The 110,057-nt window shown below is 71.8% G+C and carries 115 protein-coding genes (1 of these 115 cut by a window edge); 53 read left to right on the top strand and 62 right to left on the bottom strand.

The annotated features are described in order from the left end of the window. From ACZ4TR_RS23845 to ACZ4TR_RS23835, 3 genes are all read left to right on the top strand, one after another. Positions 1-276 carry the final stretch of a right-handed parallel beta-helix repeat-containing protein gene (locus ACZ4TR_RS23845; RefSeq protein ID WP_465289082.1) on the top strand. It extends 1,218 nt beyond the left edge of the window, so the window shows 276 of its 1,494 coding nt (coding positions 1,219-1,494); the start codon falls outside the window, past its left edge; the stop codon is at positions 274-276. Positions 277-358: 82 nt separating this feature from the next. Next, positions 359-853: a SigE family RNA polymerase sigma factor gene (locus tag ACZ4TR_RS23840; RefSeq protein WP_465289081.1), complete on the top strand. Its 495-nt coding sequence runs from the start codon at positions 359-361 to the stop codon at positions 851-853. Further along, the gene (locus ACZ4TR_RS23835; RefSeq protein WP_465289080.1) at positions 850-1,830 is read left to right on the top strand and encodes a hypothetical protein; all 981 of its coding nucleotides are present in this window, start codon (positions 850-852) and stop codon (positions 1,828-1,830) included. The genes ACZ4TR_RS23840 and ACZ4TR_RS23835 overlap by 4 nt, the downstream gene beginning before the upstream one ends. Here ACZ4TR_RS23835 and ACZ4TR_RS23830 read toward each other — a convergent pair. Beyond that, positions 1,820-2,767, bottom strand: a complete 948-nt coding sequence (locus ACZ4TR_RS23830; protein WP_465289079.1) for a hypothetical protein — start codon at positions 2,765-2,767, stop codon at positions 1,820-1,822. The genes ACZ4TR_RS23835 and ACZ4TR_RS23830 overlap by 11 nt on opposite strands. A gap of 157 nt (positions 2,768-2,924) precedes the next feature. Here ACZ4TR_RS23830 and ACZ4TR_RS23825 point away from each other — a divergent pair, with 157 nt between their 5' ends. Genes ACZ4TR_RS23825 through ACZ4TR_RS23815 form a run of 3 tightly spaced genes read left to right on the top strand, consistent with a single transcriptional unit; the run spans position 2,925 to position 4,769 of the window. Further along, positions 2,925-3,638, top strand: a complete 714-nt coding sequence (locus tag ACZ4TR_RS23825; protein ID WP_465289078.1) for an ABC transporter ATP-binding protein — start codon at positions 2,925-2,927, stop codon at positions 3,636-3,638. Further along, positions 3,635-4,369 (top strand): ABC transporter permease, encoded by a 735-nt coding sequence (locus tag ACZ4TR_RS23820; RefSeq protein WP_465289077.1) that lies wholly within the window; start codon positions 3,635-3,637, stop codon positions 4,367-4,369. Before ACZ4TR_RS23825 ends, ACZ4TR_RS23820 begins: the two co-directional genes overlap by 4 nt. A 13-nt stretch (positions 4,370-4,382) precedes the next feature. Further along, a complete protein-coding gene (locus ACZ4TR_RS23815; protein WP_465289076.1) occupies positions 4,383-4,769 on the top strand; it encodes a PPOX class F420-dependent oxidoreductase in 387 nt (128 codons plus the stop codon). Here ACZ4TR_RS23815 and ACZ4TR_RS23810 read toward each other — a convergent pair. The 4 genes from ACZ4TR_RS23810 to hisH all read right to left on the bottom strand — a co-directional run bounded on the left by ACZ4TR_RS23810 (position 4,753) and on the right by hisH (position 7,144). Then, positions 4,753-5,229, bottom strand: coding sequence for a GNAT family N-acetyltransferase (locus tag ACZ4TR_RS23810; protein ID WP_465289075.1), 477 nt, complete (start codon positions 5,227-5,229; stop codon positions 4,753-4,755). The genes ACZ4TR_RS23815 and ACZ4TR_RS23810 overlap by 17 nt on opposite strands. A 31-nt stretch (positions 5,230-5,260) precedes the next feature. Then, positions 5,261-5,620, bottom strand: coding sequence for a DUF1330 domain-containing protein (locus tag ACZ4TR_RS23805; protein ID WP_465289074.1), 360 nt, complete (start codon positions 5,618-5,620; stop codon positions 5,261-5,263). A gap of 132 nt (positions 5,621-5,752) precedes the next feature. After that, a complete protein-coding gene (priA, locus tag ACZ4TR_RS23800) occupies positions 5,753-6,490 on the bottom strand; it encodes a bifunctional 1-(5-phosphoribosyl)-5-((5-phosphoribosylamino)methylideneamino)imidazole-4-carboxamide isomerase/phosphoribosylanthranilate isomerase PriA (protein ID WP_364521065.1) in 738 nt (245 codons plus the stop codon). A gap of 36 nt (positions 6,491-6,526) precedes the next feature. Further along, on the bottom strand, positions 6,527-7,144 hold the full coding sequence (gene hisH / locus ACZ4TR_RS23795) for an imidazole glycerol phosphate synthase subunit HisH (protein ID WP_465289730.1): 618 nt from the start codon (positions 7,142-7,144) through the stop codon (positions 6,527-6,529). A 207-nt stretch (positions 7,145-7,351) separates the two neighbouring features. On the opposite strand from hisH, the gene ACZ4TR_RS23790 reads away from it, so the two are divergent. Genes ACZ4TR_RS23790 through ACZ4TR_RS23780 form a run of 3 tightly spaced genes read left to right on the top strand, consistent with a single transcriptional unit; the run spans position 7,352 to position 9,320 of the window. Then, positions 7,352-7,528, top strand: a complete 177-nt coding sequence (locus tag ACZ4TR_RS23790) for a hypothetical protein (RefSeq protein WP_465289073.1) — start codon at positions 7,352-7,354, stop codon at positions 7,526-7,528. A gap of 48 nt (positions 7,529-7,576) precedes the next feature. Beyond that, positions 7,577-8,752, top strand: coding sequence for an acyl-CoA dehydrogenase family protein (locus ACZ4TR_RS23785; RefSeq protein WP_465289072.1), 1,176 nt, complete (start codon positions 7,577-7,579; stop codon positions 8,750-8,752). Positions 8,753-8,789: 37 nt separating this feature from the next. Continuing rightward, on the top strand, positions 8,790-9,320 hold the full coding sequence (locus ACZ4TR_RS23780) for an NIPSNAP family protein (protein WP_465289071.1): 531 nt from the start codon (positions 8,790-8,792) through the stop codon (positions 9,318-9,320). Here the strand turns inward: ACZ4TR_RS23780 and ACZ4TR_RS23775 are convergent. Beyond that, entirely contained in the window at positions 9,306-9,875 is a 570-nt protein-coding gene (locus ACZ4TR_RS23775) for an NUDIX hydrolase (protein ID WP_465289070.1), read from the bottom strand. The two genes, ACZ4TR_RS23780 and ACZ4TR_RS23775, sit on opposite strands and share 15 nt — an antisense overlap. Before the next feature lie 376 nt (positions 9,876-10,251). On the opposite strand from ACZ4TR_RS23775, the gene ACZ4TR_RS23770 reads away from it, so the two are divergent. After that, positions 10,252-11,295 (top strand): hypothetical protein, encoded by a 1,044-nt coding sequence (locus ACZ4TR_RS23770; RefSeq protein ID WP_465289069.1) that lies wholly within the window; start codon positions 10,252-10,254, stop codon positions 11,293-11,295. On the opposite strand, the gene ACZ4TR_RS23765 is transcribed toward ACZ4TR_RS23770, so the two are convergent. Together ACZ4TR_RS23765 and ACZ4TR_RS23760 are read right to left on the bottom strand one after the other, a co-directional pair. Then, positions 11,273-12,166 (bottom strand): transketolase family protein, encoded by an 894-nt coding sequence (locus tag ACZ4TR_RS23765; RefSeq protein WP_465289068.1) that lies wholly within the window; start codon positions 12,164-12,166, stop codon positions 11,273-11,275. The two genes, ACZ4TR_RS23770 and ACZ4TR_RS23765, sit on opposite strands and share 23 nt — an antisense overlap. Then, positions 12,163-12,852, bottom strand: coding sequence for a thiamine pyrophosphate-dependent enzyme (locus ACZ4TR_RS23760; protein WP_465289067.1), 690 nt, complete (start codon positions 12,850-12,852; stop codon positions 12,163-12,165). Before ACZ4TR_RS23760 ends, ACZ4TR_RS23765 begins: the two co-directional genes overlap by 4 nt. A 52-nt stretch (positions 12,853-12,904) precedes the next feature. Between ACZ4TR_RS23760 and soxR the strand changes: the two genes are divergently transcribed. Together soxR and ACZ4TR_RS23750 are read left to right on the top strand one after the other, a co-directional pair. Beyond that, entirely contained in the window at positions 12,905-13,366 is a 462-nt protein-coding gene (soxR, locus tag ACZ4TR_RS23755) for a redox-sensitive transcriptional activator SoxR (protein ID WP_465289066.1), read from the top strand. 32 nt (positions 13,367-13,398) lie between these two features. Then, positions 13,399-13,932, top strand: coding sequence for an RNA 2'-phosphotransferase (locus tag ACZ4TR_RS23750; RefSeq protein WP_465289065.1), 534 nt, complete (start codon positions 13,399-13,401; stop codon positions 13,930-13,932). 259 nt (positions 13,933-14,191) lie between these two features. On the opposite strand, the gene ACZ4TR_RS23745 is transcribed toward ACZ4TR_RS23750, so the two are convergent. Further along, a complete protein-coding gene (locus ACZ4TR_RS23745) occupies positions 14,192-14,785 on the bottom strand; it encodes a TetR/AcrR family transcriptional regulator (protein ID WP_465289064.1) in 594 nt (197 codons plus the stop codon). Positions 14,786-14,990: 205 nt separating this feature from the next. On the opposite strand from ACZ4TR_RS23745, the gene ACZ4TR_RS23740 reads away from it, so the two are divergent. Then, on the top strand, positions 14,991-17,186 hold the full coding sequence (locus ACZ4TR_RS23740; RefSeq protein ID WP_465289063.1) for an MMPL family transporter: 2,196 nt from the start codon (positions 14,991-14,993) through the stop codon (positions 17,184-17,186). Positions 17,187-17,254: 68 nt separating this feature from the next. Here ACZ4TR_RS23740 and ACZ4TR_RS23735 read toward each other — a convergent pair whose 3' ends face one another. The 4 genes from ACZ4TR_RS23735 to hisD are packed head-to-tail and all read right to left on the bottom strand — an operon-like array spanning position 17,255 to position 20,428. Then, positions 17,255-17,413: a hypothetical protein gene (locus tag ACZ4TR_RS23735; protein ID WP_196425226.1), complete on the bottom strand. Its 159-nt coding sequence runs from the start codon at positions 17,411-17,413 to the stop codon at positions 17,255-17,257. Further along, positions 17,410-18,009 carry an imidazoleglycerol-phosphate dehydratase HisB gene (hisB, locus tag ACZ4TR_RS23730; protein WP_465289062.1) on the bottom strand — a complete coding sequence of 200 codons (600 nt, stop codon included), beginning with the start codon at positions 18,007-18,009 and terminating at the stop codon, positions 17,410-17,412. The genes ACZ4TR_RS23735 and hisB overlap by 4 nt, the downstream gene beginning before the upstream one ends. Beyond that, on the bottom strand, positions 18,006-19,106 hold the full coding sequence (locus ACZ4TR_RS23725; protein ID WP_465289061.1) for a histidinol-phosphate transaminase: 1,101 nt from the start codon (positions 19,104-19,106) through the stop codon (positions 18,006-18,008). Before ACZ4TR_RS23725 ends, hisB begins: the two co-directional genes overlap by 4 nt. Next, positions 19,103-20,428: a histidinol dehydrogenase gene (gene hisD / locus ACZ4TR_RS23720; RefSeq protein ID WP_364521049.1), complete on the bottom strand. Its 1,326-nt coding sequence runs from the start codon at positions 20,426-20,428 to the stop codon at positions 19,103-19,105. Before hisD ends, ACZ4TR_RS23725 begins: the two co-directional genes overlap by 4 nt. Before the next feature lie 84 nt (positions 20,429-20,512). Between hisD and ACZ4TR_RS23715 the strand changes: the two genes are divergently transcribed. Further along, on the top strand, positions 20,513-21,307 hold the full coding sequence (locus ACZ4TR_RS23715; RefSeq protein ID WP_465289060.1) for a carbon-nitrogen hydrolase family protein: 795 nt from the start codon (positions 20,513-20,515) through the stop codon (positions 21,305-21,307). 108 nt (positions 21,308-21,415) lie between these two features. On the opposite strand, the gene ACZ4TR_RS23710 is transcribed toward ACZ4TR_RS23715, so the two are convergent. From ACZ4TR_RS23710 to eccB, 3 genes are read right to left on the bottom strand one after another with little or no spacing between them, the layout of a single operon-like run. Next, positions 21,416-22,075 carry a response regulator gene (locus ACZ4TR_RS23710; protein ID WP_465289059.1) on the bottom strand — a complete coding sequence of 220 codons (660 nt, stop codon included), beginning with the start codon at positions 22,073-22,075 and terminating at the stop codon, positions 21,416-21,418. After that, positions 22,072-22,767 carry a response regulator gene (locus ACZ4TR_RS23705; RefSeq protein WP_465289058.1) on the bottom strand — a complete coding sequence of 232 codons (696 nt, stop codon included), beginning with the start codon at positions 22,765-22,767 and terminating at the stop codon, positions 22,072-22,074. The genes ACZ4TR_RS23710 and ACZ4TR_RS23705 overlap by 4 nt, the downstream gene beginning before the upstream one ends. 11 nt (positions 22,768-22,778) lie before the next feature. After that, positions 22,779-24,200 (bottom strand): type VII secretion protein EccB, encoded by a 1,422-nt coding sequence (gene eccB / locus ACZ4TR_RS23700; protein WP_465289057.1) that lies wholly within the window; start codon positions 24,198-24,200, stop codon positions 22,779-22,781. Between the two features lie 142 nt (positions 24,201-24,342). On the opposite strand from eccB, the gene ACZ4TR_RS23695 reads away from it, so the two are divergent. Further along, on the top strand, positions 24,343-25,389 hold the full coding sequence (locus ACZ4TR_RS23695; RefSeq protein ID WP_465289056.1) for a type VII secretion protein EccE: 1,047 nt from the start codon (positions 24,343-24,345) through the stop codon (positions 25,387-25,389). A gap of 67 nt (positions 25,390-25,456) precedes the next feature. Here ACZ4TR_RS23695 and eccD read toward each other — a convergent pair whose 3' ends face one another. Genes eccD through ACZ4TR_RS23665 form a run of 6 tightly spaced genes read right to left on the bottom strand, consistent with a single transcriptional unit; the run spans position 25,457 to position 30,904 of the window. Further along, positions 25,457-26,830 carry a type VII secretion integral membrane protein EccD gene (gene eccD / locus ACZ4TR_RS23690; RefSeq protein ID WP_465289055.1) on the bottom strand — a complete coding sequence of 458 codons (1,374 nt, stop codon included), beginning with the start codon at positions 26,828-26,830 and terminating at the stop codon, positions 25,457-25,459. A 31-nt stretch (positions 26,831-26,861) separates the two neighbouring features. Continuing rightward, positions 26,862-27,185, bottom strand: coding sequence for a YbaB/EbfC family nucleoid-associated protein (locus ACZ4TR_RS23685; protein ID WP_465289054.1), 324 nt, complete (start codon positions 27,183-27,185; stop codon positions 26,862-26,864). Next, positions 27,182-27,652, bottom strand: a complete 471-nt coding sequence (locus tag ACZ4TR_RS23680) for a hypothetical protein (protein WP_465289053.1) — start codon at positions 27,650-27,652, stop codon at positions 27,182-27,184. The genes ACZ4TR_RS23685 and ACZ4TR_RS23680 overlap by 4 nt, the downstream gene beginning before the upstream one ends. After that, positions 27,652-29,013 (bottom strand): WXG100 family type VII secretion target, encoded by a 1,362-nt coding sequence (locus ACZ4TR_RS23675; RefSeq protein WP_465289052.1) that lies wholly within the window; start codon positions 29,011-29,013, stop codon positions 27,652-27,654. Before ACZ4TR_RS23675 ends, ACZ4TR_RS23680 begins: the two co-directional genes overlap by 1 nt. Positions 29,014-29,016: 3 nt before the next feature. Further along, positions 29,017-30,093: a WXG100 family type VII secretion target gene (locus tag ACZ4TR_RS23670; protein WP_465289051.1), complete on the bottom strand. Its 1,077-nt coding sequence runs from the start codon at positions 30,091-30,093 to the stop codon at positions 29,017-29,019. Positions 30,094-30,130: 37 nt separating this feature from the next. Next, positions 30,131-30,904 (bottom strand): WXG100 family type VII secretion target, encoded by a 774-nt coding sequence (locus ACZ4TR_RS23665; RefSeq protein ID WP_364521038.1) that lies wholly within the window; start codon positions 30,902-30,904, stop codon positions 30,131-30,133. A 220-nt stretch (positions 30,905-31,124) separates the two neighbouring features. Here ACZ4TR_RS23665 and eccCa point away from each other — a divergent pair, with 220 nt between their 5' ends. Beyond that, positions 31,125-35,054 (top strand): type VII secretion protein EccCa, encoded by a 3,930-nt coding sequence (gene eccCa, locus ACZ4TR_RS23660; RefSeq protein WP_465289050.1) that lies wholly within the window; start codon positions 31,125-31,127, stop codon positions 35,052-35,054. Here eccCa and ACZ4TR_RS23655 read toward each other — a convergent pair. Both ACZ4TR_RS23655 and ACZ4TR_RS23650 read right to left on the bottom strand, forming a co-directional pair. Beyond that, positions 35,051-35,356: a hypothetical protein gene (locus tag ACZ4TR_RS23655; RefSeq protein WP_465289049.1), complete on the bottom strand. Its 306-nt coding sequence runs from the start codon at positions 35,354-35,356 to the stop codon at positions 35,051-35,053. The two genes, eccCa and ACZ4TR_RS23655, sit on opposite strands and share 4 nt — an antisense overlap. 20 nt (positions 35,357-35,376) lie before the next feature. Continuing rightward, positions 35,377-35,868, bottom strand: a complete 492-nt coding sequence (locus tag ACZ4TR_RS23650) for a hypothetical protein (RefSeq protein WP_465289048.1) — start codon at positions 35,866-35,868, stop codon at positions 35,377-35,379. 172 nt (positions 35,869-36,040) lie between these two features. Between ACZ4TR_RS23650 and ACZ4TR_RS23645 the strand changes: the two genes are divergently transcribed. The 3 genes from ACZ4TR_RS23645 (at position 36,041) to ACZ4TR_RS23635 (ending at position 37,738) form a co-directional block, all read left to right on the top strand. Then, entirely contained in the window at positions 36,041-36,745 is a 705-nt protein-coding gene (locus ACZ4TR_RS23645) for a S1 family peptidase (RefSeq protein WP_465289047.1), read from the top strand. 67 nt (positions 36,746-36,812) lie between these two features. Continuing rightward, on the top strand, positions 36,813-37,256 hold the full coding sequence (locus ACZ4TR_RS23640; protein WP_465289046.1) for a YdeI/OmpD-associated family protein: 444 nt from the start codon (positions 36,813-36,815) through the stop codon (positions 37,254-37,256). After that, positions 37,256-37,738, top strand: coding sequence for a nucleotidyltransferase domain-containing protein (locus tag ACZ4TR_RS23635; protein ID WP_465289045.1), 483 nt, complete (start codon positions 37,256-37,258; stop codon positions 37,736-37,738). The genes ACZ4TR_RS23640 and ACZ4TR_RS23635 overlap by 1 nt, the downstream gene beginning before the upstream one ends. Here the strand turns inward: ACZ4TR_RS23635 and ACZ4TR_RS23630 are convergent. Then, a complete protein-coding gene (locus ACZ4TR_RS23630; protein ID WP_465289044.1) occupies positions 37,735-39,198 on the bottom strand; it encodes a class I adenylate-forming enzyme family protein in 1,464 nt (487 codons plus the stop codon). The two genes, ACZ4TR_RS23635 and ACZ4TR_RS23630, sit on opposite strands and share 4 nt — an antisense overlap. Positions 39,199-39,453: 255 nt before the next feature. Here ACZ4TR_RS23630 and ACZ4TR_RS23625 point away from each other — a divergent pair, with 255 nt between their 5' ends. The 6 genes from ACZ4TR_RS23625 to ACZ4TR_RS23600 all read left to right on the top strand — a co-directional run bounded on the left by ACZ4TR_RS23625 (position 39,454) and on the right by ACZ4TR_RS23600 (position 43,676). Further along, entirely contained in the window at positions 39,454-39,798 is a 345-nt protein-coding gene (locus tag ACZ4TR_RS23625) for a WXG100 family type VII secretion target (RefSeq protein WP_086856673.1), read from the top strand. 17 nt (positions 39,799-39,815) lie between these two features. Then, positions 39,816-40,118, top strand: a complete 303-nt coding sequence (locus ACZ4TR_RS23620; RefSeq protein ID WP_020644701.1) for a hypothetical protein — start codon at positions 39,816-39,818, stop codon at positions 40,116-40,118. A gap of 97 nt (positions 40,119-40,215) precedes the next feature. Next, entirely contained in the window at positions 40,216-40,602 is a 387-nt protein-coding gene (locus tag ACZ4TR_RS23615; protein WP_155541945.1) for a hypothetical protein, read from the top strand. Further along, positions 40,599-41,912, top strand: a complete 1,314-nt coding sequence (locus tag ACZ4TR_RS23610; protein ID WP_465289043.1) for a WXG100 family type VII secretion target — start codon at positions 40,599-40,601, stop codon at positions 41,910-41,912. Before ACZ4TR_RS23615 ends, ACZ4TR_RS23610 begins: the two co-directional genes overlap by 4 nt. 43 nt (positions 41,913-41,955) lie before the next feature. After that, positions 41,956-43,296 (top strand): alpha/beta hydrolase, encoded by a 1,341-nt coding sequence (locus tag ACZ4TR_RS23605; RefSeq protein WP_465289042.1) that lies wholly within the window; start codon positions 41,956-41,958, stop codon positions 43,294-43,296. Beyond that, on the top strand, positions 43,293-43,676 hold the full coding sequence (locus tag ACZ4TR_RS23600; protein WP_465289041.1) for a hypothetical protein: 384 nt from the start codon (positions 43,293-43,295) through the stop codon (positions 43,674-43,676). Before ACZ4TR_RS23605 ends, ACZ4TR_RS23600 begins: the two co-directional genes overlap by 4 nt. A 374-nt stretch (positions 43,677-44,050) precedes the next feature. Here the strand turns inward: ACZ4TR_RS23600 and ACZ4TR_RS23595 are convergent, their stop codons facing one another. The 4 genes from ACZ4TR_RS23595 to nadA all read right to left on the bottom strand — a co-directional run bounded on the left by ACZ4TR_RS23595 (position 44,051) and on the right by nadA (position 48,842). Next, the gene (locus ACZ4TR_RS23595) at positions 44,051-45,211 is read right to left on the bottom strand and encodes a S8 family serine peptidase (protein WP_465289040.1); all 1,161 of its coding nucleotides are present in this window, start codon (positions 45,209-45,211) and stop codon (positions 44,051-44,053) included. An 87-nt stretch (positions 45,212-45,298) separates the two neighbouring features. Then, a complete protein-coding gene (gene nadC, locus ACZ4TR_RS23590; RefSeq protein ID WP_465289039.1) occupies positions 45,299-46,192 on the bottom strand; it encodes a carboxylating nicotinate-nucleotide diphosphorylase in 894 nt (297 codons plus the stop codon). Continuing rightward, on the bottom strand, positions 46,189-47,832 hold the full coding sequence (locus tag ACZ4TR_RS23585; protein ID WP_465289038.1) for an L-aspartate oxidase: 1,644 nt from the start codon (positions 47,830-47,832) through the stop codon (positions 46,189-46,191). Before ACZ4TR_RS23585 ends, nadC begins: the two co-directional genes overlap by 4 nt. Continuing rightward, on the bottom strand, positions 47,829-48,842 hold the full coding sequence (nadA, locus tag ACZ4TR_RS23580) for a quinolinate synthase NadA (protein WP_465289037.1): 1,014 nt from the start codon (positions 48,840-48,842) through the stop codon (positions 47,829-47,831). Before nadA ends, ACZ4TR_RS23585 begins: the two co-directional genes overlap by 4 nt. Positions 48,843-48,953: 111 nt before the next feature. Here nadA and ACZ4TR_RS23575 point away from each other — a divergent pair, with 111 nt between their 5' ends. Then, entirely contained in the window at positions 48,954-49,586 is a 633-nt protein-coding gene (locus ACZ4TR_RS23575; RefSeq protein ID WP_364521024.1) for an NUDIX hydrolase, read from the top strand. 40 nt (positions 49,587-49,626) lie between these two features. Further along, entirely contained in the window at positions 49,627-50,343 is a 717-nt protein-coding gene (locus ACZ4TR_RS23570; protein WP_465289036.1) for an LON peptidase substrate-binding domain-containing protein, read from the top strand. A 136-nt stretch (positions 50,344-50,479) separates the two neighbouring features. Here ACZ4TR_RS23570 and ACZ4TR_RS23565 read toward each other — a convergent pair whose 3' ends face one another. The 11 genes from ACZ4TR_RS23565 to ACZ4TR_RS23515 form a co-directional block, all read right to left on the bottom strand. Further along, positions 50,480-51,532, bottom strand: coding sequence for a M48 family metallopeptidase (locus ACZ4TR_RS23565; RefSeq protein ID WP_465289035.1), 1,053 nt, complete (start codon positions 51,530-51,532; stop codon positions 50,480-50,482). 44 nt (positions 51,533-51,576) lie between these two features. Beyond that, positions 51,577-52,173: a DUF2567 domain-containing protein gene (locus ACZ4TR_RS23560; RefSeq protein WP_465289034.1), complete on the bottom strand. Its 597-nt coding sequence runs from the start codon at positions 52,171-52,173 to the stop codon at positions 51,577-51,579. Positions 52,174-52,292: 119 nt separating this feature from the next. Further along, on the bottom strand, positions 52,293-52,496 hold the full coding sequence (gene bsaP / locus ACZ4TR_RS23555; protein ID WP_465289033.1) for a biotin synthase auxiliary protein BsaP: 204 nt from the start codon (positions 52,494-52,496) through the stop codon (positions 52,293-52,295). Then, the gene (gene bioB, locus ACZ4TR_RS23550) at positions 52,483-53,496 is read right to left on the bottom strand and encodes a biotin synthase BioB (protein ID WP_364521019.1); all 1,014 of its coding nucleotides are present in this window, start codon (positions 53,494-53,496) and stop codon (positions 52,483-52,485) included. The genes bsaP and bioB overlap by 14 nt, the downstream gene beginning before the upstream one ends. Positions 53,497-53,568: 72 nt before the next feature. Continuing rightward, positions 53,569-54,288, bottom strand: coding sequence for a dethiobiotin synthase (gene bioD / locus ACZ4TR_RS23545; RefSeq protein WP_465289728.1), 720 nt, complete (start codon positions 54,286-54,288; stop codon positions 53,569-53,571). Positions 54,289-54,811: 523 nt separating this feature from the next. Next, a complete protein-coding gene (locus ACZ4TR_RS23540) occupies positions 54,812-57,004 on the bottom strand; it encodes a SulP family inorganic anion transporter (protein WP_465289032.1) in 2,193 nt (730 codons plus the stop codon). A 268-nt stretch (positions 57,005-57,272) separates the two neighbouring features. Continuing rightward, positions 57,273-59,510 carry a bifunctional SulP family inorganic anion transporter/carbonic anhydrase gene (locus ACZ4TR_RS23535; protein WP_465289031.1) on the bottom strand — a complete coding sequence of 746 codons (2,238 nt, stop codon included), beginning with the start codon at positions 59,508-59,510 and terminating at the stop codon, positions 57,273-57,275. A 217-nt stretch (positions 59,511-59,727) separates the two neighbouring features. Further along, positions 59,728-61,008, bottom strand: coding sequence for an adenosylmethionine--8-amino-7-oxononanoate transaminase (locus ACZ4TR_RS23530; RefSeq protein ID WP_465289030.1), 1,281 nt, complete (start codon positions 61,006-61,008; stop codon positions 59,728-59,730). 62 nt (positions 61,009-61,070) lie between these two features. Beyond that, a complete protein-coding gene (locus ACZ4TR_RS23525) occupies positions 61,071-62,420 on the bottom strand; it encodes an SdrD B-like domain-containing protein (protein ID WP_465289029.1) in 1,350 nt (449 codons plus the stop codon). 96 nt (positions 62,421-62,516) lie between these two features. Next, complete coding sequence (locus ACZ4TR_RS23520) at positions 62,517-63,716, bottom strand: cytochrome P450 family protein (protein WP_465289028.1); 1,200 nt, start codon at positions 63,714-63,716, stop codon at positions 62,517-62,519. Positions 63,717-63,736: 20 nt separating this feature from the next. Beyond that, positions 63,737-64,150: an SRPBCC family protein gene (locus tag ACZ4TR_RS23515; RefSeq protein ID WP_465289027.1), complete on the bottom strand. Its 414-nt coding sequence runs from the start codon at positions 64,148-64,150 to the stop codon at positions 63,737-63,739. 64 nt (positions 64,151-64,214) lie between these two features. On the opposite strand from ACZ4TR_RS23515, the gene ACZ4TR_RS23510 reads away from it, so the two are divergent. Continuing rightward, on the top strand, positions 64,215-64,838 hold the full coding sequence (locus ACZ4TR_RS23510; RefSeq protein WP_465289026.1) for a nucleoside/nucleotide kinase family protein: 624 nt from the start codon (positions 64,215-64,217) through the stop codon (positions 64,836-64,838). On the opposite strand, the gene ACZ4TR_RS23505 is transcribed toward ACZ4TR_RS23510, so the two are convergent. The 4 genes from ACZ4TR_RS23505 to ACZ4TR_RS23490 form a co-directional block, all read right to left on the bottom strand. Further along, on the bottom strand, positions 64,835-65,992 hold the full coding sequence (locus ACZ4TR_RS23505) for a glycosyltransferase family 4 protein (protein ID WP_465289025.1): 1,158 nt from the start codon (positions 65,990-65,992) through the stop codon (positions 64,835-64,837). The two genes, ACZ4TR_RS23510 and ACZ4TR_RS23505, sit on opposite strands and share 4 nt — an antisense overlap. Before the next feature lie 91 nt (positions 65,993-66,083). Beyond that, positions 66,084-67,136, bottom strand: a complete 1,053-nt coding sequence (locus ACZ4TR_RS23500; protein WP_364526586.1) for a C40 family peptidase — start codon at positions 67,134-67,136, stop codon at positions 66,084-66,086. A 417-nt stretch (positions 67,137-67,553) separates the two neighbouring features. Beyond that, positions 67,554-67,808: a hypothetical protein gene (locus tag ACZ4TR_RS23495; protein WP_364526588.1), complete on the bottom strand. Its 255-nt coding sequence runs from the start codon at positions 67,806-67,808 to the stop codon at positions 67,554-67,556. A gap of 131 nt (positions 67,809-67,939) precedes the next feature. Further along, the gene (locus ACZ4TR_RS23490) at positions 67,940-69,328 is read right to left on the bottom strand and encodes an NYN domain-containing protein (RefSeq protein ID WP_465289024.1); all 1,389 of its coding nucleotides are present in this window, start codon (positions 69,326-69,328) and stop codon (positions 67,940-67,942) included. Positions 69,329-69,448: 120 nt separating this feature from the next. Here ACZ4TR_RS23490 and ACZ4TR_RS23485 point away from each other — a divergent pair, with 120 nt between their 5' ends. Continuing rightward, positions 69,449-71,152, top strand: a complete 1,704-nt coding sequence (locus ACZ4TR_RS23485) for a DEDD exonuclease domain-containing protein (RefSeq protein WP_465289023.1) — start codon at positions 69,449-69,451, stop codon at positions 71,150-71,152. 274 nt (positions 71,153-71,426) lie between these two features. On the opposite strand, the gene ACZ4TR_RS23480 is transcribed toward ACZ4TR_RS23485, so the two are convergent. Beyond that, entirely contained in the window at positions 71,427-72,332 is a 906-nt protein-coding gene (locus tag ACZ4TR_RS23480) for a MerR family transcriptional regulator (RefSeq protein ID WP_465289022.1), read from the bottom strand. A gap of 44 nt (positions 72,333-72,376) precedes the next feature. Between ACZ4TR_RS23480 and ACZ4TR_RS23475 the strand changes: the two genes are divergently transcribed. Together ACZ4TR_RS23475 and ACZ4TR_RS23470 are read left to right on the top strand one after the other, a co-directional pair. Further along, entirely contained in the window at positions 72,377-73,114 is a 738-nt protein-coding gene (locus ACZ4TR_RS23475) for a maleylpyruvate isomerase family mycothiol-dependent enzyme (RefSeq protein ID WP_465289021.1), read from the top strand. A gap of 41 nt (positions 73,115-73,155) precedes the next feature. Further along, positions 73,156-73,437, top strand: a complete 282-nt coding sequence (locus tag ACZ4TR_RS23470) for an Lrp/AsnC family transcriptional regulator (RefSeq protein WP_284750247.1) — start codon at positions 73,156-73,158, stop codon at positions 73,435-73,437. 127 nt (positions 73,438-73,564) lie between these two features. Here the strand turns inward: ACZ4TR_RS23470 and qcrB are convergent, their stop codons facing one another. The 4 genes from qcrB to ctaE form a co-directional block, all read right to left on the bottom strand. Then, positions 73,565-75,238 carry a cytochrome bc1 complex cytochrome b subunit gene (gene qcrB, locus ACZ4TR_RS23465; protein WP_364526598.1) on the bottom strand — a complete coding sequence of 558 codons (1,674 nt, stop codon included), beginning with the start codon at positions 75,236-75,238 and terminating at the stop codon, positions 73,565-73,567. Next, positions 75,235-76,401, bottom strand: a complete 1,167-nt coding sequence (qcrA, locus tag ACZ4TR_RS23460) for a cytochrome bc1 complex Rieske iron-sulfur subunit (protein ID WP_364526599.1) — start codon at positions 76,399-76,401, stop codon at positions 75,235-75,237. Before qcrA ends, qcrB begins: the two co-directional genes overlap by 4 nt. After that, the gene (gene qcrC / locus ACZ4TR_RS23455; RefSeq protein WP_125306905.1) at positions 76,398-77,216 is read right to left on the bottom strand and encodes a cytochrome bc1 complex diheme cytochrome c subunit; all 819 of its coding nucleotides are present in this window, start codon (positions 77,214-77,216) and stop codon (positions 76,398-76,400) included. Before qcrC ends, qcrA begins: the two co-directional genes overlap by 4 nt. A 66-nt stretch (positions 77,217-77,282) precedes the next feature. Continuing rightward, a complete protein-coding gene (gene ctaE / locus ACZ4TR_RS23450) occupies positions 77,283-77,906 on the bottom strand; it encodes an aa3-type cytochrome oxidase subunit III (RefSeq protein WP_086681061.1) in 624 nt (207 codons plus the stop codon). A gap of 95 nt (positions 77,907-78,001) precedes the next feature. Between ctaE and ACZ4TR_RS23445 the strand changes: the two genes are divergently transcribed. From ACZ4TR_RS23445 to trpD, 3 genes are all read left to right on the top strand, one after another. Continuing rightward, positions 78,002-78,415 carry a ribonuclease E inhibitor RraB gene (locus ACZ4TR_RS23445; RefSeq protein ID WP_465289020.1) on the top strand — a complete coding sequence of 138 codons (414 nt, stop codon included), beginning with the start codon at positions 78,002-78,004 and terminating at the stop codon, positions 78,413-78,415. 63 nt (positions 78,416-78,478) lie between these two features. Continuing rightward, entirely contained in the window at positions 78,479-78,889 is a 411-nt protein-coding gene (locus ACZ4TR_RS23440) for a response regulator (protein WP_364526604.1), read from the top strand. 5 nt (positions 78,890-78,894) lie between these two features. Continuing rightward, positions 78,895-79,929 (top strand): anthranilate phosphoribosyltransferase, encoded by a 1,035-nt coding sequence (trpD, locus tag ACZ4TR_RS23435; protein WP_465289019.1) that lies wholly within the window; start codon positions 78,895-78,897, stop codon positions 79,927-79,929. Positions 79,930-80,175: 246 nt separating this feature from the next. Here trpD and ACZ4TR_RS23430 read toward each other — a convergent pair whose 3' ends face one another. After that, positions 80,176-81,129 (bottom strand): GlxA family transcriptional regulator, encoded by a 954-nt coding sequence (locus ACZ4TR_RS23430; protein ID WP_465289726.1) that lies wholly within the window; start codon positions 81,127-81,129, stop codon positions 80,176-80,178. Between the two features lie 83 nt (positions 81,130-81,212). Between ACZ4TR_RS23430 and ACZ4TR_RS23425 the strand changes: the two genes are divergently transcribed. After that, on the top strand, positions 81,213-82,142 hold the full coding sequence (locus ACZ4TR_RS23425; RefSeq protein ID WP_465289018.1) for a DMT family transporter: 930 nt from the start codon (positions 81,213-81,215) through the stop codon (positions 82,140-82,142). Here the strand turns inward: ACZ4TR_RS23425 and ACZ4TR_RS23420 are convergent. Then, positions 82,090-82,509, bottom strand: coding sequence for a cytochrome c oxidase subunit 4 (locus ACZ4TR_RS23420; protein ID WP_364526610.1), 420 nt, complete (start codon positions 82,507-82,509; stop codon positions 82,090-82,092). The genes ACZ4TR_RS23425 and ACZ4TR_RS23420 overlap by 53 nt on opposite strands. Positions 82,510-82,541: 32 nt before the next feature. Next, positions 82,542-83,486, bottom strand: a complete 945-nt coding sequence (gene ctaC / locus ACZ4TR_RS23415; protein WP_465289017.1) for an aa3-type cytochrome oxidase subunit II — start codon at positions 83,484-83,486, stop codon at positions 82,542-82,544. 185 nt (positions 83,487-83,671) lie between these two features. Between ctaC and asnB the strand changes: the two genes are divergently transcribed. Further along, a complete protein-coding gene (gene asnB, locus ACZ4TR_RS23410; protein ID WP_465289016.1) occupies positions 83,672-85,606 on the top strand; it encodes an asparagine synthase (glutamine-hydrolyzing) in 1,935 nt (644 codons plus the stop codon). A 75-nt stretch (positions 85,607-85,681) separates the two neighbouring features. Here the strand turns inward: asnB and ACZ4TR_RS23405 are convergent, their stop codons facing one another. After that, the gene (locus ACZ4TR_RS23405) at positions 85,682-86,674 is read right to left on the bottom strand and encodes a carbohydrate kinase family protein (RefSeq protein WP_465289015.1); all 993 of its coding nucleotides are present in this window, start codon (positions 86,672-86,674) and stop codon (positions 85,682-85,684) included. A 149-nt stretch (positions 86,675-86,823) separates the two neighbouring features. On the opposite strand from ACZ4TR_RS23405, the gene ACZ4TR_RS23400 reads away from it, so the two are divergent. Next, on the top strand, positions 86,824-86,994 hold the full coding sequence (locus tag ACZ4TR_RS23400) for a hypothetical protein (RefSeq protein ID WP_284750111.1): 171 nt from the start codon (positions 86,824-86,826) through the stop codon (positions 86,992-86,994). Between the two features lie 74 nt (positions 86,995-87,068). Here ACZ4TR_RS23400 and ACZ4TR_RS23395 read toward each other — a convergent pair whose 3' ends face one another. Then, positions 87,069-87,446, bottom strand: coding sequence for a HesB/IscA family protein (locus ACZ4TR_RS23395; protein ID WP_086681079.1), 378 nt, complete (start codon positions 87,444-87,446; stop codon positions 87,069-87,071). Positions 87,447-87,591: 145 nt separating this feature from the next. On the opposite strand from ACZ4TR_RS23395, the gene ACZ4TR_RS23390 reads away from it, so the two are divergent. Together ACZ4TR_RS23390 and ACZ4TR_RS23385 are read left to right on the top strand one after the other, a co-directional pair. Next, positions 87,592-88,239, top strand: coding sequence for a DUF3043 domain-containing protein (locus tag ACZ4TR_RS23390; protein WP_364529616.1), 648 nt, complete (start codon positions 87,592-87,594; stop codon positions 88,237-88,239). A 222-nt stretch (positions 88,240-88,461) separates the two neighbouring features. After that, the gene (locus ACZ4TR_RS23385; protein WP_364529040.1) at positions 88,462-89,451 is read left to right on the top strand and encodes an aldo/keto reductase family protein; all 990 of its coding nucleotides are present in this window, start codon (positions 88,462-88,464) and stop codon (positions 89,449-89,451) included. Between the two features lie 61 nt (positions 89,452-89,512). Here the strand turns inward: ACZ4TR_RS23385 and ACZ4TR_RS23380 are convergent, their stop codons facing one another. From ACZ4TR_RS23380 to ACZ4TR_RS23370, 3 genes are read right to left on the bottom strand one after another with little or no spacing between them, the layout of a single operon-like run. Beyond that, positions 89,513-89,725, bottom strand: coding sequence for a hypothetical protein (locus ACZ4TR_RS23380; protein ID WP_465289014.1), 213 nt, complete (start codon positions 89,723-89,725; stop codon positions 89,513-89,515). Continuing rightward, positions 89,718-90,560 carry a phosphoribosylaminoimidazolesuccinocarboxamide synthase gene (locus ACZ4TR_RS23375; RefSeq protein ID WP_465289013.1) on the bottom strand — a complete coding sequence of 281 codons (843 nt, stop codon included), beginning with the start codon at positions 90,558-90,560 and terminating at the stop codon, positions 89,718-89,720. Before ACZ4TR_RS23375 ends, ACZ4TR_RS23380 begins: the two co-directional genes overlap by 8 nt. Continuing rightward, complete coding sequence (locus ACZ4TR_RS23370; RefSeq protein WP_364529049.1) at positions 90,557-91,306, bottom strand: GntR family transcriptional regulator; 750 nt, start codon at positions 91,304-91,306, stop codon at positions 90,557-90,559. The genes ACZ4TR_RS23375 and ACZ4TR_RS23370 overlap by 4 nt, the downstream gene beginning before the upstream one ends. A gap of 138 nt (positions 91,307-91,444) precedes the next feature. Here ACZ4TR_RS23370 and ACZ4TR_RS23365 point away from each other — a divergent pair, with 138 nt between their 5' ends. Continuing rightward, positions 91,445-91,906 carry a hypothetical protein gene (locus ACZ4TR_RS23365; protein WP_465289012.1) on the top strand — a complete coding sequence of 154 codons (462 nt, stop codon included), beginning with the start codon at positions 91,445-91,447 and terminating at the stop codon, positions 91,904-91,906. A 6-nt stretch (positions 91,907-91,912) separates the two neighbouring features. Here the strand turns inward: ACZ4TR_RS23365 and ACZ4TR_RS23360 are convergent, their stop codons facing one another. After that, entirely contained in the window at positions 91,913-92,596 is a 684-nt protein-coding gene (locus ACZ4TR_RS23360; RefSeq protein WP_465289011.1) for an IspD/TarI family cytidylyltransferase, read from the bottom strand. A 53-nt stretch (positions 92,597-92,649) separates the two neighbouring features. Between ACZ4TR_RS23360 and cobT the strand changes: the two genes are divergently transcribed. Next, on the top strand, positions 92,650-93,759 hold the full coding sequence (gene cobT, locus ACZ4TR_RS23355; protein WP_465289010.1) for a nicotinate-nucleotide--dimethylbenzimidazole phosphoribosyltransferase: 1,110 nt from the start codon (positions 92,650-92,652) through the stop codon (positions 93,757-93,759). Positions 93,760-93,830: 71 nt separating this feature from the next. Here cobT and ACZ4TR_RS23350 read toward each other — a convergent pair whose 3' ends face one another. Continuing rightward, positions 93,831-94,934 (bottom strand): branched-chain amino acid aminotransferase, encoded by a 1,104-nt coding sequence (locus tag ACZ4TR_RS23350; RefSeq protein ID WP_364529058.1) that lies wholly within the window; start codon positions 94,932-94,934, stop codon positions 93,831-93,833. Between the two features lie 129 nt (positions 94,935-95,063). On the opposite strand from ACZ4TR_RS23350, the gene ACZ4TR_RS23345 reads away from it, so the two are divergent. Beyond that, a complete protein-coding gene (locus tag ACZ4TR_RS23345) occupies positions 95,064-95,363 on the top strand; it encodes a hypothetical protein (RefSeq protein WP_465289009.1) in 300 nt (99 codons plus the stop codon). Here the strand turns inward: ACZ4TR_RS23345 and ACZ4TR_RS23340 are convergent. Both ACZ4TR_RS23340 and ACZ4TR_RS23335 read right to left on the bottom strand, forming a co-directional pair. Beyond that, positions 95,320-95,994 (bottom strand): DUF402 domain-containing protein, encoded by a 675-nt coding sequence (locus ACZ4TR_RS23340; protein WP_364529064.1) that lies wholly within the window; start codon positions 95,992-95,994, stop codon positions 95,320-95,322. The two genes, ACZ4TR_RS23345 and ACZ4TR_RS23340, sit on opposite strands and share 44 nt — an antisense overlap. After that, positions 95,987-96,835 carry a hypothetical protein gene (locus tag ACZ4TR_RS23335; protein WP_465289008.1) on the bottom strand — a complete coding sequence of 283 codons (849 nt, stop codon included), beginning with the start codon at positions 96,833-96,835 and terminating at the stop codon, positions 95,987-95,989. The genes ACZ4TR_RS23340 and ACZ4TR_RS23335 overlap by 8 nt, the downstream gene beginning before the upstream one ends. A gap of 110 nt (positions 96,836-96,945) precedes the next feature. Between ACZ4TR_RS23335 and ACZ4TR_RS23330 the strand changes: the two genes are divergently transcribed. From ACZ4TR_RS23330 to ACZ4TR_RS23310, 5 genes are all read left to right on the top strand, one after another. Next, complete coding sequence (locus tag ACZ4TR_RS23330) at positions 96,946-98,445, top strand: leucyl aminopeptidase (RefSeq protein ID WP_364529070.1); 1,500 nt, start codon at positions 96,946-96,948, stop codon at positions 98,443-98,445. Between the two features lie 163 nt (positions 98,446-98,608). Then, positions 98,609-100,573: a TRAP transporter permease gene (locus tag ACZ4TR_RS23325; protein WP_465289007.1), complete on the top strand. Its 1,965-nt coding sequence runs from the start codon at positions 98,609-98,611 to the stop codon at positions 100,571-100,573. After that, on the top strand, positions 100,570-101,547 hold the full coding sequence (locus ACZ4TR_RS23320) for a TAXI family TRAP transporter solute-binding subunit (protein ID WP_465289006.1): 978 nt from the start codon (positions 100,570-100,572) through the stop codon (positions 101,545-101,547). Before ACZ4TR_RS23325 ends, ACZ4TR_RS23320 begins: the two co-directional genes overlap by 4 nt. A 16-nt stretch (positions 101,548-101,563) precedes the next feature. Beyond that, positions 101,564-102,556, top strand: a complete 993-nt coding sequence (locus ACZ4TR_RS23315) for an SMI1/KNR4 family protein (RefSeq protein ID WP_465289005.1) — start codon at positions 101,564-101,566, stop codon at positions 102,554-102,556. Between the two features lie 10 nt (positions 102,557-102,566). Beyond that, positions 102,567-103,019, top strand: a complete 453-nt coding sequence (locus tag ACZ4TR_RS23310) for a GNAT family N-acetyltransferase (protein ID WP_364525609.1) — start codon at positions 102,567-102,569, stop codon at positions 103,017-103,019. On the opposite strand, the gene ACZ4TR_RS23305 is transcribed toward ACZ4TR_RS23310, so the two are convergent. Beyond that, positions 103,016-103,360, bottom strand: coding sequence for an oxidoreductase (locus tag ACZ4TR_RS23305; RefSeq protein ID WP_465289004.1), 345 nt, complete (start codon positions 103,358-103,360; stop codon positions 103,016-103,018). The genes ACZ4TR_RS23310 and ACZ4TR_RS23305 overlap by 4 nt on opposite strands. A 182-nt stretch (positions 103,361-103,542) precedes the next feature. Here ACZ4TR_RS23305 and lpdA point away from each other — a divergent pair, with 182 nt between their 5' ends. The 6 genes from lpdA to lipB are packed head-to-tail and all read left to right on the top strand — an operon-like array spanning position 103,543 to position 109,948. Beyond that, positions 103,543-104,916 (top strand): dihydrolipoyl dehydrogenase, encoded by a 1,374-nt coding sequence (lpdA, locus tag ACZ4TR_RS23300; protein WP_364525607.1) that lies wholly within the window; start codon positions 103,543-103,545, stop codon positions 104,914-104,916. A 55-nt stretch (positions 104,917-104,971) separates the two neighbouring features. Next, positions 104,972-106,741, top strand: coding sequence for a 2-oxoglutarate dehydrogenase, E2 component, dihydrolipoamide succinyltransferase (gene sucB / locus ACZ4TR_RS23295; RefSeq protein WP_465289003.1), 1,770 nt, complete (start codon positions 104,972-104,974; stop codon positions 106,739-106,741). Positions 106,742-106,759: 18 nt separating this feature from the next. Beyond that, positions 106,760-107,725 (top strand): serine hydrolase, encoded by a 966-nt coding sequence (locus tag ACZ4TR_RS23290; protein WP_465289002.1) that lies wholly within the window; start codon positions 106,760-106,762, stop codon positions 107,723-107,725. Continuing rightward, positions 107,713-108,588: a TIGR01777 family oxidoreductase gene (locus ACZ4TR_RS23285; RefSeq protein ID WP_465289001.1), complete on the top strand. Its 876-nt coding sequence runs from the start codon at positions 107,713-107,715 to the stop codon at positions 108,586-108,588. The genes ACZ4TR_RS23290 and ACZ4TR_RS23285 overlap by 13 nt, the downstream gene beginning before the upstream one ends. Further along, complete coding sequence (locus ACZ4TR_RS23280; RefSeq protein ID WP_465289000.1) at positions 108,585-109,208, top strand: phosphatase PAP2 family protein; 624 nt, start codon at positions 108,585-108,587, stop codon at positions 109,206-109,208. Before ACZ4TR_RS23285 ends, ACZ4TR_RS23280 begins: the two co-directional genes overlap by 4 nt. Beyond that, positions 109,205-109,948: a lipoyl(octanoyl) transferase LipB gene (lipB, locus tag ACZ4TR_RS23275; RefSeq protein ID WP_465288999.1), complete on the top strand. Its 744-nt coding sequence runs from the start codon at positions 109,205-109,207 to the stop codon at positions 109,946-109,948. Before ACZ4TR_RS23280 ends, lipB begins: the two co-directional genes overlap by 4 nt. Positions 109,949-110,057 lie beyond the last annotated feature (109 nt).

Below are 110,057 nucleotides of genomic sequence, written 5' to 3'. Positions count from 1 at the left end.
GACCCCGCCCGGCCCGGCTGCGCCGGCCTGTGCGGCCGGATGGCGGTGCTGTCCAACTACGGCACCTACCCGGCCTGGTCCCCGTACCGGGGCACCCTGGTGCAGGAGGCGATCACCCACGACCAGGACAACTACTTCTACAGCAACGACTACGTCGGCCCGTGGACGTTCGTCGCCGGCGACACCTCCCGCACCCTCGGCCCGGCGCAGTGGCAGAACGAGCCGTGGAACCAGGACGACTGCGCGTCCTTCGACGGCGTGACCCCGCAGTGTTGACGGAACTCACCCGAAGAACTTTTCCCCCGCGTGCATCACCCCGGCCCGCCCGCGCGTCCAAGGGAGGACGGAAGGGACGCGTGTGCGCTTTGAAGAGTTCGTGGCGGAGCGGCTGGACGGGCTGCTGCGCTACGCCACCGTCCTGACGAACGACCCGCACCTGGCCCAGGACATCGTCCAGGACGTGCTGCTGCGCGCGCAGCAGCGCTGGGCCGGCATCGACGCCCCGCCGGCCTACGTCCGGCGGATGATCACCAACGAGTACCTCTCCTGGCGCCGGCGGGCGGTGCGGCGGATGGTGCCGAGCAGCCACGACGTCCTCGACGCGCTCGGCCCGCCGGAAGCCGACCCGGCGGCCGCCTACGACGAGCGGGACGCCATGCTCGGCCTCCTGGAAACGCTGCCCCGCAAGCAGCGCGCGGCGATCGTCCTGCGCTACTACGAGAACTACTCCGACGCCGAAATCGCCACCGTCCTGCGCTGCGGCACCTCCACCGTGCGCAGCCAGATCTCCCGCGCCCTCGCGACCCTCCGCCAGGCCCCGCACGCCACGACCCTCACCGGAGCCCCCGAATGACCCGCAGCGAGCACGAGACCGAGACGCTGATCCGGGACAGCCTCGACCGCCTCGCCGCCCGCGCCCCGGACGGCGAGGCGGTCCGCGACGCGCTGGCCAGAGCCGGTCGCAAGCCCCGGCCCGCGGCCCGGCTCGCGCTGGTGGCCGCCGCGGTGGTCGTGCTGGTGGCGGGGGTCATCGCGGGCACGCGGGCGTTCACGACGGCCGACCTGGACCCGGCGGCGGGCCGGCCGGTGCTCGGCTACAGCCCGGCCTGGCTGCCCGGCGGCTTCACCGAGCAGTACCGCGAGGGCGGGCCGGGCATCGCGCCGCAGGTCCGGCGGTGGTTCGCGGGCCCGGCCGAGATCGCGCTGTCGGCATACTCCACCGCCGACCCCGAGTGGTCGCAGACGGCGCTGCGGATCGCGTCGATCCGCGACCAGATCCTGGTGCACGGCCGGGTCGCCATGGTCACCGGCGACACCGGCGGCGCCGCGCTGCTCACCTGGCTGGCCGACGACGACCACGTGCTCACCGTGCGGGTCGGCGGGGTGCCGGACGCCCGCGCGGTCGCCCAGCGGATCGCCGAAGACGTCGTCCCCGAGGCGGTCGGCGTCCGCGGCGAACTGCGGTTCGGCACCCTCCCCGCGGGCCTGGCCGAACGGTCGGCGGCGGTCAAGGGCACCGGCCCGGCCGACGCGAGCACCGAGCTGACCGCCGCCGATCCCGCGCGGCCGTCGGTTCCCGCGGTCCGCGTCACGGCGAGCGCGGGCTCCCCCGGCGTGAACGGCGCCGCCGCCGTCACCGTGCGCGGCGGCCAGGGGTTCTTCGTGGCCCCGAGGAACGGCGAGCAGGCGATGGTCGCGGTCCGGCTGCCGTCGGGACGCTGGCTGACGGTGGCGGGTCCGCGGCCGGAGGCCGAGCTGGTCGCCGTCGCGGACGGCGTCCAGCTCGACCCCGCACCCGACTACCGGTGGCTCGGGCGGGCTACCAGCTGACCATCGGGAACCAGATGATCCCGAGCCGGCCGAGCACGCGGACGTCCCAGTAGAGCAGCGTGAACGTGCCACCGACGAGCAGCGCCGCGCCGGTCACCGTGGCGATCCGGGCGGGTTTCGCGGCGAGCCAGCGCTGCACGCGCCCGCCCGTGGCGTGCGTCAGGACGAGGAACAGCACGCCCATGAGCACGATGTTGCCGAGTGACTGCAGGGCGAACGCGGCCGCGCCGTAGAAGACATCGTGCTGTTCGGCGGCGCTGCGGAACATGATCCGGAACAGCGGGTAGGGCCGGCCGATGAGGAACCCGCCGATGAGCGCGCCCATCAGGACCAGCGGCGCCGCGGGGTGCCGGGCGACGAACCCGGCGAACGGGTTCCGGAGGATGCCGAGCGCGATCAGGCCCATGACCAGGAAGACGAGGCCGACGACGCCGAACGCGACCATGGACTGGATGCTGCGCGGGCTGAGGCCGGACGTCTGTGCGGTGGAGAACTGCGGCATCCGCGTGCCGACCAGGGCGACGATGACGCCGTAGACGATGGACACGGCGAGCATGCCCGCGGCGATCCAGCCCAGCGGCTTGAGCGTTGCGGCGAAGCGCGGCTTCTCCCCGGCCTGGCCGCCGACCAGCGGGGCGACCGCGCCGAACGCGGCGATGTTGCAGGCGGTGAAGGACCCCGCGAGGCCGGAGACGAACGCGAAGAGCGTCCCGGCGAGGACACCGCTGATCGGCGTGGCTTTCGCGTCGTGGCCGAGCAGCCCGTTCGCGACGCTGTCGCCGATGACGGAGTCGACGAACGGCGCGGACCACAGCGCGGTCAGCGCGAAGCCGGCGAGGACCGCGACGACGGCGATCGCGGCCCGGCGCGTGGGATACGGCCCCGCGCCGAAGAACTGTGCTTGCGGATGAACCGGTACCTGCTGTGTGACGGCCATCGACATGTCCCTCCGAGTCAGGGAAACCCCAGCTCGCAAAGCGTTTCAGACACGGGGGTTGAAACGCTTCCGCCGGTCGTGTGGGGTTCGCGCGGCGATCGGACTAGGTATTTCGGCCCTCTTGACGCCGGAACTCACCGGGCACAGAATTAAACACATGACTAATTCTGCCCTCGAGGTCACCGGCCTGCGGGTCCGGCGCGGTGGCCGGCCGGTGGTGCGGGACGTGAGCTTCGCGGTGCCGCGCGGCGCGGTCACCGGGCTGCTCGGCCCCAGCGGCTGCGGCAAGACCACGCTGATGCGGGCGATCGTCGGCGTGCAGATCGTCGAGGGCGGCACCGTCACCGTCCTGGGCCTGCCCGCCGGCAGCCCGCCGCTGCGGCGCCGGATCGGGTACGCCACCCAGAACCCGGCGATCTACGCCGACCTCACCGTGCGGGAAGCCCTGCGGTACTTCGCCGCGGTGCTGCGCGCGCCGGCGTCCGATGTGGACAGAGTGCTCGCCGGCGTGGGCCTGGAAGACCACGCCGGCAAGCTCGTCGGGTCGCTGTCGGGCGGGCAGCACAACCGCGCGAACCTCGCCGTCGCCCTGCTCGGGAAGCCGGAGCTGCTGGTGCTCGACGAACCGACCGTCGGGCTCGACCCGCTGCTGCGCGACGAGCTCTGGGCGCTGTTCCGCCGGCTCGCCGACGGCGGCGCCACGCTGCTGGTGTCCAGCCACGTCATGGACGAAGCCGCGCGCTGCGACCGCCTCCTGCTCATGCGCGAAGGCACCCTCCTGGCCGACGACGCGCCGCTCGCCCTGCGCGAGCGCACCGGCACCGCCGACCTCGAGCAGGCCTTCCTTCACCTGGTGCGGGCCGCCTCGTGAACCCCGCGTTGACGCTCGCGACCACGCGGCGCATCCTCACCCAGCTGCGGCACGACCCGCGCACCGTCGTGATGCTGGTCCTGGTGCCGACGCTGCTGATGATCCTGCTGCGGTACGTGTTCAACTCGGCGCTGGTGTTCAGCCACGTCGCGCCCGCGCTGCTCGGCGTGTTCCCGTTCCTGATCATGTTCCTCATCGCGTCGATCACGACGCTGCGGGAGCGGACCACGGCCACCCTCGAACGCCTGATGACGCTGCCCATCGGCCGGCTGGACCTGCTCTTCGGCTACGCGCTGGCGTTCGGCTCGATCGCCGTCGTCCAGGTGGCGCTCGCGGCGGGCGTCTCGCTGTGGTGGCTCGGCCTCGACCTCGCGGGGTCGGTCGTGCTGCTGCTGGTGATCGCCGTCCTGGACGCGCTGCTGGGCATGGCGCTCGGGCTGTTCGTCAGCGCGTTCGCCCGCACCGAGTTCCAGGCCATCCAGTTCATGCCGGTGTTCGTGCTGCCGCAGATCCTGCTGTGCGGGCTGTTCGTGCCGCGCGAGGACATGGGCTGGCTGCTGCGGTGGCTTTCCGACGTCATGCCGCTGTCGTACGCGGTCGAGGCACTGTCCCGCGTCACGGCGTCGTCGGCGGTGGACGCGGTGATCCTGCGGAACCTGCTGGTCGTGGCCTGCTGCGCGCTGCTGGCGCTGGTGCTCGGCGCGGCGACGCTGCGGCGCCGGACGCCGTGACTACCGTGGTCGTATGGCATCCGAAACGGACCGGCTCGCGGCCGAGCGCTACGTCCTGCTGACCACGTTCCGCCGTGACGGGCGCGCGGTGCCGACCCCGATCTGGGTGGCGGGCGACGACGGCGAGCTGGTGTTCTGGTCGGAACGCAAGGCCGGGAAGGTCAAGCGCATCCGCAACAGCGGGCGCGTCGAGGTCCAGGCGTGCGACCTGCGCGGGCAGAAGACGCACGGCGCGGTCGTCTCCGGGCAGGCCCGGCTGCTGGACCTCGCGGAGACCGAGCGGGTCCGTCGGGTGATCGGCCGCAAGTACGGCATCGTCGGGCGCGTCACGATGTTCTTCTCGAAGCTGCGCGGCCCGGCCGACCGGACGGTCGGGATCGCCGTCAAGCTCGACGGCTGAAGCTGCGGAACCCGCGTCTCAGGTAGTTCGGCAGCGCGTTCGGGTGATCGAGGGTCGAGGTGTGCAGCCAGACGCGGCGTGCGCCGGGCAGCGCCCACGCGTCGGCCACGACGAGGGTGAGCGCGTAGCCGCCGAGCCCCTTGCCGACGAACTCCGGCAGCAGGCCGAAGGTGGTGATCTCGACGTCACCGCCGGCCTGCGGCTCGATGTCGGCTGCGCCCGCGACGTCGCCGCGGTACTCGACGAGCCGGTACTGCCGGTGCGGTGCGGCGAGCCAGCTTTCCCACTCTTCGTCCGTCCTGGACACACTCGGCCACCGGTAGGGCGTGCCGATCCGGACGTGCAGATCGCGGATCACCGGCCCCGCCCCGACGGGTTCGAGCGCGACGCCGTCGACGACCGGCGCGGGGTTGAGTTGTTCGGCGGCGGTCATTTCGAGCTCGGTGACGATCTCCTCCACTGCGGCAACCTACGGGTCCCGGGGTCCGCTGTCAGCCCCTTATCGGGTCCGGGCTCGCCGCGCGCAGTGCCGCGGCCATGGCGGCCGAGTCGTGGTCCGGGCCGCAGCCTTCGACGAGCACCAGGTCACCCGGGATGTGGTCGGCGCGCAACCGCAGGATCTCCCGGTAGGCGGGCGAGTCGTACCACTCGTGTGCCGCGGCGAGGCTCGGGAACTCGATGATCACGAGCCCGCCGGGCCATTCGCCCTCCATGACCTCCACCGGTGAGCCGTGGACGACGAACTTGCCGCCGAAGGGGTCGAGCGTCGCCTGGATCCGCTCCAGGTACCGGAAGACGTCCTCGGGCAGCACGGCGGGCGGGCGCAGGTGGGCGAGTCCGTAGGCGGTCATGGCGATCCTTTCGTCGTCGTGAAAGGAATCCTGACGCCTCTCGCGCACCGCGTCGATTACGCCGGAGGTAATGCCGGCGCCGTGCGGGTCGCCTCGTCGGCCGGCACCCGCCGCTCCGGGTGCGGCGCTCGACTAGACCTTCGCGACGGCGGCGAGGGCCTCGGGCAGCGTGAACGCCCCCGCGTAGAGCGCCTTGCCGACGATCGAGCCCTCGACGCCGTCCGACGCCAGGCCGGCCAGCGCGACGAGGTCGTCCACACTGGACACCCCGCCGGAGGCGATCACCGGCGCGTCGGTGCGGGCCACGACGTCGCGCAGCAGGTCGAGGTTCGGGCCGCGCAGGGTGCCGTCCTTGCTCACGTCCGTCACGACGTAGCGGGACGCGCCGTCGCGGTCCAGACGCTCCAAGACCTCCCACAGGTCACCGCCGTCGGACGTCCAGCCGCGGGCCGAGAGGCGGTGGCCGGCCTCGGTGATCCGCACGTCGAGGCCGATCGCGACGCGGTCGCCGTACTCGCCGATCACCCGCGCCGTCCACTCGGGATCCTCGAGCGCGGCGGTGCCGAGGTTGACCCGGCGGGCGCCGGTGGCCAGTGCGGCCTTCAGCGACGCGTCGTCGCGGATGCCGCCGGAGAGCTCGACCTGCACGTCGAGGCGGCCGACGACGTCGGCGAGCAGCTCGCGGTTGCTGCCCTTGCCGAAGGCGGCGTCGAGGTCGACCAGGTGGATCCACTCGGCGCCGTCGCGCTCCCAGGCGAGCGCCGCTTCGAGCGGGCTGCCATAGGAGGTCTCGGTGCCGGCCTCGCCCTGGACGAGTCGCACGGCCTGGCCATCGGCCACATCAACGGCGGGAAGCAGCGTGAAAGTCACGCCGGTAACTCTAGGGCGGAGACCCGCGTCACCCGGTCAGAGGGTCGCGAGCCAGTTCTTCAGCAGCCGCGCGCCGGCGTCGCCGGACTTCTCCGGGTGGAACTGGGTGGCCCAGAGCGGCCCGTTCTCGACCGCCGCGACGAAGTCCTCGCCGTGGTTGGCCCAGGTGACCTTGGGGTCCTGGCCGATCCCCGATTCCAGCTCCCACTTGCGCGCCGCGTAGGAGTGGACGAAGTAGAACCGCTCGTCCGGGTCGAGGCCGGCGAAGAGCTGCGTGTCCGCGGGCGCGCGCACGGTGTTCCAGCCCATGTGCGGCAGGACGTCGGCGTTCAGCCGGTCGACGACACCGGGCCACTCCCCCGTGCCCTCGGTCTCCTCGCCGTGCTCGACGCCGCGGGAGAAGAGGATCTGCATGCCGACGCAGATGCCGAGCACGGGACGGCCGCCGGCGAGGCGCTTGCCGATGATCCGGTGGCCCTTGACCTCCAGCAGCCCCGCCATGCACGCCGAGTACGCGCCGACGCCGGGCACGACCAGGCCGTCGGCCTCGATCGCGGCATGCGGGTCGGCGGTGACCTCGACGTCGGCACCGGCGCGCGCCACGGCGCGTTCGGCGGAGCGGAGGTTGCCGGAACCGTAGTCGAGGATCACCACACGAGACACGCCACCCAGCGTAGCCGTCGCCCTCGGCGCGGTTCGACCGAATAGACGTCCGTCACGGCGCCGGCGATCCTGCGACGGAGGAGTCGTCGGTCGGAACAATCTTGGAGAAGGACGTTTGAGCCTCCCGGCCACCGGGTACTAGGTGACTCGATCGTGTGGGCTGACCCCGGCACGACCGGACGCCAGGGAGGCGAAGAGATGTCCGAGGACGATCTGCTGTCCCAGATGCTGCATGCCTGGCGTGAAGACATCGAAAGCGTGCCGTTCCCGCAGTTCGGCGAGCTGCTGATCCCCCGCCAGCAGATCCGGCCGCGGTGTTCGCCGTCCGCGTCTGCTGCCCGCGTGACGAACGCCATGCGGAGGACAGACGCCTGACTGTGGTTTCCTGCGGGGGCCGCATCGACGCGTCCCCCGGGAGCCCCCATGAGCAGCCGCACCCCTGACCCGCACGACTTCCTCGACCTCGACGCCGGGCTCGCCGAGGAGGAGCGCGCGATCCGCGACGCCGTGCGCGCGTACGCGAAGGACAACCTGCTCGACCACGTCGCGGACTGGTACGAATCGGGCGTGCTGCCGGCCGCCGAGCTGGCCAAGGGCTTCGGGTCGCTGGGGCTGCTGGGCATGCACCTGGAGGGGTACGGCTGCGCCGGCACGAGCGCGGTCGCGTACGGCATCGCGTGCCGTGAGCTCGAAGCCGTCGACTCGGGACTGCGGAGCTTCGTCTCGGTGCAGGGTTCGCTGGCGATGTACGCGATCCACAAGTGGGGCAGCGAGGAGCAGCGGCAGGAGTGGCTGCCGCGGATGGCCACCGGCGACGCGCTGGGCTGCTTCGGGCTGACCGAGCCGGACGCGGGCAGCGACCCGGGCGCGATGCGGACGCGGGCGGTGCGCGACGGGTCCGACTGGGTGCTCTCGGGCACGAAGATGTGGATCACCAACGGAACGGTCGCCGACGTCGCGGTCGTCTGGGCCCAGACCGACGACGGGATCCGCGGGTTCGTCGTCCCGACGTCGACGCCGGGGTTCACGGCCAACGAGGTCAAGCACAAGCTGTCCCTGCGGGCGTCACTGACGGCGGAGCTGGTCCTGGACGGCGTCCGGCTGCCTTCGTCGGCGGCGTTTCCCGAGGTCCGCGGCTTGCGCGGGCCCCTGTCGTGCCTGAACGAAGCCCGCTACGGAATCTTGTTCGGCGTCGTCGGAGCGGCCCGCGCTTGTTACGAGGCGGCGCTGGAGTACACGCTGTCGCGGTCGCAGTTCGGCAAGCCGCTGGCCGGCTTCCAGCTGACCCAGCGCAAGCTGGCCGACCTGCTGGTGGAGGTCAACCGGGCGGGACTGGTGGCGCTGCAGATCGGCCGCCTCAAGGACGCCGGGACGCTGCACCACAACCACGTGAGCTTCGGCAAGATGGCGAACGTCCGCTCGGCCTTGGACGCGGCGCGCTCGGCGCGAACGATGCTGGGCGCGAACGGGATTTCGCTGGAGTACCCGGTGATGCGGCACATGGCGAACCTCGAGACGGTGCTGACGTACGAGGGCACGGAGGAGATGCACGCGCTGTCGCTGGGCCAGGCGGTGACGGGGCTGGCGGCGTTCCGCTGATCCGTTTTTGTCGGTGGTGGTCTCTAGTGTGCGGGGCGTGGACTTTTCTTCGTTCGAGACGGTGCTCGAGCTACGGCGCTACACGCTGCACCCGGGTCGGCGTGACGAGCTGATTTCGTTGTTCGAGCGCGAGTTCGTCGAGCCTCAGGAGGCTTCGGGGGCGCACCTGTTCGGGCTGTTCCGGGTGCCTTCATCGCCGGACCAGTTCGTGTGGCTGCGGGGTTTCCGGTCTCTCGCCGCCCGCGCGGACGCCCTTTCCGAGTTCTACTCCGGCCCGGTCTGGAAGGCCCATCGCGACGCGGCGAACGCGACGATGGTGGATTCGGACGACGTGCACCTGCTGCGTCCGGTCCGTCGCGGGCTGGCTTCTCCTCCGCCGGGCTCGGGGGTGTACGTCTCCTTCGAGGCGTCGCCGTCGGCCTTCGCGGTGTTCGAGACGGAGCCGTCGCCGAACAACTTCCCCCAGCTGCCGGTCCACACGGACGGGCCGGTGTCGGTGTGGTTCAGTCGTTCGCCTTCGGATTCCTCCGAGGAGCTGTTGCCGACGTCCCGTTCAGTGCTCCGATGAGAGCAGTTCGATAAGCCCGGCGGGGTACAGGATCTTGCTGCCGTTGCGGAAGTCCTGGAGGTCGACCCAGCGGGCGGTGGCGGGATCGTCGAGGATCTTCATCTCTTCTTTGGCGTACAGAGAGGCGTCGACGAACTCGGCTTCGTAGAGGAAGGCGATCTCGTGCCCGGGGTTGCCACGGTAGGCGTAGACGTTCTCAAGAACCCCGAGCCGCTCTTTGACGACGATCTCGGCATCGAGCTCTTCACGGAACTCGCGCACGAGGGCGTCCTCGCTGCGCTCACCGAACTCGACCCCACCCCCGAGCGGCCGGTAGTAGGTCTCACCCTTGACGTCATCGCGCCCTTCGAAGACCAGGATCTGTTCGCGCCGCCGGATCAGGCCGAGCGCGATCGGCCGAATAGTGGACCCCATGGAGGTCACGCTATCGGTCCGCGGTTCCCTCAGGACACCCCAAGCGAGCCCACCCACCCCGGCGGCCAGCAGAACTCCGGCGGCAAGCCACGCCCACAGCGGCCCGAACACCCCGGCCACGGCCACCACGACGATCCCCACAGCGGGCACCACCCAGGGCGAAACCCCCATCACCACCTCGCCCGGACTTGTCGACTAGGCCTGAATGCTGGCCTAACATGGTCGAATCCTGGAGGGCGGGGTGAGGCGGATGCGGTCTCTGCGTTTCGTCCGCCGCCTCGCGCAGCTGACGGTCAACCCGCCGCCGACATTCCCCGGACATCGCAAGCGCCGGAACGCGAGGACGTGTCCGCAGTGCGGCAACCCGGTCCGCCCGGAAGGACGTCGCGAGTGGTGCCCGGTCTGCGACGAGTATGTCGACGAGATGCGTGGCTAGGCCGTCGTGGCGACCCCCTCACCTCCGGCCGCAGCACTCGACCTCGCCGGGCGGATAGGTCGGTACTTCAGCATCGTGAGCATGGTGCCGGCGATCTTCCTGACCGCATGGACGACGGCCCTGGTCACCAGCGACGCGTGGAAAACGGCACCGGACTTGCAGCTGATGGTGCGGCGGCTGGGCGGTATCAACCTTGCGGGAGCGGCATGGCTGCTCCTGACGACCACCATCTTCGCGTTGTTCCTCCACCCGCTGCAGCTCGGTATGACGCGGCTCCTCGAGGGTTACTGGGGAAGTTCCAGGTTCTCACAGTTCGTCCTTCGGCGAAGGATCACACACCACCGCAAGCGGCGGGCGAAACTGGCCGAACGCCATGCGGAACTCGAAAAGGCGCGCAATCGTTTTCTGCTGGAACAATTGGTGGCCAAATACGAAGCCGCGCTGGCGAACGGCGCGAAGCACAGGGGCGACCCGCGTGACTGGGACCAGGTCCGGCAGGACGCAGCTTTGTCCGGGCGCTTGGCGAGTGACCAGGCACATCCCGTCAGCGGCCTGCACGCCGCTTCCGCCGCCGCGGACATCGCGTTCGCACGTTACCCGGAAGCGGCCCGAGTCATGCCGACGCGACTCGGGAACGCCCTTCGCTCGGCCGAAGATTCGATCGGCAAACAGTACGGACTCGACGCGATCCTGACCGCGCCACACATCGCGCTGATCGCCCCCGCCGAACACGTGAACTACCTCCAGGACGCCCGGCAGCAACTGGACACGACGGTCCGCCTGTGCGTTGTGGCGCTGGTCGCCGCCGTCGAGGGTGTCAGCTGTCTCCTAACCGACGGGTGGTGGCTGCTCGTCGCACTCGGGCCGTATTGCCTGGCGGGCATCGCTTACCGTGCTTCGGTGGCCGCTGCCGACTACTACATGGCCATCGCGGGAACGGTTCTCGACCTCAATCGCTTCAGGCTCTATGAAAATATGCACGTGAAGCTGCCGAGAAACACCGTGGAAGAACGCTGGAACAACGAGAAGCTCATGAGGCTGATGGACCAGGACCTGAAGGTCAGCATCCGCTACAAACACCCCGAGCCCGGTACTACTCCACCTACTGCCCCAGGAAATCCTTGATCGACAGCCTCAACGACCCAGCATCCAGTCCATGAGCCAGATCATGGTCCGCGATCTCCCCATAAGTCCGCACCTCCACATCCCGCCGCACCCCCAACGACTTCAGCCGATGCGGCAAATCCGACAGCGCTTCCGAAACCCAGTAAGCCGAAGTCCCCGCCAAGTAAGGCTCGACGAGAACCACGGAAGGCGAAGCCGAAAGCACAGCCGACCGCAACCCGGCCGCATCGAAAGGCCGGACAGTCGACGCGTACAAAACCGTCACATCAAGTCCCGCACACGCCCGCAGCACCCGATCCAGCACGGGCCCCACCGCCACCACAACCCCCGACGAACCAAACCGCAGCCGGGTGAACCCGACCCCGAGATGAGGCGAAGCATTGGCCTGAGCCGAAAGCCGCAGGTAAACCCGCCCATCCCCGGGAATCGACTCCAACAGCAACCGACGAGCCTCGGAAGCGTGACCGGGAACGTGCACCGTCCACCCCGGCAGCGAATCGATCAAAGCCACGTCACCCGGCGACTGGTGCGTCCGCCCCTCGGCCGACATGTCGTACGAAGCCCCGTACGACACCAGGACCCCGCCCACCTCCTGGTGCGAGAAGTCCAGCTTGATCTGCTCGAACGCGCGCTCCACCAGGAACGACGGGAACGTGTGCACGATCGGCCGCAGCCCCGCCAGGGCCAGGCCCGCGCCCGCGCTGACCAGCAGCTGCTCGCGGATCCCCACGTTGATCACCCGGTCCGGGTGCCGCCGGGCCGCGCCGGCCAGCTGGGCCGCCGAAATGTCGGCCAGCACCACCGCCACGTCCGGGTCCGCGTCCAGGATCTCCTCCGTGACACGCAAAAACGTCTCTCTCACGACACTCAACCCTTCGGTTCGACGACGGCGACCACGGCCAGCGGCCGGCCGGGATGCGGGGCAGTGAACGCCGAGTACAGCGCCGAATGGTCGCGGCCGGACACCGTGCGCGTCTCCCAGCCCTCCACCTCGAAGCGGCGCGCGATGCCTCCCGGCCAGCCGCGCGTCGACGACCGGTTGTCGATCACCACCGTCGTCAGGTTTTCCAGGCCGGACCGCGCCGCGACGACGATCGCCTCGTGGTTCGACCCCTCGTCCAGCTCGGCGTCGCCGATGAGCGTCACGACTTTCGACGTCAGCCCGCGGGCGCGCAGGCCCAGCGCCGTGCCGAACGCGATCGGCAGGCCGTGGCCCAGGGAACCGCTCGAAATCTCGACGCCAGGGACGCGCCGGCGGTCGGGGTGGTGACCGAGGCGCGACAGCGCGTTGGACCACGTCGGCAACTCCGCCTCGTCGAGAAAGCCCTTCACCGTCAGCACGGCGTAATACGCCATCGGACCGTGTCCTTTGGACAGCAAGAAGCGGTCGCGGTCCGGCGAACGGAAGTTCGACGGCGTAACGTCGAGCACGCGGTCGTAGAGCACCCACAGCACGTCCACAGTGGACTCCGCGGCGGCGTGGTGCTTGTCGTCGCCGGTCATCAGCGAGATCAGTCGCGGGAGCTCGGCGTAGCCCGGTTCGGTCGCAGTGGTCATGCTCCGACGATGCAACCTCGACTAAACTCGAAGTCAAGGATAGCCTGAGCTGGTGACAAGGCTCGCTGAACATCTCAGCATCGGACAGGTGGCGGACCGCAGCGGGGTGCCGCACACGGCACTGCGGTTCTACGAGGAGAAAGGGCTGATCAGCTCGGAGCGGTCGGCGGGCAACCAGCGCCGCTACCCGCGGTCGGTGCTGCGGCGGATCGCGTTCATCCGCGCGGCGCAACGGGTCGGCCTCTCCCTGGAGGACATCAGCGCGGCGCTGACCTCGCTGCCCGCCGACCACGCGCCGACGAAGGCCGACTGGGCGCGGTTGTCGCGCGACTGGCAACACGAGCTCGACGCGCGGATCGACGCCCTGCAACGGCTTCGCGACCGGCTCACCGGCTGCGTCGGCTGCGGGTGCCTGTCGCTGCGCAGCTGCGCGCTCTACAACAACGATGACGCGCTGGCGCGCTTCGGGCCGGGAGCGAGCAAACTGCGTCCGGCGGTCGAAGGCGGTATTTAATCGCTTGCCCGTCGCGGGATCCTGGGGAAGCAATGAACGAAAAAGAAACAATCCGCATTTCGAAGCGGCTGGCGCTGCACCTGCGTCACGATCCCGCCGCCGCCGGCCTCACCCTCTCCCCCGACGGCTGGGTCGACGTCGGCACCCTGCTGCGGGCATTGAAGATCACCCGCGAACAGCTCGACGAAGTCGTCGAGACGAACAACAAGCGCCGGTTCGCCTTCGACGAGACCGGCACGCGCATCCGCGCGAGCCAGGGCCACAGCGTTTCGGTCGACCTCGGCCTCGCGGACGCGGCGCCGCCGGACGTGCTCTACCACGGCACGGTGGCGAAGTTCCTTGACGCGATCTTCCGCGATGGGCTGCGCCCGATGAAGCGCCACGCGGTTCACCTCTCGCCGACGCTCGACACGGCCCGGACGGTCGGCGCCCGCCGCGGCAAGCCGGTGCTCCTCCGGGTCGACGCCGCGAGAATGGCTGCGGCCGGTCACGCGTTCCAAGTGAGCGCGAACGGCGTGTGGCTGACGGCCTCGGTGCCCCCGGAGTACCTCCACCGCATCGGCTGACGCGCGAGCCAGCGGCCGGCTCACGTACCCAGCCGGTCGGCTCACGCACCCGGACGGTCGACTCACGAGCCTGGACAGTCGGCTCGCGTACTTGGGTGGACGACACGCGTGCTCGAAGCCGGTTCTCGCCTGATCGAGCGCGTATCTCGCGTGATCAGAGACGGAACTCGCGTGACTAGGGAGGCATCTCGCGTGACTGGGGAGGCATCTCGCGTGACTGGGGAGGCATCTCGCGTGATTGGAGGGGCATCACTCGTGATCAGGCGGTCGACACGGGGGTGGTGAGGCGGCGGCGGGGGCGGCCCAGGAGGCGGCGGCCCACGTCCAGCAGTTCCGTGCGCAGCTCGTCGTCGCTCAGGCGGGCCAGGTCCGGGGAACCGCCGGCCATCGCGATGCCCGTCAGCGTCACCATCGCGTTGACCCGCGCCGCCGGGGTCGGGTCCGGGCCCGACAGGATGCCCAGCAGCGCCTGGCCGAAGCCCTCCATGCCGCCGTGCGCCGACTTCTCGATCGCCCGCACCAGGCCCGGGTCGCTGGAGAACAGCGCCACCAGCGCGCGGTGCCGGATCACCAGGTCGACGAACCCCTCCAGCAGCAGATCGACCTGCGCGCCGCGGCGCTTCTGCGCGGCGGCGCGGAGCACCAGCTCGTCCAGGTCGCGCACCCCGGGCTCGGCCACCGCCTCGGTGATCTCCGCCTTCGTCTTGAAGTGGTAGTAGACCGCCGCCTTCGTCACGCCGAGCGCGTCCGCGATCATCTGCAGCGACGTGCCTTCGACCCCGTGTTCGGTGAACAGCCGCAACGCGGTCTGCAGCAGTCGGGTCCGGGTGTCCCCGTCCGGGCCGGCGGTCATTCTTCCTCCTCAGCGAGCCGTCGGAGCGTACGTCACTCCCTGTCGATCGGCAAACCGTCCACTAGCCGATCGGCTGGGATAAACCTTGCTGTTCGGCAAGTCACATACTTGCCGATCGGCTTGGAGGTCTCCTTGCCGATCGGCTAGCTTGGGTTAGAACCAGATCGAGTGAACCGACCCCGTTCGGGGGAAACGGAGCTGACGCGTGGCGACCTTCCTGTACCGGCTCGGCCGGTTGTCCTTCCGACGGCGGGCGCTGGTCGCCGTCGTCTGGGCGGCCGTCCTCGTGGCGCTCGGGCTGGGCGCCCTCACGCTGTCCGGCCAGCTGTCGAACTCGGTGACGATCCCCGGCACCGAGTCGCAGCGGGCGATCGACCAGCTGACCGCGAAGTTCCCGCAGGCCAACGCCGGGGGCGCCACCGCGCGCGTCGTCATCGAGACGCCGGCGGGGACCACCATCGCCGACGCGAAGGGCAAGGCCGCCGTCGAGTCCCTGGTCGGCCGGCTGAAGACGGCACCGAAGGTCGCCGCCGTCGTGGACCCGTTCCAGGCGCAGTCGATCTCGCCCGACAAGCGCGTCGCCCTCGCCCAGGTCAGCTACGGCGCGAAGGCGTACGAGCTCACCGACGGTGACCGCCAGGCGCTGCTCGACGCGGCCGACGCCACCCGCGACGCCGGTTTCACCGTCGAGTTCGGCGGCGACGCCGTGCAGGGCATCCCCGAAACCGGCGCGACCGAGGGACTGGGTGTCGCGGTCGCGGCCGTCGTGTTGATCATCACCTTCGGCTCGCTGATCGCCGCCGGGATCCCGCTGCTGACCGCGCTGATCGGCGTCGGCACCGGGATGGGCGGCATCTTCCTCGCCTCCGGCTTCCTGGAGCTGAACTCGAACACACCGATCCTGGCGCTGATGATCGGGCTGGCCGTCGGCATCGACTACGCGCTGTTCATCGTCTCGCGCTACCGGCACGAACTCGGCCTCGGCCGCGACCCCGAAGAGGCCGCTGGTCGCGCCACCGGCACCGCCGGCTCGGCCGTCGTCTTCGCCGGGCTCACGGTGATCATCGCCCTGGCCGGCCTGACCGTCATCGGCATCCCGTTCCTCGGCCAGATGGGCGTGGCCGCCGCGGTGACCGTGGCGGTCGCCGTCGTCATCGCCCTGACGCTGCTGCCCGCGATCCTCGGCTTCGCCGGCCCCCGGGTCGCCGGCGAACGGATCCGCCTGCGCCGCAAGCCGGTCGAGACGACGCACGGCGAGCGCTGGGCGCGGTTCGTCGCCCGCCACCGGTGGCCGGTGCTGCTCGTCGCGGTGGCCGGGATGGCCGTGGTTGCGCTGCCCGCCCTCGGCATGCAGCTCGGCCTGCCCAACGACGCCACCGCCGCGCCGGAGTCCACGCAGCACAAGGCGTACGAGATCGCCAGCCGCAGCTTCGGCGAGGGTTCCAACGGGCCGCTGCTGGTCGTCGTCGACACCGGCGCGAGCACCGACCGGCAGGCCGCGCTCGGCCAGGCCGCGGCCGACATCCAGAAGCTGCCCGACGTCGCCGCCGTCACCCCGCCGAAGGTCAACCAGACGGGCGACACGGCATTGCTCACGGTGATCCCGAAGAGCGGGCCGAGCAGCACTCAGACCGAAGACCTGGTGTCCGCGATCCGCGCCGAATCCGGCGTGCTGGAGAACGCGACCGGCGCGAAGCTGGCCGTCACCGGGCAGACCGCCGCGAACATCGACGTCTCGGAAAAGCTGTCCGACGCGATGCTGCCCTACCTCGCGCTGATCGTCGGCCTGGCGTTCGTGCTGCTGATGCTGGTGTTCCGCTCGGTCGTGGTGCCGCTGAAGGCGACGATCGGCTTCCTCGGCTCGGTCGCGGCGACGTTCGGCGCGGTGGTCGCGGTGTTCCAGTGGGGCTGGCTGACCGATCTGCTCGGCGTCGAGTCGACCGGGCCGATCATGAGCATGCTGCCGATCCTGCTGATCGGCGTGCTGTTCGGGCTGGCGATGGACTACCAGGTGTTCCTGGTGACGCGGATGCGCGAGGAGCACGTCCACGGCGCGGAGCCGCAGGAGGCGATGGTCACCGGCTTCCGCCACGGCGCGCGGGTGGTCGTCGCGGCGGCGCTGATCATGATCAGCGTGTTCGCCGGGTTCGTGCTGGCCGAGTCGACGCTGATCCAGTCGATCGGCTTCGCGCTGGCGTTCGGAGTGCTGGTGGACGCGTTCGTGGTCCGCATGACGCTGGTGCCGGCGGTGATGTCCCTGCTCGGCCGCGGCGCGTGGTGGCTGCCGAAGTGGCTCGACCGCATCCTGCCCGACGTCGACGTCGAGGGCGAGAAGCTCACGAAGCACCTCGACTCGGCGCCGGACGACGACGAGCGCGAACTGGTCGGCGCGAGCCGCTAGGTGAGGTCCGTGAAGGCCTCCTTACCGGCCATGAGAGCCGGTAAGGAGGCCTTCACGGCTTTACGGGGTCAGCTCATGAACCAGAAGATCGCGCCGCCGATGGCGAGCAGGGCCGCCACGCCCAGTACTCCCGCCATGAACTTCGCCGTCTTCCAGGTCGAGTACACGCCGCCCACCAGGAAACCGCCCAGGGCGAGCAACAGGACTCCGACTACTTCCTTGCTCACAGAACGCCCTTCGTGGAGGGGATGCCGCCCGCGCGGGGGTCCGACTCGGTCGCCGCGCGCAGGGCACGGGCCACCGCCTTGTACTCCGCCTCCGCGATGTGGTGCGGGTCGCGGCCGTGGATCACCCGGACGTGCAGCGCGATCTGCGCGTGGAACGACAGTGAGTCGAACACGTGCCGCGTCAGGACGAACGGGTAGTTGTTGCCGATCGTGAAGGTGGTGAACTGCTCCGGCTCGCCCACGTGCACGCAGTACGGGCGCCCCGACACGTCGATCGCCGCGTGGGCCAGGGTCTCGTCCATCGGGATCCACGCGTCGCCGAAGCGGCGGATGCCGCTCTTGTCGCCCAGGGCCTGGCGGATCGCCTGGCCCAGCACGATCGCCGTGTCCTCCACCGTGTGGTGCGCGTCGATGTGGGTGTCGCCGGTCGCCTCGACCTTGAGGTCCAGGGAGCCGTGGACGCCGAACGCCGTCAGCATGTGGTCGTAGAACGGCACGCCGGTCGAGATTTCGACCTCGCCCGTGCCGTCGAGGTCCAGCTGCACGAAGATCGAGGACTCCTTGGTGGTCCGCTCGACCTTGCCGATCCGGGTCATCGGGAAACTTCCTTACTCGCCTCGAGGAACGCGTCGTTCTCTTCCGGGGTGCCGATGCTCACGCGCAGGTGCCCCGCGATGCCGGGATCGCGGATCAGCACGCCCTTGTCCAAATAGGACTGCCAGGCCGCGTGCGGGTCGCTGAACCGTCCGAAGAGGACGAAGTTCGAATCGCTCGGCACCGGGTCGTAACCCAAGCCCGCCAACGCTTCCACGACGCGGTCGCGTTCCGCCGCCAGCTTGTGCACACTGGCCAGCGTGGCGTCCGCGTGGCGCAGCGCCGCCCGCGCGGCCGCCTGGGTCAGCCGCGAAAGGTGGTACGGCAGCCGCACCAGCTGCAGCGCGTCGACGACCGCCGGGGCCGCCGCCAGGTAGCCCAGCCTCCCGCCCGCGAAGGCGAACGCCTTGCTCATCGTGCGCGACACGATCAGCCGCGCCGGGTAGTCGGCCAGCAGCCCGACCGCGCTGGGCTGCGGCGAAAACTCCGCGTACGCCTCGTCGACCACCACGATCCCGGTGGCCGCGTCCAGGATCGCACGCAGCTCGGAAAGGGGGATCGAACCACCGGTCGGGTTGTTCGGGCTGGTGACGAACACGATGTCCGGACGCCGTTCCGCGATGACCGACGCCGCCGCGGCCGTGTCGAGCGTGAAGTCGGCGCGGCGCGGCGCCGGGATCCACTCGGTGCGCGTGCCGGAGGAGATGATCGGGTGCATCGAGTACGACGGCTCGAACCCGAGCGCGCTGCGCCCGGGACCGCCGAACGCCTGCAGGATCTGCTGCAGCACCTCGTTGGACCCGTTGGCGGCCCAGACGTTCGCCTCCGACAGCACCACCCGCGTCGACACGCTCAGGTAGTCGGCCAGGTCCTGCCGCAGCGCCACCGCGTCGCGGTCCGGGTAGCGGTGCAGCTCGGCGGCTTCCGCGCGGACCGCCTCCGCGACGTCCGCGACCAGCTCGGGCGGCGGCGGGTACGGGTTTTCGTTGGTGTTGAGCCGGACGGGGACGTCCAGCTGCGGCGCGCCGTACGGGGTCTTGCCGCGCAGGTCGTCGCGCAGCGGCAGCGCGTCCAGGGTGACTTCTTCGCCGATCGTCATCGGACCGAACCTCCGAAGCGCGCGGCGACGGCCTCGCCGTGCGCGGGCAGGTCCTCGGCGTTGGCCAGCGCGACGACGCGGCCGGCGACCTCGCGCAGCGCCTCCTCGGAGTAGTCCACGACGTGGATGCCCTTGAGGAAGCTCTGCACGGACAGGCCCGAGGAGTGGCGGGCGAACCCGCCGGTGGGCAGCACGTGGTTGGACCCGGCGCAGTAGTCGCCGAGCGACACCGGGGCGTACGCGCCGACGAAGATCGCGCCCGCGTTGCGGACCCGGGCGGCGACCTCCCGCGCGTCCGCCGTCTGGATCTCCAGGTGTTCGGCGGCGTAGGCGTCGACGACGCGCAGGCCGTCGTCCACTGTGGACACCAGGATGACGCCGGACTGCTTGCCGCCCAGCGCTTCGGCGACGCGCTCGGCGTGCTTCGTCGCCGCGACGCGGTGCACCAGTTCCTTGTCGACGGCGTCGGCCAGCTCGACCGACGTCGTCACCAGCACGCTGGCGGCCAGGGGGTCGTGCTCGGCCTGGCTGACCAGGTCGGCGGCGACGTGCACCGGGTCGGCCGTCTCGTCGGCGAGGATCGCGATCTCGGTCGGGCCGGCTTCGGAGTCGATCCCGATCAGGCCGCGCAGCATCCGCTTCGCCGCGGTCAGGTAGATGTTGCCCGGCCCGGTGACGACGTCGACCGGGGCGAGCTCGGCGCCGTCGGTGTCCGTGCCGCCGTACGCCAGCAGCGCGACGGCCTGCGCGCCGCCGGCCGCCCACACCTCGTCGACGCCGAGGAGCTCGGCCGCGGCGAGGATGGTCGGGTGCGGCAGGCCGCCGAACGCGGCCTGCGGCGGCGAGCAGACGACCAGCGAACCGACGCCGGCGATCTGCGCCGGGACGACGTTCATCACCACGGTCGAGGGGTACACGGCCAGCCCGCCCGGGGCGTAGAGGCCGACGCGCTCGACCGGCACCCACTTCTCGGTGACCGTGCCGCCGTCGACGACGGTCGTCGTGACGTCGGTGCGGCGCTGCTCGGCGTGCACCTTGCGGGCGCGGGTGATCGACTCCTCCAGCGCGGCGCGCACCTGCGGGTCGAGCTGCGCGAGTGCTTCGGACAGCTTCGCCCGCGGCACGCGCACCGCGTCCGGACGGACCTTGTCGAACTTCTCGGTGTACTCGAGGACGGCTTCGACACCGCGGTCACGGACCGCCTCGACCACCGGGCGCACGTGATGCAGCGCCGCGTCCACGTCGTATTCGGCACGCGGCAGCGTGGCGCGCAGTTCGGCGGCGGTCGGGACCTGCCCGCGCAGGTCGGTGCGGTTCAACATGCCCTCAAGGGTACGAGGTCACACTGGGACACTCGTCGGCGATACTCCCCGGTGACGGCGGATCCCAGCATGCAGGAGGCAACGGTGACGCGAATCGCGTTGTGCCAGGTCAACTCGGGTGACGACCCGGAGGCGAACCTGAAGCTGATTCGCTCCGGGGTGGAGGCCGCGGTGGCGGACGGCGCGCGGATCGTCGTGTTCCCCGAAGCGGCGATGGCCCGCTTCGGGCGCCCGCTGGAGCCGGTGGCCGAGGAGCTGGACGGGCCCTGGGCGACGGCGGTCGCTTCGGTGGCCGCGGAGCACGACGTGGTGGTCGTCGCCGGGATGTTCACCCCGGCGGACGAGGGCCGCGTGCGCAACACCCTGCTGGTCACCGGCGGCGGGCAGCACCGCGGCTACGACAAGATCCACCTCTACGACGCGTTCGGCTTCGCCGAGTCCGACACGGTCGCGCCGGGCACGGCCCCGGTGACCTTCGAGTTCGAGGGCGTCGTCTACGGCGTCGCGACGTGCTACGACGTGCGGTTCCCGGAGCTGTTCCGGGCCCTGGCCGACGACGGCGCCGACGTCGTGCTGCTGCCGGCATCCTGGGGCGCCGGCGAGGGCAAGCGCGAGCAGTGGGAGGTGCTGGTGCGCGCGCGGGCGCTGGACTCGGGCTGCTGGGTGCTGGCCTGCGGCCAGGCCGACCCGGCGGCGACGGGCCTCACGGTGAACCCGAAGGCGCCGACGGGCATCGGGTACTCGCTGGCCGCCGACGGCTTCGGCCGAGTGCACGCCGCCGCGGGGGCGGGGCCGGAGACGCTCCTGGTGGACGTCGACCCGGCGCTGCCGGCCCAGGCCCGCACGGCAACCGGAGCCCTGGCCAACCGCCGCCTCTAGCCGCACTTTCACGTGAAAGTGCGGCTTTGCGTTTCAAAGTCGAGCTTTCCCTAGGAAAGATGCGTCTGGGGCCCCCTCGGACGCATCTTTCCTGGAGAAAGTGGCGCCTTAGCGGAGCAGGCCTTCGCGGATCGCGACCCGGACGAAGCCCGCGCGGCGGCGTTCGCCCGTCTTGTCGCGGATCCGGTCGAGGTACGACCGGACCGTCCGGACGCTGATGTTGAGGATCTCCGCCACGTCGACGTCGCGCTCCCCCGCCGCCACCAGTCGGAGCACCTGCTTCTCGCGCTCCGACAGCACGATCTTCGGGCCCGCGTGCCGCTCTTCGCTGTCCTGGATGATCATCCCGGCCAGCGTCGGCGAGACGTACGCGTTGTCGTCGGCGATCGTGCGGATCGCGCGCAGGAGCTCGTCGCCGTCGACGTCCTTCGACAGGAAACCCTTCGCGCCCGCCTGCATCGCCCCGAGCACCTCCGGCTGTTCCGCGTGCGCGGACACCACCAGCACCTTGTGCCCCATCTGCCCCACTTCCAGGACCGCGGCCGCGTCCTGGACGCCCCGGAGCTTCAGGTCGAGGACCACGACGCTGCCCGCCGGCTGGTCCTGGACCGCGAACCGGGCCACCGAGTCGGCGACCGCGCCGAGCTCGATGTCCGGCGCCTCGGTGAGCACGCGGGTGAGCGCGTACCGGTAGAGCGGGTGGTCCTCGATGACCCCGACGTGGATCCGCCGGGGCGCCTTGGCCGCCGCCTGCTCGTCGTCGCTCATTTGCGGCCGCCGCGCCGCGGGCCGGAGCCGCCGATCAGGCCCCGCCGGATGGCTTCCTTGACCAGGCCCGGCCGGCGGCGTTCGCCGGTCTTGTCGCGGATGCGGTCCAGGTAGCCCCGCACGGTCCGGACGCCGATGCCGAGGATCAGCGCGATGTCGACGTCGCGCTCCCCCGCCGCCACCAGCCGCAGCACCTGTTCCTCGCGCGGCGACAGCTCGACGTCGGCCGAGACCGCCGGCCGGTCCGCGTTGTCCTTCATGATCATCCCGGCGACCACCGCGGAGACGTACGCCCCGCCGCCGGCCACCGTCTTGATCGCGATCAGCAACTCGTCCGCGTCGACGTCCTTGGAGAGGAAGCCGCGCGCTCCCGCGGCGATCGCCCCCAGCACGACTTCGGGCTCCGCCTGCGCGGAGACCACGAGCACGTGGTGCCCGAGTTCGCAGACCTCCAGGACCGCCGCCGCCCCGGCGACGCCCGGGAGGCCGAGGTCCAGCAGCACCACGCTGCCCGGTGGCTGCCGGTGGACGTGGAACCGCGCCACCGAGTCGACCACCGCCCCGAGCTCGATGAATTCGGCTTCGGCCAGCACCCGCTCCACCGACACGCGGTACAGCGGGTGGTCCTCGATGACCGCGACCCGGACCCGGCCCCGGTCCAGATCGTCGTCGGCCGAGCGCTCTTCTGTCATGTGCACGACTTTCACCCCGTTCCACCCGACGGGGCCGGCCGTCCGGCCGTGGCCGGGTCCAGCGCGGGGCCCATCGGCACCAATGCCAGCAAACTACCTGTGACCGGTGATTTCGCCACGCTTCCGTAGCCGAGCGAGGCCAATGCCTGCGCGTTCACCACCGGGTACTTCCGGCCCGTATCGGTCACCAGGTACGTGGTGGCCGAGCCGGATTCGACGACGACGGCTCCCCCCGACGGAGGTACCCACACCTCGTCCGCCACCCGTGCTTCGGTTCTCGTGGTGACCTGGATTGCTTTGGCGCCAGGGGAAAGCGGAAATTCGGCCGAAACGAGCAACCGGCTGCCCTGGATGCACAACGCGACGGAGTTGCCGGTGATCGGTGCCTTGCCCGGGATGCGGTCGGGGAACGCCGCGGGGTCGGCACCGCCGGCGCGGGGCGCGGCGACCTTCGGCGCGGCGGCGACGTCGGCCGCGCGGACGTCGACCGGCTTCGGCGTCCCCTCATACGCGGCGGCGTTGGCCTCGGTGGTGACCAGAAGGCTCGCCTCGGTCTGCCCGACCGGCTCGAGCCCGTCCCGGCGCACAAGGTAGTACGACGTCGCGGAGCCGGGCGCGGCCATCGCGTCCACGACGGCGAGGACCTCGCCGACCCGGGTGTCGCGGCCGCCCACCGTGGGGCCGCGGTCACCGGCGCCGTCGACCGGCAGCGCGGTCAGGTCCCGCCCGGCCGGGACGGTGTCGATCCACCGCGCGGACACCGCGATCGTCGGGTAGCTGTCGAACTGCAGCGCGGTCGCGGCCTCGTCGGAGAGCTTGTAGCGGCGGCCGCCGGTGAGCAGGAACCGGTCGTCCCCGGGCAGCCGCACGATCACGCCCTGGTCGCGCGGCAGCTCGACGCCGGACGCGGGCGCGGCGAGCAGGACGGCGGTGCGCGGCTCGGCCGACGCGGGCGCGTCCTGGGTCGTGCGGCTGCAGGTCGTCCACGGCGTCGTGACGAGCGCGCCGGCGGCGGGCACCGAGTCGGGCGCGCCCGGGATGCCGATCGGGGTGCCGCGGCCGGCCTTGCCGAGGTTTTCCGAGGAGACGGACACGGTCGCGTCACCGGCGCCGCCGGCCAGCAGCCGCGCGGAGGCGTAGTTGAGGACCGGGTGCAGGACGCCGTCGGCACCGAGCACGAACCGGGCGCCGGTGCCCTCCTCGACGATCACCTTGCCGCCGGCCAGCCAGTCTTTGCCGCCGGACGGGCTGAGCAGGCCGATGATCCCGAAGACGGCGGTGACGAGCAGCGCGGCCACGAGTCCCAGCACGGTGCCGAGCACGAGCCGGCGGCTGGGCGAGACGGGGTGGTTGGCGTCGGCCGCGACGAGGGCGGAAACGAGCCTGCGGCGGAGGAACTGGTACGCCTGGATCTGGTCCCGCTGCGTCCACACGCGCTGTGCCCCCGGCTGTGTGCGTCTTCCTCCCGAGTGCCCGATGCTAGGGGCGCGCCCGCGGGGGCGGCGAGGGTAATTTTTACGCCCACGCGCTATCCGGGTAAGCAGTAGCGTCGCAGACCCGGGGAAAGGGGAGCCCGTGTCCGTCGAAACCGCCGGCGCCGTGCGCCCGGCACCGCCGCGGCCCGCGTCCACGCCGCTGCCCTGGCTGCTGCCGATCCGGCCGCTGCAGGCCGCGCTGTGGGAAGTGGCGGCGATCGCCGTCCTGCTCGCGTGGATGGTCGACACCGTCTCTCAGCCGGTGCGGATCGGGGTCAGCGTGGCGGCCGGGCTCGTGGTGCTGCTGACATCCGCGCGCTTCGCCGGGCGGCACCTGGCGGGCTGGGCCCTGACCTGGACGGCGTTCCGGCTGCGGCGGCACGACACGCGCCGCGACAGCCCCGACCCGCTGCTGAGCGTGGCCGGGACGGTGAAGGTGCGCCAGCACGTCGACCGCGCGGGCAACCGCTTCGGCGTCGCCGAGGTCGACGGCGGGTGGAGCGCGCTGGTGCGGCTGACGCAGGGTCCGTCGGCGCCGGGCCCGCTGGTGGAGGCGGTGCGCTCGGCCTACCGGCGGACCGACGTCCCCCTCGCGTCGGCGCAGCTGCTGACGTGGGCGATCCCCCGCGGCGACCAGGTGCTGCGGGTCCGCTGGCTGGCGGTCCGCTACCGGCCGGACCTCGCGCCGATCGCGGCACTGGCCCGGGGCGGCGGCGACCTCGGGGCGTTGCGGAGCACGGCGTCGGCGGCGCTGAGCCTGATGGGCGCGCTGGCCGAAGCCGGGTACCAGAGCACGGTGCTGGAGGCCGGGGAACTGGCGAAGGAGCTTCGGGTCGCGTTGGGCGTCCAGGGGCCCGCGTCCACCCCGCCGGACCGCTGGAAGTCGTGGACGTGGGGCGACGCGGCCCAGATGTGCTTCCGCCCGCGGTCGGCCCGGACGGTGGATTTCGCGGTGCCGGGAGCGGCTTTCACGGCGACGTCGTACACGCTGACGCGGACCGCGGGTGGGCGGGAGAAGGCCGAGGTGACGGTGCGGGTGGGGGCTCGGCCGGGTGCTCCGGTGCCGGCCCCGGGTGGGGCGGTTCCGCTGCACGGGCGGCACGGTGCCGCGGTGCGGCAGACCCTCCCCCTCGCCTTGGACAGCTGAGGTCCGTGAATGTCGCATTGAGGGACTTGAAGTCCCTCAATGCGACATTCACGGACTTGGGGAAAGCTCAGCCACGGACGGCTTCGTAAACCCCCGCGATCATGCCGACGAAAGGCACCAGCGAAAGCAGCACCAGGAACTCCGAGACGTCCAAAAGCCTCGACCAGTAAGGCGAACGCAGCCCGCGCGCGACCCGCGTCGCGTACACCAGGCACACCACCGCCGCCGACACGACCGCGCAGCCCGCCGCGAACACCACCGTCCGGTTGCCCGACGCCACCAGCCACACCCCGGCGCACACCAGGGAAAGCACGCCGAAGCCGATCAGGACCAGGCGCTGGACGCGGCCCGCGTACGACCGGGACCGCAGGATCCACGCCACACCGAGCAGCGCCGCCAGGCCGGCTTCCCACGGCCCGCCCGTGGAAAGCACGACCGAAGCGGCCAGCACCACCAGGCCCAGGCCCACCAGCAACCCGGTCAGCACGGCCTGCGCCCGGGACGTCCGGCCGATCATCTCCGTGCCCAGCGACGGCTGTTCGTCCGCGCGGAACGCCTCCATGTCGTCCGGCACCCGGGGCAGCGGCAGCCGGGCCAGGCGCAGCGACAGCATCGGGGCCACCGCCGCCAGCGCCGTGCACAACACCGCCACCACCGACGCCGCCGACAGGGAAGAGACGCCGGCCAGCAGCACCACGCCCGTCGTCACCGCGCCGAAGCCCGCCGCGCTCGTGATCGCCACGAACCACGGCAGGCGGTCGGCCACCGAAACCGCCGCCAGCACGCCGTACACCGTCACCGCCGCCAGTCCCGCCGCCAGTGGTCCCGCCGACAGCGAGAACAGCGGATGCGGTGCCAGGATGGACATCCCGGCCAGCAGCGCGACGCCGACGCCGGCCACCGCTCCGGCCGCGCCCGCCTCGGCGTCGCCGTACGCGCGGCTCAGCGCGCCGCCGCCCAGGAGCAGCACCAGGGCCAGCAGCCCCGTCCCGATCGGCGCCAGGACGCTGCCGGACGCCGCCGCCTGCACCAGCAGCCCGCCGGCCAGCAGCAGCACCACCGCGGCCACCAGACCGGACCGCCGCGCGACCGACGGCCCCCACCCACCGGAGGAATCGGCGACGCTGGCGATCGAATCGACGACGTCGTCGAACAGCAACGGACCCCGCGGGCGTTCCCGCGGGGTCAGGTGGAGCACTTCGCCGTCCCGGATCTGGGCGGCCGCGACGCTCAGGCCCAAGGCCAGGGGCGCGCCGCCGAGCCGGGAGAGCACCCAGCCCGGATGCTCGGCCGACGCCTGCCCGGACGCTCCGGCCAGCCGCACCAGCTGCGGCACCAGCTCGGCGAACGTCGACTGCTGCGGCAGCGCGACGTCCACCCGGGCCCTCGGCGTGACCACCGTGACCCGCCGCGTCGTGCCTGTCAGAGAAGCGGTGCTCATGCCGCCTCCGCGGGAGGAAATACGTCGGCGGTCATCCGACGTTCTTCGCGGCCGAGATCACCGGGGCGAACTTCGCGTTCGACGCCTCCGCGAGCTTCGAGAGCCCCGCGTTCACCGCCTCGAGGACGATCTCCGAGAGGTTGCGGGCGTCGTACTCGCGGATCGCGCGGGGGTCGATGTCGATCGAGGTGAAGCGCCCGTCGCCGCGGAGGGTGACGGTGACCTCGTTCTGCCGCGAGTGCGCCTTGACCTCCATCGCCTCGACCGTGCGCTGGATCCGCTGGACCTCTTCGGTCTGCTTGCGCACCTGCGCGAGCAGTTCGTCCATGTCCGGCACCGCGTACGGATCGGTCACTGTTGCATCCCTTCGTGCTGGCGGACGCGGACACTGCCCACGAACCGCTGGAAACCGGGTGAAAGCCGCCGCGCGGTCGCGGGCGCGGCCGTGCAGGCGAGCTCGAGCACCAGCCGGTCCGCCGGCACCGCGCCGGGAACCGTCAGGTGCACCTGGGTCTGGATCAGCTCTTCGCCTTCGCCGGTGCGCAGGCGCAGCAGCTGCATGACGCCGGGCGCGGCCGGGGCGCCGACGTCGCGGCGGCTCAGCACTTCGAGCCCGGCCAGCGTCAGCGAAAGGCGTTCGACGGCTTCGGTGGCGATGGCGTCGATCGACGCCTCGTCCGGCCGCTGCTGGACGCTGACCGTGATGTTCGGCACGAACTCGCCCGGCGAAGCGTCGTGCACGGCGACGAACACCGCACCCGAGTCACCCGGGGCGACGGCCGTCCAGCCGTCCGGGATGACGAAGTCCAGGGGAAGGGTCATCACAGCCCCACGGAGGAAACGGCGTCGTCCCAAGCGGATCCGACGGCGTCCGCGGCATCGTGGGCCGCGGTCCCGACGTAGTCCGCGGCCGCGCCGCCGTACTCGGTGATGGTGTGGCCGAGCTTCGGCAGGTCGATGTCGATCTTCGCACCGACCCCGGCGCCGAGGCCGAGCGCGGCGCCCGCCTTGAAGTTGACCTTGAGGTGCCCGGCGTCGTAGACGGCCTGGGCGTCGAGCTGCGCGCCGATGCCGTACTGCAGCGTGCCGTTCGCGCCGACACCGATCCCGGCGACGTCCGCGGCGACCTCGCCCTCGATCTTCCCGCCGGCGAAGACGTTCGCGTGCGCGCCCACGCCGTGCGCACCGATCGTGCCGGACGCGCTCGCCTCGCCGCCGGCGAACACCGTGCCCTTGGCGTGCGCGTCGGCGACGCCCCAGTGACCCTTGGTTTCGAGCTCTTCCTTCACCGCGGCCAGCTCGGTGTGCCCGGACGCGCCGACGTCCCAGCCCTTCGACGTGATCTTCCCGTCGTACTCCGGGGTCAGCCCGTCCTGCTCGTGCTTGAACTTGTAGTAGGTGATCTCCGTGTTGTTGCCGAGCTTGTCCTTGAGCCCCTCGGGCTTCGGCTGCCCGAACGGCGTGTCCGCCTTCTTCGGCGCGCGGGTGCCCTCCAGGCCGTCCCAGGTGAGCTTCTTCCAGCCCGAGTTCTTGAACCACGACGGCGCGTCCCGCGGCCGCTTGCGCCCGTCGAGCGGGCTGCCGTTGAGCCAGCCCAGCGGGCCGGCGGTCTTCTTGCCCAGCTTGTGCTCCAGCCGCTGGGTGCCGGCGGGCGGGAACAGCTCGGCGAGCGCTTCGGAAAACTCGTCGACGACCTGGCGGGCGGCCTGGACGCTCTGTTCGCCGAGCTGCCGGGCGGCCTGGATGAACGCGCCGACCGAGCCGGAGTTCACCGCGCGCGCCTGCGCGGTCAGCTGCTGGGCGTACTGGTCGAACTGCGCGAGGACCGAGTCGACCGCGGCCTTCGCCGACTGCACGAGCTGGGCGGCCGTCGAGAGCCGCTTCGCCTGGTCGTCGAGCTTCGTGGCGGCGTCCGTCAGCTCCTCGCCCAGTTTCCCGGCGGCGGTCGCGAACGCCGTGTAGGCGTCGCCGTCCCAGTCCGCGTGCAGGGTCTTCGCGGACTCGTCGATTTCGCGGGCCTTGCCCGAGACCGTCGAGGCCTGGGTGGCGACCCGCTGCGACGCGGCGCTGAGCGCACCGGGGTCACCGGTGACCCGTCTCCGGCACTCGACCAGGACCTGCCGGTAGCCGGACAGCACGGAGCTGACCACCCCCGACGCGTCGACGACCCCCGAGCCCCACATGGGCTAGTTCCCGGCCGCGTCGTAGCCGACGTGCTGGCTGAAGTGCTTGCCGTCGAAGTCCAGGTCGATGTCGAGGTCGAAGTCCCGGCCGCCCGGAGCCTCCACAGTGGACTCACCGGTGGTGAGGTCGGTGTGGATGATGACCTCGTTCGCGCCGCCGGTCGCACCTGAACCGCCGGCGACCGGGGCGGGCTGGGTGACCGGGGCCGGCTGTGTCGGCACCGTGGCGCCGTGCTGCGCGGGGTCCACGGCGATCCAGCTGTTCGACGGGTTCAGCGGCGTGCCGTTGCCGGTCACCGGGACCCCGCCGGTGGCACTGGAACCGCCGCCGGTGGCGAGCGCCGGCGGGGTGTAGTCGGTGAACGAAGGCTGCTGCGGGATCCCCTCACCGCCGGGGGTGGGATTTCCTGACGACGCTGCCTGCTGCCCGGCCGGGCTCGCCACCGGCGGCGGGGCCTGGGGCGCCGTCACCGGGGTGTTCCCGATCGACGGCGTCGTCGCGCCCGAGCTGCCGGAGTCGTGGTGGAAGAGCTTCTCGATCGCGCCGATCACCTGCGCGAGCTGGGTGACCTGCTGGGCGAGGTCACCTGCGCCGAGCGCCTTCAGCAGCGCGCCGATCGAGGTGATGAACGCCCGCAGCGACGCGCTCGTCGCGGTCGACAAAGCGACCGCCGCGCCGTAGGTCCACGGGTTCGACATCAGCGAGGCGACCGTCGGGTTCACCGCGGCCACCACCGAGCGGTAGGCCTGCTGCGCCGTCTTGATCAGCGTGCCGGACACGCCGAGCAGCTGAGCGCCCTTCTGCACGACGTCGATGATCGTCTCGAGCTGCTTCAGGGAGTCGCCGATCTTCTTCAGCGCCGACTCGCTCGCCGCGCCCGACCAGATCTTGCCGAGCTGGTCGGCGGCCTTGCTGAGCTCGGTGTACATGCTCAGGAACTGCTCGGCCTTCTTGATCAGGTCGGCCACGTGCTGCGCGATCTGCTCCGGCTGGCCGGTGACGATCTGCGGCAGGATGGTGATCGGCCCGCCCGAGGACGAGGTCGCGTCCATCGCGCTGGAGTTCGGGAAAGTCAGCATCGGACCTCACAAGGTTCTGTAGTGCCAGACAGGACGATCAGACGACGGAGGCGGGCCGGTAGACGCTGACCTTCGCCAGACCGCCGATGCGGGCGTCGAGGAGCCCGTGGTTGTAGAGGCGGCCGCCGTCGCCGGCGACGCCGATGACCGGCTGGCGGTCGGAGAACAGCAGCGGCTCGACGACCACGACGTCCCCGCTGTGCACGCCGCCGGGCACGTCGGAGAAGGTGCGCGCGGTGCCCGCGTAGACCTCGATGAGCCCGATGCGCGCCTGGTTGTCGGCGTCGCCGGCCAGCCAGTCGTTGAAGTCGGCGACGCCGTGGAAGCGCGTGTCCGTGATCGGGTGCTCCCCGAGCCGGCCGAGCCGCGCGTCCCCCAGGTAGCGCAGCACGTTCCCGACCGACGACGGCTCGCCGTGGGCGCCCGCGCTGTCGTTGATCGCGAGGGTGGCGAGCTCCGAGGCGTGCGAGCTCCCCCAGATGGACGACGTGGGCGCCGTGGAGCCGTCGTGCCCGCCGCCGTAGCCGGCGGCCGCGGCCCGGTCCGCCGCCTGGTAGGCGTCGGCACTGGCCTTGACCAGCCCGTTGACCTGCTGCAGCAGCTGCAGGAGCGTGCGGACGGCGGTGACCTGGCTGGAGTGCAGGGCGGCGTTCGCGGCGGCGACCGCGCTGCCGAAGCCCGCGAACGACATCGGCTGCACGACGAGCCGCTCGAGGTCGGCCACGGCGTTGATGCCGTGGGCGATGATTCCTCCGACGTTGCCGACGGACGAGCGCATCGCCTCGGGCTCAGCCCGGTACTCGCCGGCCATGGCTCTCCTTCCGCGGGTGGCTGCTCGGCAGAGCGTAAGTTCGGCCCCGGAAGCGGGCGGACGGCAAAAGTACCCACCGCGCCGTGTCGGCAAGTGGCCAAAATACCGGTGAGAGCCACCCCGATCTGCTGGAGCCTTACTCCATGAGCGAGCCTGCGAGTGAATCATCAAACACAGCGCCCTCGCGAATGCGTTCACCGAGCGCCAGCGAGGTGACGTTGTGAGCCTCTCGCCCGAGCGCCCGACCGAGATCGTGCTGCAGTCGCCGCCGATGCTCCCGAAGAGCTCGTCCGGCGGGATGGTGCAGCTGATGATGTTCCTGCCGATGATGCTCGGCATGGGCGCGATGTCGTTCGTCTACATCGGACGCGACGGCGGCGTGATGACCTACATCTTCGGTGCGCTCTTCATCTGCGCCATGGGCGGCATGGTCGTGATGTCCCTGGGCCGCGGGGGCATGGCGAAGAAGGCGCAGATCAACGACGAGCGCCGTGATTACCAGCGCTACCTCTCCGGCCTGCGCGCCCAGGTCCGGGACATCGCCGACGGCCAGCGCGCCGCGATGATCGCCGTCCAGCCCGACCCCGCCGACCTCTGGGCCTACGTCGAGACCGGGAAGCTGTGGGACCGGCGGCGCACCGACGGCCAGTTCGCGCAGGTGCGCGCGGGCACCGGGCCGCAGCGGCTGGCGACGCCGCTGAAGGCGCCGCAGACCGTGCCCCTGGAGGACCTGGACCCGGTGTCCTCCACCAGCCTCAAGTACTTCATCCGCACCTACTCGACGGTCGACGGCCTGCCGGTGGCCTTGTCGCTGCGGTCGTTCGCCGCGGTCACCGTGGCCGGGCGGCGCCCGGACGTGCTCGGCCTGGTGCGGTCGCTGCTGTGCCAGCTCGTCACCTTCCACTCCCCGGCGGACCTGCGGGTCGCGCTGTGCGTGCCGCCGGACCGGCAGCACGACTGGGAATGGGCGAAGTGGCTGCCGCACGCGACCGCGGCCGGCGCGACCGACGCCGTCGGCTCCCGGCGCCTGGCCGCCGACTCGGCGGCCGGCCTGGCCGAGCTGCTCGGCGCGGACCTCGGCGAACGCCCGGCGTTCAGCCGGCGCGCGGCGGCCGAGCTCGACCTGCCGCACCTGGTGGTCCTCGTCGACGGCGGCAACGCCCACGGCGAGCCCCGGCTGATCGGCGAAGACGGCCGGCTCGGCGTCACCGTGATCGAAATCGGGCAGGAACACCCGCGGACGTACTCGACCGAGCGGCTGCTGAGCCTGCACACCACGCCCGACTCGCTGGGCATGGTCGTCGGCGACGCCACCGAGCAGCGGCTCGGGTTCCTCGGCCGCCCGGACATCCTGGACCGCGGCGCCGCGGAGGCGCTGGCCCGCATGCTGACGCCGTTGCACACCCCGGCCGCCGTCGTCGGCGACAAGCCGATGTCGTCGACGTTCGGCCTGGCCGGCCTGCTCGGCATCGGCGATCCCCGCGACACCGACACCACCGTGACGTGGGCGCCGCGCGCGGCGCGCGACCGGCTGCGGATCCCGCTGGGCGTCAACCCGGAGGGCCGGCCGGTCGAGCTGGACCTCAAGGAGTCGGCCGAGGGCGGGATGGGCCCGCACGGCCTGGTCATCGGCGCGACCGGGTCCGGCAAGAGCGAGCTGCTGCGGACGCTGGTGACGGCGCTGGCGGTGATGCACTCGTCGGAGACGCTGAACCTCGCGCTGATCGACTTCAAGGGCGGCGCGACCTTCGCCGGGATGACCGATCTGCCGCACACCTGCGCCGTCATCACGAACCTCTCCGACGACCTCGCGCTGGTCGACCGCATGGCCGACGCGCTCAACGGCGAGCTGCTGCGGCGCCAGGAACTGCTGCACGCGGCCGGGAACTACGCGTCGGTGCGCGACTACGAGAAGGCGCGTGCGGACGGCGTCGCTCTCGACCCGTTGCCGTCGCTGCTGGTGATCATCGACGAGTTCAGCGAGCTGCTGTCCGCGCGGCCGGAGTTCATCGACCTGTTCGTCGCGATCGGCCGGCTCGGGCGCTCGCTGGGCATCCACCTGCTGCTGGCGTCGCAGCGGCTCGAAGAAGGCCGGCTGCGCGGGCTCGACTCGCACCTGTCGTACCGGATCGGCCTGCGGACGTTCTCGGCGTCGGAAAGCCGGACCGTGCTGGGGGTCGCCGACGCCTACCACCTGCCACCGGTGCCGGGGTCGGCGTACCTGAAGTCCGACACCGAAACGCTGATCCGGCTCAAGGCCGCGTACGTCTCCGGGGAGCTGCCGCCGCGCAGCACGGTGGTGCGCGAGGACGGGCAGGAGCTCGGCGTCCTGCCGTTTTCCCTGGCCCCGGTCGAGATTCCGGTGACGACCGAGATCTCGGAAGCCCCGGCCGCGCCGGACGGCACCGGCGAGACGATCATCCACGCGATGCTCTCGCGCCTGGAGGGCCGCGGGCCGGCCGCGCACCAGATCTGGCTGCCGCCGCTGAACGAGCCGCCGACGCTGGAGCAGCTGCTGCCGCCGCTGGGCGAGGACGCCGCGCGTGGCCTGTGCCCGCTCGGCTGGGGCGGCAACGGCAAGCTGACCATCCCGGTGGCGCTGGTGGACAAGCCGTTCGAACAGCGTCGCGACATGCTGTGGGCCGACTTCTCCGGCGCGGGCGGGCACGCGCTGATCGTCGGCGCCCCGCAGAGCGGCAAGTCGACGCTGATGAAGGACATCGCGGGCATGCTCGCGCTGACGCACACCCCGGCCGAGGTGCAGCTGTTCGTGCTCGACATGGGCGGTGGCGCGCTGGCGCCGATCGCGGGGCTGCCGCACACGTCCGGCTACGCCACCCGCCGCGACGCGCAACGCTGCCGCCGGGTCGTCGCCGAGCTGACGACGTTGCTCGAACAGCGCGAGGAGTTCTTCTCCGCCAACGGGATCGAGTCGATCACGACGTTCCGCCAGCGCCGCGCGGAGTTCACCGAGAGCACCGACGGGCGCGAATTCGGCGACGTGTTCCTGTTCGTGGACAACTGGACCACGATCCGGCAGGAGTACGAGCAGCTGGAGGAGCAGATCACCGGGCTGGCCGCGCGCGGGCTCGGGTTCGGCATCCACGTGATCGTCTCGCTCAACCAGTGGATCGGCGTCCGCGCCCAGCTGCGCGACGCGATCGGCACGCGCTTCGAGCTGCGCCTGGGCGACCCGATGGACTCTTCGATCGACCGCAAGGTCGCGGTGAACGTCCCCGCCGACCGGCCGGGGCGCGGCATCACGGCGGAGAAGCTGCACTTCCTCGCGGCACTCCCCCGCATCGACGGCGACCAGCGCCCGGAGACGGTCGGCGCCGGCGGTGTCGACCTGGTGCGCCGGGTTTCGGAGGCCTGGAAGGGACCGCGCGCGCCGCAGGTCCGGCTGCTGCCGCCCGAGGTACCCCTGGACGGGTTGCCCGCGGCCCCCGGCAAGCAGGTCACGCTGGGCATCGCGGAGTCGACGTTGCGGCCGGTGTACCTGGACTTCGCGGCGGACCCGCACTTCGTGGCCTTCGGCGACGTCGAGTCGGGCAAGTCTTCGCTGCTGCGTGCTTTGGCCCAGGGCATCACGTCGGCGTACACGCCGGACGAGGCGGCGATCATCGTCGCGGACTACCGCCGCGGCCTCCTCGGCGCGGTGTCCGAGCCGCACCTGCTGGGGTACGCGGGCGCGGAGGGCAAGCTGACGGAGCTGATCACCGAGTGCGCGACGGCGATGCGCAACCGGCTGCCGGGCCCGTCGGTGACCCCGGAGCAGCTGCGCAACCGCTCGTGGTGGCGCGGGCCGGAGCTGTTCGTGCTGGTGGACGACTACGAGCTGGTGGCGACAGTGGGCCGGAACCCGTTGCAGCCGCTGCTCGAGTTCTTGCCGCAGGCCCGGGACATCGGCTTGCACGTGATCATCGTGCGAGGATCCGGTGGCGCCGGGCGGGCGTTGTTCGAGCCGGTGCTGCAGCGGCTGCGGGAGCTGGGCTCGCCGGGTCTGATCATGTCGGGCACGAAGGACGAAGGCGCGCTGCTGGCGGACGTCAAGCCGTCCCCGCAGCCGCCGGGCCGGGGAACGCTGGTCTCGCGGCGGCACGGCACGGGGTTGGTCCAGGTGGCGTGGACCAAGCCGGCGGAGTCCTAGGGGCGCGCCAGGTCCCTCAGCTCGGCGACGAACGCGCGCACGGCCTCGCCGTCCGGTCCGGGGAACCGCGCCTCCACGGCCGGCAGCAGCGGACCCCGCAGCAGCGCCAGCACCTCGTCGCGCGCGGCCGGTGCGAGGTCGCCCAGGTCGATGGTGCGGAAGCCGTGCTTCGAGGCCAGCCGGAAGCTTTCCGCGACCGCCGGATCGGTGACAGCGCCCGCGAGGTGGTCGAGGACCCAGTGGTAGACGCCGCTGGAGGCGGTCCACCACCGCCCGTCCGGCAGCACGAGGTTTCCCGACACAGCTCGCCTTCCGCCGCGGCTCAGCTTGCGGGCGCGGTCATTTCGGTCGCGAAGCGGTAGTAGCAGACCGCCCGCTGCTTGCCGCCGGTCCAGCTGTTCGGCGTCATGACCTGGACGCGCGCACCCGGGATCGGGTGGGCGGCGGCGGTGCAGCGGTCCAGCGTTCGCTGGTAGGGCTCGTCGACGCCGGACATCGCCCCGTCGGCGAGCGGGAGCACCGCGAACGCCTCCGCGGTGTGGCCGCCGGTGCAGGACGTCAGCAGCACGTCGACCTCGCCGGTGCCGGTCGGGGACCAGAAGCACTGGCCCGCGGTGACGTCGAGCCCGTGCGCTTCGCCCGCGGGCAGCTGGTCGCCGGGCGCCGTCCTGGTGGGGGCCCGGAAGATGAGCACGCCGACGACCAGCAGGCCGAAGACGACCGCCGCGGCCGCGTAGCGGTTGACCGGCCGTCGGCGCCGTTCCTCGCGCATCAGCTCGTCGAACAGCTCAGGATCGTGGTGTGGTGCGGACATCGTTCCCCCTCGCCCGGCACTCTAGCCATCGGCTGGGTGAGCGAAGAAACCGGTTACCGTCGGCAAGTTACCGACTTCGGTAGGTTCCGAAAAACCTCCCACGGAACTTACTTTGTGCTCGTCGCCCGAATTCGGGTCGGACATCCGGATCACCTGGCCGAAGGGCATTTTCATGCGAATGTCGAGGGCTGTTGCCGCGGTCGGAGCGGCCGCCGCGGCGCTGAGCCTGGTCTCAGCGGGGGTTGCGGACGCCCAGCAGGACATCATCGGCGGGAGCACCGTCTCCTCCGCGCCGTGGGGCGCCCAGATCTACTGGAACAACGTCACCACCTACGGCGGGTTCGAGTGCTCGGGGACGATCATCGCCCCGCAGTGGGTGCTCACCGCGCAGCACTGCCTGAACTCGCCCGGCATGCACGTCAAGGTCGGCAACGTGACGCTCCAGCAGGGCACGAACGCCAACGTCGACCAGCAGAAGGCCTCGCCCAACGGCGACATCGCGCTGCTGCACCTGACGACGGCGGTGAACACGACGTACATGAAGCTCGGCACCGCGAACCCGCCGACCGGATCGACCAACCAGATCTACGGCTGGGGCCGCACGCAGGGCACCAGCCCGCCGTCGAGCACCCTCAAGACCGCCAACGTCCGCGTCACCGGCACCAGCACGGACGCGTTCGGCGGCCGGGCGATCGCCAGCGTGGGGGTCAACGGCGCGGCGTGGCACGGTGATTCGGGCGGGCCGCAGCTCGCCAACGGCGTCCAGGTCGGGGTGTGCTCCACGGGGAGCAACTCCGGTTCGAACCCGCAGGGCACGCAGAACTACGCGAGCGTCGCGTCGAGCCGCGCCTGGATCCAGCAGACCGCCGGCGTCTGAGGCGAACGCCGTGCGGGCCTCTCCGCCCGGGAGGCCCGCACGGCGGTTCCCGGGGCATACTCGCGCCATGGAGTTCCGCACCACCGTCCTGCTCGGCGGCAAGACCGCGACCGGGCTGCCGGTCCCGGACGCCGTCGTCGAAGCACTCGGCGCCGGCAAGAAGCCCGCGGTCACCGTGACGCTCGGCGGGCACACCTACCGCTCGACGATCGCGAGCCGCGGCGGGCAGTACCTGCTGCCGCTGAGCGCGGAGAACCGGGAGAAGGCCGGCGTCGCCGCGGGCGACGAGGTCGACGTCGAGGTCGCCCTCGACACGGCACCGCGCGAACTGGAGATCCCGCCGGACCTGGCGGAGGCGCTCGCGGCCGACGAGGTCGCCCGGGAGCGGTTCGAATCCCTGTCCTACAGCGGGAAACAGCGGTTCGTGCTCCCGATCGGCCAGGCGAAGACCGAAGAGACCCGGCAGCGGCGCGTCGCCAAGGTGATCACCGACCTGCGCGCCGGGACGTGATGGACGCGGGCACGGTCCTGCGCGTGCTCGACGCGGTCCGCCCGGCCGAGGTGTGGCTGGCCGGCGGCTGGGGCATCGACGCCCTGCTGGGTCGCCGGACGCGCGACCACCGCGACCTGGACCTGCTGCACCGCCTCGAGGAGGAACCCGCCGTGCTCGCGGCGCTGAGCCGCCTCGGCTACCGCGAAACCCTCGACCTCCGCCCGGTCCGGTTCGTGCTTTCCGACGGCGCGGGCGAACTCGACCTGCACCCGCTCGTCTTCGCCGGCGACGGCTCGGCCACCCAGCAGGCCGACGACGAGGGCGCGACTTTCCCTTACCCGGCAAGCTGTTTCGTCACCGGCCGCGTCGACGGCGTCGAAGTGCCCTGTGTTTCCGTGGCCCAGCAGGTCTTCTTCCACCAGGGGTACGCGCCCGCGGACCACGACCTCGCGGACATGCGCGCCCTCCGCGAGGCCTTCGGGGTCCGCACCCATTTCTAGTCCACGACGGACGCCCGCAGCGCCGCCTTGTCCGGCTTCCCCGACGGGGCGATCGGAACCGCGCCCACGAAGCTGAACCGCGCGGGCACCGCCGCCTCCCCCAGCTCGGCCGCCACGGCCTTGCGCACCGCGTCGAGGTTCGGCTCGCGCCCCGGGACCGGGACCACGAACGCGTGCGCCGCCTCGCCGGTCTGCTCGTCGGGCACCGGAACCACGTACGCCTGGTCCACGTCCGGGTGCGCGGCGATCGCCCGCTCGATCGGGCCGGTGTAGTGGATGACCGCGTTGACGATCACGACGTCCCGCGCCCGGCCGGACAGGTGCAGGTACCCCGCGGCGTCCAGCGAACCGAGGTCCTGCGTGCGCACCCAGCCGTCGCGCAGCACGTCCGCGGTGGTGACCTCGTCGCGCCAGTACCCGGCCAGCGCCGACGGCGTCCGCACCCAGACCTCGCCCTCCGAGCCGGCCGGCAGGGGCGTGCCCGCGGCGTCGCGGACCTCGATTTCGACGGTGTCGCAGGCCTTCCCGACGGACCCGGCGCCCTCGCCGGCGCCGCAGATCGTCAGCATCCCCGTCTCGGTCTGCCCGTACGCGTGGTGCATCGCCGGCCCGATCAGCTCGGCCGCCTCGGCCAGCTTGTGCGGCGGCACGGGCGAGCCGGCCACGACCAGCGTCCGCAGGCCGCTCAGGTCGACGTCCTCGGCGCGCAGCACGTCCAGGACCTGGTGCAGCCGCGGCACGGTCATCAGCGCCGCGGTGATCCGCAGCCGCGGCAGCACCCACGGGAAGTCCGGCAGCTCCTCCGGGACGACCGCGGTCCCGCCGGCGAGCAGGCACACGCCCAGCTGCTCGAGCATCACCGCGCTGGTGAGCGTGCCGAACAGCAGGAACCGCTCGAACCCGGCGCCGAACCGCTCGTGGGCCGAGCCGGGCACCGGCGCCCGCCACACCCGGCCTTCGGTCAAGGCGCGGTAGTCGTAGGCGACGCCCTTCGGCACGCCGGTGCTGCCGCTGGTGTACACGACCGTCGCGATGTCGTCCGGACGTCCTTGCGGCACCGGCTCTTCGTACGCCGCGAGCAGCTCGGGCCCGACCCGCAGGATCGGCAGGCCGGCGACCGTGCCGAGCAGCTCCGGGGTCTCGGACGCGGCGTCGACGACCAGGGCGTCGATGTCGCTCACGACGTGGCGCAGCTGCGGCACCGGCAGGCCCGGCCGCACCCCGACGACCCGGCAGCCGAGCACCTGCGCGGCGACGATCGCGGCGAACCCCTCCGGCGTGACGGCGGTGGCGATGCCGACGCCGTCACCCGGCCCCAGCCCGGCCGCCCGCAGGCCCGCGGTGAACCGGCCGGTCAGCTCCCGCAGCTCGCCGCGCGACGTGACGCGCGAGCCGTGGTCGAACGCGGGAACCTCCGGGGCGCGCCCCAGCTCGTCCAGCAGTGCCTGCGGGTGGACCATCTCGACCGCCTTTCGCCCGGGGTGTCCGGGTCTACCGGGCGGATCTCAGAATTTCGGCAGAATGGTCCTGACCAGCGCTTTTCCCCGTCTGCCCCCGCAGACGGGCGGCCGGGGCGACCCCTGTGGGTATAAGTGCCGTCAGTACGACCGGCAGTTGTGCCGTTTGACCGGACCAGGCTCTTTTCTAGCGTGACTTTCACACCGCGCGGACCACCGCGCCAGGGGTATTCGCTTCAGGAAGGAGGTGGCCCGTCCATGTCCAGTCCGGGATTCCAGGCAGATTCCGCTGCCATGACGCGCGCCGTCCAGGGTTTCGAGGAAACCGCGACGAACGCCAAGTCCACGATGGCCAGCTTGGAGTCCGAGCTGACCGAGGCGCTCCGCAACTACAAGGGTGACCAGGCCGTCGCGTTCTGGGACCTGCAGCGCCGGCTCCAGGAGAAGATGACCGTGGCCGTGAAGGAGCTCGACACCATGTCGCAGCTCGTCCACACCAGCCACCAGAACTACGGCCGCGGCGACGCCGACGTCCACCAGAGCTTCCAGGGGGTCGGCAACTCCCTCGAGGGCTCGGGCGTGATCCCCCGCCTCAACCCCTGATCCGAGAGGACGTACCGATGGCCGACGTCGTCGAAATCAACTTCGCCGCGCTGCAGCACAGCTCGGCGTCCCTGGCCGCCAAGGCCAAGGCGCTCACCTCGCAGCTGGAGCAGCTGCACCAGAACCTCCAGCCCATCACCGCGACCTGGTACGCCTCCGGCAGCTCCGCCGGTGACGCCGCTCGCCAGTCGGAGACCCGGCTGCGCCAGGCCACCGCCGACATCGTCGCCATCATCGCGCAGTTCGGTGGCAAGGTCGGCGAGGCCCACGACCTCCAGCAGTCGCTGGAGAACCGCAACCAGGGGCTGTTCGCGGGCTGAACCGCGCCCAGATGTCGGTCGGCCGGTGCGGGAAACCCCCCGCTCGCACCGGCCGACCGGCTTTCCCTCCTACGTGCGACGAGAGAGCCGGGACCCGATGCACGACCAGTCGTACTACGTCCACCTGGAATCGCTGAAGGACTTCGTGCGGGAGCTGGAAACCCAGATCCACGCGATGGCCAAACCGAACGACTTCCTGCTGACCCTCGGCGAAGAGCCGCTGCTGTTCGGCGAGTTCGGCGAGGCCGGGTCGCTGGCCGACGCCCACCGAGCCGCCGTCTCGGAGATGCAGGGCCTGCTCGACCAGGTCCGCAGCGCGATCGGGTTCGCGCAGGACGTCACCACCACGGTCGCCGACGGCTACCAGAACGCCGACGAGGCGGTCGCCGGGGACCTCCACCACTCGGGCGCGGTCACGAACCTGCTCGACCCCGTACTGGGCCTGCTGGGCCTCGGTGACTCGGACGGGAGCCGCAAGGGATGACGAAGAACACCGCGCACACGAACTTCGCCGCGTACAGCCACCAGCAGCTGTACGCGATGCTTCAGGCGGGCGACCCGAACAGCGCGCGGCACGCCGCCGACAAGTGGAAGTCCGCCGCGCTGCACCTGCACGAGCAGGCCCACAACCTCAACTCGGAGCTCACCGAGTTCAAGGACCAGTGGACCGGCGGCGCCGCCGACCAGTACCAGCACATGATCGTCGACCTCGCGAACGGCATCTCCAAGGTGGCGAAGACCGCCGAAGCGATGAACGTGATGCTCGACGACGCCGCCGACGCGCTGGTGAAGGCCAAGAAGGAGATGCCGCCGCCGGTTTCGGTCCCGGACGTCTCCCCCGCCGACGTCGCGCTCGCGGTGAACCCGCCGCTGCTGCCGCCGGACTCCTCCCCCGCCGTCGCCCAGGCCGCGGCGCAACAGCGCCAGCAGGCCATCGCGAACGTCGAAGCCCAGCAGTCCGCGGCCAACGCGGCCGGCTCGGCGCACGGCAAGGCGATCGTCGTGATGACCGAGCTGGCCGGCGAGTACTCCGTCGCGGAAGAGTCGATCCCGGCCTCGCCGAACGCCGTGCAGACGCCCACCGCCCCGCCCGCCGGCGGTGGCGGCGCCGGGAGCGCGGGTTCGCCCGGGCTCGTCGGCAACGGCGTCACCGATCCCGGCGTCGTCGTCACCCCGACCGACGGGCACCCGCTGCCCTCGACGGGCACGCCGCAGCAGCAGCCGGGCACCGTGCCGACGTCGAACCCGCTGTTCGGCGACATGTTCACCGCCGGGCTCGCCGCGGCTTCGGCCGCCGCGTTCGGCCGGTTCGGCTCGATCATGCCGAAGGTGCCGTCGTGGGCGACCGGCAAGGACCCCAAGGAAAACAAGGAAGAAGCACCGGGCACGAAGCTCGGCGGCGGCGGAGCCGGTGTCGAGGGCGGTGCCGGTGGCGGCATCCCGATCGGCGGAGGTGACGCACCCTCGCTGGGTGGCGCCGGCGGCATCCCCGGCGGGGCCGGCATCGGCGGCGGCGGCGCGGACGCCCCGGCGGCGCACTCCGGCCTGGCCGGCGACGGCGGCGCGGGCAACGCCCTGTCCGGGCTCGCCGGCGGCGCGGCCGGAGCCGCGGGCGCGGCGGCGGCCAAGGGCGCGATGCCGATGATGCCCATGATGCCGATGGGCATGGGCGGGGGCGGCGACATGGGGTCCGGGCGCCGGATCCCGGCGTGGCTGGTGGAGACGGAGAACGTCTGGGGCCAGTCGGCCCCGGTCGCGCCCCCCGTGATCGGCGAAGAGCCGGAAGCGTACTGAAGCACTCTCGATCACTCTGGCTCACGGAGAACGGAGGCGGGCCGTGACGGCTGCCGGCTATCGCGTCGCCCCGGCCCGCCTCGACACCGTGGCGGGCGAGTTCGGCACGCGGGCGGACACGCTTTCCTCGGCGCAGTCGGCGATCGCGGGCGAGAAGGTCCCGGCTGCCGCGTTCGGCCACGTCAGCGCGTCCGCCGCGGCGGCCAAGACGTTCGAGAAGACGATGACGGAGCTGGGTTCGAAGCTCGGCTCCGACGTGACGCTTCTCCGTAGGCTCCAAAGTGGACTGACGTCCTCGGCCGTGGGGTACCGGCGGGCCGACGCGCAGGTCGCCGCGATGTACCGGGCGCTCCTGCCGGAGGATCCCCTGCCGTCGGCCGGAAACCCCGCCGGGATCGGCGGTTCGGCCGACACCGGCGCGTGGGCGCGGGCGATCGAGCAGAACCGCGTGAAGGTCGCCGACGCTTTGACGGCCGAGCGCACCCGGCTCGCCGCCCTGACCGGCGCCGACGAGATCGCGCGGTCGCGGTCACGGATCAAGCTGTACGAAGACATCCTCGCGAACGAACGCCAGATCCTGAAGTTCGACCCGTCGGGCAACGGCCGGATCGCCGAGCTGGTCGGGCACATCGAGCCGGGGACGCGCAACGTCGGGCTGTTCGTGCCCGGCGTCAACACGCAGATGTCCAACTTCGACGCCTACGCCGGCCTCGGGCGCAGCCTGGTGGCCGCGGACCCGACCGGGCGCACCGCGATGGTCGTCTGGGCCGACGGCGTGTTCCCGCAGAACCCGGTGGTCCAGGGCCCGGACGCGAGCTACGCGCAGACGATGGCGCCCGATCTCAAGAACTTCACCGACGACCTGCGCGGCGAGATCGCGAGCCACGCGGGCTCCGACGTCACGCTGACGGCGATCGGGCACAGCTACGGCGGCGCGACGGTCGGGCTGGCCGAAACGCAGGGCCTCGACGTCGACCGCGTCCTGCACGTCGAGTCGGCGGGCATGGGCCACGGCGTCTGGTCGCCGGCGGACCTGCCGCCGAGCCAGGCGGGGGTGCAGCGGTTCTCGATGACGGCGCCGCTCGACCCGATCGAGATCGCCCAGGGCAACGCGTGGGGCCTGGAGTGGACCGGCATCGGGCACGGCGCGGACCCGGACACGTTCCCGGGCGTCACGGAGCTGGAGACCGGGCGGGACGCGGACGGCTCGCAGTTGTGGGGTCTCTCCTCGCACAGTGACGTGCTGAAGCCGGGTTCGGAGTCGTGGACGAACATGTACCGCGTGCTCACCTCCGGGCCCACCACGGCCGACGGCACCTTCGACCCGCATGGCATCCTTGAGAACGGCGTCGAGTTCCTCAACGACGGGGGTGTGCTGCGATGACTTCTTCGCCTTCGGAGCCTTCGGAGCTGGATCGCCTGGCGGGCGAGCTGACCGAGGTGATCGACGACGTCGCGGCGGCGTTCGGCGACTCGGCGGACCAGACGGTGAACGGCGAGCTGGACTGCGACCCCACCCGGCCCGGCCGGCTCCTGTGCTGGCAGTACGGCATCCGCCTGGAGCACCCGGGCGACCCGGAGCGCAGCCTGACCGAGGTCGTCCTCCCCACTTTGGCCGGCCAGGGCTGGCAGGCTCACGACCGCAGCACGCCGCGCGAGCTGATCGCCCGCTTCAGCCGCGACGGCGCGGACTTCACCATCCACGTGGCCCGCGCGAGCCACGCGGTGGCGATAATCGGCTCGACCCGCCCAGTCCCCGCCTGACGCGAGATGCCCCTCCAGTCACGAGTGATGCCCCTCCAATCACGCGAGATGCCCCTCCAGTCACGCGAGATGCCCCTTCAGTCACGCGAGATCGCTCCCTGATCACGCGAGTTCCGCCTCCAATCACGCGAGTCCCGGTTTCCAGCACGCGAGTTCCGCCGAACCGACCCTCCAGGTACGCGAGCCGACCCTCCAGGTACGCGAGTTCGCCGTTCCGGTACACCGAACTCGCGTGATTGAGCGCGTAACTCGCGTGATTGGGCGCGGAACTCGTGTGGTCAGAGGGGCATCTCGCGTGATTGGGCGGGCATCATTCGTGTTTGAACGGGCATCTCGCGTATCCGGAGGGTCGGTTCGCGTACCTGGAGGGTCGGTCAGGGGGTGAAGCGGGAGGGGCGCCAGCCGCGGCGCCGGGCCCGGCGGACCGCCGCCACCGCCACTCCGGCGGCCGCCGCGAGAGCCACGCCGGCCAGGGCGATCGTGCCCGCCGCGATGTCGGACGGCGCCGGCGTCGGAGCCGCCGCCGGGACCACCGCCGGAGCCGAACCCGAGACGGGCACCGCGCCCGGCGGCGGGACGTCGGCCGGCAACGTCGAGGACACCGCCGCGTACGCGTCCAGCACTCCCCAGCCCAGCCGCGGGTCGTGGCCGCCCGAACCCGCGCGGTGCGCCGTGAGCTCGAGCCGCGTGACGACCTGGCCGCCGGTCAGGTTCGGGTGGTACGCCCGGACCAGCGCCGCGACGCCGGCGACGTACGCCGCCGCCAGGCCCGGGTCGGTCACCGGCCAGCGGTGCGCCACCGCACCGCCCGCCCCCGCCGACGTGCTGACCAGCTCCGCTCCCGGCGCGGCGACGCCGACGTAGTCCCCCGCCTCCGTCTGCACCGGCTCGCCCGCGGGGTTCACCGACCCGACGGACAGCACTCCGGGCGTCGCCGTCGGGTACGACCGCGCGCCCTGCTGGGTCGCCGACGCCGCCGAAACCACCACCACGTCTTGGGAACGCGCTCGCGCGACCGCGCCGGACAACGCCGGGCTGTCGAACGCCGCGGGCACCGCGATCAGGATCACGCTCGCGTGCCGGTCGACCGCCGTGTCGACAGCCTCGGCCAGCGCGCCCGGATCGCCACCGCCGTCGGACGCCGACGAGCCCGAGCCTTCGGTGTACCGGATCGGCAGCAGGTGGGCGCCGGGCGCGACGCCGGCGAACGTCGTCGACGCGTTCGGCTGCGCACCGACGATCCCGGCCGCGATCGTGCCGCGGCCGTCGCAGTCCGACCGTTCGGTGCCGGCCCCGCCTTCGAGCTGCCCGGGCGCGAACTGCGTGTTCTGCCCGTCGACGCCGGTGCCGAGCACGGCCACCAGCTGGCCCTCACCCCGGGTCAGCGGCCAGAGCCGCGCCGGGTCGACCAGCCGCTGGCCCCACGGGACCTCGCCGGTGTAGGTGCCGGACGGGTTCGCGCACTGGCCTTGGGCGAACGCCGCCGGCGCGCCGGACACGGCGGTGCCTGCCACGAGACCCGCGACCGTAAGCAACGCCGGTAACCGCACCCGAACCCCCGAACGAAAAGACGGTGGCGGAAAACAACTTCCGCCACCGCCAGTTTACCCGGGAAAGCCCGTTCAGCGAAGGTCCATGCCCAGATCCAACGCGGGTGAAGAGTGGGTCAGCCCGCCCACCGAAAGATAGTCCACACCGGACTCGGCGTAGGCCCTACCACGGTCGAGGGTGAGCCCACCAGAGGATTCCAGCCGCGTCTTCGGGGAGACTTCGTCGCGGCGCGCCACCGCTTGCCGGCACTCGTCCGGCGTGAAGTTGTCCAGCAGCACCTCGTCCGCCGCGGCCGCCAGCGCTTCCTCCAGCTGGGCCAGGGTGTCGACCTCCACCTCGCAGGCCAGTTCCGGCGCGTGCGCCCGGGCCGCGGCCAGCGCCGCGGTCACCGAACCCGCGGCGACGACGTGGTTGTCCTTGATCAGCACCGCGTCGCCCAGCCCGAGCCGGTGGTTCACGCCGCCGCCGCACCGGACGGCGTACTTCTGCAGCAGCCGCAGCCCCGGCAACGTCTTGCGGGAGTCCCGGATCGCGCAGCCGGTACCGTCCACTTCGGACACCCATGCGGCGGTCGCGGTGGCGACGCCGGAGAGGTGGCACAGCAGGTTCAGCGCCGTGCGCTCGGCCGTGAGCAGCCCGCGCACGGGACCGCGCAGCACCAGCGCGGGCTCCCCCGCGACCAGCCGCTCGCCGTCCTCACGCCCGGCCAGCACCTCGTAATTGTTGCCCAGCACCATGTCGAACACGGCCAGCGCGACCGGCAGCCCGGCGACGACGCCGTCCACGCGCGGGGTCAGCTCGGCGACCGCGGTCGCGTCGGCCGGAACCGTCGAGGCGGTCGTCGCGTCCGGCCCGTAGCGCAGGTCCTCGCCCAGCGCGGTGGAAACCACCCGCGTCACGTCCTCGACGTCGAGACCCGAAGCCGCGATGAGCCGCCGGACTGATTCGGAAATCGGGAAAGTCATGCCACGCCCTCCAGGGGAATCGGGTCGGCCAGCACCGGCTGGCCGGACGGGCTGAGCCGGATGAGCTGGCTGCGCCGCCAGGTTTCGGACGGCGCGGGGAAGTCGGTCCGCACGTGACAGCCACGCGACTCGGTGCGCCGGACGGCCGCGGCGAGCAATGCCTGCGCCACCACGGTCAACGCCGCGTCCTCCACTGCCGCGTGCGTCCACAACGGACTGTCCTGAGTCGACAGGTCGAGCACGGAAACCGCTGCCGCCAGGCCGTCGGCGTCCCGGCCGATCGCCGCGTACCGGCTCATCACGCGCTGCAGCGCGTCTCGACCGGCGGCCGGCGCGGCAGTCCACGACGGCAGCCGGCCGCGCGAAGGATCGGCCAGCAGCCCGGCCGCGAGGTCCGCCGAAACGGCCTCCGCGACGCGCTGCCCGACGACCAGCCCTTCGAGCAAGCTGTTGGACGCCAACCGGTTCGCCCCGTGCAGCCCGGTCCGCGCCACCTCGCCGGCGGCGTACAGCCCGGGCACGGACGAGCGACCGTCCACAGAGGTCACCACGCCGCCGCACGAGAAGTGCGCCGCCGGCGTCACCGGGATCGGGTCCGAAGCCGGGTCGAGACCCAGCGCCGCACACGCCGCGAAGACCGTCGGGAACCGCTGGGCGAACCCCGCGATCGACGTCGCGTCCAGGAAGACGTGGTCGTCGACCCCACCGGGCGCGGAAGCCATCCGGCGCGTGATCGCCGCCGCGACGACGTCACGGGGCGCCAGGTCGCCGAGCGGGTGCACGCCCGCCATGACCGCCCGCCCGGCGCCGTCGACCAGCGTCGCGCCTTCGCCGCGGACGGCCTCGGTGACCAGCGGGCAGCGTCCCCGCGCGCCCGGGGTGTACAGCACGGTCGGGTGGAACTGGACGAATTCGATGTCCGCCACGGTCGCCCCGGCCCGCAGCGCGAGCGCGAGCCCGTCGCCGGTGGCGATCTCCGGGTTCGACGTCGCCTGGTAGAGCTGCCCGATCCCGCCGCTGGCCAGCAGCACGGCCGGTGCGCGGACGACGCCGGGAACGCCGTTCCGGTCGAGCACGGTGACGCCCGCGACCCGCCCGCCCGGCGTGCGCAGCGCGTCGACGGCGATGTGGTGCTCCAGCACCGGCACCCGCGCCTGCCCGGCCTGCGCGACCAGGGCGCGTTCGACCTCGGCGCCGGTGGCGTCGCCGCCCGCGTGGATGACGCGGAACGCGCTGTGCCCGCCCTCGCGGGTCCGGGCCAGCAGGCCGTCACCCGAAGAGTCGAACGTGGCGCCGTCCGCCCGCAGCCGGGCGATCGCGGCCGGGCCGCCGTCGAGGATCGAGCGGGCGGCGGCCTCGTCGACCAGCCCGGCGCCCGCGGTGAAGGTGTCCTCCGCGTGCTTGGCGACCGAGTCGTCGAGGTCGTGCTCGTCTTCCAGGACCACGGCGACGCCGCCCTGGGCCCAGCGCGTGTTGCCGTCTTCGACCGCCGCCTTGGTGATCACCAGGACGTGCAGCCCGAGACTCTGGGCACGGAGCGCCGCGGTCAGCCCCGCGACGCCGCTGCCGATCACGACCAGGTCCGCGCGAGCTTCCCAAACCGGGGTTTTCGCCCGTGGGTCATTAACCGGCGTGGTCATTCCCCGCCGCCAGGCTGCCCGATCTCGATCATCCGCTGCACCGAGGCACGCGCTTTCGACGCCGTTTCGAGGTCGACGTGGACCTCGTCGAGACCGTCACGCAGGCACCGCAGCAGGGCGGCGGGCGTGATCATCTTCATGTACCGGCAGGACGCCCGGTCGTTCACCGCGCGGAAGTCGATGTCCGGCGCGGCCTTGCGGAGCTGGTGGATCATGCCGATCTCGGTGGCCACCAGGACGCTCTTGGCCTTGGTGTCGCGAGCCTCGTGGACCATGTCGCCGGTCGAGAGGATCTTGACCCGGTCCGGCGCCACGGCGCCCTCGCCGGCCAGGTAGAGCGCCGACGTCGCGCACCCGCACTCGGGGTGGATGAAGAGGTCGGCGTCCGGGTCTTCGGCCGCGCGCTCGGCCAGCTCGGCGCCGTTGATCCCGGCGTGGACGTGGCACTCCCCGGCCCAGACGTGGATGTTGTCCCGGCCGGTCACGCGCTTGACGTGCGCGCCGAGGAACTGGTCCGGCAGGAAGAGAACCTCCTGGTCAGCGGGGATGGACGCGACGACGTCGACCGCGTTCGAGGACGTGCAGCAGATGTCCGTTTCGGCCTTCACCTCGGCCGTGGTGTTGACGTAGGAAACGACCACCGCGCCCGGGTGCTCGGCCTTCCAGGCGCGCAGCTCGGCGCCGGTGATGGAGTCGGCCAGCGAGCAGCCGGCCCGCGCGTCCGGGATCAGGACGGTCTTCTCCGGCGCGAGGATCTTCGCGGTCTCGGCCATGAAGTGCACGCCGCAGAAGACGATGGTGGAGGCGTCGCTGCTCGCCGCGATGCGGCTGAGCGCGAGGGAGTCGCCGGTGTGGTCGGCGATGTCCTGGATCTCCGGGACCTGGTAATTGTGCGCGAGCAGGACGGCGTCGCGCTGCTTCGCCAGGCGCCGCACCTCCTCCGCCCAGGCCGCGTTCGCCTCGACCCCGCCGAACGGGGTGAGGCCTTCCGGAACCAACGTGCTGGTCATCTGGCCCTCCTGGACCTGTCTCCAGTTTTCGCCTTATAATCGAAAACCGTGCGAAGTCATCTTAACACCCAGGCCCCCCTGGCCCACGAGGTTTTGGGCGCGGTCCTTCAAGTGCGCTCGGACACACTGCGGGTCCTCCTCTGGCGCCGGGCGCTCGACCCGCACCTCGGCCGCTGGTCGCTTCCGGGCGGCCGGCTGCGGCCCGACGAGGACGTCGAGACGTCGGTCCGGCGCCAGCTCAAGGAGAAGGTCGACGTCCGCCGGATCGAGCACGTCGAGCAGCTCGCGGTGTTCAGCGACCCGCACCGGGTGCCCGGGCCGCGCGTGGTGGCGACGGCGTTCCTGGCGCTGGTCCCGTCCGACGCCGACCCCGAGGTGCCCGAGGACACCGAGTGGCACGACGTCGCGAAGCTGCCGCGCACGGCGTTCGACCACGAGGCGATCGTGCTGCGCGCCCGCGACCGGCTGCGCTCGAAGCTCTCCTACACCAACCTCGGGTTCGCGCTCGCGCCCGAGGAGTTCACGATCTCCGCGCTGCGCGGGCTGTACTCGGCGGCGCTGGGCTACCGCGTCTCGGCGACGAACCTGCAACGGGTGCTCTCCCGCCGCGGCCTGCTGGTTCCCACCGGCCACACGGCCGCGCCGGGCCGCGCGGGCGGGCGTCCGGCGGCGTTGTTCTCCTTCGCCGGCAAGGGCATGCAGATCACCGATCCGTTCGCGGTGTTCAAGCCGCCGAACCGGTGACCATCCTGCGGTCCCGGGGCGCTGCCCTTACGGTTGACCCGTGACCGAGCCGGAATCGGAAAGCGACGCGACGACGACCTTGCTGCCGTTGTTCCCGCTGCAGACGGTTCTGCTCCCCGGGACCAAGCTGCCGCTGCACATCTTCGAACCGCGGTACCGGCAGCTGACCGCGGACCTCGTCAGCGGCACCGTGCCGGGGCGCGAGTTCGGCGTGGTGGCCCTGCGGTCGTCCCTGACCCGCGAGGTGCGTGGTCTGGACCAGCTGTACGAGATCGGCTGCAGCACGGTGCTGCGCGAGGCGAAGCGCCTGCCGGACGGCCGGTTCGACGTCGTGACGCAGGCCCAGCGCCGCTTCCGGCTGACCGACCTCGACTGCGTGTCGGCGCCGTACCTGATCGCGTCGGTGGAGTGGGTCGACGACGACCCGGTGGCCCCGGCCGGCGACATGGCCGAGCGCCTGGCGGTGGTCGCCCGCACGGCGCACCGCCGGTACTGCGAAACGGCGTGGCGCAGCGACGACTGGAACACCCCGGACGCGGACACCGAACTGGCCGACCTGGCCTACCAGCTCGCCACGGACTGCCTGCTGCCCCTGGAGGACCGCCAGCGGCTGCTGGAGGAACGCCACCCCCTGCGCCGGCTCCGCATCGCGTGCCGCCTGCTGACGCGGGAGGCGGGCTTCCTGGACACGCTGGGCGCGGTACCGCTGCCCCCGGGCGAACTCACCGACCTCGGCAAGCCGGCCAGCCTGAACTGACCCGCCCCCCACAGACGAAACCCCACCCGTCCCTGGGGGGCTGACCCCGGTCCAGTCTATCGGCGCCCCCGGACGAAACCGGCCGCGAAGCCGAATTCCGCCGAGGTTGTCCACAACCGCATCACCCTGGGGAAAGTCACTCCCCCGAGCCGGAGCCCGAGCCGTTCCCGTTCCCGCTGCCGAACTTGTTCCACACCTTGCCCGCCGTGCTGGAAACCGCTTCGCCGACGTCGCTGAACACCTTCGTCAGCGGGTCGGCCGACGAGTTCCACGAGTCCTTGTACGACTTCGCCGCCGACTTGAGGTCGTCCTTCCAGTCGGACGTCGGCGTGTCGTCGTCGCGGCGCGGGTAGTCGCCCGCCAGGATCGCCCGGTACTGCTCCGACGCCGCCCACCTCTGCAGCTGCGCCGCGCGGACCACCGCGAACGGGTGCGACTCCGTCTCGACGAACTTGAGCTTGAGGAAGCTGTCGCGGATGTCCTCGACCGACTCGTACTCGGCCGCCTGCTGCAGGAACGACGGGATGTCGATGCGGGCCGGGTCGATGCCGCCCGCGATCTGGATCTGGGCGCGCAGCGCGGCCGTCGGGTCCTGGCCGCACAGCAGCCCGGCGCGGTCGCACGACAGCTCGGCCTTGCGGAACCACTCGCGCAGCGCCGCGATGATCGCCCGCAGGCCGAGCGCGCTGACCGGCGTCCACGACATCGCCAGCTGCAGGCCGATGAGGCGCACCATGATCGTGCGGTAGACCACGTGCCCGGACAGCACGTGACCCATTTCGTGCCCGAGCACGAACCGCAGGGACTCGTGGCTCATCAGCTCGACGAGCCCGGTGGTGACGCGGATGAACGGCTCGTCCATGCCGACCGCCTCCGCCTGGATGCGCGGGTCCTGGTAGACGAACAGGTTCGGCACCGACGGCAGGTCGAGCGTCTCGGCGCACTCGTGGCGCAGCCGGTCGAGCTCCGGGTACTGCTTGGGCCCGACGCGGATCGACGACGCCAGCGCCATCAGCCGCTCGCCGCGCTCGTTGTAGAACCCCGAAACGGTCTTGACGACCTGGGCGAACCCCGGCACGGCTCGCAGCGTGGCGAGCGCGCCGCGGTCGACCGGGTGCTCGTAGGCGCGCGGGCTGATGCCCGGGAAACGGACGGCGTGGTGCCGCGAGACCTCGATGTCTTCAGTCACTGAACCCCCTGTGATCGAAGCGACCAGCTTAGGGGGAGACCGCTTCAGCCCAGACGGCGGCCGAGGTCGTCGCGGCCGTTCCAGGTGGCGAGCAGGCTGTACACCAGCGTCACGCCGAGCGGACCGGTGAGCAGCACCCACCACGACTCCAGGCGGGGCGCCAGTTCGATCACCGAGCCGAGCGCGGGCGGGCTGGAGATGGCGTAGTGGCTGTTCGCCCAGCCGACGCCGAGCAGCATGGCCAGGGCGCTCGCGAGGGCGACGCCGAGGACCGCGGCGAGGAACACGACCGGTCCGCGGCGCTCGCGCAGCAGCCAGACGACGACGCCGACGACGATCCCCAGCCCGAGCGTCATGAGCCCGAAGACGGCGAGGTCGTCGAAGCGGTGCCAGCTCTCCAGCTCGAGGGCGCCCTGGGTGCCGTCGGAGCCGATGATGCGCACGCGCTCCGGCGGCGCGAGGCGCGACCACGCGAAGGCGAGCGGGAAGCTCAGCAGGCTGAGGGTGCCGAGCACGCTCACGGCGGGCAGCAGGTCGGCCTTGACGACGACCCGCGGCCGCCGCTCCCGGAACAGCACGGGCACCGACCACGGGCCGGCGACGGCCGACGGCCGGTGCGCGGGCCCCGACGACTCACTCACCCGGACTCCCTCCTGCGACAGTGCGACCGAGCGTAACCGGTCGGTGCGTGAGCGCGGTGAGCCGCTGGCCGTGTCGCGGAGCCGGACGTCATGAAAGAGTCGTTCATGACGTCCGGACGTCAGCCGCTCGCCGTCTCGCCGTGGCGGCTGCAGCGGGCCGTCCAGCCGAGCGGGCTCACCTGGACCACCAGCCGCCGCGCGCAGAACGCGCAGTAGCGCGGCGGCTCCAGCGCCGTCCGGGGGTTGTGGCACGCCGGGTGGTCGGCACCGCCGTCCGACTCTTGTCCACAGTGGACGCAAAATGCAGCGTCAGAGGCTGTCACTGAGCGCCTTGATGGGCATCTTGAGCTCGTCGAGCATCTCCAGGTCCGCCGAAGCCGGGCGACCCAGGTTGGTCAGGTAGTTGCCGACGATGATCGCGTTGACGCCGCCGAGCATGCCCTGCTCCGCGCCGAGGTCGCCCAGCGTCAGCTCACGGCCGCCGGCGAAGCGCAGCATCGTGCGCGGCATCGCGAGCCGGAACGCCGCGACCGTCCGCAGGGCGTCCTTGCCCTCGACGATTTCGTAGTGCTCGTACGGCGTGCCCGGCTGCGGGATGAGGAAGTTCATCGGCACCTCGTGCGGGCTCAGCTCGGCCAGCTGCACCGCGAACTCCGCGCGCTGCTCGACCGTCTCCCCCATGCCGATGATGCCGCCGCAGCAGACCTCCATGCCCGCGTCGGCGACCATCCGCAGCGTGTCCCAGCGCTCTTCCCACGTGTGCGTCGTGACGACCGAAGGGAAGTGCGAGCGCGCCGTCTCGAGGTTGTGGTTGTAGCGGTGCACGCCCATCTCGACGAGCTCGTCGACCTGCTCCTGCGTGAGCATGCCGAGCGAGCAGGCGATCTGGATGTCGTTGCCGTCCGCACGGATGGCCTTCACGCCCTCGCGGACCTGCGAAAGCAGCCGCTTGTCCGGGCCTCGGACGGCGGCGACGATGCAGAACTCCGTCGCGCCGGTCTCGGCGGTCTGCCGGGCGGCCTTGACCAGGTTCGGGATGTCCAGCCACGCCGAGCGCACCGGCGTCGGGAAGCGGCCGGACTGCGAGCAGAAGTGGCAGTCCTCGGGGCAGCCGCCGGTCTTGAGGCTGATGATGCCCTCGACCTCGACCTCGGGGCCGCACCAGCGCATCCGCACGTCGTGCGCCAGCGCGAGCAGGTCGGGCAGCCGGTCGTCCGGCAGCCGCAGCACCTCCAGGACTTCGGCTTCACCCAGGCCGACGCCGTTTTCGAGGACGTGCTCGCGCGCGTAGGCGAGGACATCGGTGTCCGGGACTGCGGTCACGGCGTCTCCTTGGTCGTGGTGGAAGCGTCCCTCATCGTGCACGAAGGCACGGCGGGACGACAGCGACGCAGGTCACTTCCCGGCGGAAGCGCAGCCGGCGAAGAGCTCGGGGTCGAATTCGCCGCCGAACCACGGCGAGAGCCCGGCCCGCGCGGCGGACAGGAACTCCTCGGGCGAAGCCTCGCCGAGCCCGGCCGGCAGCACGCCGAGCAGCGGCGCCCCGGCCGCGACCGGCAGGTCTTCGAGGTTGGACAGCGCCGCGAGGTCCGGTTCGGCCGGCCACGAGCCGATGATGACGCCGGCGACGGTCAGGCCGCGCTTGGTGGCGACCTCGGCGGTGAGCGCGGTGGCGTTGAGCGTGCCGAGGCCGGCCTCCGCGACGATGATCACGAGCGAGCCCAGCGACCACGCGACGTCGGCGAGGCTGGAGCCGGCTTTGTCGAAGCGCACGAGCAGGCCACCGGCGCCTTCGATCAGGGTGAGGTCGTGGTCGGTGTCCAGGTCGGACGCGGCCCGCGCGATCTCCCCGGGATCGAGCGAGGGAAGGCCACTGCGCCGCGCGGCGGCCTCCGGCGACAGGGGGTCGGGGTAGCGCCGCAGCTCCCGGGTGGTGACGCGGTCCCCGGCGAGCCGCACGACGTCCTGCAGGTCACCGGCCTCATCGGGGCCGACACCGGTCTGCGCGGGCTTCAGGACGGCCACCCGCTGCCCACCGGCCACCGCCAAGGCGGCGATGGCCGCCGTGGTGATCGTCTTGCCGACCCCGGTCCCGGTCCCCGTCATCACCAGCATGGTCACGGGCCATCAACTTAGTGACTGCGGGAGGGAGTGCGCACCGCGGGCACCGGATGAGCCGGGGCGACGGAGGAAGATGCCCTGGTCGGCGACGGTTCCGGGTCGTGGACGGTGAGGCCTGGCCCAGGTGTGGCCCCGGGCGACGAATCTCCGACCGGGGGGCGCGCCGGGGCCGGCCACGGGTGAGTCGGCCACGGGACCCGGCTCGACCGGAGGCGCACCGCAACGCGGCCGCACCGGCTCGACGGCGCCGGTCGCAACTCGCCGACGGAACCGGACTCACGCCCAGCAATCCGCGTGCGACGCCGGGGCTCTGCCCCGGGCAGAGCAAGTAGGGCCGGACCGGCCAATTCGGGTCAGGCCGGGCCGCGGGGGGTCGGCTCGCGTACCCAGGCGGTCGGCTCGCGTACCCGGAGAGTCGGCTCGCGCACCCAGGCGGTCGGCTCGGCGGCGGGCGGCGGAGCCGGGCCTACAGCGGCCCGCGCGGGCCGGGCCCCGGTGGACCCGGCCCGCGCCGACCTCACGCGCCCGGCACCACCACCTGGGCCCCGGCCGGGCGGAACGTCCGCTCCGCCGAGTCGAACAGGTACACCTGGGCCGTCCCCACCGCGAAGTACATCCCGGTCAGCTGCACCTTCCCCGCCGCCTCGGCGGCCGCGACCGACGGGTACTCCCGCAGGTGCTCCAGCTGCTGCAGCACGTTGTGCAGCGCCAACCTGTCCCCTTCGCGCTCCGGGACACCGCCGTCCAGGGTGGCCGAGCCCGTGCGGTGCGCGCTCGGCTCCGCGTGCCGGAGCCAGACCGCCAGCGGGCCCGGCGGTGGGCCGTCGGCCAGGGCCGCCATCGCGCCGCAGCCCGAATGGCCGCACACCACGATCTCCTCGACGCCCAGCACGCCCACCGCGTACTCGATCGACGCGTTCATCGACGGGTCGGCCTGGCCGGGCGGGACGAGGTTGCCGATGTTGCGGATCGTGAACAGGTCGCCCGGGCCGCTGGTGGTGATCAGGTTCGGCACGATCCGGGAGTCGCCGCAGGTGATGAACAGGGTGCGCGGGCGCTGACCGTCGGCGAGGCCGGACAGCGTGTCACGCAGCAGCGGGGCCGCGCGGCGGTGGAACTCCGTCGCGCCGCGGCGGGTCTGCTGGGCCGGGATCCCTTCCACCGCCTGCCATTCCGACCACGGCGCGAGCCAGCGCGGCACCGCCCGGCTCGCGGCCAGCCGCGACCGCGTCGGACGGCCCGCCTTGCCCTCGCCGAACCACGGGTGGCCGACCTCGTCGACGTCCACCGTGCCGCCGGCGCGCTCGTGCGCCTGCTGCCACGTGGTGAGGCTTTCGAACGCCGCGTGGTCGAGGTAGTCGACGACCAGCTCGAGCCGCACCGGCACCCCGGCGGGGATGGCGCCGAGCACCTTCGACAGCCGCGGCACCGACAGGAACGTCAGGACGCCTTCGACGACCACGCGCCGGCTGTCGCCTTCCGCCCCTGTGCTTTCCCTTTCGACGTGGATGCCGGACCACAACGTGCGGCGCAGCATCAGCACCAGCGAGAGCCCGATCCCGGCGAGGACGCCGGTGAGCAGGTCGACCACGACGACGCCGCCGAGGGTGAGCAGGTAGACGGGCAGGTCTCCGTGGGCGAGGACGGTCCTCATGTGCCCGGGGTTGACCAGTTTCGCGCCGACGTGCACCAGCAGACCGGCGAGTGCGGCCAGCGGGATGCTCTGGATCAGCCCGGCCAGCAGGACGACGAACAGCAGCACCCAGACGCCGTGCAGCACCGCCGACGCCCGCGTTTTCGCGCCGGCGGCGACGTTCGTGGAGCTGCGGACGATGACGCCGGTGACCGGCAGCCCGCCCACCGCCCCGGAGAGCATGTTGGCCGCGCCCTGGCCGACGAGTTCGCGGTTGAGGTTGGTCCGCGGGCCGGTGTGCAGGCGGTCGACCGCGACCGCCGAAAGCAGGCTTTCCACGCTGGCGATCAGGGCGATGGTGACGACGGCGAGCGCGAACCCGCCCCAGCCGCCGTCCGGCAGCTGCGGGACCAGGTGGATGTCGAGCAGGTCACCGGGCAGTTCGACGCGGGGCAGCGTCATCCCGGCGACCACCGACACGACCGTGGCGGCGGCGATCGCCGCCAGCGGCCCGGGCACCTTGCGGACGGCGGCCGGGAGCTTGGGCCAGAGCAGCAGGATCGCGATGGTGAGCAGGCCGATCAGGGTGGCGGAGTCGTGGTGGGCGACGATCTGGCCGGGCAGCTCGGCGATGTTCTCCACCGCCGAGCTCTGGGCCTTCCCGCCGAGGATGACGTGCAGCTGGCCGAGCACGATCGTGACGCCGATGCCGGCCAGCATGCCGTGCACGATGGCCGGCGAGATGGCCAGCGCGGCGCGGGCGATCCGGCTCAGCCCCAGCAGGATCTGCAGCGCGCCGGCGGCGACGGTGATGGCACATGTGACGGCCCAGCCGAACGTCTGGATGGTTTCGGCCATGACGACGGTCAGGCCGGCGGCCGGCCCGCTGACTTGGAGCGCGGAGCCGCCGAGGGCACCGGCGACGATGCCACCGACGACGGCGGCGACGAGCCCGGCGGCGACCGGCGCGCCCGAAGCGAGGGCGATGCCGAGGGACAGGGGGACTGCGACGAGGAAGACGACCAGTGAGGCCGGCAGGTCGTGGCGGAGCACGGCGAGGGGTCTCATGATCACCATGCAACCGGAAATCGTGTGAAATGTCCGCTATGCACCACCCGATCGAGTGAACAACTGGCCACATTTAGCCCGAACGTCACAAAACGGACAGGTCGTTAACGTGCCGTTCACAAGATCATTTCTGTCAGATGACAGTTGAATCCCGTACTACACAAGGGTTCCCGGCCAGCGGCACAAGCGCCCCAATGTGGCCTTGGTTGCGTCTGACGCACCCAAGGTGGCCTTCGGTGCGTCTGACGCACCGAAGGCCACATTGGGGCGCTTCGGGTCAGTGCTCCAGGGCACCCGCCGGCACGAACCCGCGCGCCGCATCGTCCAAAAGGGACACTTGCGCGGCGCCGACGTCGAAGTACATCCCGGTCAACCGCAGCCCGCCCCGCGCCAGCGCCTCCGCCACCACCGGGTAGCCCCGCAGCGTTTCCAGCTGCTGCACCACGTTCTGCAGCGCGAGCTGGTCGGCTTCGGCAGCAGGCCGTTCCCCACCGAGCAGCAACGGCGCCTCACGACTCCGCCGCCGCAGCGTCGCCTCGCCGTGTCGCAGCCAGCTGCCCAGCTGCACCAAGCCGTCCGGCGCCTGGCCGAGCAACGCCTTCATCGCCCCACAGCCGGAATGCCCGCACACCACGATCTCCGCGACGCCGAGCACCCCCACGGCGTACTCGATCGCCGCGCCGACCGACGAGTCGTCCCCGTCCGCCGGCGGCACCAGGTTGCCGATGTTCCGCACGGTGAACAGGTCCCCCGGCCCGCTCGTGGTGATGAGGTTCGGCACGATCCGCGCGTCCCCGCAGGTGATGAACAGCGTGTGCGGCTGCTGCCCGTGCGCCAGCCCGCTCCACGTGTCGCGCAGCAGGGGCGCCGTGCGGCGGTGGAACTCGGAAGCACCGCGGCACAGCAGGGAGCTGGCCGTGCGCTGGGCCGGCAGCACGACGTGCTCGGCCTGCCACTCCGACCACGGCGCGAGCCACCGCGGCACCACGCGCGCGGCGACGCTGCGGCGCACGGTCGGCGCACCCGCGGTGCCGCGTTCGAACCACGGGTGCCCGATCTCGTCGACCGTCACCGGCCCGGCGTGCGCCTGCTGCCAGCCGCGCAGGCAGTCGAACGCGGCGTGGTCGAGGTAGTCGACGAGCAGCTCCAGCCGGACTTCGGCGTGCGGCGGCACCTCGGCGAGCACCCGGGTCAGCCGCGGCACGGACAGGAACGTCAGCGCGCCTTCGATGACGACGCGGTGGCCCTCACCGTCCCTTTCCACGTGAATCCCGGAGAAGATCATCCGCCGGAGCATCATCGCGAGCGCGAGCAGTATTCCGGCCGCGACGCCGGTCAGCAGGTTGACGGCGACCGCGCCGGCGAGCGTGACGGCGTACACCGGCAGGTCGCCGTGGCGCCGCACTTCCTTGAGCCCGTTGAGGTTCACGAGCTTCGCGCCGACGTAGACCAGCAACGCGGCGAGCGCCGCCAGCGGAATCAGCCGCAGGAAGCCGGTGAACAGGAGGCAGGCCGCGAGGATCCAGACGCAGTGCAGCATCGCCGACGCGCGGGTGCGCGCTCCCGCCTCGTAGTTCGTCATGCTGCGCACGATGACGCCGGTGACCGGGAACCCGCCGAGCGCGCCGGCGGCGACGTTCGCCGCGCCCTGCCCGATGAGCTCGCGGTCGAGGTCGGTGCGCGGACCCCCGCGGAGCTTGTCCACCGAGACCGCGGACAGCAGGCTCTCCAGGCCGGCGATCAGCGCGATGGTGAGCGCGGCGGCCGCGAAGCCGGCCCATCCGCCGTCGGGCAGCCGCGGCACGACGTGCAGCGGGGGCAGCCCGGCCGGGAGGTCGACGCGCGGAAGGGACATGCCGATCGCGACGGACAGGCCGGTGGCCAGCGCGACGGCGGCCAGCGGCGCGGGCACGCGGCGGACGGCCTTCGGCAGCCGCGGCCACGCGAGCAGCACCGCGAGGGTGACGACGCCGATCAGCACGGCCTGGTCGTGGTGCGCGGCGATCTGCCGCGGCAACGCGAGGACGTTGGCCAGTGCGGAACCCTGCGCCGAGCCGCCGAGCACGACGTGCAGCTGGCCGAGCACCAGCGTGACGCCGATGCCGGCGAGCAGGCCGTGGACGATGGCCGGCGACACGGCCAGCGCGGCGCGGGCGAGGCGGGTCAGGCCGAAGAGGATCTGGAGCAGGCCCGCGGCGACGGTGATCGCGCAGGTGACCGGCCAGCCGTGGGTGGCGATCGTGTCGGCCAGCACCACGGTGAGAGCGGCGGACGGGCCGCTGACCTGCAGCGGCGATCCGCCGAAGAGGCTCGCGACCAGCCCGCCGACGACGGCGGAGATCAGGCCCGAGAGCAGCGGCGCCCCGGCGGCGAAGGCCACGCCGAGGGAGAGAGGAACGGCGACGAGGAAGACGACGATCGACGCGAGGACGTCGTGTTTGAGGTTCTCGAGCTGGCGGAGGTTCTTCGGGGACGGCGGTCCGGTGTCGTGTTCACCACGAACGATCTCGATCATGGACGCAGGATCGCCGAAACCGCGCGAAAAGTCTGTTACGCAAGCATTTCTCGCGTTTGTCCCGGTACGGACCGGTTCGGTTTCCCGGAACTTTCAGGCGAACAGCGCCCGGGAACCTCCGCCGATCGCGTGGTGTCGATCGCGCACCGGCACGCAGCGCGACGACGAGGAACCTTCGGGTCTCGGTGTGCGCGTGGTCACACCCGATGTGCTGAATTCACGCCTTTTCCGCCACGGCAAGCATCGCGCGGGTGATCGCGGCCAGATCGTCGTCAGTCGAAACGTACGGCGGCATCGCGTAGACGAGGTCCCGGAACGGCCGCAGCCAGACGCCCTGCCCGGTGACGACGTCGGTGGCCACCGCCATGTCGACGGAGTGGTCGAGCTGCAGCACGCCGATGCCGCCGAGGACCCGGACGTCCACCACCGAGCCGAGGTCGCGCGCCGGCGCCAAGCCGTCCAGCAGGCCCTTCTCGAGCCGGCTGACGTCCTGCCGCCACGCGCCGCCGGCCAGGAGCCCCAGCGAGGCGTTCGCCACCGCCGACGCGAGCGGGTTGCCCATGAACGTCGGCCCGTGCGCGAGGACCGGCAGCGCGCCGCGGGAGATGCCCGCCGCGACCTCCGGCGTGCACAGCGTCGCCGCCATGCTCAGGTAGCCGCCGGTCAACGCCTTGCCGAGGCAGAGCACGTCCGGCGTCACGCCCGCGTGCTCGGCGGCGAAGAACGCGCCCGTGCGGCCGAAGCCGGTCGCGATCTCGTCGAAGATCAGCAGGACGTCGTGCGCCTCGGTCAGTTCCCGCAGCGCGCGCAGGTAGGCGGGGTGGTGGAAGCGCATGCCGCCGGCACCCTGCACGACCGGTTCGACGATCACCGCGGCCAGTTCCCCGGCGTGGGCCCCGATCGCGTCGGCCAGCGTGTCCACATAGGACTGGTCGGGCGGGGTGTCGAAGCCGGCCGGCGGGGCCGGCACGAAGACCTGCTCGGGCAGCACGCCGCGCCACAGCGAGTGCATGCCGCCGTCGGGGTCGCACACGCTCATCGGCGTGAACGTGTCGCCGTGGTAGCCACCGCGCCAGGTCAGCAGCCGGCGCTTCTCCGGCCGCCCGCGGGAGCGCTGGTACTGCAGGCACATCTTCGCGGCGACCTCGACCGACACCGAACCGGAGTCGCAGAGGAAGACGTGCTCGAGGCCCTCGGGCGTCAGGTCGACCAGGGTCTTGGCGAGGGTGATCGCGGGCTCGTGGGTCAGGCCGCCGAACATGACGTGGCTCATCCGCCCGGCCTGCGCGGCGAGGGCGGCGTCGAGGACCGGGTGCCGGTAGCCGTGGACGGCCGACCACCACGACGACATCCCGTCGATCAGCTCCCGGCCGTCGGCGAGCTTCAGCCGGACCCCGCTCGCCTCGGCGACCAGCAGCGAAGGCACCTTCGCGGGCATGGGCGCGTAGGGGTGCCAAACGTGCTGGGCGTCGAGGGCGAGCAGGTCGGCGGAGTCCACCCCCGCATTAAACAGGGGCGCGGCGCCGCCGCCGAGGGCGGTGGCGGAAGGCGGAGGTGACCTCAGCAGGGCTTCCGCGTGAGCACCCAGCCGTCCTGGTTCAGGGGCTCGGCCACGACGTGCACCGGCTGGTCCCCCGTCAGCACCCACGGACCGGAAACCGACAGCCGGTACCGGCCCGCGGGCCCGGCGATCGTCAGGCTCCCGTCCGCGCCGGTCGTCCCGTGGATCGTCCGGCCGGTGTCGAGGTCGGTGGCGTCGACCCGCTGTCCCGCGACGCCCTCCCCGGCCTCGGTGACGATCCGGCCGGTGCTCGTGCCGTCCTGGCCGAGCACCTTCGCCGTGTCGCGGGCTTCGGGCACGCCGTCGTGGTACGCCTCGTCGCGGGTGAAGTCGCAGGACTGCTCGAGAAAGCCCCACCTCGCGGGCCGCTCGGTGACCGTGCCGGGCACCCGGAACGTCCGGGTCTCCCCCGGCCGGATCGTCGCGCCGGGCCCGCCGTAGGCCAGCTCGCCCCACCCGGCCTCGGTGATGTCGGCGGCGCGGCCGGTGTCGCCGCGGTCGCAAGCGCCGTAAACCCCCGAGACGACGCGGGAGCCGGTGTTGGCCAGCTCCACCGTCAGCACGGCCGGGTCGCCCACGCGGTAGGTGTCCCGGTCCAGCGTCACCTTCCCGTGCAGCGTCTCGGACAGCGGGCGCAGCGCCCGCAGCGGTACGTCGACGACCGGCGTGGAGCCGTCGGCCCGCACGCTCGTCCCGCCGCCCAGGATCCACCCGCCGGGTGCGCCGGCCGCGTAGATGCCGTACTGCCCCGGCGGCAGGTCGGCGAACGAGTACCGGCCGTCGGCGCCGGTGGTGCGGGTCTCGGGAAGATCGGCCCCGTACAGCCGGACCTCCGCGCCGGCGAGCGCTTCACCCGGGTCGGCCACGCCGTCTTCGTCCGCGTCGGCGTATGCCTGGCCGCCGATCGTCGTCGTTCCCGACGCCGCCCGCACGGTCACCTCGGCCGGCGCGAGCGGCGGGGTCACGCCGTCCAGTAGCGACACCGACAGCCGGAACCGGGAGTCGCCGTCGAGCGGGCCCGTGAGGTAACCGGTCAGCAGGTACTCCCGGGTCTCGCCGGGCACGAAGCTCGCGCCGAACCCGCCCGGCCCGAGGTCGCCCCAGCCCGAGTCCACCCAGAAGCGCGTGCCGCCCAGGTGGTCGGCGATGCCGTGGGAGTAGTAGACCCCGCGGGTGCCGGCGTTGGTCACGGTGTACTTCACGGTGACCGGCTCCCCGGGCAGGTACGGCCCGCCTTCGACCACGGCCGTGCCCCGCAGGTCGTAGTCCTCCGCACTCGCCGGGACCGCGAACCCCACGATCGCCACGAGCACCGCGGCCGACGTCACCAGTGCGCGTCGAATCCCCAAGGTGACTCCCCCTCACCTCCGGCCCGCACCCCTCCGCGCGGGCTTCGGAGCTTTCACGCGTGAAGGGGCCTTTCGGCCACCATCGAGTGACGCAGCTCACAGCCGGACCGGCAGCACCTCCAGCCCGTGCACCAGGGAGCTGGACCGGTAGACCAGCTCGTCCGGCTTGGCGTCCAGCGCGAGGTTCGGGAACCGCGCCAGCAGGCCGGCCAGGGCGATCTCGGCCTCCAGCCGGGCCAGGGGCGCGCCGACGCAGTAGTGGATGCCGTGTCCGAAGGCCAGGTGCCCGCCGGCCGCGCGCGTGACGTCGAGGCGCCCCGGGTCCGGGAACCGCTCCCCGTCCCGGTTCGCGCCCAGCAGCGAAATCAGCACGAACTCGCCTTCCGGGATCGTCACGTCGCCCGCTTCGACCGCTTCCGCGGTGAAGCGCAGCGTGGCCAGGTGGATCGGGCCGTCGAAGCGGAGGAACTCCTCGACCGCACCCGGCATCAGGGACGGATCGGCGCGCAGCAGCGCCAGCTGCTCCGGCTCGCGCAGCAGCGCCAAGACGCTGTTGGCGATCAGGTTCACCGTGGTTTCGTGCCCGGCCACCAGCAGCAGGAACGCCATGGAGATCAGCTCGTCCTGCGACAGCGAGTCGCCGTCGTCGCTCGCGTGCACCAGGTCCGACAGCAGGTCTTCGGCCGGCTTGGCGCGCTTCTGCTCGACCAGGCCGGTGAGGTAGGTGAGCATGCTCTGCGCCGCGTGCTGCGCGTCTTCCGGCGTCGACGAGCTCAGCAGGGTCTTCGACCACGCGGAAAACTCGGTCCGGTCCTCCGGAGCGACGCCCAGCAGCTCGCAGATCACCGTGATCGGGAGCGGCGCGGCGAACGACCGCAGCAGGTCCGCCCGCTCCTGCCCGGCCAGCGCGTCGAGCAGCTCGGTGGTGATCTCCTCGATCCGCGGCCGCAGCCGGGCCACCGTCCGCCCGGTGAACGCCTTGTTCACGAGCTTGCGCAGCCGCGAGTGGTCCGGCGGGTCGGTGTTGAGCATGTGCCGCCCGAGCGCTTCGCCGAAGCCGCCCTGGTTCGTCGCCCCGGCCGGGAGCTTCGCCTCGAACAGCTCGTACGCGCGCCGGTTGTCCTTGTGCAGCCGCGAATCCGCCAGCAGCGCCCGCGCCTGCGCGAAGTCCGTGACGATGTAGCAGTCCAGGCCGCGCGGCATCCGGACCCGGCGCACCGGCCCGCCCGCGCGGAGCATCTCCGCGAACAGGTGCGCGTCCTGAGCGAAATCCTCCGCCGCTTCGGTCGTCGTCATTGCCGCCCCCGCAGTCAGCCTCAGCGCTCGGCGAGTGCCGCCACCACGCGCTCGGTCACGTCCTGCCAGTATGCCCGCTGTTCCTCGCGTTCTTCCGCGTCCGAAAGCCATTCCTGGTGGAACCGCAGCGTGGTCTTCGCGCCCGAGCCGCTGAGCCGGACCTGGACCGTCGAGTCGTGGTCCCAGTCGCTCGGCCGCCACGTCAGCCGCACCCGGTCGCCCTCGGCGAAGCTGCGGATCTCCCCGACCGTGCCGTTCGCCGTCTCGTACTCCGCGCCCGGCTCCCGCGGCAGCTCGACGCCCGGCCCCAGCCAGATCGCGACGCCGTCCCGGCTGACCAGGAAGTCCCACACCGTCGCGGCCGCGTACGGCAAGGTCCGCGAAACCCCGATGTTCCACCCCACATCGGCCGTCTTCCCCACTGAAGAAGTCATGGAACCATCCTCCCACCGGGGTACGACAAAACCGGTCCCCGGCCCGGGTGCAGGATCGTCAACCGTGCGCTACCGCCCCATTTCCCCCGCCGTACTGGCCGAAGAACTGACCGACCGCATCGACGCGCTCACCGGGCGGCGGCGGATCGCGGTCGCCGTCGACGGCGCGGCGGGTGCGACGGAAACCACCGAACTCGCCGACGCCTTGGTCGACCCGCTGCGCCTGCGCGGCCGCGCGGCCCTGCGCGTCTCGGCGCGCGACTTCCTGCGGCCCGCGTCCCTGCGCTTCGAGCACGGCCGCACCGACCCCGACGCGCGCTACACCGACTGGCTCGACCTCGGCGCCCTCCGCCGCGAGGTCCTCGACCCGCTGGGGGAAACCGGGTCCGGCGAGGTCCTGCCGTCACTGTGGGACGCCGAACGTGACCGCGCGACCCGCGCCGAGCGGGTGCCGCTGCCCGAAGGCGGGGTCGTGCTCCTCGACGGCGAACTGCTGCTGGGGGCCGGTCTGGCCTTCGACCTGGCCGTGCACCTGTGGCTCTCCCCCGCCGCCCTGCGCCGCCGGGTGCCGGACGCCTGGGCGGTCCCGGCCTACGAGCGGTACGAGGCGGAAGTCGATCCCAGCTCGCTCGCCGACGTCGTCGTGCGCGTCGACGATCCGCGGCACCCGGCGCTCTACACGCCTTAGCGGACGACGGCCACCGGGTCGCCGTCCAGGAGGCCGGCCAGCCGCCCGGCCATCGTGTCCCAGCGCCAGTTCTCCGCCACCCAGGCCCGGCCGGCCTCGCCCATCCGGCGGGCGCGCACGGGGTCCGCGAGCAGGCTGGAGAGGGTCTCGGCCAGCTGGCCGGCGTCCCGGCCCTCGACGACGTGCCCGGTGACCTCGTCGAGCACCGTCTCGGGCGCGCCGCCGGAGTTGCCCGCGACCACCGGCAGGCCCGTCGCCGAGGCCTCCAGGTAGACGATCCCGAGCCCTTCGACGTCGAGCCCCTTGCCCCGGGTGCGGGCCGGCATCGCGAAGACGTCGCCCGCGGCGTAGTGCGCGGGCAGCTCGGCCCACGGCACCGACCCGGTGAGCACGACGTCGCGCTCGAGCCCCAGTTCGGCGACCAGCCCGGTGAGCGTCTTGCGGTACGGGCCGCCGCCGACGATCAGCAGCGCCGCGTCCGGCACGCGTTCGCGGATCCCCGGCAGCGCGCGGATCAGCTGGTCCTGCCCCTTGCGCGGGACGAGCCGGGACACGCAAACGATCGTGGGGCGGTCGGCTAACCCGTGCCGCGCCCGGATTTCCGCGCGGCCGGCCGGGTCCGGTTTGTACAGTTCGGTGTCCACTCCGGACGGCAGCAGCTCCAGCCCGGCCATCGGGCCGAACGCGGCGGCGAACCGGCCGCGGGTGTAGCGGCTGACGTAGGTGACAACGTCCACGGTGTCCCCGATGCGCCGCAACGCCTGCCGCGAGCCCGGGAGCATGGACCAGCCGACTTCGTGGCCGTGCGTGGACGCCACGACGCGGCGCGCACCGGCCTGGCGCAGCGAATGCCCCAGCAGCGCGAGCGGCGCGGCGGCGCCGAACCAGACGGCTTCGCAGTCGCGCGCCCGCATGATCTGCTTCGCTCGGCGAAGGACGTCCGGCGTCGGCAGCATCAGCGACGTCGGGTGCCGGACGACCTCGAACGGCGCCTCGGCGTCGAACTCCTCGTGCGACCCCGTGTGCGACTCCCACGACGGCGCGTAGACGACCAGGTCGTCCGCCGGCAGCCGGGTGGCGAGGGAGTTCAGGTAGTTCTGGATCCCTCCGGGCCGCGGCGGGAAGTCGTTGGTCACGAGCAGGGTCTTGAGCACGCCCCAGAGGCTAGCGGCCACCGCATACGGCGGAGGGGCGGCACCGCGTGTGCGGTACCGCCCCTTCGAAGAGCCGACAGTGCTGCGTGGGTCACGACGTCGGGCGTCGCGCTCCCGCGTACTGGCTCTGCAGCGGCGAGATCTTCACGACGTCACCGCTGTCGGGCGCGTGGACCATCTTGCCGTCGCCGATGTACATGCCGACGTGCGAAACGGGCGAGTAGTAGAACACCAGGTCGCCCGGCTGGAGCTGGTCCCGCGGCACCGCGGCGCCGAAGGTGGACTGCTCGCGGCTCGACCGGGGCAGCGTGAGGCCGGCCTGCTTGTAGGCCCACAGCATCAGGCCCGAGCAGTCGAACGTGCTCGGCCCGGTGGCGCCCCAGACGTACGCGCTGCCTCGCTTGCTCAGCGCCGCGTCCAGCGCGATCTGGGCGGCGGCGGTGGGCGCCTTGAGGCCGGTGGGCGAACCGCCCTTGTCACCCTGCGCGGCCCGGTCGAGCGCACTCAGGCTCTTGTTGGCCGCCTTGAGCTGGTCGATCTGGTCGTTCAGCGCCTTCTGCTTGCCCCTGATGTCATCGGTCAGCTTCGCCGCCGCGTCGCGCGCTTCAGTGGCGCGCTTCGCCGCGTCGGAAGCCTTGTTCGTGGCATCGGTGGCCTGCTGGACGGCGCCGGTGAGGTTGCCCATCGCGCCGTTCTTCTCGGTCGCGATGACCTCCAGCGCCGAGGAGCGGTCGAGGAAGTCCTGAGTGGACGTCCCGGCCAGCAGCGCCGACAGCTTGTTCAGCTGGACGCCGCTGGTGAACGACGCGCCGGCGAACTTGTCGACCTCGGTCTGGTACTTCTTCTGGTTCTCGGCGGCCTGGGCGGCCTGGTCCTTCGCCGCGTTGACGTCGCCGGTGGCCTTGTCGAGCTCACCCTGCTTGGCCTTCAGGTCGTCCTGGGCCTTGAGCAGGTCTTCGTTGAGCTTTTCGGCTTGGGCCGCGAGGTCGCGGTACTTGGCCAGGGCGTCCGAACCGGTCGGCGGGGCCTGGAGGACGGGGATGGGGGCGGCGGTGGCCGTCGGCTGCGCCACGGTGACGAGGGTGATCACCGAAGCCGCGGCGAGGGCACCTGAAACCACGCGCCTTACTGGATGCGACTGCACGGTCGCGCGGGTCTCCTTTGCGTCTCGGCCGCCGAGGGGGACCGGGGCACGAAGAGGTCGGGGGGTTCCTCTTCGCCGCTTGTCCCGCACCGCGCGTTCTCCCGCACCAGGTGAAGCGAGCGGTGGTGGTTCCGGTTCCCAGCTTCCCGACAAAGCTGCGTCCGGCGGCGATCCCGCGTCGCCGCCTCATCGACGGCCAGGGGCCACGAGATCTCGGACAGGTTACGAAAAGACCGCCACCACGTCCACCACCTCGAAGGCAAAAACTCTCCGTAGCGCCCGGAAACACCATCGGACCAGCATGGGAGAAGACTTGTGATGGGCGTTACACGCTGGGGTTTCTTCGCACTCGATTCGACTACCTACCGTTCACCTGACCCGAACGACCACTCGGCGCGCCGACACGAAACGGGCAAGTCAGGCCGTGCGCGGAACGGGTCCCTCGACCAGCCGCAGCCGCGGAACCATGCCCGCGTCGGCGAACGCGTCCAGGGCGCGCCGCTCGTCGGCGTCCCACACGGCGGGCGGCGCGCCCAGCAGCACGGTGACCACGCAGTCGTGGCAGGAGATGCCCCGGACGACGCAGCGGTCGCAGTCGACCACCACGCTTTCGATGTCCGAAACCGAAATGTGCGAGACGTCCACTTCGGACAGCTCGGGGGTGTCGTTCATGTGCTCCTCCTCACGTCGGGACTGACTGAGGAGGACGGTAGGCGCCACCACCGACAATTTCCGTCGGTGATGTACCGAGGCTCCGCCTCGGGCCGGGGGCTCCGCCACCCGAAACCCCCGAAAGCCCCAGGTCAGACCCGGGAGAGCCGGCTGACCAGCACCGCAGACGGGGTCGGATGGGCTCCGCCACTGCGCACGGAGTCCGCCACCGCGCGGTCGGACGTCGCCACGACCATGGGCCGGCCGGCGGGCTCGGCCGCCACGATGTTGCGGATCACGTCGTCCGCCAGGACCCCGCGGTCGGAGAACAGCACCCGCACCCCGCGGGGCACCGACGCCGGGACCGACAGCACGCCCGCGCCGTCGAAGACGACCGTCACCTCGGCCGAAGTGCGCGCCGCCAGGGCGGAGAGCTGGTGGATCAGCCGGTCGCGCTGGTCGGCCAGCGCCAGCTCGGGGTAGCCGGTCTTGGTGACGTTGTAGCCGTCGACGATCAGGTGCACGTTCGGCAGCGCCAGGTAGCGGTCCAGCGTGGAGACGTCGGCGATCTTGCCGCCCTGGCCGCTGCCGGTGCTGGCGCCGCGGACCATGTCGGCGGGCCGCGCGCCGCGGGCACCGAGGGCGAGCTCGCGGCGCAGGCCGGTGACCGCGCCGTCGATCGTGTCGATGAGCAGCGCCAGCCGCACCTCGTCGGCCTCGCGGGCCTCCCGGGCGGACTGGCGGGCGACTTCGGCGTCGCCCACCGCGCGTTCGGCACGGGCGCGTTCGGTGGCGACGCGCTGGCGTTCGCGCGCCAGCTGGGCGGTGAGGGCGGCGATCTCCTCGGCGCGGGCGGCGGACCCGCGCGCGGTCTCGGCGGACGCCGCTTCGGCCGCGTCCCGGGCCTGGCGGAGCTGGACGCCTTGCTCGCGCAGGCGCTTCAAGAGCTTCTCGACTTCGCCCTCGCGCTCGCCCCGCGCGCTCTCAGCCGCTTTCTTGGCTTCGGCGAGCTCCACGCGTAGTTGCATGAGTTCGCCTTCGAGGCGCTGGCTGCGGGCCAGCGCGGCGTCACGTTCGGCGCGCAGGGCGTTTTCCTCGGTGTTCTTGGCGACCAGCCGGACGCGCCCGGCGGCGCCGGACTCGCCGAGCAGCACGGCGGCCGCCGCCGCGGCGACCGAGTCCGTGGCGTTGGGGTCGAGCGCGTCGGTGCGGTGCTCGCGCAGCCATTCGATGACCGCGGTGCGGAACTGGGACGACTCGCCGAGCGCGGCGAGCAGCGCGGCGCCGCCGAGCTTGGCCCGCTTGGCCGGGGCGAACTTGGCGACGGGCCGCAGCTGGCGGGGCACGTCGGTGGCGGGCAGCTTGGCGACGGCGGCCGCCGAAAGCTCGGCGATCCGGTCGCGGACCGGCTCCGGGAGCGCGGGCCAGGTGGCCGGATCAGGCCGCTCCCCGGGCTCCTCGGCCTGCACGGGCCGTGGCGCGACACCCGACGGACCGGCGGGGTCCTCGGGCGGCTCCGGCACGAGCGGCTGCGGGTGCATTGGTCCAGGGTAGGCCCCGCCCCCGCATCACGCGCCGCGCGCCACACGGACCGCGTCCCGACCAGCGGCCGGGCTCCCCGGCGGGCAAAAGTGTCGGTGGGTGCCCCTAGTCTCCCGCACATGCGTTCGATCCAGGCACAGCTCGCGTTCGACGAGCTCGGAACTCCCTTGCGGGACACGACTTTCGTGGTGTTCGACCTCGAGACGACCGGGGCCGCGCCGGGGCCGTCGGGGATCACGGAGATCGGCGCGGTGAAGGTCCGCGCGGGCGAGGTGCTGGGCGAGTTCGCGACGCTCGTGAACCCGGGGATGCCGATCCCGCCGCAGATCGTCTCGCTGACGGGCATCACGCAGGCGATGGTCTACGACGCGCCGCCGATCCAGGAGGTGCTGCCGGCGTTCCTCGAGTTCATCGAGGGTTCGGTGCTGGTGGCGCACAACTCGGGCTTCGACACGTCCCACATGCGGGCGGCCTGCGAGGGCCACGGGTACGTCTGGCCGAAGCTGACCGTCGTCTGCACGGTCCGGCTGGCCCGGCGGGTGGTGCCGCGCGACGAGGTGGGCCGGTACAACCTCACGGCGCTGGCGATGCTGTTCGGGGCGCGGACGCGGCCGACGCACCGGGCGCTCGACGACGCGCGGGCGACGGTCGACGTGCTGCACGGGCTGCTGGAGCGCGTCGGCAACCTGGGCGTCCATTCGCTCGAGGAGCTGATGGGGTACCTCCCCGAGGTCACGGTGGCGCAGCGGGCGAAGCGGCACCTGGCGGCCGACCTGCCGTCGGCGCCGGGCGTCTACCTGTTCAAGGGGCCGAAGGAGGAGGTCCTGTACGTCGGCACGGCGAAGGACCTGCGGCGGCGCGTGCGGACGTACTTCACGGGCTCGGAGGGGCGGAGCCGGATCCGCGAGATGGTCGCGCTGGCCGAGCGCGTCGACCACGTGGTGTGCGCGCACGCGCTGGAGGCCGAGGTGCGTGAGCTGCGGCTGATCGCGGTCCACCGGCCCGCGTACAACCGGCGGTCGAAGAACCGGCACCAGGGCTGGTGGATCGGGCTGACGGAGGAGGCGTTCCCGCGGCTGTCGGTGGTCCGGCTGCCGCGGCCGGGGGTGCTGGGCCCGTTCCGCAACCAGGCGGACGCGAAGGCCACGGCGGACACGCTGGCCGGGGCGTCGGGGCTGCGGACGTGCACGCAGCGGATCTCGCCGCGTTCGGCGAACGGGACCCCGTGCGTGCTGGCGGAGCTGGGGCGCTGCGGAGCGCCGTGCGCGGGGCGGCAGAGCGTGGAGGCGTACGTCCCGGCGGTCGAGTCGGTGTCGGGGCTCATCGCGGGTCTCGACGGCCGTCCCCTGCACGTCGCGGCGGCCCAGGTCGAGCGCTTGGCGGAGAACCACCACTACGAGCAGGCGGCCCGCCACCGCGACGAGCTGGCCGGCCTGATCCGCGCGCTGGGGCGCGCGCACCGGCAGGCGGCGCTGGCGTCGATAGCGGAGCTGATCGCGGCGGCCCCGGACGGCACCGGCGGCTGGGAGCTGTCGGTGATCCGCTACGGCCGCCTGGCCTCGGCCGGCGTGGCCCGGCGCGGAGTGCCGCCGATGCCGGTGGTGGAGGCGCTGGTGGCCTCGGCGGAGACGGTGCTGCCCGACCCGGGGCCGCTGAACGGCGCGCCCCCGGAGGAGGTGGGGGTGCTGCTGCGCTGGCTGGCCCGCCCGGGGGTCCGGTTGGTGCGGACGACGCGGCCGTGGGCGGAGCCGGCCGCGGTGGCCGGGTGGCGGGGATGGCTGGATCTGGTCTCGACCGCGCATTCCCTGGAGCACGTGGGCTGAGGGTGACCGGGGCAGCGCCGGGCAGGCCGGATCTCGCATGATCGGCGCCGGAACTCGCGTGACCCGAGTCGCATCTCGCGTGACGGGGGCCGGAACTCGCGTGATCCGAACCGCATCTCGCGTGACGGGGGCCCGAACTCGCGTGATCCAAGCCGGAACTCGCGAGTTGCAGCCGCGATCGCGTCCGCGGGGACCGGCCTCCGCTCCCCGAGCTCAGGCGACCGGGCGGTCCAGGCAGGCGCCAGACCCGCCGAAACCCGGCTCGGTCCCGGGCTCAGGCGACCGAGCGGTCCAAGGCGTCCAGCAACCACGTGTGCGTGACCCCCATCGGCGCCGCCTCTCCCGTGACCTCCCCCGCAAGGTGCCAATACCGCCGCACCCTGGGATCCCGGTCCGGTGCCGTCCGGACGTTCAACGCCCGGCGGAACGAAGGCGTGTCCCCCACTCCGACCGCCGCCGCGTGGGCCGCCACGAACCGGTCCAGTGCCGCCCCGGGCCCCGGCGTCGCCCCGGAGGCCACCGCGGGGAACGCCAGCGAACACGCCTCCCCCACCTCCGCGTGGAGCGCACCGAGGTCCGCGATCCGCTCGTGGCCGGCCAGTGTGCTCGCCCGAAGGTGCCCGGCCAGCGTCCGGTCCGCCGCCAGCACCACCAGCGACGCGTACGCCACCACCTGACCCGTCGACGGCTGCTCGGGCGGCCGCGGCGCGCTGACGTCGAGGAACATCCGGGCCGTGTCCGGCGGGATCGGGCCCGTCGTCATCGGGTGCCACAGCCGGACCAGCGCCTCGTGCGCCGCGAACCCGTCCTGCACCGCCGACAGCAGCTCGAGCCGGGCCGCCCGGTCCGCCGGCGACGACTCCTCCACCGCGCGCAGCACCGAACGCCGCCAGGCCAGCGTCGCGACCTCGCGGTCCAGCGCCGCGCGTTCGGCGGCCACGGCCTCGTCCAGCGACCGGTGGCCCGCCAGGACCTCGGTGATCGACCGCAGGCCCAGCCCGAGCCCGCGCAGCCGCCGGACCAGCACCAGGCGGTCGACCGCCCCGAAGCCGAACCGGCGATGGCCGCCGACGCTGCGTGCGGGCTCCAGCAACCCCTCGTCGCAGTAGAAGCGGATCGTGCGGACGGGCACCCCCGTCCGCCGCGCGAGGTCGCCGATCCCGAGTGTGTCTTCGGTCACCTTCGGTCGAACCTCCAGCCGGGTGGAATTCCTACGGTACGGCCATGGACACCACCAGCCTCGCCGAGGCACTGCACGCCCGCACCGCCGCCTTCGCGGAGACCGTCACCGGCGCCGACCCGGAGGCCCGCGTCCCCACCTGCCCGGACTGGCCGCTGCGCGTGCTCGTCGGCCACATCGGCCAGGCCCACCGCTGGGCGGCCGACATCGTCCGGTCCGGCCCGTCGCCGGTCCCCGACCCGCTCGACGCCGACCCCGGCACCCCGGAAAGCTGGGCCGACTGGCTCCGCCAGGGCGCCGACGACCTCGCCAAGACCGTCCTGGACGCGGGCGAAACGCCGGTCTGGACGTTCTTCGGCGAGCAACCGGCCAGGTTCTGGCTGCGCCGGATGCTCCACGACACCACGATCCACCACGCCGACGCCGCGCTGACCACCGGAACCGCCGTCGAAGTGGCCCCGGACCTCGCGGCCGACGCGATCAGCGAGTGGCTCGAAGTACTGTCCGACCCGGTCACGGCGAGCCTCCGGCCCGGCTTCGCCGAGCTGTGCGGCACCGGCCAGACCCTCCAGCTCCGCCCCGAACAGGGCAGGGGCTGGCTGATCACCCGCGAACCCGGCGGCGTCCGGTGGACCCGGGAGACGAGCCCCGCCGACGTCACGCTGACCGGCCCCGTCCAGGACCTGCTGCTCGTCCTCACCCGGCGACGGCCCGCCGGGGACGTCACCATCACCGGTGACCGGGCCCTGGCTGACCATTGGCTGGCGCACACCGCGGCCTAGGATCGCGGGCGACACCCGCAGACGAGTCTTGGAGGACCCAGGTGATCACCGCGATCGTGTTGATCCAGGTTGAGGCGGACGCGATCCCGGACGCGGCGCAGGCGATCGCCGACATCGACGGCGTCGGCGAGGTCTACTCGTGCGCCGGGGACGTCGACCTCATCGCCACCGTCAAGGTGTCCGCGCACGAGGAGCTGGCCGACCTGATCCCCGGCCGGATCGGGAAGGTGCCGGGGGTGCTGGACACCGTCACGCACATCGCGTTCCGGTCGTACTCCCGCGCCGACACCGAACAGGCCTTCGCGATCGGCGCCGAGGACTGAGCGAGGCCGCGTCCGAGGCCCCTGGCTGCCTCTCAGACGGCCGTGCCCGCCTCCAGCGGGCGCCGGACACCCCCGGGACACGAAGAAGGCCACCTCCGCGGGGAGGTGGCCTTCTTCGTGGATGGAGCTAGTGGTCCGAGCCCTTGGCGGTCTCGACGCTCTCGAACTCGCCCGGTTCACCCTGGGTGATCGAGTGCCCGTTGCCGTGCCCGTTGCCGTGGGCCCGCTCCAGCGCGACCGTCTCCTCGGCGGGGTCCGGCGACCAGAACGTGCCCGGAACGGCGTGCCCGGCCGAGCCCAGCTTGTTCATCTTCTTCGGCACCGAGGCGCCCTGGTACTCGAGCGGGACCGCGTGGCCGTGGCTGTCGACACCACCGAGTGGCTGGTGGATCTCGATGAACTCACCGTGCGGCAGCCGCTTGATGATGCCCGTCTCGACGCCGTGCTCCAGCACCTCGCGGTCGGCCCGCTGCAGGCCCAGGCAGATGCGGTAGGTGAAGTAGTACGCCAGCGGCGGCACGATCAGCACGCCGATGCGGCCCGCCCACGTCGTCGCGTTCAGGGAGATGTCGAAGCTGTCGGCGATGATGTCGTTGAAGCCCGACAGCTCGATGACCATGAAGAAGCCCAGCGCCATCGCGCCCAGCGCCGTGCGGACCGGTGCGTCCCGGGGCCGCTGGAGCAGGTTGTGGTGCGCGGTGTCCTTGGACAGCTTCCGCTCGATGAACGGGTAGCCCAGCAGCAGGCCGAACAGGATCGGCATGCCGATCGCGCCGGGGAAGAACACCGCCGGGATCGTGTAGTTCCCGAGGTAGACCTCCCAGGCCGGCCAGATCCGGAGCATGCCGTCGGCCCAGGCCATGTACCAGTCGGGCTGCGAGCCCGCCGACACCTGCGCCGGGTTGTACGGGCCGAAGTTCCACACCGGGTTGATCTGGAACAGGCCCGACATCAGCGCCAGCACGCCGATGACCAGCGTGAAGAACGCCCCGCCCTTCAGCGCGAAGTACGGCATGATCCGGACGCCGACGACGTTGGTCTCCTTGCGGCGCACGCCCGGGAACTGCGTGTGCTTCTGGTACCAGACCAGCGCCAGGTGCGCCCCGACCAGGGCGAGCATGATGCCCGGCAGCAGCAGGATGTGCAGCGTGTACAGGCGCGGGATGATCTGGTCGCCGGGGAACTCCCCGCCGAACAGCGCCCAGTGGATCCAGGTGCCGATCACCGGCACCGAGAGCACGATGCCCGAGAGCGTCGCGCGGATACCGGTACCGGAGAGCAGGTCGTCCGGCAGCGAGTAGCCGAAGAAACCCTCGAAGCAGCCCAGGATCAGCAGCAGGCCGCCGATCACCCAGTTGGCCTCACGCGGGCGCCGGAACGCGCCGGTGAAGAAGATGCGCAGCATGTGCACGGCCATCGCCGCGACGAAGATCAGCGCGGCCCAGTGGTGCAGCTGCCGCATGAAGAGGCCACCGCGCACGTCGAACGACAGGTCGAGCGTGGTGGCGAAGGCCCGCGACATCTCCAGGCCCTGCATGTTCTTGAAGCTGCCGTGGTAGACGACCTCCTGCATGGAGGGGTCGAAGAACAGCGTCAGGTACACGCCCGTGAGCAGCAGGATGATGAAGCTGTAGAGCGCGATCTCGCCCAGCAGGAACGACCAGTGGGTCGGGAACACCTTGTTCATCTGGTGCCGCAGGCCCTTGGCCGCGTGGTACCGCTGGTCCGCGTTGTTCGCGGCCTCGCCCAGGTGCCGTTCCACGGCACTCGCGCCCTTGGTCGGCGTGGTGAGTGAACTCATGACTTACGCTCCCAAAAGGCCGGACCGATGGCCTCGATGAAGTCGCCTCGCGCGATCAAGTATCCCTCTTCGTCCACCGTGATCGGTAGCTGGGCCAGCGGACGCGTCGCCGGGCCGAAAATCGGCTTGCCGTAGTGGAGGGCGTCGAACTGCGACTGGTGGCACGGGCACAGGATCCGGTTGGTCCGCTGCTCGTACAGGGAGGTCGGGCAGCCGACGTGGCTGCAGATCTTCGTGTACGCGTACAGGTCGCCGAAGTTGAAGTCCTCCTGGCCGGCCCGCTTGACCACCTTGGCGGCGTCGGTCGGGCGCAGGCGGATCAGCATGACCGGGTTGTCGATCCGGGTCAGCGCGGCCGCCAGTGCCTCCGCGTCGTTCCGCTCGGACTCGCGGAACGGGAAGACGGTCTCCATCGCCCCGGCGTCGAGGTCCTCGGCCTTGACCAGCGCGATCTCGGTCTGCTTGCCGTGCTCCACCTCGACCGGCTTGCCGGTGTTGCGGCGCAGGTAGACCTTCTCGCCCGGGAAGTTCGGCTGCCAGCCGGTGTGCCAGAGCGACGCCCGGTTGTCGGTGTCCTTCCACGGGTTCTTGATGAAGGACGCCAGCGGCAGCGCCGCGGCCGCGAGGCCCAGCGCACCGGCCCCGGCGATCGCCGAGCGCTTGATCAGCGACCGGCGGGCGATCGTGCTGCGGTTCCCGGCGTCGGCCAGGTGCGCGAGGAACGTCGCGCGGTCGACCTCGGGCGATCCCTCGCCGTCGCCGTCGTGGCGCTCCTGCACCGCGACCTCGGCGGGCACGAACTTCTTCGTGTACAGGATCACGCCGATGCCCAGGCCGAGGATGGCCAGGCCGAGCGTGATGCCGAGCATCGGGGTGTAGAGGCTGTACCAGAAGTGGCCGCTCTCGTTGTCCGGCGCCTCGTACTGCCACGGCCACCAGATGAGCGAGACGACGAACCCGATCCCGGCCAGCGCGGACAGGCCGAACCAGAACGCCACCAGGCGCTCGGCCCGCTTCTCCGCGCGGGTGCCCTCCACGGGCCACGGCGTCGGGTACTCGACGATCTCGACGCCGTCGAGCTCACCGCCCAGCTTCAGCAGCTGGTCCCGGTCCATCTCCGCCAGCTCCGCCTCCGTCGGCGGCTTCGGCCCCTCGGCACTCATGCCTTCGATCCAATCCACAACGTCACGCCGATCAGCGCGGCGATCCCGACGATAAAGGCGATGACGCCCTCCGAAGCGGGGCCGACCCCGCCGAGGCCGTTACCACCCGGGTCATTGTTGCCGTCCGACACCGACTTCACGTAGGCGACGATGTCCTTCTTCTCCTCCGGCGAGAGCTGCCGGTCGGAGAACTTCGGCATGTTCTGCGGCCCGGTGAGCATGGCCGTGTAGATCTGCTCTTCGCTGGCCGGGTCCAGGTTCGGCGCGTACTTGCCGGCGGACAGCGCGCCGCCGCGGCCGGTGAAGTTGTGGCACGACGCGCAGTTGAGGCGGAACAGCTCGCCACCGCGGGCCGGGTCGGAGCCGCGCAGGGCCTCGCCCTTCTCGGCGGGGCGCTGGACGCCGCCGCCGTGCGCCTGGATGTAGGCGCCGACCGCGTCGATCTCGGCCTCGGTCAGCTTCGGCGGCTTGCGCTCGACCTGCGCCTCCTGGCGCGCGGCGGGCATGCGGCCCGAAGAAGTCTGGAAGTACACCGCGGCGTCGCCGATGCCGATCAGGCTCGGACCGCGGTCCTGCACGCCCTCGAGGTTCGCGCCGTGGCACGCGATGCAGGTGTTGTTGTAGACCTGCTCGCCGAGGCGCAGCTGCGCCGGCGTGCCCTGGGCCTGCGCGGTCTGCGGCTCCGGGGCGAACACGGCGTACAGGGCGCCGGCGCCCACCAGCGCGATGCCGAGCGCGAGCAGGCCGGCGAACCGCCTCCGCAGCTTCGACCGCGCGCGGTACCGGCGCTCCGAGGATTTGGTGCTGGTGGTCATCTTGCGGCAACCCTTGCTGTCAGTTCAGGCCGATGGTGAAGGTGGTGGCGGCTGGGCGTGAAGCCCTCACGGGAGGAGGTAGATCACACCGAAGAGGCCGACCCACACGATGTCGACGAAGTGCCAGTAGTAGGACACGACGATCGCCGACGTGGCCTGGGCGGGCGTGAACTTGCTCAGTTTCGTGCGGATGAGCAGGTACACGAAGGCGATGAGCCCGCCGATGACGTGCAGGCCGTGGAACCCGGTCGCGAGGTAGAAGACCGTGCCGAACGGGCCGGACGGGATCGTCATCCCCTCTTCGACGAGGTTGTGGTACTCGTTGGCCTGGCCGCCGACGAAGATGGCGCCCATGATCAACGTGATGATGTACCAGCGGCGGAGTCCGTAGACGTCGCCGCGTTCGGCGGCGAACACGCCGAACTGGCAGGTCAGCGAGGACAGCACGAGGATCACCGTGAACGGGATCGCGTACGCCACGTTGAGGTGGAACTCTTCACCGTGCAGCGGCGGCGGCCACTGGCCGGAGGAGTTCTGCGCCTTGACGGTGAAGAACATCGCGAAGAGCCCGGCGAAGAACATCAGTTCGCTGGACAGCCACACGATGGTGCCGACACTGACCATGTTCGGCCGGTTCAGCGAGTGAACCCGCTGACTGATGGTGGGAGCTGCCGTTGTCACGCGTCGCATTATGTCCTCTCGCACCACCGCTCCGCCGGGTGGGTCCACGGCGGGTCGTCTGCGTAACCGATCACACCGGATGCCCGGGAAGGTGAGAGCTACTCATGGGTTTACTCGACCGGCTGCGTGACCTGCTCAAGAAGGACGAAACCGCCGGTCTGACGCCTGATACGCCCGGGTTGAAGATCGTCGCCGAGGCCTTCGACCCCGCTGTCGCGGATTCCGCCGTGCTCGCCGGTTCACCCGCCTGGGTCAGCACGGCACCGGCCGTCCTGCGCCACCACCTGCTGCTTCCGCCGAGCCGGCTGGCCGAAGCGGCGTCGATCCTCGCCCAGGACGGCTACGAGCTGCGAGAAGAGTCACCCGAAGGGGGCCTCGTGCGGGTCCACGCGGTCCGCGTCCAGGTGCTCGACGCGCTCCACTGCGCCCAGGAACGGTCCCGGATGGCCGGTCTCGCGCAGCGGCTGGGCGGCGACGCGCCCGGCTGGGAGGCACTCCAGCCGGAGGCGCCCGCGTGATGTCGGTCTCGGCCGATACGATCGGGCGGCAGACGTGCGGGTGATGAGACGGAGGCAGCTCAAATGGCCGAGCAGTCGATGCGGGTCCTGGTGTTCAGCCACAAGGCGGAGGTGCGCGAGGCGATCGTGAACGCGGTCGGCCGGCGGCCTGCCGCCGACCTGGCCCGCGTGGACTACGTCGAGGCCGACGGCATCGCCGACGTCCTGTCCGAGGTGGACGCCGGCAACGTCGACCTGGCGATCCTCGACGGCGAAGCGCAGCCGACCGGCGGCATCGGCCTCTGCCGCCAGCTCAAGGCCGAGATCGCCGAGTGCCCGCCGATCGTCGTGGCGGTGCGGCGGCGCGACGACCGGTGGCTGGCGACGTGGTCGCAGGCGGACGCCGTGCTGGTGCACCCGCTGGACCCGCTGACCGCCGCGGAGACCGTCGCCGACGTGCTGCGCGCGCGACGGGTCCCCGTCGTGAACGGCTGAGCCCGGTGACCACCCCGGTCCCCCGCACCTGGCCGCCGCTGCTCAAGCAGCTCGTCGCACGCGTCGACCTGTCCGAGGAGGACACGGCGTGGGCGATGGACCAGATCATGAGCGGCGCGGCGAGCCCGGCCCGGATCGCCGGGTTCGCGGTGGCGCTGCGTTCGAAGGGCGAAACGCCTGCGGAGATCGCCGGGATGGCGGCCACGATGCTGGCGCACGCCCGCCGGGTCGAGCTGGACCGCCCGGCCGTCGACATCGTCGGCACCGGCGGCGACGGCTCGAACTCGGTGAACATCTCGACGATGGCGACGATCGTCACGGCGGCGGCCGGCGCCCCGGTGGCCAAGCACGGCAACCGCAGCGCGTCGTCGAAGTCCGGCGCGGCGGACGTCCTGGAGGCGCTCGGCGTCACGATTTCGCTGCCCCCGGAGGAGGTCCAGCGCAGCCTCACCGAGGTGGGCGTGGGGTTCTTCCTGGCGTCGGCGTTCCACCCGGCCCTGCGGCACGCGGGCCCGGTCCGCGGCGAGCTCGGCATCCCGACGACGTTCAACCTGCTCGGCCCGCTGACCAACCCGGCCCAGCCGGGAAGCGCGCTGATCGGCTGCGCGTACGAGGACAAGACGCACGTGCTGGCGGAGGTGTTCGCCCGCCGCGGGACGACGGCCCTGGTGGTCCGCGGCGACGACGGCCTGGACGAGATCACGACGACGACCACGTCGACGGTGTGGGTGGTGTCGGACGGAAAGGTGACTTCGCGCTCTTTCGACCCGGCTGTGCTGGGCATCCCTCGCGCGACGGCTTCGGACCTGCGCGGCGGCGACGCGGCGGCGAACGCCGAGGTGGTCCGCGAGCTGGTGGGCGGGAAGCCGGGGCCGGTACGGGACGCGGTGCTGATCAACGCGGCTGCGGCTTTGGCGGCGTTCACCGGGTTCTCGGGATCCCTGGAGGACGACCTGCGCACCGGGCTGAGCCGCGCGGCGGAGGCCATCGATTCCGGCGCGGCAGCGGCGGTTTTGGACCGCTGGATCGCCTTCGCCTGACCGAGGTCGCGCCCCCGCCCTCCTCCTGGGGGGCGTGCCCTTGTCCAGTCTATCGGCGCTGGGAGCCCGCAACCGCCGTTCGCGGAATCTGTGGACAACCGGCACCGATGTGGACAACTCGGCCCTCGCCGCCGATACCCGCTTGACAAGCTGCCGGCACCCCAATGTGGCCTTGGGTGCGTCAGACGCACCGAAGGCCACCTTGGGTGCGTTCAACGCACCGAAGGCCACCTTGGGGCGCTCGGGTCACCCGCGGAAAGCCGTCCGGTACGACGTCGGGCTCGTCCCCCGCAGCCGGCTGAACTGGTGCCTCAGCGCCGCCGCCGAGGCGTAGCCGCACGCGACGGCGATGTCCTCCACCGACAGGCGCCCCTCCTCCAGCAACGCCTGGGCCCGGTCCAAGCGCCGCTCCGTCAACCACCGGTGCGGCGTCGTGCCCGTCGCCGCCGAAAAGCGGCGCAGGAACGTTCGCTCCCCCAGTCCGCTCCGCCGGGCCAGTTCGGCCACCGTGAACGGCTGGTCCAACCGCCGCTCCACCCACTCCAGCGCCTCCGCCACCACCGAGTCGTCCGGGACCGCGGGCACCGGCGCCTGGACGAACTGCGCCTGACCGCCCGCCCGGAACGGCGCCGCCACCATCCGGCGCGCCAGCGTTGTCGCCGCCGTCACGCCGCGCAGCCGCCGGACCAGGTGCAGGCACAGGTCCACCGCCGCCACCGTGCCCGCGCTCGTCAGCACGCCGCCGTCGTCCGCGTACAGCGCCTGGGTGTCCACGGCCGCCGTCGGGAACCGGGCGCGGAACTCCGCCTCGTACACCCAGTGGACCGTGCAGCGCCGGCCGTCGAGCAGGCCCGCGTAGCCCAGCGTGAACACGCCCGCGCAGAACCCCGCCACCCACGCGCCCCGGGCCGCGGCGTCGCGCAGGACGTCCAGCACCGGCGCAGGCGGCGCCACCGTCCGGGGCGCGCACGTCGGCACGATCAGCAGGTCGGCCGACGCCGCGAAGTCCAAGCCGTGGAGCCCGGTCAGCCCGAAGCCCGACCAGCTCGAGACCGGGGCCCCGGCGGGCGAACAGACCCCGAACTCCCAGCCTTCGATGCCGTCGGCGCTGCGGTCGGTGCCGAAGACCTCGCACGCGACCCCCAGCTCGAACGGCGAAACGTGGTCCGCGAGCACGACCGCGACCCGGTTGACGTCCATGCCGGCCAGCATGTCACAAGTTTTGCGTCCGTTGTCATCTCTGACACTGGTCGCTCCAGGACGACCGGACGAACCTGGACGCCATGACGAACTCCGAAACCCGCCCGCTGCTCCAGTGGTCCGCGGCGATGGCGATGTCCGGCACGATCGGCGCCGTCGTCCTCGAGAGCGGCGCGGCCGCGCCGGCCGTGGCCTTCGCCCGCTGCTTCGTCGGCGGGGCGCTGCTGGTGCTCTGGTGCCTCGCCCGCGGCTGGCTGCCCGCCTGGCGGCCCTCGAAGCGCGACCTCGGGCTGGCCGTCCTCGGCGGCCTGTTCCTCGTCGGCAACTGGGTGCTGCTGTTCGCGTCCTACGCGCTGTCGTCGATCTCGGTCAGCACGGTCGTCTACCACACCCAGCCGCTCATCCTGGTCGGCCTGGCGGCGGCGTTCCTCGGCGAGAAGGTCGCCAAGAGCCACCTGGCCCGGGCCGCGATCGCGTTCGGCGGCGTGACCCTGATCTCCCTGTCCGCGCACGGCGAGGACGGCAAGCCCGTCCAGCTCGCCGGGATCGGGCTCGCGCTCGGCGCGGCCCTGCTCTACGCCGGCGCGTCCTTCGTCGCGAAGCAGCTGAAGCACATCCGGCCGCACTTGCTCGCGGCCGTGCAGACGACGGTGGGCGCGGTCCTGCTGGCGCCCGTGTTGCTCGTCACGCCGTTGCCGACGGCCCCGCGCGAGCTGCTCTGGCTCGTGCTGCTGGGCACCGTCCACACCGCGCTGATGTACGTGCTGATGTACGCGAGCATCGGCAAGCTGCCGACCACGACGGTGGCGCTGCTGTCCTACCTCTACCCGGTGGTCGCGGTGCTGGTGGACGTCGCCTTCTACGGCCACCGCCCGACCTGGCCGGAGGCACTGGGGATGCTCGCAGTACTGGCCGCCGCGCTGAGTCCACAGCGCAGCGGCCAGTCAGGAAAACCCGAGGTCAGTCGTGCGACGGACCCGTGTGGTACTCGAACACCAGTCCGCCGATCGTGATCAGCAGCGCGACCAGCGCCATCACGAGCAGCCAGATGTGGAAGAACGCCAGGGCCAGCGCGGCGAGAGCCGCGGTGGCCGCCATGGCGATCGGCCAGTAGCTGCCCGGGCTGAAGAAGCCCAGCTCACCGGAGCCGTCGCTGATCTCGGCGTCCTCTCGGTCTTCCGGACGCGGTTCGATGCGGCGGGAGACGAACTGCATGTAGCTGCCCGCGAGGAACGCCAGGCCACCGGTCAGGAACAGCGAGACGATGCCCACCGGCTCGGGACCGTGGGTGGCGGCCAGCGCCGTCCACACCCAGTACACGGCCGCCATGAACACGGCGAAGATCGCCACGATGAAGAAGATGCGGGCTTCGACCTTCATGGTCTTTTCCTACTCCTGTTTTCGCGAGGGCGTCAGTTGGACGCGGTCCGCGCCGTGCGGTCGGTGTTGAACGGCTGGGTGGTCACCGCGTGCGGGGTGCACAGCTCGCCGCAGTTCATCTTCGAAAGCGCCTCGGACGCGGTGAAGGTCTGGCCGGTGGCCGGGTTCACCTGCTTGCGCAGCGCGATGTACGCGTCGTACTTGTCCGGCGACAGCGCGCGGACCTCGAAGTTCATCACCGAGTGGTAGGTGCCGCACAGCTCCGCGCACCGGCCGACGAAGGACCCTTCGCGGTCGATCGTGTTCTGGAAGGAGCTGTCCTGGTTGTTCTTGTCCGGGTTCGGCATGACGTCCCGCTTGAAGTGGAACTCAGGCACCCAGAAGGAGTGGATGACGTCGGTGGAGATCAGGTCGTACTGGATGACCTTGCCGACCGGGAGCACCAGCAGCGGGATCTCGCCGGACGAGCCGACCGTGCTGACCTGGCCGCTGCCGTCGGGCTTCGCCGCGTTGGCGTCCTCGTACTTGAACTCCCAGTTCCACTGGAAGGCCACGACCTGGACCTTGACGTCCGGGTTCGGGATCTTGTCCAGGACCTTCGACTCCGTCGTCGCGGTGAAGAAGAACAGGACGCAGACCATGATCGTCGGGACGACGACCGTGAACAGCTCGAGCGGGATGTTGTACTGGAACTGCCGGGGCAGCTCCTCCGGCTCGCCGTCGGCGGTCTTCTTCTTGCGGTGGAACGCCGCGGTCCAGAAGATCAGGGCCCACACGATGGCGCCGACGACCAGCGCGGCCACCACGGTCCAGGTCCACAGCGTGCGCATCTCGTTCGCCTGCCGCGTGACACCCACGGGCCAGCCGAACCGCAGGATCTCGTCGCCGGAGCAGCCCGTCGCCGTCAGCGCGACCAGCACGGCCAGCGCGGCGACGCGCACGGTCCGCTTCCCCAGGGTGCGCTTGGGTTGTCCCACTGCGCCTCGCCCTTTCACCCAGAGCCTCCTACGACAGATCTTTGTGACAGGCCGGAGCCTAGCCGAGTTCACGCTCCGCGCTGACCAAGGGGTAACCATCGACGCGCGTGGTACACGCCACGGGCCGCCCGGCATACTGGGCGCTCCCCAGCCCCGCGAATACCCCTGAAGGTGTGTGAGTACCCGTGTGCGGCCTGCTTGGACTGATCTGCGCGACCGAGACCGGCGCGGCGAACGCGCGTGACGCCGTCGGCGCGGCCATGCGCTGCCAGCGTCACCGCGGCCCCGACGAGCAGGACACGTGGGCCGACGCCGAGGTCGTCTACGGCTTCAACCGGCTCGCCTTCATCGACGTCGAGCACGCCCACCAGCCGCTGGTGTGGGGCCCGCCGGAGGCGCCGGGCCGCTACACGATGAACTTCAACGGCGAGATCTACAACTACCTGGAGCTGCGGGCCGAGCTGGCCGGGCAGCACGGGGCGAAGTTCGAGACCGAGGGTGACGGCGAGGCCATCGTCGCTGGCTTCCACTACCTCGGCGCCGACTGGGTGAAGCGCCTGCGCGGCATGTTCGCCTTCATGATCTGGGACTCCCAGGAGAAGCGCGTCTTCGGTGCGCGCGACCCGTTCGGGATCAAGCCGCTGTTCTACTCGGCCGGCCCCGGCGGGGTCGCGTTCTCCAGCGAGAAGAAGAGCCTGCTGGAGTTGTCGGACACGCTCGGCGTCGCGCAGGAGCTGGACCGCAAGGCGCTGCAGCACTACCTGGTCCTGCAGTACGTGCCCGAGCCCGAGTCGCTGCACACCGCGATCCGCCGCGTCGAGTCCGGGACGTCGTTCGAGGTGGTGCCCGGTGGTGAGGTGAAGTTCACCCGCTACTTCCACCCGCAGTTCGCGACGAAGCCGGTCAACGGCCCCGCCGAGGCCGAAGCGCTGTACGAGCGCATCGCCGATGTGATGCGCGACTCGGTCGGCAAGCACATGATCTCCGACCCCGACGTCACCGTGGGCGCCTTCCTCTCGGGCGGCATCGACTCCACCGCCACCGCGACGCTGGCCAAGGAGCACAACCCGAACCTGATCGCGTTCACCACCGGGTTCGAGCGCGAGGGCTACTCCGAGGTCGACGTCGCCGCCGAGTCGGCCGCCGCGATCGGCGTGAAGCACGTGGTCCGGACGGTGACGGCGGACGAGATGATGGAGGTGCTGCCGCTCATCGTCTGGTACCTCGACGACCCGGTGGCCGACCCGGCGCTGGTCCCGCTGTGGTTCATCGCCCGCGAGGCCCGCAAGCACGTCAAGGCGGTGCTGTCCGGCGAAGGCGCCGACGAGCTGTTCGGCGGCTACACGATCTACAACGAGCCGATCTCGCTGGCGCCGTTCGAGAAGATCCCGGGCGGCATGCGGAAGCTGATCGGCAAGGTGTCGACGAAGATCCCGGAAGGCACCCGCGGCAAGGACCTGCTGCGCCGCGGCGCGCTGCCGCTGGAGGACCGCTACTACGGCAACGCCCGCAACTTCCGCGACGACCAGCTGCGCAACGTTTTGAAGACCTACCAGGAAGGCGTCGGCTTCAAGGACGTCACCGCGCCCTGGTACGACGTCTCGCGCGGCTGGGACCCGGTGGCCCGCATGCAGCACGTCGACCTCTACACGTGGCTGCGCGGCGACATCCTGGTCAAGGCCGACAAGGTGACCATGGCGAACTCCCTGGAACTGCGGGTGCCGTTCCTGGACGCCGAGGTGTTCAAGGTCGCCGCGTCGATCCCGCTGGACCAGAAGCTGGCCCACGGCACGACCAAGTACGCGCTGCGCCAGGCGCTGGCCAAGATCATCCCGGCGCACGTGCTGAACCGCCGCAAGCTCGGCTTCCCGGTGCCGATCCGGCTGTGGCTGCGCAACGAGATGTACGACTGGGCCAAGGGCATCATCAGCGACTCGAAGACCGAGGAGCTGCTGGACAAGAAGGCGATCCTGGCGCTGCTGGAGGAGCACAAGGCGGGCCAGCTGGACCGCAGCCGCCAGCTGTGGGCGCTGATCGTGTTCATGCTGTGGCACGGCATCTTCGTCGAGCACCGGATCAAGCCCGAGATCCCGGAGCCGGTGTACCCGGTCAAGCTCTGAGAGCCCGTCGAAAGCCGTGAAGGCCTCCTTGCCGGTCATAGACGCCGGTAAGGAGGCCTTCACGGCTTCGGCGGACTAGGCCGCGGGCAGGACCGCCGAGATCTCCGCGGCCGCCTCCGGGCCGAAGGCCTCTTCGATGCGGGCCAGCGCGTCGGCGCGCTCGAGCGTCCACTCCTGCGTGCCGATCGTCTCCAGCACCAGCACCGCGATCAGCGAGCCGAGCTGGGCCGCGCGCTCGACGTCCAAGCCGCCGTCGAGACCCGCCAGGAAGCCCGCGCGGAAGCCGTCGCCGACGCCCGTCGGGTCGGCCTTCGCGCGCTCGGGGACCGCGCCGATCTGCAGGGCGACGCCTTCCTTGCCGACGATCTCGACGCCCTTCTCCCCCAGCGTCGTGATCCGGAGACCGACCTGGTCGAGCACGTCGGCCTCGGTCCAGCCGGTCTTCTGGAGCAGCAGCTCCCACTCGTAGTCGTTGCTGAACAGGTACTTCGCGCCGGCCACGAACTCGCGCGCCTGCGCACCGGTCATCCGGGCCAGCTGCTGCGACGGGTCGACGGCGAAGGCGTATCCGCGCTGGCGGCACTCCTCGGCGTGGCGGACCATGCCCTCCGGGTCGTCGGGGCTGATCAGCACCAGGCCGAGCCCGCCGGCGCGCTCGGCGATCGGCTGCAGCTCGATGTTGCGGGACTCGGCCATCGCGCCGGCGTAGAACGTCGCGATCTGGCAGAGGTCCTCGTCGGTCGTGCAGACGAACCGCGCGGTGTGCGCGACCTCCGAGACGTGCACCCCGGACGTGTCGACGCCGTGGCGCTCCAGCCAGGAGCGGTAGTCCGCGAAGTCGGCGCCCACGGCGCCCACGAGCACCGGCTGCACGCCGAGCACCCCGAGACCGAAGGCGATGTTCGCGCCGATGCCGCCGCGCCGGACCACGAGGTCGTCGGCGAGGAAGCTCAGCGAAACGCGGTGCAGCTGCTCGGCGACCAGCTGCTCGGCGAACCTGCCCGGGAAATGCATGAGGTGGTCGGTCGCGATACTGCCGGACACCGCGATCCTGGCTTTGGCTGCCACCGGCTGCTCCTTATGTGGTCGACCTCACGGCAAAAGGCACGAAGTTACCCCCGGGTCATGACCCGTCCGGGTAGTTCGCGCACGCCCAGCCGACACTACCGGCTGGTACTCCTTCACCAGTCGACAGCGGATCAATAGCGTTACGAATCGTGAACGCCGTCACCGAACCCGAGACCCTGTCCGAGCTGATCGCCGACTGCGCGCTCATCCCGGCGACGCTGCAGGCGGAGAACCTGCCCCTGCCCCGCTCCGCGGCCGAGCCGTGGGAGGTCGACGAGGCGTGCCACGCCCAGGTCGCCGAGCTCGACGCCTACGTGTAGGCCCCCGCAGACGTGAAAAGGCCCCGCCCTCCGAACGGAGAGCGGGGCCTTTCACGTGGCCTGCTGTTCTGGACTCAGTGGAACGAGTCGCCGCAGGCGCAGGAGCCGGTGGCGTTCGGGTTGTCGATCGTGAAGCCCTGCTTCTCGATCGTGTCCACGAAGTCGATGACGGCTTCCGACACGTACGGCGCGCTCATCCGGTCGACGGCGACCTTGAGGCCGTCGAAGTCGCGGAACAGGTCGCCGTCGAGCGAGCGCTCGTCGAAGAACAGCTGGTAGCGCAAGCCCGCGCAGCCACCGGGCTGGACGGCGATGCGCAGGTGCATGTCGTCGCGGCCCTCCTGCTCGAGCAGGGCCTTCGCCTTGGAAGCCGCGGCGTCGGTCAGCGTGACGCCGTGGGTTTCTTCGGCGGTCTCGGCCTGCGTCGCGCCGGCGTGCTCAGCGGTCGTCATGGCACTCCCTCTAAGTTCGAACTCACTGCGGATACTCCTCGTGCTGACGTCTTCAACACCCGGAGCGCCCGATCTGTTCCCCACCATGGTCGCACATCGATCGACCTGGTGAACGGCGGCGTGACGCCTGCAATACCCTGGTGAGGTGAGGTTCCTGCGCCGAAGCACCACAGACACCGCCGCCGACGAGCCGGAGACGGCGGAAGCCGTCGACGTCGCCGGTAAGGCGTACACGCCCGGTAAGGGCAAGGCTACGCCGAAGCGCCGGGAGGCGGAGGCGAAGAAGCGCGGGCCGGTGGCCCCGCCGCCGACCACCATGCGCGAGGCGATGAAGCGCAACAAGGAGTTGCGCAAGGCGAACCCGCAGACCAAGGAAGACCGCCGGGCGGCGGCGAAGGCCCGCCGCGAAGCGATGATGCGGGGCGACGACAAGGCCCTGCTCCCGCGCGACCGCGGGCCGGTCAAGGCGTACGTCCGCGACCTGGTCGACTCGCGCCGCAACCTGCTCGGCCTGTTCATGCCGCTGGCGATCCTGGTGTTCCTGGCGCTGCTGGTGCCGCTGCCCCAGGTGCAGTCGTACATCACCCTGTTCTGCACCGCGATGCTGCTGGTGATGGCGATCGAGGGCTTCGTCAACGGGCGCAAGATCGCGAAGCTGGTGCGGGAGAAGTTCCCGAAGGAAGCGGTGAGCGGCCGGTCGATCGGCTGGTACGCGTTCGTCCGGGCGTCCCAGATCCGCAAGCTGCGGGTGCCGAAGCCGCGGCTGAAGCCCGGGGACCCGATCCCGAACTGAGCCGGTTCCGAGAAGCCGGGTGGAGCGAGCCTCCACCCGGCTTCTTGCCGTCCGCGACCCGGCACCGAGGCCGGCGCGCTGCCGCAAAGGTCTTGAATGAGTCATTCAGGTCTCGGGAGGTCCTGAATGACTCATTCAAGACACCCCGGAGCCGCCCGAGCGAGGCTGGAGTCACTCCAGGGTCGTTAGCTAAGCAAACGATTACCGCCTAGGCTGGCACCCATGGAGTTTCGTCGTCTCGGCCGCAGCGGCCTCAACGTCAGTGAGATCTCGTACGGGAACTGGCTCACCCACGGTTCCCAGGTCGAGGAGGACCAGGCCCACGCCTGCATCAAGGCCGCCCTCGACGCCGGCATCACCACCTTCGACACCGCCGACGCCTACGCCAACACCGCCGCCGAGTCCGTGCTCGGGCGCGGCCTCAAGGGGCAGCGGCGGGAAAGCCTGGAGATCTTCACCAAGGTCTTCTGGCCCACCGGCCCCAAGGGCCCCAACGACAAGGGCCTGTCCCGCAAGCACATCATGGAGTCGGCCAACGCCTCCCTCGAGCGGCTCGGCACCGACTACGTCGACCTCTACCAGGCGCACCGGTTCGACCGGACCGTTCCGCTCGAAGAGACCATGCTCGCCTTCGCCGACCTCGTCCGCCAGGGCAAGGTGCTCTACGTCGGCGTCTCCGAGTGGACCGCCGAGCAGATCAGCCGCGGGGCCGCCCTCGCCCGCGAGCTGAAGATCCCCTTCGTCTCCAACCAGCCGCAGTACAACATGCTCTGGCGCGTCATCGAAGACCAGGTCATCCCCGCTTCCGAGCGCGAAGGCCTGAGCCAGATCGTCTGGTCGCCGATCGCGCAGGGCGTGCTCACCGGCAAGTACAAGCCGGGCCAGGACTACCCCGCCGGCTCGCGCGCCACCGACGAGAAGGGCGGCGCCAACATGGTCGCCCGCTTCCTCGACGAGAACGTCCTCAAGCGCGTCGCCGAGCTGGAGCCGCTCGCGAAGCAGGCGGACCTGTCGCTGGCGCAGCTGGCCGTCGCGTGGGTGCTGCAGAACCCGAACGTCGCCTCGGCGATCATCGGGGCTTCGCGCCCGGAGCAGGTGCACGAGAACGTCAAGGCCGCCGGCAAGAAGCTCGACGCCGACCTGCTGACCGCCATCGACGACGTCCTGGGCGACGTCGTCGAGCGCGACGCAAGCCTGACGAAGAGCCCCTAGAGCAAAGCCGTGAATGTCGCATTGAGGGACTTGAAGTCCCTCAATGCGACATTCACGGCCCTCAGTCCTGGTTGATCCGGCCCTGGAACGGCACCCCGACGTCGAAGGCGTCCTCCGGGGCCATCCGGGGCTCCAGGCCGAACCCCCGCAGGAGGCGGCTGGCGCCGGCCAGCCGGTCGCCTCCGCGCCCGGGCACCCGCTCGGGGGCGAGCCCGCGCGAGGTCAGCAGCGTCTCGACGTCGTCGATCAGCTGGTACGGGTCGCAGTCACCCACGGACCCAGGTCTTCCCCGTGATCCGTTCGTAGACCTCGGTGTAGCGCTGCCGCGTCTGCTCGACGATCTCCGCCGGGATCTCCGGCCCGGGCGGGGTCTTGTCCCAGCCGGTCGTCAGCGACCAGTCGCGCACGAACTGCTTGTCGAACGCGTGCTGCGGACGGCCCGGCTCCCACTCGTCGGCGGGCCAGAACCGCGACGAGTCCGACGTCAGGACCTCGTCGCCGAGGGTCAGCGTGCCGTCGGCGTCGAAACCGAACTCCAGCTTCGTGTCCGCGATGATCACGCCCTGCGCGGCAGCGTGCTCGGCGCCCTTCGCGTAGATCTCCAGCGTCAGCTCGCGAAGCCGCTTCGCGGTGTCTTCGCCGATCTCGTTCAGCACCTCGTCGAAGGTCATGAACTCGTCGTGCCCGGTGTCGGAGATCTTCGTCGTCGGCGTGAAGATCGGCTCCGGCAGCTTGTCGCCCTCGACCAGCCCCGGCGGCAGCGCGACACCGGAGATCTTCCCGTCGCGCTGGTACTCGCGCAGCCCGAGGCCGGCCAAGTAGCCGCGCGCGATGCACTCGACCTGGACCATCTTCAGCGGCTTGCAGCGCATCGCGCGGCCGGCGAACTCTTCCGGGACGTCCGTCGTCGAGACGATGTGGTTCGGGACCACGCCGGACGTCCGCTCGAACCACCACGCCGACAGCTGGTTGAGCAGCGCACCCTTGTCGGGGATCGGCGTCGGCAGCGAGACGTCGTAGACCGAGACCCGGTCGGACGCGACGAGCAGGATGTCCCCGCCGTCGAGCTCGTACAGGTCGCGGACCTTGCCCGCGTGGATGTGCTTCATTCGCCGTCCTCAGTCGTGTACTCGTAGAAAACCCAGTGGTCGGGCAAGGCGGCCGATTCACCGTACTCGACGACCGTGCCGTCGGCCGCCAGGAAGGTGCTCCGGCCCAGCAGCACCGGCGCCCCGGCGGGCAGCCCCAGTTCGGCCGCCTCCTCCTCGCTCGCGCGCCCCGCCGCGTGCCGTTCCTGCGTCGTCGCGACCTTCGTGCCGAGCCGCGCGGCCGCGTGCGCCGAGGTGCCCTCGACGATCCGCTCGGGCACCAGCAGCGCGGGTGCCTTGGCCGACAGCGTGCCGTCGAACCACGACGTCGACGTCGACAGCGGCCGGGAGTCGGGCCCGTAGGTGGTACGGCGCCGCCGGATCGCCGGGGCGCCCTCCTCCAGGCCCAACGCGGCCGCGGCGCGTTCGGGCGCCTGCTCGAGGCCGGCCGACCGGATCACGGCGTAGTGGCCGGGCGGGTAGATCCGGCCCGTCCGCGTCGAAGCGGTGGCGCGGTCGCGGGCCGTGCGGTGCAGGCCGCCGCGGTCGACGACCGTGCCGACGCCGCGCACCGGGCGCACGAGCCCTTGCGAGCGGAGGGTGGCGAGGACCTTGGTGGCCGTCGCCATGGCGACGGCCCAGGTGCGCGCGATCTCGCGGGCGGACGGCACCGCGTCGCCCTCCTGCAGCCGGCCGGACAGGATGTCTTCCCGGATCCGGCCCGCGATCTGCAGGTACGGCGGCTCAGGACGATCGAGGGTGGGCAAGGCGGCTCCTCACGGGGACAACGCGCACAAGTGTTCTAGCACGCCGGAGTGTCTCCGACAAAGGCCTGTTCAGAACCACCCAGGTGTACTAGTACACAAGCTGGACTGCGCTCTAGTACGCAAGTTACCCTCGAAAGTGTGTCCCCGCCCACAGCACACAACGGATCCAGCGGCTCGGGCCTCGAGGAACTCCTCGAGGAGCTCCGGCGCCGCAAGTGGGTACTGCACCTGTTCGGCGGCCGCGAGGCGCCGGAGATCTACGCCGCGGTCCACACGTGGCCGACCTGCGCGGACGTCATCATCCTCCGGGACGAGCACCGTGCGAGCGCCTACCGCGTACCGCTGTTCCCGGGCACCGACGTGTTCAGCCCGCGGGTGGTGACCTGGCAGTACCACGCCACCCCGGTGTGGACGCTGCGAGCGGTGCTCACCCTGGCGGAGCCCGGCACCCCGGGTGCGCCGCTGCAGGCGCTGCGGCCACAGCCGCAGTGCCACATCCCGCCGGAGCTGCGCCACGACGTGACGGTCCGGCCGACGAGCACCACGCCCGAGCCCGAGCGCGAAGGGGGCGACGGTGGCGGCCCGCCCGCGTGCGCCTAGCGGGCATCAGGCTCGGCGGGCGAGCAGCCGCTCCGCGACCACCAGGTCGTGGGGGTAGGTGATCTTGAGGTTCTCGGGAGCCCCCGGGACCCACCGGATCGGCAGGGAGGAGAACCGCTCCATGCACGACGAAGTGTCCGTCCCCAAGAAGCCTTCGCGCTCGGCCTGTTCGTAGGCCTCGAGCAGCGGTCCGGCCCGGAAGCCCTGAGGCGTCTGGACGCGGATCGCGCCGGGCACCTGGGCGACCAGGTGCCCGGCATCCACCTCGACGACGTCGTCCGCGGCCAGGCCCGGCACAGCCCCCCCGTCCTCGCGTGTCCGGGCCAACACCGCACCGACCAGTTCGGGGTGGACCAGCGGCCGGGCCGCGTCGTGCAGCAGCACGGCGTCGACCCGGCCGCCTCTTATGCGCGGGGCGAGGTGGCGCAGCGCGTTGAGTTCGGACGCCTGGCGCGTGTCCCCGCCGTGCACGATTTCGACGGTGTCGTCGACGACCTCTTCGGCGAGTTCCCGGTCCTGCGGCCGGATCACCAGCACGAGGACACCGATGCCCGGGACGCGCTTGAAGGCGTCCAGCGACCAGGCGACCACCCGCCGGCCGGCCAGGGACAGGTAGACCTTGTTCAGCTTCGCGCCGACGCGGGTGCCCGCGCCGCTGGCCAGCACCACCGCGGCCGCCGTCGTCTCCACGAGCCGCGAGACTACCGGGGCCGGTTCACCGGTAGGTTGGCCACGGCGTTGTCATGAGCGCTGCCGTGGACGAGAAAGGGCCTGGTGTGGAGCCGGAAGACAGCGAGTTCCCCGAGATCACCCCGCCCGACGACCACGCCCGGTCCGACGCGATCGCCCTGCACGACAAGCTGGTGAAGCCGGCCGGGTCGCTGGGCAGGCTCGAGGAGCTGGGTGTCTGGATCGCGGCCTGCCAGGGCCAGTCGCCGCCGCGGCCGTTCACCCGGCCGCGCGTCATCGTGTTCGCCGGTGACCACGGCATCGCCGCGAAGGGGGTCTCGGCCTATCCCGCCGAGGTCACCGCGCAGCTGCTGGGCACGATGCTGACCGGCGGCGCCGCGATCAACGTCCTGGCCGCCGCCGCGGGGGCGAGCGTCCGCGTGGTCGACATGGCCGTGGACACCGAAGCGCCGGCGACCCGCTCGATCGGCGAGTACAAGGTCCGCCGCGGGTCCGGGTCCATCGACGTCGAGGACGCCCTGACCGCCGACGAGGTCAAGGCGGCGATCCGCGCCGGGATCGCGATCGCCGACGCCGAGGTCGACGGCGGCGCGGACCTGCTCATTCCCGGCGACCTCGGGATCGGCAACAGCACGCCGGCGTCGGTGCTCGTCGCGGCGCTGACCGGCACCGAGCCGGTCGCGGTGGTCGGCCGCGGCTCCGGCATCGACGACGACGCCTGGATGCGCAAGGCGGCGGCGGTGCGCGACGCGCTGCGCCGGGCCCGCGCGGTCCTCGCGAACCCCGTCGACCTGCTGCGCACCACGGCCGGCGCGGACATCGCGGCGATGGCCGGGTTCCTGGCCCAGGCCGCGGCCCGCCGGACGCCGGTGGTGCTGGACGGGCTCGTCGCGTGCGCCGCGGCGCTGGTCGCCGAGGACCTCGCGCCGGGTGCGCGACGCTGGTGGGTGGCCGGGCAGCGGACCGCCGAACCCGCGCATTCGATCGCGCTGGAGCACCTCGACCTCGGCCCGCTGCTGGAGCTGGACGTCCGCCTCGGCGAAGGCACCGGCGCGGTGACGGCGTTGCCGCTGCTGATGATGGCCGCCCGCGTCCTGGCCGAAACCGCGACGCACGAGCAGGCCGGCGTCTCCGGCCCGCTCATCCCGGCCACGGCCACGTAGACCCCGAAAAGCCGTGAAGGCCTCCTTACCGGCTCAAGATGCCGGTAAGGAGGCCTTCACGGACTGGGACGTCAGCCGAGCGGGACCATCCAGTGGTCGGTGTCGGGGCGGGTGCCCTCCTGGATTCCGGTCAGCTCCTCGCGCAGCTTCATGGTGAGGGTGCCGGGCTGCCCGTCGGCGATGGTGAACTCGCCGCCGGCGTGCTTGACGTGCCCGACCGGGGTGATCACCGCCGCCGTGCCGCAGGCGAACGTCTCGGTCAGCTCACCCGACGCCGCCGCCTTCTCCCACTCCTCGGTGGAGATGCGCCGCTCCTCGACCTTGTAGCCGAGCCGCGAAGCCAGTTGCAGCAGTGACTTCCGCGTGACGCCGGGCAGCAGCGAGCCGGTCAGCTCGGGGGTGACCACCCGGGCGTTCTCGCCCGAGCCGAAGACGAAGAACAGGTTCATCCCGCCCATCTCTTCGACCCAGCGCCGCTCCACCGCGTCGAGCCACACGACCTGGTCGCAGCCCTTCTCCACGGCCTGCGCCTGCGCGACGAACGACGCCGCGTAGTTGCCGGCGCACTTCGCCGCGCCGGTGCCGCCGGGCGCCGCGCGCACGTACTCCGTCGACAGCCAGACGCTCACCGGCTTCACGCCGCCGGAGAAGTACGAGCCCGCCGGGGACGCGATGACCGTGTACACGTAGTCGGCGGCCGGGCTGTTGACGCCGAGCCCGGTGGACGTCGAGATCATGAACGGCCGCAGGTAGAGGGAATCACCCTGGCGGGTGGGCACCCACCGGCTGTCGACGGCGATGAGCTCGCGCAGCGACTCGACGAAGACCTCGTCGGGCAGCTGCGGCATCGCGAGCCGCTCGGCCGACTGCCGGAACCGCGCGGCGTTGGCGTCCGGGCGGAACGACGCGATCGTGCCGTCCGGCTGGCGGTAGGCCTTGAGGCCCTCGAAGATGGCCTGGCCGTAGTGCAGCACCGACGTCGCCGGGTCGAGCGTGAACGGGGCGTAGGGGCCGACCTGGGCCTCGTGCCAGCCGTCGGCCTTCGACCACTTGACGGTCACCATGTGGTCGGTGAAGTAGAGCCCGAAACCGGGCTTCTCGAGTACCTCCGCGACACGGTCCGCGCTCGCAGGACTCGGGTGCGGGACATGGGCGAACTGCGTCGAGGTGGTCATGGCTACACGATACCGTTTGGTCGGAGGCGCGTTAGTCGGATGTCCCACTGTTCCGGCTGTTCCGTGCTCTCCCGACGCCCTTCCCGCGTCCTGCCCGCGGCCGCGCCGTGATGACTCTAGGATGACGGCGTGACCTACCACTCCACGGAGCCGGTCCCCCGGCCCAAGACCGGCGGGGCCGACGTCAAGACGTTCGTCACCGCGGTGCTGCTGACCTTCGGCGTCGGCCTGCTCGGCATGGTCGGCTGGGCCGTGCTCAGCAGCGGCTTCGGCGGCTTCCTCGGCCTCGTCGCGGGCGTCTTCGGCGTCGTGTGGTGGCGGAAGATCCACGGCAAGGCGTTCCCGCAGGTGCTCCCGACGAAGTCGGTCGTCATCCTCGCGGTCGTCAACGCGGTGCTGACGCTGATCCTCTTCCTGACCGCGGGCTGAGCTCCTCGAGCAGTCCCGGCGGCAGTGCGGGCGCCGGCCAGCCCGGGTCCGGGCGGAAGTCGGTGTCCGTCCCGTCGAACGGGTAGGCGCCGCGCTCGGCCAGCGCGCCGATCCGCTCGCCCTCCGCGCGCAGCCGGTCGAGCTGCTCGTGCGTCAGGCGCCCGGCGTCGATCGCGACCTCGGCCTCGTCCTCGTCGTCCCAGCGCCAGGTGCCGTCCCGCTCGACGACGACGTCGAGCACGCCGTCGATGCGGTCGACCCCGGCCGGGGTCCGGCCGAGCGGCACCTCGAGGTTGACGTACCAGTTCGTGAACCGCCCGGCGGCGTCGAAGAACCACCACACGGACGACCATTCGTCGTCGGCGATGCGCCGCAGCGTGGACGTGCGGTGCCAGAAGTCCGGCACGGGCATCCGCGGGATGCGGAACCGCTGGTGCAGCGGCGCGTCCGCCATGTGCCGGCCGTCCACCAGCCGGCTGCCGACGATCGGGGTGCCGGCCGGCAGCCAGGCGAGCAGGACGCGGCCGTCGTCGGCGAGCACGCGCAGCGGGTGGACCTGGCCGATCGAGCCGTCGGGGCGGTGGAACCGTTCGACCACGGTCTCCCCCGGCCGCCAGCGTCGATCACTCACGTTCTTCACTGTACCGGCGCGCGCGTACGCCCAGTAGCAGCTCGATCACGGTCACCAGCCCCGCGACGACGAGCACGGGCAGCGCCGGCAGGAAGTACGCGGCCACCGCGGCGACGGCGATCCCCGCGAGTCCCGGCACGCCGGCCCGCGCCCGGACTTCGGCGCCCGCGGCCAGCGCTGGCACCACGGTCGCGACCACGGCGACGACGGTGAGCACCGGCTGCAGCGAGTCCGCGTCGGCGGCGGAAAGCAAGTCGCGCAACGACGTCAGCGACAGCCCGAGCCGGACCGCGCCGAGCTGGTACAGCGCGGCGAAGGCGGCCAGCACGGCGACCGCGCCGAGGAGCAGCACTCGCCACCCCGCGCCTTCACGCCCGCCCGGGCGGAGAAACGGCAGGAAGACCACCGCGGCGACGAGCACCCCCGCGAAGTCCGGCGTCTGCAGGCCGCCCCCGGCCGTCGACACCGGCGCCACGGCCACGCAGACCACGACGAGCACGAGCCCCGCGGCGAGCAGCAGCCCGCCCGCGACCCGTACGACGATCGTCGGGATCTTCAGCCCGGCGAACCCGGCGCCGGTCACCACGACGGCGAACGCGGCGGCGGCGAGCTCGCGGTGCGCGGGAAAGACGTAGGCGCCGAACGCGATCGCGTAGACGGTCACTTCGGCAAGCCGCGCGACGGCCACCACGACCCGGTCGACCTGGGCGTCCCCCGGTTCCGGGACGCGGGCCGTCACCCCCGCGGCGATCGCCGCCAGCACCAGCCCGGCGAGCAGCCACCAGCCCGCGCCCGCCGCTCCGGCCGCCAGCGCCACCAGCAGCCCACCGCCCAGCCGCACGCGGCCCTCCCTCTCCCGCCGTTCACCTGTGGTCCGGTCGTCATTAGCATGGCTCACGATCCCGACCGGGCCGGCGCCCGGTACCACCGAGAACGCGCGAGGAGCCAGAAGTGACCGTGCCTAAGCTCGCCCTGTCCGACAACACCGGGGAGGCACTGGCCAAGACGCGCGCCGACGTGATCGTCATCGGCACCCTGGCCGGCGAGGACGGCCCGCTGCTCGCCGCGGGCGCCGCCGCCGTGGACGCCGCCTTCGACGGCCGTCTCGCCGGACTGCTCGCCACCCTCGGTGCCAGCGGCAAGGCCGAAGAGGTCGTCAAGATCCCCACGCTGGGCAAGCTCGCGGCGGGCGTCGTGCTCGCCGTCGGCCTGGGCAAGGAGGGCGACGGCGTCACCCCCGAGCAGGTCCGCCGCGCCGCCGGGGCCGCCGGGCGCGCGCTGGCCGGCACCGACCGCGCGTTCGTGACGCTGTCGGAGCTCGACCTGCAGGCCGCCGTCGAGGGCACCGTCCTCGGCTCCTACGTCTTCACCGCCTACCGCTCCGAGAAGGGTGACGCGCCGGTCGCGAAGGTCGACTTCGCGAGCCCGGCCACCGGGACCGCCCGCGAGCACAAGGCGACGCTGAAGGCCGCGACGAGCATCGCCGAGGCCGTGCTCACCGCCCGCGACCTGATCAACACCCCGCCGAACGACCTCTACCCGGCCTCCTTCGCCGACCGCGCGAAGAAGCTGGCCGAGGACAACGGCCTCGAGTTCGAGGTCCTCGACGAGAAGGCCCTCAAGCGCAAGGGCTTCGGCGGCATCCTCGGGGTGGGCGGCGGTTCCGCGCGCCAGCCGCGCCTGGTGCGCATCGCCTACAAGCCGGCCAAGGCCGTCAAGAAGGTCGCGCTGGTCGGCAAGGGCATCACGTTCGACTCGGGCGGCATCTCGCTCAAGCCCGCCGCGAACATGGACCACATGACCTCGGACATGTCCGGCGCGGCCGGCGTGCTCGCTTCGGTGGTGCTGGCGGCGAAGCTGAAGTACCCCCTAGAAGTCGTCGCGCACATCCCGCTGGCGGAGAACCTGCCGTCGGGGACGTCGTACCGCCCGGGTGACGTGCTGACCATGTACGGCGGCAAGACCGTCGAGGTCCTCAACACCGACGCCGAAGGCCGGCTCGTGCTGGTCGACGCGATGGTCCGCGCGGCCGAGGAGAACCCGGACTACCTCATCGAGACCTCGACGCTGACCGGCGCCCAGGTCGTCGCGCTCGGCAACCGCACCGCCGGCGTGATGGGCTCGGACGACTTCCGCGACCGCGTCGCCGCGGTCATGCAGGCCACCGGCGAGAACGGCTGGGCGATGCCCCTGCCGGAGGAGCTGCGCGCCGACCTCGACTCGCGCCTGGCCGACCTGGCCAACGTGACGGGCCACCGCTGGGGCGGCATGCTCGCCGCCGGGATCTTCCTGCGCGAGTTCGTCGCCGACGGCCTCGACTGGGTCCACATCGACATCGCGGGCCCGTCGTTCAACACGGGTTCGCCGTGGGGCTACACCGGCAAGGGCGGCACGGGCGTCCCGGTGCGGTCGATCGCCGCGGTGCTGGCGGACATCGCCGCCAACGGCTGAGCCCACCCGAGTTCCCCTGCGCCCCAATGTGGCGTTCGGTGCGTCTGACGCACCGAACGCCACATTGGGTGCGTCTGACGCAACCAACGCCACATTGGGGCGCTGGGGGCCGGTGATCGATTTGCCGCTTTCGGTGTGATCCGCGACACCGTACCGTGGCCGGGTGACGACCGAGCCGGTGGAACGCGACTCTCCCGCCGCGATCGCCGCCGAGCACGACGAAGAACGGCCGGCGCGCACCCTCTCCCGCGTTCCCGACCGCGTCGTCTACTTCGTCGCCCTCGCGGTCGCGGTTCTCGTGCTCAAGCAGGTCTTCTTCCCCTTCGCCAAGGGCAACCAGTTCTACCTCGTGCTCTTCCTCGGCGTGACGCTCCCGCTGGTCTTCCTCTGCTACCGCCCGCGGCTGCGCGGCCGCGACGACCCCGGCTGGACCGACTGGGCCCTCGCCGCGATCGCCCTGGCCGTCGGCCTCTACCCCGTGCTCATCGGCTACGACGACTTCCTGAACCGCCAGGGCATCCTGTCCCCGCTGGACATCGTCGCCGGCGCGCTGCTGCTGGTGCTGATCCTCGAAGCCACCCGCCGCACCACCGGGCTGGTGCTGCCGATCGTCTGCCTGCTCTTCCTCGCCTACGCCTACTACGGTGGCTACCTCCCGCAGAACTGGGGCATCGCGCACGCCGGCATCGACTTCAGCCAGATCGTCAACGCGCTCTACAACGACGCGAGCGGCTTCTACGGCACTCCGCTCGACGTCGCGGCCAGCTACATCGTGCTGTTCACGCTCTACGGCGCCGTCCTCAACGCCTCCGGCGCCGGACGGTTCTTCGTGGACATCTCCTTCGCCGCCTTCCGCAAGTCCCGGACGGCGCCGGGCCGGACCACCGTCCTGTCGGGCTTCCTGCTCGGCACGGTCTCCGGTTCGGGCACCGCGACGGCGGTCAGCCTCGGCTCGATCACCTGGCCGATCCTCAAGAAAGCCGGTTACCCCAGGGAAAACGCGGGCGGGCTGCTCGCCGCGTCCGGCATCGGCGCGATCCTCTCGCCGCCGACGCTGGGCGCCGCCGCGTTCATCATCGCCGAGTACCTGCAGACGTCGTACCTGACCGTGCTGATCTGGGCGACCGTCCCGACGCTGCTCTACTACCTCGGTATCGTGTTCGCGATGGAGGCCGACGCGCGGCGCTTCGAGGCCGAGCCGGTCGACGTCCCGCACGGCAACCCGTGGCAGCTCCTGCGCCAAGGCGGCTACCACTTCCTGTCGCTGGCGATCATCGTCGTGTTCCTGGCCTTGGACATCCCGCCGTTCGCCGCGGTCGTCTACGCCACCGGCGTCGCCGCGCTCTTCGCGCTCATCGCCCGGCGCCGGGACGTCAAGGGCTGGGCCAAGGACATGGTGGACGCACTCTCCGCCGGGGTCCGCGGGGCGCTGCCGGTGATCGCGGTGTGCGCGGCGGCCGGCGTGATCACCTCGACCATCACCAAGACCGGGCTCGGCCTCGAACTCGCCGACGCGCTGGTGGAACTGGCCGGCGCCCTCAGCGACAACGGCACCGTGATCCTGATCCTGACCGTGCTGCTCTCGGCGATCGCGGTCGGCGTGCTCGGGCTCGCGGTGCCGGTCACCGCGAGCTTCATCATCGCGTGGGTCGTGATCGGCCCGGCCCTGGAGACGCTGGGGGTCGCCGACGCCGAGCGCGCGATGTTCATCTTCTACTACGCCGTGCTTTCGGAGGTCACGCCGCCGACCGCGCTCGCCGCCGTCGCGTCGGCGGCCATCACCGGCGGGTCGGTGCTCGGCACCATGTGGCAGTGCTGGAAGTACACGCTGCCCGCGTTCCTGGTGCCGATCGCCTTCGTGCTCACCGACAACGGCGCCGCGCTGCTGCTGCAGTCCGATGTGCTCACCGTGCTGTGGGTGGCGGTGGTGTCGGCGGTGGCCGTCGCCGCGCTGGCCGTGGTGACCGGGGGCTGGCTGTTCGGCCCGGTCAGCCTGCCCGTGCGGCTGCTGTTCGTCCCGGCCGCCCTCTGCCTGCTCTACCTGGAGCCGGTGCCGATCGCGGTCGGCGCCGCGTTCGGTGTCGTCGCCGTACTCGCTCACACCGTGCTCAAGAGGAGGACAGCATGAAACGCGCACTGGCCGCTGCCGCGGTACTCGCTCTGGCCGTCACGGGCTGCGGCGGCAAACAGCAGACCGATCAGCCCGCCCAAGGTGGTGGCGGGCAGTCCTGCGAAGCAGGCGAAGGCCGGATCACCATCGCCACCGGCAACAGCGGCGGCGTCTACTACGTGCTCGGCGGCGGGCTGGCCCAGCTGATCAGCAACAACACCAAGCTGCGCGCGACGGCCGCGGAGACCGGCGCGTCGGTGCAGAACATCCAGCAGCTGGTCGCCGGGAACTACGACGTCGCGTTCTCCCTGGCGGACACCGCGGCGGACGCGGTGCGCGGCAAGGGATCCTTCGAGGGCAAGCCGCAGAAGATCCAGGCGCTGTCGAGGATCTACCCGAACTCGACGCAGGTGCTGGTGCGCACCGACTCGGGCATCAACTCCGTCGCGGACATGAAGGGCAAGCGGATCTCGACGGGCTCGCCGAAGTCGGGTACCGAGGTGATCGCGAACCGCCTGCTGCAGGCGGCGGGCCTCAAGCCGGACACCGATGTCCAGGCGCAGCGGCTCGACCTGGCCAAGACCGCGGACGGCATGAAGTCCGGCACGCTCGACGGGCTCGTCTGGTCCGGTGGCCTGCCGACCGCGCAGATCACCGACATCACCACGGCGTTGAAGGACAAGGTGAAGTTCCTCGACATCACGCCGCTGCTGCCGAAGCTCAAGCAGGTCAACGACGTCTACGACCGGGCCGTCATCCCGGCGGCGGCGTACGGGCAGCCGGCCGACGTGCCGACGGTCGTCGTGCCCAACCTGCTGCTGGTGCGCGAGGACTTCCCGGCGAACAACGCGTGCGCGCTCACCAAGCTGCTCTTCGACAAGCAGGCGGAGCTGGCGAAGGTCCACCCGGCGGCGAAGGAGATCACGAAGCAGCTGGCCCCGCGGACCGAGCCGGTCCCGCTGCACCCCGGGGCCAAGCAGGCACTCGGCTGACCCCTAGGGTCGGTTCGTGGACGCCGGCGAGTACCTCGAGACGGCGGTCCGGGACGTCCTGACCGCCGCCGAACCGGGCGTCGACGACCAGGCCTGGTACGCCGCCCTGCTGCTCGCGGTCAGCGGCGCGCTCGCCGAGGCCGACCGGCTGGCCGGGCACTGGTCGGCCCGCACCGAACGGCCGGTGACCGCGCTGGCGCCCGACCCGGTGCGGGCCCGCGCGTGGGCGATGCTCTTCGAAGCCCGCGGCGGCCGGCCGGAGTGGGCCGAGGGCTTGACGCCGCTCGACCTCGATGCCGAAGAACGCGCGCACACGGCCTCCCTGCGCCGTCCGGTGTCCGACCTCGACGGCGTCCTCCCGCCGGGACCGCTCGCCGAGGTGGTCAAGCACGTCGCGCCGGCACGCCCGGACCGCGTCCGCGCGGCACTCGCCGACGGCGACCTCACGCTGTGGGCGTCGCTGGCCGGGCACCGGCCGGACGTGGCGACGCTGGCGGCGACGCGCGCGCTGGCCCCGGCGCTGGTGGCCGGGGCGGACCCGCTGGGCCTGCGCGACTGGGCGCCGGCCTGCGCGGGCGCGCTGGTCGCAGCCCTGCACGAGCGCTACCCGCCGAGCCTGGGGACCTGGCCCGAGCTGATCGCGGAGATCATGCGGCTGCGCGGCTCGGCGGAAGCAGCGCTCCTGCGCGGTCGCACCACGCTCCCACCCCCGGCGTCGGAAGCGGCGATCCGCTCGGCGGAACTGCGGCTGGGTGTCACGCTGCCCGAAGACCACCGCGAGTTCCTGCGCACCTGCGACGGCCTGCCCGCGGACGTGGTCTTCCCCCGCTTGCTGGGCACGGCCGAGCTGCGCGCCGAGAACGGAGTGGTGATCCTCGCCGAGCCGGCGGTGCTGCTGCTTTCGGCGTCGCACGTGGTCGAGGTCGACCCCGTGCTGGGCACGACGGTGCACCCGTCGTTCCGCGCGGCGCTGGTCCGGCACGCCACGTTGCTCGCCCAGGCAGGCTAGCTTGGGCACGGTGACCACCCTCACCGTGGAGAAGATCACCCCGGACAACGTCGCCGCCGCTTGCCAGCTGGCCGTCGAGCCGCACCAGAAGAACTTCGTCGCGCCGGTCGCCGTCTCGCTCGCCGAGGCCTACACCCAGCCGGAGATCGCCTGGCCGAGGCTGATCCTCGACGACGGGGAACCGGTCGCCTTCGTGATGGGCGGCTTCAACCCCGGCGCGGAGCTCGACTTCTTCCGCTGCGGGGTCTGGCGGCTCAACGTCGGCGCCGGCGTCCAGGGCCGCGGTCACGGCCGGTTCGCCGTCGAAACCGTGCTCGAAGAGGCGCGCCGGCGCGGCGAAAAGGCTGCGACCGTGCTGTGGCTGCCGGCCGAGGGCGGTCCGGAGGACTTCTACCTCAAGCTGGGCTTCCGCCCGACCGGGCAGACCTTCAACGGCGAGGTGGTCGGCCGGATCGCCCTCTAGACCTGGCCGCGCTTCTTCCGCTCGGTGTACTCGCGCATGCGCTTCGGGTAGCCGACGCGCGCGACCTCGTAGACCGGGATCGACCGGCGGTGGCCGAACTGCTGGGCCGCCTCCAGGCTGCCGATCCGGCGCCGGGTCCACTCGCCGTCGTGGGCGATCAACACCACAGTGGTCTCGGTGACGTTCGTCTTCGGCTCGACGAAGGCCTCGACACCCCGGCGCGAGGCCGCCCACTCGTCCAGGTGATGGGTGTCCTCGGAACTGGCTTTCCGCAGCGTGCCGGTCTTCTGCCCGCCCTTGGCGCGCCTGCGCAGGGAGTCGAACAACCCCACCGCGACCACCTTCCCTCCCGAGACATTCCCCACTCATTATCCCGATGTCCGCGTGTGGTCGGTGTCGCACACCCGGCTAGCTCGCAGCCTCGTCCGGCGTAGTGACAAGATGGCGGGTGTCGCGCGCGCGGTTATACCGGGCACGGGCGACGACAGAGCACCACCCCACTGCTTGCCGAGGAGCTATTGAAGTGACCGACACCTCCGCCGACCTCGTGATCCTGGGAGGCGGATCGGGCGGCTACGCCGCGGCGTTCCGCGCGGCCGAGCTGGGCCTTTCCGTCACCCTGATCGAGAAGGACAAGCTGGGCGGGACCTGCCTCCACCGGGGCTGCATCCCGACCAAGGCCCTGCTCCACGCCGCCGAGGTCGCCGACGAAACCCGCGAGGCCGAAGCGGTCGGCGTCAAAGCCGTCTTCGAGGGCATCGACATCGCCGGGGTCAACAAGTACAAGGACGGGATCGTCTCCCGGCTGTACAAGGGCCTGCAGGGCCTGGCCAAGGCGCACAAGGTGAACCTCGTCGAGGGCAGCGGCACGTTCGTCGGCGGTACGACCGTCGAGGTGGACGGCACCCGCTACACCGGCAAGAACGTCATCCTCGCCACTGGTTCGTACTCGCGCACCCTGCCCGGCCTGGAGCTGGGCGGCCGCGTGATCGCCAGCGAGCAGGCCCTGTCCCTCGACTACGTCCCCAAGAAGGTCGTCGTCCTCGGGGGCGGCGTGATCGGCGTCGAGTTCGCGAGCGTCTGGGCCTCTTTCGGCGTCGACGTCACCATCGTGGAAGCGCTGCCGCGGCTGGTCCCGAACGAGGACGAGTTCGCGTCCAAGCAGCTCGAGCGCGCTTTCCGCCGTCGCAAGATCGCCTTCAAGACCGGCGTGAAGTTCACCGGCGCGAAGCAGGACGAGAACGGCGTCAGCGTCTCGCTGGAGTCCGGCGAGACCATCGAAGCCGACCTGCTGCTGGTCGCCGTCGGCCGCGGGCCGAACTCGGCGGGCCACGGCTACGAGGAGGCCGGCGTCAAGATCGAGCGCGGCTTCGTCATCACCGACGAGCGGCTGCGCACCAACCTGCCGAACGTCTACGCCGTCGGCGACATCGTCCCCGGCCTGCAGCTCGCGCACCGCGGCTTCCAGCAGGGCATCTTCGTCGCCGAGGAGATCGCCGGGCAGAACCCGCGCGTGATCGACGAGAGCGGCATCCCCCGCGTCACCTACTCCCACCCGGAGGTCGCGTCGGTCGGGCTGACCGAGTCGCAGGCGAAGGACAAGTACGGCTCGGACGTCACGACGTTCACCTACGACCTGGGCGGCAACGGCAAGAGCCAGATTCTCAAGACCTCCGGCGGGGTCAAGCTGGTCAAGGCCCCGGACGGCCCGGTCGTCGGGGTCCACATGGTCGGCGACCGCGTCGGCGAGCTGATCGGCGAAGCGCAGCTGATCTACAGCTGGGAGGCTTTCCCCGAAGACGTCGCGCCGCTCATCCACGCGCACCCCACCCAGACCGAGGCCCTCGGTGAAGCGTTCCTCGCCCTCGCGGGGAAGCCGCTGCACGTGCACAGCTGACGTCCCACCAGCAGAATCCAGACCACGCAGAACTTGGAAGAGGAGTCAGCGAACGATGGCCTACTCCGTCACATTGCCGGAGCTCGGGGAGAGCGTCACCGAAGGCACCGTCACCCGGTGGCTTAAGCAGGAGGGCGACACCGTCGAGGTCGACGAGCCGTTGCTCGAGATCTCGACCGACAAGGTCGACACCGAGGTGCCCTCCCCGGTGGCGGGCACGGTCGTGAAGATCAGCGCCGCCGAAGACGAGACCGTCGAGGTCGGCGCCGAGCTCGCCGTGATCGACGACGGCTCCGGTGGCGCGCCCGAGTCCTCCGCCCCGGCGCAGGAAGAGCAGAAGCCCGAGCCCGAGCAGGCGGCCGAGCCGGAGCCGCAGGCTCAGGAGAGTGCGCCGAGCAAGCCGGACACCGCGCCGGCCGCCGGTGGTGAAGGCACCGAGGTGAAGCTGCCCGAGCTGGGCGAGAGCGTCACCGAAGGCACCGTCACGCGCTGGCTGAAGCAGGTCGGCGACTCGGTCGAGGTCGACGAGCCGCTGCTCGAGATCTCCACCGACAAGGTCGACACCGAGGTGCCGTCGCCGGTCGCCGGCACGGTGCTGGAGATCCGTGCGGGCGAGGACGAGACCGTCGAGGTCGGCGGCGTCCTGGCCGTGATCGGTGACGCGAACGCGGCGCCGAAGGCCGAGGCCAAGCCGGAGCCCAAGCCCGAGCCGAAGCCGGAACCCAAGCCGGAGCCGAAGCCCGAGCCCAAGCCGGAGCCGGTCCAGGAGTCCAAGCCGGAGCCGAAGCCCGAGCCGCAGGCCGCGCCCGCGGCGAAGGCGGCCGAGGCGGCCCCGGCCGCGGCGGCGAAGGACGGTTCGGCGGACGGCCCGTACGTCACGCCGCTGGTCCGCAAGCTGGCGTCCGAGCACGGCATCGACCTCTCGTCGCTGACCGGCAGCGGCGTCGGCGGCCGGATCCGCAAGCAGGACGTCCTGGCCGCGGCCGAGGAGAAGCAGAAGGCGGCCGCTGCCCCGGCGCCCGCGGCTGCTCCCGCCGCCGCGGCCGCTCCGTCGGCGCCCGCCGCGCGTCCCGCGGCCCCGGTGTCGCCGGAGCTGGCGGCGCTGCGCGGCACGGTCCAGAAGGCCAGCCGGATCCGCCAGATCACGGCCACCAAGACCCGCGAGTCGCTGCAGATCGCCGCGCAGCTCACGCAGGTCCAGGAGGTCGACGTCACGAAGATCGCCAAGCTGCGCCAGCGCGCGAAGGCGGCCTTCAAGGAGCGCGAGGGCGTCAACCTGACGTTCCTGCCGTTCTTCGCGAAGGCCACGGTCGAGGCGCTCAAGCAGCACCCGAACGTCAACGCGTCCTACAACGAGGACACGAAGGAGATCACCTACCACGGCGCCGTGCACCTGGGCATCGCGGTGGACACCGAGCGCGGGCTGCTCTCGGTCGTGATCCACGACGCGGGCGAGCTGAGCCTGGCCGGTCTCGCGCACCGGATCGCCGACCTGGCGGGCCGCGCGCGGTCGGGCCAGATCAAGCCGGACGAGCTGTCGGGCGGCACGTTCTCGATCACGAACATCGGCAGCGTCGGCGCGCTGTTCGACACGCCGATCATCGTGCAGCCGCAGTCGGGCATCCTCGGCACCGGCGCGGTCGTCAAGCGCCCGGTGGTCGTCGCGGACGCCGACGGCAACGACACGATCGCCGTCCGGTCGATGGCGTACCTGCCGCTGACCTACGACCACCGCCTGGTGGACGGGGCCGACGCGGGCCGCTTCCTGACGACGATCAAGCAGCGCCTGGAAGAAGGCAACTTCGAGGGCGAACTCGGCCTCTGATCGTCTGAGTGCCTGACCGTGAAGGGCTCCTCATCCGCGGGTGAGGGGCCCTTCACGGCGTTCCGGACCTGGCTGGCCGCGCATCGCGACGCCATCTCGGTCGTGGCGGAAGACGGCCGGCACCACCTGGCACACCACGCCGAGGTGCCGCGCGTGGTGGCCTCGACGATCAAGGTCATCCCCCTGCTGGCCTACGCCACCGCAGTCGCCGGCGGCGCGCTCGATCCGGCCGAACCGGTTCCGGTCGGTGACTGGGACGCGTTCCACCCCTTCGACGGCGACGGTCCCCTCGGCGCCGGCGCCCACCACCGGGCGCTGACGTCGCTGGGCGTCGCCTGCGACGAGTACGGCGTCGCCCACGATCCCGGCCGGCTCGTCCCGGTCGACGCGATCGCCACGGCGATGATCACCGAAAGCGACAACGCGGCCCCCGACTACCTCCGCGTCCGGCTCGGCGACCGGGCGGTGCGAGCCGCCGCGGCCGACGGCGGCTGGGCGGACGCGGACCTCCGCTGGTTCTGCGGCGAGACCCTTCGCTCGTTTTATCCCGGCGAACCGGACCTCACCATGCGTTTCACCGGGGAACCCGCGTTCCGGCGAGAGGTCTTCGAACGCGTCCGAGGCGAGCCGGTCTCCATGGAAGCCGAGTGGGCTTGGGCACAGGAGACCGCGCACGGCACGGCCGCGCGGCTCTTCGCCTTCCACCGCCACCTCGCCACCGCCGACACTCCCGCCGTCGCTCTCGCGCGCCGCAAACTCGGCCGGGACGTGCGCTACAAGGGCGGCGCACTGCCGCGCAGCCGCGGTTTCGGCCTCTCCGCACCCGGTGGGACGGTGGCGATGTTCTTCACCGGTACGGACTTTCCCGAGGTCCCGCTCGCTGATCTGGGCCTGGCGATCCTCGCCGACCTGCCCGGTTTCGCACGGGACCTGGGCGTGCGGGCGCGCAGCGGATGCGCAACGATCGGAGCATGCGAGTACTGATCGCCGGAGCGAGCGGCTTGATCGGGTCGGCGCTGGTCGACCGCCTGCGGCGGGAGGGCCACGAAGTCCGCCGGCTGGTGCGGCGCGAGGCGAGCGAAGGCGGCGAGTTCCGCTGGGACCCGCCGTCGGGCACCATCGCGGACGGCGCCTTCGAAGGCGTGGACGCCGTTGTGAACCTGGGCGGCAAGCCGCTGTTCCCGGGCCGGTGGAGTGCGGCGCGCAAGCAGGAGCTCACCGACAGCCGGATCGAGCCGACCGAGGTGCTCGCCGAAGCCGTTTCCGAACACGGCGTGGGTGTGCTCGTCAACGCTTCCGCCGTCGGGTACTACGGCCAGACCCATGAGTCCACTGTGGACGAATCGGCACCTCGTGGCCGCGGTTTCCTCGCCGAGCTCTGCGAAGCCTGGGAAGCGGCGACGGCGGGTGCGGGTGACGCGCGCGTCGTCACCATCCGGACCGGGCTGGTCCTTTCGGCGAAGGGCGGGCTCTACGGCACGCTGCGCCCGCTCTTCCGGCTGTGCCTGGGCGGGCGGCTCGGCGACGGCCGCCAGTTCATGCCGTGGATCTCCCTCGAGGACGAGGTCGGCGCGATCGTCCACGCCCTCACGCACGACGACCTGTCCGGCCCGGTCAACCTCACCGGCCCGGCCCCGGTGACCAACGCCGAGTTCACCCGGGCGGTGGGGCGGGCCCTGCACCGCCCCGCGCCGTGGTGGGTGCCCGGGATCGCGCTCCAGACCGTGCTCGGCCAGGCCGGCGAGGAGATGGCGCTGTTCGGGCAGCGGGCCGTCCCGGCCGCGCTGAAGCGGTCCGGCTACGAGTTCCGGCACCCCACCCTGGACAGCGCGCTCGCCGCGGCATGAGCGTCCCGCTGCAGCGCTGGCTCGTCGTCGGCGCCGTGCTCTCGGTCGCGTTCGTCGTGCTCGGCCTGAGCGTGACGCGGCAGCCGCTCACCCTCGACGTCGAAGTCGCGAACGCGTTGCACGGCGTGTACGCGGAGCCGCTCGGCCGGGTGGCGCAGGCCGGGAGCGACCTGCTCGGGCCGGTGCTGCCCTTCGTCCTCGGCGCCGCGCTGCTCGCGCTGGCGCTGCGGCGGCGCGAGCACGTCGGGCTGTGCGTGCGGCTGGCCGTCGTGCTGGTGCTGTGCCGGCTGACGAGCCTGGTGTTCAAGCCGCTCTTCCTGCGCGAACGCCCGCGTGACTACCCGGACCTGAGCTACCCGAGCGGGCACGTGGTGTCGGTGGCGAGCACGGGGTTCGTGCTGCTCCTGCTGTGCGCGTGGCTGTGGCCGCGGCTGGTCCGCCGGGTCGCGGCGGCGGTCGTCATGGCCGTCGTGCTGGGCGCCGCCTGCCGCGTCGTGCTGGGCGTGCACTGGGTCACCGACACGATCGGGGCAGTGCTCGCGGTGACGGGTGTCGGGCTGCTCTCAGCGTGCGCCTTGCGGCTGCTTCCCCCGGGTGACGGGCGTAGCCTCGACGGGTGAGTTCTTCCCGCATTTCCTGCCGCGCCACCACCGAGCCCGTCGACGTCCGGGAGCTCGGCACGATCGACTACACCGAAGCCTGGGAGCTCCAGCGGAGCCGGCTCACCGCCCGCGCCGACGGCACCGCGCCGGACACGATGTTCCTGCTGCAGCACCCGTCGGTGTACACCGCGGGCAAGCGCACGGAGCCGGCCGACCGCCCGGTCGACGGCACGCCGGTGATCGACGTCGACCGCGGCGGCAAGATCACCTGGCACGGCCCGGGCCAGCTGGTCGGCTACCCGATCGTGAAGCTCGGCGATCCGATCGACGTCGTGCACTACGTGCGGCGGCTCGAGGAGGCGCTGATCCACGTGTGCGACCAGCTGGGCGTGCGCAGCGGCCGCGTCGAAGGCCGCAGCGGCGTCTGGATCCCGGCCGACGAGCGCGGCATCGAGCGCAAGATCGCGGCGATCGGCATCCGCGTCCAGCGCGGCGTGACGATGCACGGCTTCGAGCTCAACTGCAACGCGGACCTCTCGGCGTTCGACTCGATCGTGCCGTGCGGCATCCGCGACGCGGGGGTGACGTCGCTGTCGTACGAGCTGCAGCGGGACGTGAGCGTGGAAGCGGTGCTCCCGCTGGCGCGCGACGCCGTCCTGGCCGCCCTCGAAGGCGAGCTCCCGGTGAGCGAAGACCGCTGGCTCCCGCGTCCGGAGGCCCCTCAGGCGCCAGGCGTCACCTTCGCCCTCCAGAACTGACCAGCGCCCCAATGTGGCGTTGGGTGCGTGGGACGCACCCAATGTGGCGTTGGGGGGGTGGGGGGGGACGAACAACACAGTGGGGAGTTAGTTCACCCGCGGTGTGAAC

Source organism: Amycolatopsis sp. NPDC028719 (genome assembly GCF_055565395.1).
This window is presented reverse-complemented; position numbering and strand designations above follow the sequence as displayed.

Coding starts and splice junctions, on each gene's coding strand:
- bioD (WP_465289728.1), bottom strand. CDS start 54,288: ATGCTGGTGATGACGGGGACCGGGACCGGGGTCGGCAAGACGATCACC.
- ACZ4TR_RS23475 (WP_465289021.1), top strand. CDS start 72,377: ATGGACACCACCAGCCTCGCCGAGGCACTGCACGCCCGCACCGCCGCC.
- ACZ4TR_RS23760 (WP_465289067.1), bottom strand. CDS start 12,852: ATGACCACTGCGACCGAACCGGGCTACGCCGAGCTCCCGCGACTGATC.
- eccD (WP_465289055.1), bottom strand. CDS start 26,830: ATGAGCACCGCTTCTCTGACAGGCACGACGCGGCGGGTCACGGTGGTC.
- qcrA (WP_364526599.1), bottom strand. CDS start 76,401: ATGAGTGCCGAGGGGCCGAAGCCGCCGACGGAGGCGGAGCTGGCGGAG.
- hisD (WP_364521049.1), bottom strand. CDS start 20,428: ATGTTGAACCGCACCGACCTGCGCGGGCAGGTCCCGACCGCCGCCGAA.
- ACZ4TR_RS23430 (WP_465289726.1), bottom strand. CDS start 81,129: ATGGACGTCAACCGGGTCGCGGTCGTGCTCGCGGACCACGTTTCGCCG.
- ACZ4TR_RS23535 (WP_465289031.1), bottom strand. CDS start 59,510: ATGATCGAGATCGTTCGTGGTGAACACGACACCGGACCGCCGTCCCCG.
- ACZ4TR_RS23815 (WP_465289076.1), top strand. CDS start 4,383: ATGGCATCCGAAACGGACCGGCTCGCGGCCGAGCGCTACGTCCTGCTG.
- ACZ4TR_RS23635 (WP_465289045.1), top strand. CDS start 37,256: ATGGACGCGGGCACGGTCCTGCGCGTGCTCGACGCGGTCCGCCCGGCC.
- ACZ4TR_RS23805 (WP_465289074.1), bottom strand. CDS start 5,620: ATGACCGCCTACGGACTCGCCCACCTGCGCCCGCCCGCCGTGCTGCCC.
- ACZ4TR_RS23350 (WP_364529058.1), bottom strand. CDS start 94,934: ATGACCACCTCGACGCAGTTCGCCCATGTCCCGCACCCGAGTCCTGCG.
- ACZ4TR_RS23725 (WP_465289061.1), bottom strand. CDS start 19,106: ATGACGATCGGCGAAGAAGTCACCCTGGACGCGCTGCCGCTGCGCGAC.
- ACZ4TR_RS23420 (WP_364526610.1), bottom strand. CDS start 82,509: ATGAAGGTCGAAGCCCGCATCTTCTTCATCGTGGCGATCTTCGCCGTG.
- sucB (WP_465289003.1), top strand. CDS start 104,972: ATGGCCTACTCCGTCACATTGCCGGAGCTCGGGGAGAGCGTCACCGAA.
- ACZ4TR_RS23710 (WP_465289059.1), bottom strand. CDS start 22,075: ATGAGCGACGACGAGCAGGCGGCGGCCAAGGCGCCCCGGCGGATCCAC.
- nadA (WP_465289037.1), bottom strand. CDS start 48,842: ATGACCAGCACGTTGGTTCCGGAAGGCCTCACCCCGTTCGGCGGGGTC.
- ACZ4TR_RS23650 (WP_465289048.1), bottom strand. CDS start 35,868: ATGTCCGCACCACACCACGATCCTGAGCTGTTCGACGAGCTGATGCGC.
- ACZ4TR_RS23640 (WP_465289046.1), top strand. CDS start 36,813: ATGGAGTTCCGCACCACCGTCCTGCTCGGCGGCAAGACCGCGACCGGG.
- ACZ4TR_RS23625 (WP_086856673.1), top strand. CDS start 39,454: ATGTCCAGTCCGGGATTCCAGGCAGATTCCGCTGCCATGACGCGCGCC.
- qcrB (WP_364526598.1), bottom strand. CDS start 75,238: ATGAGTTCACTCACCACGCCGACCAAGGGCGCGAGTGCCGTGGAACGG.
- ACZ4TR_RS23680 (WP_465289053.1), bottom strand. CDS start 27,652: ATGACCCTTCCCCTGGACTTCGTCATCCCGGACGGCTGGACGGCCGTC.
- ACZ4TR_RS23280 (WP_465289000.1), top strand. CDS start 108,585: ATGAGCGTCCCGCTGCAGCGCTGGCTCGTCGTCGGCGCCGTGCTCTCG.
- ACZ4TR_RS23790 (WP_465289073.1), top strand. CDS start 7,352: ATGTCCGAGGACGATCTGCTGTCCCAGATGCTGCATGCCTGGCGTGAA.
- ACZ4TR_RS23770 (WP_465289069.1), top strand. CDS start 10,252: ATGGTGCCGGCGATCTTCCTGACCGCATGGACGACGGCCCTGGTCACC.
- ACZ4TR_RS23520 (WP_465289028.1), bottom strand. CDS start 63,716: ATGACGACGACCGAAGCGGCGGAGGATTTCGCTCAGGACGCGCACCTG.
- ACZ4TR_RS23610 (WP_465289043.1), top strand. CDS start 40,599: ATGACGAAGAACACCGCGCACACGAACTTCGCCGCGTACAGCCACCAG.
- ACZ4TR_RS23285 (WP_465289001.1), top strand. CDS start 107,713: ATGCGAGTACTGATCGCCGGAGCGAGCGGCTTGATCGGGTCGGCGCTG.
- ACZ4TR_RS23825 (WP_465289078.1), top strand. CDS start 2,925: ATGACTAATTCTGCCCTCGAGGTCACCGGCCTGCGGGTCCGGCGCGGT.
- ACZ4TR_RS23515 (WP_465289027.1), bottom strand. CDS start 64,150: ATGACTTCTTCAGTGGGGAAGACGGCCGATGTGGGGTGGAACATCGGG.
- ACZ4TR_RS23490 (WP_465289024.1), bottom strand. CDS start 69,328: ATGCACCCGCAGCCGCTCGTGCCGGAGCCGCCCGAGGACCCCGCCGGT.
- ACZ4TR_RS23620 (WP_020644701.1), top strand. CDS start 39,816: ATGGCCGACGTCGTCGAAATCAACTTCGCCGCGCTGCAGCACAGCTCG.
- ACZ4TR_RS23670 (WP_465289051.1), bottom strand. CDS start 30,093: ATGCTGACTTTCCCGAACTCCAGCGCGATGGACGCGACCTCGTCCTCG.
- ctaE (WP_086681061.1), bottom strand. CDS start 77,906: ATGCGACGCGTGACAACGGCAGCTCCCACCATCAGTCAGCGGGTTCAC.
- ACZ4TR_RS23835 (WP_465289080.1), top strand. CDS start 850: ATGACCCGCAGCGAGCACGAGACCGAGACGCTGATCCGGGACAGCCTC.
- nadC (WP_465289039.1), bottom strand. CDS start 46,192: ATGACTTTCCCGATTTCCGAATCAGTCCGGCGGCTCATCGCGGCTTCG.
- ACZ4TR_RS23705 (WP_465289058.1), bottom strand. CDS start 22,767: ATGACAGAAGAGCGCTCGGCCGACGACGATCTGGACCGGGGCCGGGTC.
- ACZ4TR_RS23785 (WP_465289072.1), top strand. CDS start 7,577: ATGAGCAGCCGCACCCCTGACCCGCACGACTTCCTCGACCTCGACGCC.
- ACZ4TR_RS23495 (WP_364526588.1), bottom strand. CDS start 67,808: ATGAACGACACCCCCGAGCTGTCCGAAGTGGACGTCTCGCACATTTCG.
- ACZ4TR_RS23440 (WP_364526604.1), top strand. CDS start 78,479: ATGGCCGAGCAGTCGATGCGGGTCCTGGTGTTCAGCCACAAGGCGGAG.
- ACZ4TR_RS23425 (WP_465289018.1), top strand. CDS start 81,213: ATGACGAACTCCGAAACCCGCCCGCTGCTCCAGTGGTCCGCGGCGATG.
- ACZ4TR_RS23615 (WP_155541945.1), top strand. CDS start 40,216: ATGCACGACCAGTCGTACTACGTCCACCTGGAATCGCTGAAGGACTTC.
- ACZ4TR_RS23485 (WP_465289023.1), top strand. CDS start 69,449: ATGCGTTCGATCCAGGCACAGCTCGCGTTCGACGAGCTCGGAACTCCC.
- ACZ4TR_RS23540 (WP_465289032.1), bottom strand. CDS start 57,004: ATGGTGATCATGAGACCCCTCGCCGTGCTCCGCCACGACCTGCCGGCC.
- ACZ4TR_RS23445 (WP_465289020.1), top strand. CDS start 78,002: ATGGGTTTACTCGACCGGCTGCGTGACCTGCTCAAGAAGGACGAAACC.
- ACZ4TR_RS23750 (WP_465289065.1), top strand. CDS start 13,399: ATGAACGAAAAAGAAACAATCCGCATTTCGAAGCGGCTGGCGCTGCAC.
- ACZ4TR_RS23600 (WP_465289041.1), top strand. CDS start 43,293: ATGACTTCTTCGCCTTCGGAGCCTTCGGAGCTGGATCGCCTGGCGGGC.
- ACZ4TR_RS23675 (WP_465289052.1), bottom strand. CDS start 29,013: ATGTGGGGCTCGGGGGTCGTCGACGCGTCGGGGGTGGTCAGCTCCGTG.
- ACZ4TR_RS23385 (WP_364529040.1), top strand. CDS start 88,462: ATGGAGTTTCGTCGTCTCGGCCGCAGCGGCCTCAACGTCAGTGAGATC.
- ACZ4TR_RS23375 (WP_465289013.1), bottom strand. CDS start 90,560: ATGAAGCACATCCACGCGGGCAAGGTCCGCGACCTGTACGAGCTCGAC.
- ACZ4TR_RS23645 (WP_465289047.1), top strand. CDS start 36,041: ATGCGAATGTCGAGGGCTGTTGCCGCGGTCGGAGCGGCCGCCGCGGCG.
- ACZ4TR_RS23320 (WP_465289006.1), top strand. CDS start 100,570: ATGAAACGCGCACTGGCCGCTGCCGCGGTACTCGCTCTGGCCGTCACG.
- ACZ4TR_RS23745 (WP_465289064.1), bottom strand. CDS start 14,785: ATGACCGCCGGCCCGGACGGGGACACCCGGACCCGACTGCTGCAGACC.
- ACZ4TR_RS23630 (WP_465289044.1), bottom strand. CDS start 39,198: ATGGTCCACCCGCAGGCACTGCTGGACGAGCTGGGGCGCGCCCCGGAG.
- ACZ4TR_RS23830 (WP_465289079.1), bottom strand. CDS start 2,767: ATGGCCGTCACACAGCAGGTACCGGTTCATCCGCAAGCACAGTTCTTC.
- qcrC (WP_125306905.1), bottom strand. CDS start 77,216: ATGACCACCAGCACCAAATCCTCGGAGCGCCGGTACCGCGCGCGGTCG.
- ACZ4TR_RS23395 (WP_086681079.1), bottom strand. CDS start 87,446: ATGACGACCGCTGAGCACGCCGGCGCGACGCAGGCCGAGACCGCCGAA.
- ACZ4TR_RS23585 (WP_465289038.1), bottom strand. CDS start 47,832: ATGACCACGCCGGTTAATGACCCACGGGCGAAAACCCCGGTTTGGGAA.
- cobT (WP_465289010.1), top strand. CDS start 92,650: ATGAGCGCTGCCGTGGACGAGAAAGGGCCTGGTGTGGAGCCGGAAGAC.
- hisB (WP_465289062.1), bottom strand. CDS start 18,009: ATGACCCGGATCGGCAAGGTCGAGCGGACCACCAAGGAGTCCTCGATC.
- ACZ4TR_RS23665 (WP_364521038.1), bottom strand. CDS start 30,904: ATGGCCGGCGAGTACCGGGCTGAGCCCGAGGCGATGCGCTCGTCCGTC.